The organism is Halomonas koreensis (assembly GCF_031451675.1).
Taxonomy (GTDB): Bacteria; Pseudomonadota; Gammaproteobacteria; order Pseudomonadales; family Halomonadaceae; genus Halomonas; species Halomonas koreensis.
Genome location: NZ_JARWAK010000014.1, coordinates 1 through 87397, shown reverse-complemented (window position 1 = coordinate 87397; position 87397 = coordinate 1). Strand labels below are relative to the sequence as shown.

General features: G+C 67.8%; 94 protein-coding genes, 6 tRNA genes, 1 other RNA gene and 2 pseudogenes. 38 read left to right on the top strand and 65 right to left on the bottom strand.

Annotation, left to right across the window (positions count from 1 at the left end):
- The 5 genes from QC818_RS15235 to QC818_RS15215 all read left to right on the top strand — a co-directional run bounded on the left by QC818_RS15235 (nucleotide 1) and on the right by QC818_RS15215 (nucleotide 636).
- Nucleotides 1–75: transfer RNA gene (locus tag QC818_RS15235), tRNA-Gly, on the top strand.
- Between the two features lie 113 nt (nucleotides 76–188).
- Nucleotides 189–264, top strand: a tRNA-Glu gene (locus tag QC818_RS15230).
- A 27-nt stretch (nucleotides 265–291) separates the two neighbouring features.
- A tRNA-Gly gene (locus tag QC818_RS15225) sits at nucleotides 292–366 on the top strand.
- A 93-nt stretch (nucleotides 367–459) separates the two neighbouring features.
- Nucleotides 460–535 (top strand) — tRNA-Glu (locus QC818_RS15220).
- Nucleotides 536–561: 26 nt separating this feature from the next.
- A tRNA-Gly gene (locus tag QC818_RS15215) sits at nucleotides 562–636 on the top strand.
- Nucleotides 637–1014: 378 nt separating this feature from the next.
- On the opposite strand, the gene QC818_RS15210 is transcribed toward QC818_RS15215, so the two are convergent.
- Nucleotides 1015–1572, bottom strand: a complete 558-nt coding sequence (locus tag QC818_RS15210; protein WP_309653711.1) for a Yip1 family protein — start codon at nucleotides 1570–1572, stop codon at nucleotides 1015–1017.
- Between the two features lie 150 nt (nucleotides 1573–1722).
- On the opposite strand from QC818_RS15210, the gene QC818_RS15205 reads away from it, so the two are divergent.
- The 6 genes from QC818_RS15205 (at nucleotide 1723) to QC818_RS15180 (ending at nucleotide 5618) form a co-directional block, all read left to right on the top strand.
- Nucleotides 1723–2664, top strand: a complete 942-nt coding sequence (locus QC818_RS15205) for an ABC transporter ATP-binding protein (protein WP_309653710.1) — start codon at nucleotides 1723–1725, stop codon at nucleotides 2662–2664.
- On the top strand, nucleotides 2661–3434 hold the full coding sequence (locus QC818_RS15200; protein ID WP_309653709.1) for an ABC transporter permease: 774 nt from the start codon (nucleotides 2661–2663) through the stop codon (nucleotides 3432–3434). The genes QC818_RS15205 and QC818_RS15200 overlap by 4 nt, the downstream gene beginning before the upstream one ends.
- Nucleotides 3435–3436: 2 nt before the next feature.
- The gene (gene queF, locus QC818_RS15195) at nucleotides 3437–4273 is read left to right on the top strand and encodes an NADPH-dependent 7-cyano-7-deazaguanine reductase QueF (protein WP_309653708.1); all 837 of its coding nucleotides are present in this window, start codon (nucleotides 3437–3439) and stop codon (nucleotides 4271–4273) included.
- 78 nt (nucleotides 4274–4351) lie between these two features.
- Nucleotides 4352–4912: a nitroreductase family protein gene (locus tag QC818_RS15190; protein WP_309653707.1), complete on the top strand. Its 561-nt coding sequence runs from the start codon at nucleotides 4352–4354 to the stop codon at nucleotides 4910–4912.
- A gap of 2 nt (nucleotides 4913–4914) precedes the next feature.
- On the top strand, nucleotides 4915–5418 hold the full coding sequence (locus QC818_RS15185) for a YiiD C-terminal domain-containing protein (protein WP_309653706.1): 504 nt from the start codon (nucleotides 4915–4917) through the stop codon (nucleotides 5416–5418).
- A 112-nt stretch (nucleotides 5419–5530) separates the two neighbouring features.
- Nucleotides 5531–5618 (top strand) — tRNA-Ser (locus tag QC818_RS15180).
- A 92-nt stretch (nucleotides 5619–5710) separates the two neighbouring features.
- Here the strand turns inward: QC818_RS15180 and QC818_RS15175 are convergent.
- The 14 genes from QC818_RS15175 to QC818_RS15110 form a co-directional block, all read right to left on the bottom strand.
- Complete coding sequence (locus QC818_RS15175) at nucleotides 5711–6877, bottom strand: tyrosine-type recombinase/integrase (protein WP_309653705.1); 1167 nt, start codon at nucleotides 6875–6877, stop codon at nucleotides 5711–5713.
- Between the two features lie 132 nt (nucleotides 6878–7009).
- Nucleotides 7010–7426 (bottom strand): hypothetical protein, encoded by a 417-nt coding sequence (locus QC818_RS15170; protein WP_309653704.1) that lies wholly within the window; start codon nucleotides 7424–7426, stop codon nucleotides 7010–7012.
- 29 nt (nucleotides 7427–7455) lie between these two features.
- Nucleotides 7456–7740: a hypothetical protein gene (locus QC818_RS15165; RefSeq protein ID WP_309653703.1), complete on the bottom strand. Its 285-nt coding sequence runs from the start codon at nucleotides 7738–7740 to the stop codon at nucleotides 7456–7458.
- Complete coding sequence (locus tag QC818_RS15160; protein ID WP_309653702.1) at nucleotides 7737–8087, bottom strand: hypothetical protein; 351 nt, start codon at nucleotides 8085–8087, stop codon at nucleotides 7737–7739. Before QC818_RS15160 ends, QC818_RS15165 begins: the two co-directional genes overlap by 4 nt.
- A 3-nt stretch (nucleotides 8088–8090) precedes the next feature.
- The gene (locus QC818_RS15155) at nucleotides 8091–8363 is read right to left on the bottom strand and encodes a hypothetical protein (RefSeq protein ID WP_309653701.1); all 273 of its coding nucleotides are present in this window, start codon (nucleotides 8361–8363) and stop codon (nucleotides 8091–8093) included.
- Complete coding sequence (locus QC818_RS15150) at nucleotides 8344–8568, bottom strand: TraR/DksA C4-type zinc finger protein (RefSeq protein ID WP_309653700.1); 225 nt, start codon at nucleotides 8566–8568, stop codon at nucleotides 8344–8346. Before QC818_RS15150 ends, QC818_RS15155 begins: the two co-directional genes overlap by 20 nt.
- 3 nt (nucleotides 8569–8571) lie before the next feature.
- Nucleotides 8572–8961, bottom strand: coding sequence for a DUF7673 family protein (locus QC818_RS15145; protein WP_309653699.1), 390 nt, complete (start codon nucleotides 8959–8961; stop codon nucleotides 8572–8574).
- Entirely contained in the window at nucleotides 8958–9290 is a 333-nt protein-coding gene (locus QC818_RS15140; protein WP_309653698.1) for a hypothetical protein, read from the bottom strand. The genes QC818_RS15145 and QC818_RS15140 overlap by 4 nt, the downstream gene beginning before the upstream one ends.
- Nucleotides 9291–9324: 34 nt before the next feature.
- Nucleotides 9325–11991, bottom strand: a complete 2667-nt coding sequence (locus tag QC818_RS15135) for a toprim domain-containing protein (protein ID WP_309653697.1) — start codon at nucleotides 11989–11991, stop codon at nucleotides 9325–9327.
- Nucleotides 11992–12050: 59 nt separating this feature from the next.
- A complete protein-coding gene (locus tag QC818_RS15130) occupies nucleotides 12051–12440 on the bottom strand; it encodes a hypothetical protein (RefSeq protein ID WP_309653696.1) in 390 nt (129 codons plus the stop codon).
- A 50-nt stretch (nucleotides 12441–12490) separates the two neighbouring features.
- Nucleotides 12491–12757 (bottom strand): ogr/Delta-like zinc finger family protein, encoded by a 267-nt coding sequence (locus QC818_RS15125; RefSeq protein WP_309653695.1) that lies wholly within the window; start codon nucleotides 12755–12757, stop codon nucleotides 12491–12493.
- A complete protein-coding gene (locus QC818_RS15120; protein WP_309653694.1) occupies nucleotides 12754–12948 on the bottom strand; it encodes a hypothetical protein in 195 nt (64 codons plus the stop codon). The genes QC818_RS15125 and QC818_RS15120 overlap by 4 nt, the downstream gene beginning before the upstream one ends.
- Nucleotides 12949–12985: 37 nt before the next feature.
- Nucleotides 12986–13189 (bottom strand): hypothetical protein, encoded by a 204-nt coding sequence (locus tag QC818_RS15115; RefSeq protein ID WP_309653693.1) that lies wholly within the window; start codon nucleotides 13187–13189, stop codon nucleotides 12986–12988.
- A gap of 40 nt (nucleotides 13190–13229) precedes the next feature.
- Complete coding sequence (locus QC818_RS15110; RefSeq protein WP_309653692.1) at nucleotides 13230–13445, bottom strand: hypothetical protein; 216 nt, start codon at nucleotides 13443–13445, stop codon at nucleotides 13230–13232.
- A 42-nt stretch (nucleotides 13446–13487) separates the two neighbouring features.
- Between QC818_RS15110 and QC818_RS15105 the strand changes: the two genes are divergently transcribed.
- The gene (locus QC818_RS15105) at nucleotides 13488–13811 is read left to right on the top strand and encodes a hypothetical protein (protein WP_309653691.1); all 324 of its coding nucleotides are present in this window, start codon (nucleotides 13488–13490) and stop codon (nucleotides 13809–13811) included.
- Here QC818_RS15105 and QC818_RS15100 read toward each other — a convergent pair.
- Nucleotides 13744–14073, bottom strand: a complete 330-nt coding sequence (locus QC818_RS15100) for a nucleoside/nucleotide kinase family protein (protein ID WP_309653690.1) — start codon at nucleotides 14071–14073, stop codon at nucleotides 13744–13746. The two genes, QC818_RS15105 and QC818_RS15100, sit on opposite strands and share 68 nt — an antisense overlap.
- Nucleotides 14074–14167: 94 nt before the next feature.
- On the opposite strand from QC818_RS15100, the gene QC818_RS15095 reads away from it, so the two are divergent.
- From QC818_RS15095 to QC818_RS15085, 3 genes are all read left to right on the top strand, one after another.
- Nucleotides 14168–14830, top strand: coding sequence for an XRE family transcriptional regulator (locus QC818_RS15095; RefSeq protein ID WP_309653689.1), 663 nt, complete (start codon nucleotides 14168–14170; stop codon nucleotides 14828–14830).
- Between the two features lie 26 nt (nucleotides 14831–14856).
- Nucleotides 14857–16287, top strand: a complete 1431-nt coding sequence (locus QC818_RS15090) for a P-loop ATPase, Sll1717 family (protein WP_309653688.1) — start codon at nucleotides 14857–14859, stop codon at nucleotides 16285–16287.
- Between the two features lie 68 nt (nucleotides 16288–16355).
- Nucleotides 16356–17423 (top strand): helix-hairpin-helix domain-containing protein, encoded by a 1068-nt coding sequence (locus QC818_RS15085; protein WP_309653687.1) that lies wholly within the window; start codon nucleotides 16356–16358, stop codon nucleotides 17421–17423.
- A 105-nt stretch (nucleotides 17424–17528) separates the two neighbouring features.
- Here QC818_RS15085 and QC818_RS15080 read toward each other — a convergent pair whose 3' ends face one another.
- Genes QC818_RS15080 through QC818_RS15070 form a run of 3 tightly spaced genes read right to left on the bottom strand, consistent with a single transcriptional unit; the run spans nucleotide 17529 to nucleotide 20104 of the window.
- Nucleotides 17529–17984 carry a very short patch repair endonuclease gene (locus QC818_RS15080; RefSeq protein WP_309653686.1) on the bottom strand — a complete coding sequence of 152 codons (456 nt, stop codon included), beginning with the start codon at nucleotides 17982–17984 and terminating at the stop codon, nucleotides 17529–17531.
- A 40-nt stretch (nucleotides 17985–18024) separates the two neighbouring features.
- Complete coding sequence (locus QC818_RS15075; RefSeq protein WP_309653685.1) at nucleotides 18025–18834, bottom strand: hypothetical protein; 810 nt, start codon at nucleotides 18832–18834, stop codon at nucleotides 18025–18027.
- On the bottom strand, nucleotides 18824–20104 hold the full coding sequence (locus tag QC818_RS15070; protein ID WP_309653684.1) for a DNA cytosine methyltransferase: 1281 nt from the start codon (nucleotides 20102–20104) through the stop codon (nucleotides 18824–18826). Before QC818_RS15070 ends, QC818_RS15075 begins: the two co-directional genes overlap by 11 nt.
- Nucleotides 20105–20414: 310 nt before the next feature.
- Between QC818_RS15070 and QC818_RS15065 the strand changes: the two genes are divergently transcribed.
- Complete coding sequence (locus tag QC818_RS15065; RefSeq protein ID WP_309653683.1) at nucleotides 20415–20768, top strand: LexA family protein; 354 nt, start codon at nucleotides 20415–20417, stop codon at nucleotides 20766–20768.
- 72 nt (nucleotides 20769–20840) lie between these two features.
- Here QC818_RS15065 and QC818_RS15060 read toward each other — a convergent pair whose 3' ends face one another.
- The 9 genes and pseudogenes from QC818_RS15060 to QC818_RS15025 all read right to left on the bottom strand — a co-directional run bounded on the left by QC818_RS15060 (nucleotide 20841) and on the right by QC818_RS15025 (nucleotide 28498).
- On the bottom strand, nucleotides 20841–21284 hold the full coding sequence (locus QC818_RS15060) for a hypothetical protein (protein WP_309653682.1): 444 nt from the start codon (nucleotides 21282–21284) through the stop codon (nucleotides 20841–20843).
- A gap of 99 nt (nucleotides 21285–21383) precedes the next feature.
- Nucleotides 21384–21548: pseudogene (locus tag QC818_RS18405) on the bottom strand (HNH endonuclease); the annotation flags it as partial.
- A 226-nt stretch (nucleotides 21549–21774) separates the two neighbouring features.
- Nucleotides 21775–22794: a phage late control D family protein gene (locus QC818_RS15055; RefSeq protein WP_309653681.1), complete on the bottom strand. Its 1020-nt coding sequence runs from the start codon at nucleotides 22792–22794 to the stop codon at nucleotides 21775–21777.
- Nucleotides 22791–23234, bottom strand: a complete 444-nt coding sequence (locus QC818_RS15050) for a phage tail protein (RefSeq protein WP_309653680.1) — start codon at nucleotides 23232–23234, stop codon at nucleotides 22791–22793. The genes QC818_RS15055 and QC818_RS15050 overlap by 4 nt, the downstream gene beginning before the upstream one ends.
- 22 nt (nucleotides 23235–23256) lie before the next feature.
- Entirely contained in the window at nucleotides 23257–25935 is a 2679-nt protein-coding gene (locus QC818_RS15045; protein WP_309653679.1) for a phage tail tape measure protein, read from the bottom strand.
- Nucleotides 25889–26062, bottom strand: a complete 174-nt coding sequence (locus QC818_RS18400; protein ID WP_374710097.1) for a GpE family phage tail protein — start codon at nucleotides 26060–26062, stop codon at nucleotides 25889–25891. Before QC818_RS18400 ends, QC818_RS15045 begins: the two co-directional genes overlap by 47 nt.
- A 26-nt stretch (nucleotides 26063–26088) precedes the next feature.
- Nucleotides 26089–26409 carry a phage tail assembly protein gene (locus QC818_RS15035; RefSeq protein ID WP_309653678.1) on the bottom strand — a complete coding sequence of 107 codons (321 nt, stop codon included), beginning with the start codon at nucleotides 26407–26409 and terminating at the stop codon, nucleotides 26089–26091.
- Between the two features lie 29 nt (nucleotides 26410–26438).
- The gene (locus QC818_RS15030; protein WP_253029509.1) at nucleotides 26439–26951 is read right to left on the bottom strand and encodes a phage major tail tube protein; all 513 of its coding nucleotides are present in this window, start codon (nucleotides 26949–26951) and stop codon (nucleotides 26439–26441) included.
- Between the two features lie 20 nt (nucleotides 26952–26971).
- On the bottom strand, nucleotides 26972–28498 hold the full coding sequence (locus QC818_RS15025) for a phage tail sheath subtilisin-like domain-containing protein (RefSeq protein ID WP_309653677.1): 1527 nt from the start codon (nucleotides 28496–28498) through the stop codon (nucleotides 26972–26974).
- Nucleotides 28499–29599: 1101 nt separating this feature from the next.
- Here QC818_RS15025 and QC818_RS15020 point away from each other — a divergent pair.
- The gene (locus QC818_RS15020; RefSeq protein ID WP_309653676.1) at nucleotides 29600–30202 is read left to right on the top strand and encodes a hypothetical protein; all 603 of its coding nucleotides are present in this window, start codon (nucleotides 29600–29602) and stop codon (nucleotides 30200–30202) included.
- Between the two features lie 47 nt (nucleotides 30203–30249).
- Here QC818_RS15020 and QC818_RS15015 read toward each other — a convergent pair whose 3' ends face one another.
- The 16 genes from QC818_RS15015 to QC818_RS14940 all read right to left on the bottom strand — a co-directional run bounded on the left by QC818_RS15015 (nucleotide 30250) and on the right by QC818_RS14940 (nucleotide 40235).
- Nucleotides 30250–30828, bottom strand: a complete 579-nt coding sequence (locus tag QC818_RS15015; protein ID WP_309653675.1) for a DUF4376 domain-containing protein — start codon at nucleotides 30826–30828, stop codon at nucleotides 30250–30252.
- A gap of 11 nt (nucleotides 30829–30839) precedes the next feature.
- Nucleotides 30840–32264, bottom strand: coding sequence for a phage tail-collar fiber domain-containing protein (locus QC818_RS15010; protein ID WP_309653674.1), 1425 nt, complete (start codon nucleotides 32262–32264; stop codon nucleotides 30840–30842).
- An 18-nt stretch (nucleotides 32265–32282) separates the two neighbouring features.
- On the bottom strand, nucleotides 32283–32909 hold the full coding sequence (locus QC818_RS15005; protein WP_309653673.1) for a phage tail protein I: 627 nt from the start codon (nucleotides 32907–32909) through the stop codon (nucleotides 32283–32285).
- Complete coding sequence (locus tag QC818_RS15000) at nucleotides 32902–33813, bottom strand: baseplate assembly protein (RefSeq protein ID WP_309653672.1); 912 nt, start codon at nucleotides 33811–33813, stop codon at nucleotides 32902–32904. Before QC818_RS15000 ends, QC818_RS15005 begins: the two co-directional genes overlap by 8 nt.
- On the bottom strand, nucleotides 33810–34151 hold the full coding sequence (locus QC818_RS14995) for a GPW/gp25 family protein (RefSeq protein WP_309653671.1): 342 nt from the start codon (nucleotides 34149–34151) through the stop codon (nucleotides 33810–33812). Before QC818_RS14995 ends, QC818_RS15000 begins: the two co-directional genes overlap by 4 nt.
- A complete protein-coding gene (locus tag QC818_RS14990; RefSeq protein WP_309653670.1) occupies nucleotides 34148–34699 on the bottom strand; it encodes a phage baseplate assembly protein V in 552 nt (183 codons plus the stop codon). Before QC818_RS14990 ends, QC818_RS14995 begins: the two co-directional genes overlap by 4 nt.
- A 61-nt stretch (nucleotides 34700–34760) precedes the next feature.
- Entirely contained in the window at nucleotides 34761–35219 is a 459-nt protein-coding gene (locus QC818_RS14985; RefSeq protein WP_309653669.1) for a phage virion morphogenesis protein, read from the bottom strand.
- Nucleotides 35209–35712, bottom strand: coding sequence for a phage tail protein (locus tag QC818_RS14980; RefSeq protein WP_309653668.1), 504 nt, complete (start codon nucleotides 35710–35712; stop codon nucleotides 35209–35211). Before QC818_RS14980 ends, QC818_RS14985 begins: the two co-directional genes overlap by 11 nt.
- Nucleotides 35709–36146, bottom strand: a complete 438-nt coding sequence (locus QC818_RS14975) for a 3TM-type holin (RefSeq protein WP_309653667.1) — start codon at nucleotides 36144–36146, stop codon at nucleotides 35709–35711. The genes QC818_RS14980 and QC818_RS14975 overlap by 4 nt, the downstream gene beginning before the upstream one ends.
- Nucleotides 36147–36166: 20 nt before the next feature.
- Nucleotides 36167–36514, bottom strand: coding sequence for a D-Ala-D-Ala carboxypeptidase family metallohydrolase (locus QC818_RS14970; RefSeq protein ID WP_309653666.1), 348 nt, complete (start codon nucleotides 36512–36514; stop codon nucleotides 36167–36169).
- Nucleotides 36511–36822: a hypothetical protein gene (locus QC818_RS14965; RefSeq protein WP_309653665.1), complete on the bottom strand. Its 312-nt coding sequence runs from the start codon at nucleotides 36820–36822 to the stop codon at nucleotides 36511–36513. The genes QC818_RS14970 and QC818_RS14965 overlap by 4 nt, the downstream gene beginning before the upstream one ends.
- A 7-nt stretch (nucleotides 36823–36829) precedes the next feature.
- The gene (locus QC818_RS14960; protein ID WP_309653664.1) at nucleotides 36830–37042 is read right to left on the bottom strand and encodes a tail protein X; all 213 of its coding nucleotides are present in this window, start codon (nucleotides 37040–37042) and stop codon (nucleotides 36830–36832) included.
- Nucleotides 37042–37512 carry a head completion/stabilization protein gene (locus tag QC818_RS14955; protein ID WP_309653663.1) on the bottom strand — a complete coding sequence of 157 codons (471 nt, stop codon included), beginning with the start codon at nucleotides 37510–37512 and terminating at the stop codon, nucleotides 37042–37044. Before QC818_RS14955 ends, QC818_RS14960 begins: the two co-directional genes overlap by 1 nt.
- Before the next feature lie 119 nt (nucleotides 37513–37631).
- Entirely contained in the window at nucleotides 37632–38333 is a 702-nt protein-coding gene (gene gpM / locus QC818_RS14950; RefSeq protein WP_309653662.1) for a phage terminase small subunit, read from the bottom strand.
- Nucleotides 38334–38345: 12 nt separating this feature from the next.
- Nucleotides 38346–39404 carry a phage major capsid protein, P2 family gene (locus tag QC818_RS14945; protein ID WP_309653661.1) on the bottom strand — a complete coding sequence of 353 codons (1059 nt, stop codon included), beginning with the start codon at nucleotides 39402–39404 and terminating at the stop codon, nucleotides 38346–38348.
- 15 nt (nucleotides 39405–39419) lie between these two features.
- On the bottom strand, nucleotides 39420–40235 hold the full coding sequence (locus QC818_RS14940) for a GPO family capsid scaffolding protein (protein WP_309653660.1): 816 nt from the start codon (nucleotides 40233–40235) through the stop codon (nucleotides 39420–39422).
- Between the two features lie 147 nt (nucleotides 40236–40382).
- Here QC818_RS14940 and QC818_RS14935 point away from each other — a divergent pair, with 147 nt between their 5' ends.
- The 3 genes from QC818_RS14935 (at nucleotide 40383) to QC818_RS14925 (ending at nucleotide 44126) form a co-directional block, all read left to right on the top strand.
- The gene (locus QC818_RS14935) at nucleotides 40383–42161 is read left to right on the top strand and encodes a terminase large subunit domain-containing protein (RefSeq protein WP_309653659.1); all 1779 of its coding nucleotides are present in this window, start codon (nucleotides 40383–40385) and stop codon (nucleotides 42159–42161) included.
- The gene (locus tag QC818_RS14930; RefSeq protein ID WP_309653658.1) at nucleotides 42158–43231 is read left to right on the top strand and encodes a phage portal protein; all 1074 of its coding nucleotides are present in this window, start codon (nucleotides 42158–42160) and stop codon (nucleotides 43229–43231) included. Before QC818_RS14935 ends, QC818_RS14930 begins: the two co-directional genes overlap by 4 nt.
- Before the next feature lie 139 nt (nucleotides 43232–43370).
- A complete protein-coding gene (locus QC818_RS14925) occupies nucleotides 43371–44126 on the top strand; it encodes a DNA adenine methylase (protein ID WP_309653657.1) in 756 nt (251 codons plus the stop codon).
- Nucleotides 44127–45161: 1035 nt separating this feature from the next.
- Here QC818_RS14925 and QC818_RS14920 read toward each other — a convergent pair.
- The 12 genes and pseudogenes from QC818_RS14920 to QC818_RS14870 form a co-directional block, all read right to left on the bottom strand.
- Nucleotides 45162–47492, bottom strand: coding sequence for a copper-transporting P-type ATPase (locus QC818_RS14920; RefSeq protein ID WP_374710096.1), 2331 nt, complete (start codon nucleotides 47490–47492; stop codon nucleotides 45162–45164).
- 229 nt (nucleotides 47493–47721) lie between these two features.
- Nucleotides 47722–48276 (bottom strand): hypothetical protein, encoded by a 555-nt coding sequence (locus QC818_RS14915; RefSeq protein WP_309653656.1) that lies wholly within the window; start codon nucleotides 48274–48276, stop codon nucleotides 47722–47724.
- On the bottom strand, nucleotides 48273–49283 hold the full coding sequence (locus QC818_RS14910) for an ethylbenzene dehydrogenase-related protein (protein WP_309653655.1): 1011 nt from the start codon (nucleotides 49281–49283) through the stop codon (nucleotides 48273–48275). The genes QC818_RS14915 and QC818_RS14910 overlap by 4 nt, the downstream gene beginning before the upstream one ends.
- Nucleotides 49284–49327: 44 nt before the next feature.
- Nucleotides 49328–49699: pseudogene (locus tag QC818_RS18395) on the bottom strand (ethylbenzene dehydrogenase-related protein); the annotation flags it as partial.
- Between the two features lie 117 nt (nucleotides 49700–49816).
- Nucleotides 49817–50257, bottom strand: a complete 441-nt coding sequence (locus QC818_RS14905; RefSeq protein ID WP_309653654.1) for a DUF411 domain-containing protein — start codon at nucleotides 50255–50257, stop codon at nucleotides 49817–49819.
- Nucleotides 50254–50397, bottom strand: a complete 144-nt coding sequence (locus QC818_RS14900) for a hypothetical protein (protein ID WP_309653653.1) — start codon at nucleotides 50395–50397, stop codon at nucleotides 50254–50256. The genes QC818_RS14905 and QC818_RS14900 overlap by 4 nt, the downstream gene beginning before the upstream one ends.
- Nucleotides 50398–50470: 73 nt before the next feature.
- Entirely contained in the window at nucleotides 50471–50776 is a 306-nt protein-coding gene (locus QC818_RS14895; RefSeq protein ID WP_309653652.1) for a hypothetical protein, read from the bottom strand.
- Nucleotides 50777–50858: 82 nt separating this feature from the next.
- Entirely contained in the window at nucleotides 50859–51650 is a 792-nt protein-coding gene (locus QC818_RS14890) for a c-type cytochrome (protein WP_309653651.1), read from the bottom strand.
- Nucleotides 51651–51787: 137 nt separating this feature from the next.
- The gene (locus QC818_RS14885) at nucleotides 51788–51973 is read right to left on the bottom strand and encodes a hypothetical protein (RefSeq protein ID WP_309653650.1); all 186 of its coding nucleotides are present in this window, start codon (nucleotides 51971–51973) and stop codon (nucleotides 51788–51790) included.
- Nucleotides 51974–52388: 415 nt separating this feature from the next.
- The gene (locus QC818_RS14880) at nucleotides 52389–52829 is read right to left on the bottom strand and encodes a SpoIIAA family protein (protein ID WP_309653649.1); all 441 of its coding nucleotides are present in this window, start codon (nucleotides 52827–52829) and stop codon (nucleotides 52389–52391) included.
- Between the two features lie 88 nt (nucleotides 52830–52917).
- Nucleotides 52918–56031, bottom strand: coding sequence for an efflux RND transporter permease subunit (locus QC818_RS14875; RefSeq protein ID WP_309653648.1), 3114 nt, complete (start codon nucleotides 56029–56031; stop codon nucleotides 52918–52920).
- Nucleotides 56031–57131 carry an efflux RND transporter periplasmic adaptor subunit gene (locus QC818_RS14870; protein WP_309653647.1) on the bottom strand — a complete coding sequence of 367 codons (1101 nt, stop codon included), beginning with the start codon at nucleotides 57129–57131 and terminating at the stop codon, nucleotides 56031–56033. The genes QC818_RS14875 and QC818_RS14870 overlap by 1 nt, the downstream gene beginning before the upstream one ends.
- A 206-nt stretch (nucleotides 57132–57337) precedes the next feature.
- Here QC818_RS14870 and QC818_RS14865 point away from each other — a divergent pair, with 206 nt between their 5' ends.
- Both QC818_RS14865 and QC818_RS14860 read left to right on the top strand, forming a co-directional pair.
- Nucleotides 57338–58513, top strand: a complete 1176-nt coding sequence (locus QC818_RS14865; RefSeq protein WP_309653646.1) for a BaiN/RdsA family NAD(P)/FAD-dependent oxidoreductase — start codon at nucleotides 57338–57340, stop codon at nucleotides 58511–58513.
- A 311-nt stretch (nucleotides 58514–58824) separates the two neighbouring features.
- Entirely contained in the window at nucleotides 58825–59793 is a 969-nt protein-coding gene (locus QC818_RS14860; RefSeq protein WP_309653645.1) for a CHAD domain-containing protein, read from the top strand.
- 3 nt (nucleotides 59794–59796) lie between these two features.
- Here QC818_RS14860 and QC818_RS14855 read toward each other — a convergent pair whose 3' ends face one another.
- The 5 genes from QC818_RS14855 to QC818_RS14835 all read right to left on the bottom strand — a co-directional run bounded on the left by QC818_RS14855 (nucleotide 59797) and on the right by QC818_RS14835 (nucleotide 62755).
- The gene (locus QC818_RS14855) at nucleotides 59797–60531 is read right to left on the bottom strand and encodes a ParA family protein (protein WP_309653644.1); all 735 of its coding nucleotides are present in this window, start codon (nucleotides 60529–60531) and stop codon (nucleotides 59797–59799) included.
- 98 nt (nucleotides 60532–60629) lie between these two features.
- Nucleotides 60630–60923, bottom strand: coding sequence for a YqjK family protein (locus tag QC818_RS14850; protein WP_309653643.1), 294 nt, complete (start codon nucleotides 60921–60923; stop codon nucleotides 60630–60632).
- Nucleotides 60907–61305, bottom strand: coding sequence for a phage holin family protein (locus tag QC818_RS14845; RefSeq protein ID WP_309653642.1), 399 nt, complete (start codon nucleotides 61303–61305; stop codon nucleotides 60907–60909). The genes QC818_RS14850 and QC818_RS14845 overlap by 17 nt, the downstream gene beginning before the upstream one ends.
- Complete coding sequence (locus QC818_RS14840) at nucleotides 61305–61637, bottom strand: ElaB/YgaM/YqjD family protein (RefSeq protein ID WP_309653641.1); 333 nt, start codon at nucleotides 61635–61637, stop codon at nucleotides 61305–61307. Before QC818_RS14840 ends, QC818_RS14845 begins: the two co-directional genes overlap by 1 nt.
- Nucleotides 61638–61705: 68 nt before the next feature.
- Complete coding sequence (locus tag QC818_RS14835; RefSeq protein WP_309653640.1) at nucleotides 61706–62755, bottom strand: phospholipase A; 1050 nt, start codon at nucleotides 62753–62755, stop codon at nucleotides 61706–61708.
- Nucleotides 62756–62914: 159 nt separating this feature from the next.
- Between QC818_RS14835 and mscK the strand changes: the two genes are divergently transcribed.
- Nucleotides 62915–66364, top strand: a complete 3450-nt coding sequence (mscK, locus tag QC818_RS14830) for a mechanosensitive channel MscK (RefSeq protein ID WP_445351950.1) — start codon at nucleotides 62915–62917, stop codon at nucleotides 66362–66364.
- A gap of 10 nt (nucleotides 66365–66374) precedes the next feature.
- Here mscK and QC818_RS14825 read toward each other — a convergent pair whose 3' ends face one another.
- The 3 genes from QC818_RS14825 to QC818_RS14815 are packed head-to-tail and all read right to left on the bottom strand — an operon-like array spanning nucleotide 66375 to nucleotide 70478.
- Nucleotides 66375–67130, bottom strand: coding sequence for a TlyA family RNA methyltransferase (locus tag QC818_RS14825; RefSeq protein ID WP_309653638.1), 756 nt, complete (start codon nucleotides 67128–67130; stop codon nucleotides 66375–66377).
- Between the two features lie 50 nt (nucleotides 67131–67180).
- A complete protein-coding gene (locus tag QC818_RS14820; RefSeq protein ID WP_309653637.1) occupies nucleotides 67181–69208 on the bottom strand; it encodes a hypothetical protein in 2028 nt (675 codons plus the stop codon).
- A gap of 46 nt (nucleotides 69209–69254) precedes the next feature.
- A complete protein-coding gene (locus QC818_RS14815) occupies nucleotides 69255–70478 on the bottom strand; it encodes an ATP-grasp domain-containing protein (RefSeq protein ID WP_309653636.1) in 1224 nt (407 codons plus the stop codon).
- A gap of 244 nt (nucleotides 70479–70722) precedes the next feature.
- On the opposite strand from QC818_RS14815, the gene ffs reads away from it, so the two are divergent.
- The 11 genes from ffs to QC818_RS14760 all read left to right on the top strand — a co-directional run bounded on the left by ffs (nucleotide 70723) and on the right by QC818_RS14760 (nucleotide 80244).
- Nucleotides 70723–70819, top strand: an RNA gene (ffs, locus tag QC818_RS14810) — signal recognition particle sRNA small type.
- Between the two features lie 234 nt (nucleotides 70820–71053).
- A complete protein-coding gene (locus QC818_RS14805; protein ID WP_309653635.1) occupies nucleotides 71054–71761 on the top strand; it encodes a tellurite resistance TerB family protein in 708 nt (235 codons plus the stop codon).
- Between the two features lie 21 nt (nucleotides 71762–71782).
- On the top strand, nucleotides 71783–72826 hold the full coding sequence (locus tag QC818_RS14800; RefSeq protein ID WP_309653634.1) for a histone deacetylase family protein: 1044 nt from the start codon (nucleotides 71783–71785) through the stop codon (nucleotides 72824–72826).
- A 32-nt stretch (nucleotides 72827–72858) separates the two neighbouring features.
- Nucleotides 72859–73830 carry a cysteine synthase A gene (gene cysK, locus QC818_RS14795; RefSeq protein WP_309653633.1) on the top strand — a complete coding sequence of 324 codons (972 nt, stop codon included), beginning with the start codon at nucleotides 72859–72861 and terminating at the stop codon, nucleotides 73828–73830.
- Between the two features lie 124 nt (nucleotides 73831–73954).
- Entirely contained in the window at nucleotides 73955–75004 is a 1050-nt protein-coding gene (locus QC818_RS14790) for an endonuclease/exonuclease/phosphatase family protein (RefSeq protein ID WP_309653632.1), read from the top strand.
- A 139-nt stretch (nucleotides 75005–75143) separates the two neighbouring features.
- Nucleotides 75144–77108 (top strand): DNA polymerase III subunit gamma/tau, encoded by a 1965-nt coding sequence (gene dnaX, locus QC818_RS14785; protein ID WP_309653631.1) that lies wholly within the window; start codon nucleotides 75144–75146, stop codon nucleotides 77106–77108.
- A 52-nt stretch (nucleotides 77109–77160) separates the two neighbouring features.
- Nucleotides 77161–77487 carry a YbaB/EbfC family nucleoid-associated protein gene (locus QC818_RS14780; protein ID WP_309653630.1) on the top strand — a complete coding sequence of 109 codons (327 nt, stop codon included), beginning with the start codon at nucleotides 77161–77163 and terminating at the stop codon, nucleotides 77485–77487.
- Nucleotides 77488–77607: 120 nt separating this feature from the next.
- Complete coding sequence (gene recR, locus QC818_RS14775) at nucleotides 77608–78213, top strand: recombination mediator RecR (protein WP_309653629.1); 606 nt, start codon at nucleotides 77608–77610, stop codon at nucleotides 78211–78213.
- A gap of 34 nt (nucleotides 78214–78247) precedes the next feature.
- Nucleotides 78248–79381 (top strand): ribonuclease D, encoded by a 1134-nt coding sequence (gene rnd, locus QC818_RS14770; protein WP_309653628.1) that lies wholly within the window; start codon nucleotides 78248–78250, stop codon nucleotides 79379–79381.
- Nucleotides 79378–79680: a YcgL domain-containing protein gene (locus tag QC818_RS14765; protein ID WP_309653627.1), complete on the top strand. Its 303-nt coding sequence runs from the start codon at nucleotides 79378–79380 to the stop codon at nucleotides 79678–79680. The genes rnd and QC818_RS14765 overlap by 4 nt, the downstream gene beginning before the upstream one ends.
- Nucleotides 79681–79797: 117 nt before the next feature.
- A complete protein-coding gene (locus tag QC818_RS14760) occupies nucleotides 79798–80244 on the top strand; it encodes a YcgN family cysteine cluster protein (RefSeq protein WP_309653712.1) in 447 nt (148 codons plus the stop codon).
- Nucleotides 80245–80290: 46 nt separating this feature from the next.
- Here the strand turns inward: QC818_RS14760 and QC818_RS14755 are convergent, their stop codons facing one another.
- A complete protein-coding gene (locus QC818_RS14755) occupies nucleotides 80291–82393 on the bottom strand; it encodes a S9 family peptidase (RefSeq protein ID WP_309653626.1) in 2103 nt (700 codons plus the stop codon).
- Nucleotides 82394–82465: 72 nt separating this feature from the next.
- Here QC818_RS14755 and QC818_RS14750 point away from each other — a divergent pair, with 72 nt between their 5' ends.
- The 4 genes from QC818_RS14750 (at nucleotide 82466) to QC818_RS14735 (ending at nucleotide 87350) form a co-directional block, all read left to right on the top strand.
- Nucleotides 82466–82885 (top strand): hypothetical protein, encoded by a 420-nt coding sequence (locus QC818_RS14750; protein WP_309653625.1) that lies wholly within the window; start codon nucleotides 82466–82468, stop codon nucleotides 82883–82885.
- Nucleotides 82886–82894: 9 nt separating this feature from the next.
- On the top strand, nucleotides 82895–84733 hold the full coding sequence (locus tag QC818_RS14745) for a vWA domain-containing protein (protein ID WP_309653624.1): 1839 nt from the start codon (nucleotides 82895–82897) through the stop codon (nucleotides 84731–84733).
- Complete coding sequence (locus QC818_RS14740) at nucleotides 84726–85511, top strand: class II glutamine amidotransferase (RefSeq protein ID WP_309653623.1); 786 nt, start codon at nucleotides 84726–84728, stop codon at nucleotides 85509–85511. Before QC818_RS14745 ends, QC818_RS14740 begins: the two co-directional genes overlap by 8 nt.
- Before the next feature lie 162 nt (nucleotides 85512–85673).
- Nucleotides 85674–87350: an AMP-binding protein gene (locus QC818_RS14735; RefSeq protein ID WP_309653622.1), complete on the top strand. Its 1677-nt coding sequence runs from the start codon at nucleotides 85674–85676 to the stop codon at nucleotides 87348–87350.
- Nucleotides 87351–87397: the final 47 nt, after the last annotated feature.

Below are 87397 nucleotides of genomic sequence, written 5' to 3'. Positions count from 1 at the left end.
GCGGGAATAGCTCAGTGGTAGAGCATCGCCTTGCCAAGGCGAGGGTCGCGAGTTCGAATCTCGTTTCCCGCTCCATTCAGTCTTCGGGCTGATGGGTTTAGAGCAGGGCCTGCGAGGGTCGCGAGCTGGTGCGCCAGCCCGGTCGAATCTCGTGTCCCGCTCCAGTCGCTCCCTAGGGGTGATGATGCGTCCCATTCGTCTAGTGGTCTAGGACACCGCCCTTTCACGGCGGTAACAGGGGTTCGAACCCCCTATGGGACGCCACTTCCGGTTTTCGACAATGCGAGACCTGCGGGAATAGCTCAGTGGTAGAGCATCGCCTTGCCAAGGCGAGGGTCGCGAGTTCGAATCTCGTTTCCCGCTCCATTCAGTCTTCGGGCTGATGGGTTTAGAGTAGGGCCTGCGAGGGTCGCGAGCTGGTGCGCCAGCCCGGTCGAATCTCGTTTCCCGCTCCAATGCGTCCCATTCGTCTAGTGGCCTAGGACACCGCCCTTTCACGGCGGTAACAGGGGTTCGAACCCCCTATGGGACGCCACTTCGCATCGTCCTCCTTCCTGTAGAGCGGGAATAGCTCAGTGGTAGAGCATCGCCTTGCCAAGGCGAGGGTCGCGAGTTCGAATCTCGTTTCCCGCTCCATTAAAGATATTCAAAGTATCCGTGCCAGGCCAAGGCTCGGGTCACGATCCGGTGTGCCGGCCCAGCGGCAGGCCGCCCCGTCGAATCTCGTTCCCCGCTCCATTCGATGATTTAGCCTTATCTAAAGGGCCAAGACGAGCCTCACGAGCCGGTGAGCCAGCCCTGCGGAAGGCCGCCCCGTCGATCTTGTTTCCGCTCCAAGATTTCGATGTGCTGGAAGCTGTAAGGCCAAGGCTCGGGTCACGACCCGGTGTGCCGGTCCAGCGGCAGGCCGCCCCGTCAAATCTGGTGTCCCGCTCCACTCGATGTCAGTGCCTCAAGCGATCAGGCCAGGGCGCACGCCGCCAGCGCTGGGCGTCGGCGCTTGTCCAGGCGAGCCTAGAAGGCCCAGACCATGGCCAGGAGCAGGCCCCAGGCCATCACGCCGACGGCCATGACCGCGTAGGTGATCGACATCGCCTCCACGTCTTCCGGGATGCGGCCAAGGCCGCGCAGGCCGTGGTAGACGATGCCGCAGGACAGGGCGAGGGCCCCCAGGGCGAGCGCCGCATTGAACGTCAGGCTGGGAATGACGAGCCCCAGCGGCGACAGCCACAGCGGTACCGGCGCCAGGGCGGCCAGGCGATAGGCGTCGTCGAGCGCGAGACGATGCGTGCCGCTGTTGGCGATCTGGTGAATCAGCCCGCCCATCACGGCGAAGGTCAGCAGTTCGGCGAGGAAGAGGATGGTGGTGATGAATCGCCACGACTTGTCGCCGAAGCCGGCGAGTAAGGCATCGCCATGGTGGGTGCCCGCATAGTAGAGCATCAACGGCGGCACCAGCGACAGGGGCGCCACCACCCCTAGGATCAGTCGATTCAGCGGGGGTCGTTGTTCGCGCAGGGCGTCCCAGCGCGGCGTGGAGAACGGCAGTCGGAGCCAGACGAGCGGTGACATGGCATACCTCCTGACAACGATGGCGCAGCTTTTTTAGATATCGTGCAGTCGGCCCGGGCTGTCAAAGTCGCGTCCCAGCTTGAAGGCAAGACCCTATGCCCCCATCTAGAGGGGCTTCGACGACATTCACCCGATCGCACAGGACTGCTCATGGCCGAACCGGCGCTGTCCATTCGTGGCCTGACCAAGGTCTACGGCAATGGCTTCCATGCCCTCAAGGGCATCGACCTCGACGTTGCCCAAGGCGATTTCTTCGCCCTGCTGGGGCCCAACGGGGCAGGCAAGTCGACCACCCTGGGCGTGGTCTGCTCGCTGGTGCAGAAGACCGCCGGCAAGGTCTCGATCTTCGGCATCGACATCGACACCGACTTCGCCCGCGCCAAGTACCACCTCGGCGTGGTGCCCCAGGAGTTCAACTTCAACCAGTTCGAGAAGGTCATCGACATCGTCCTGGCCCAGGCCGGCTACTACGGCATGCCGCGTCGCGAGGCGCTGCCCCGCGCCGAGCAGCTGCTGCGCGACCTGGGGCTGTGGGACAAGCGCAATGGCAGCGCCCGGATGCTCTCCGGCGGCATGAAGCGCCGGCTGATGATCGCCCGGGCCCTGATGCATCGCCCGAAACTGCTGATCCTCGACGAGCCCACCGCCGGGGTGGACATCGAGCTGCGCCGCAGCATGTGGGACTACATGCGCCGCATCAACGAGGAGGAGGGCACCACCATCATCCTCACCACCCACTACCTGGAAGAGGCCGAGAGCCTGTGCCGGCACGTGGGCATCATCAACCACGGCGAGATCGTCCGGAATACCGGCGTGCGCGAGCTGCTCGCCGAGCTGGACACCGAGACCTTCCTGCTCGACCTGGCCCACCCGGTCGAGGCGGCGCCCGAGATCCCCGGCTTCGATGTCAGCAAGGTGGACGACGCCCAGCTGGCGGTGATGGTGCATCGCGGCCAGCGCCTCAACGCCGTCTTCGAGGCCCTGGGCGAGCAGGGTGTCGAGGTCATGTCGATGCGCAACCGCGCCAACCGGCTCGAGGAGATGTTCGTCTCCATGGTGGAAGGCGGCCAGAACACGGAGGTTCGCTCATGAGCGCCACCCAGATCGCCATCGCCCTGTGGACCCTGGTGGTCAAGGAGATCAAGCGCTTCACGCGGATCTGGCCGCAGACGCTGCTGCCGCCGTCGATCACCATGACCATGTACTTCATCATCTTCGGCAACCTGATCGGCTCGCGCATCGGGCAGATGGACGGCTACAGCTACATGGACTTCATCGTCCCCGGGCTGATCATGATGGCGGTGATCACCAACAGCTACTCCAACGTGGCCTCGAGCTTCTTCTCCAACAAGTTCCAGCGCAGCGTGGAGGAGATGATGGTCTCGCCGATGCCCAACTGGGTGATCCTCGCCGGCTTCGTGTTCGGCGGCATGGCCCGGGGGCTGGGCGTCGGGGTGATCGTCACGATCGTCTCGCTGTTCTTCACTCGCCTGGAGGTGGCGCACCCGCTGCTGACCCTGGGGGTGGTGGTGCTGACCGCGGCGCTGTTCGCCATCGGCGGCTTCATCAACGCCCTGCTGGGCAAGAAGTTCGACGACATCTCCATCGTCCCGACCTTCGTGCTCACGCCGCTGACCTACCTGGGAGGGGTCTTCTACTCGATCTCGCTGCTGCCGGCCTTCTGGCAGGGCGCCTCGATGCTCAACCCCATCCTCTACATGGTCAACGTCTTTCGCTACGGCTTCCTGGGCGTTTCCGACATCCCGGTGGGCTGGGCGCTGGCGGCCATCCTGGGCTTCATCGTGGTACTCTTCGCCATCGCCCTGTGGATGCTCGAGAACGGCAAGGGCATCAGGAGCTGAACATGACGCACGACCGTCCCGACACCCTCGCACACGCCCCCCTGGGGCGCGAATCCGCCTACCCGGAACACTACGACGCCGGGCTCTTGTACCCGATCGCCCGCGCCGCCAATCGCGCGCCGCTGGGCATCGAGGAGGGCGAACTGCCGTTCGTCGGCGAGGACGAGTGGCACGCCTTCGAGCTCTCCTGGCTCAACGCCCGGGGCAAGCCCATCGTCGCCGTGGCGCGCTTTCGCCTGCCGGCGGACTCGCCGCGGCTGATCGAGTCCAAGTCCTGGAAGCTCTACCTGAACGGCTTCAACCAGACCCGCTTCGCCAGCCAGGGCGAGGTGGAGGCGACCCTGGAACGCGACCTCGCCGAGGCCGCCGGGGCGCCGGTCTCCATCGAGCTGTTCGGCGTCGATGACGCCGAGCTGGCGCCGCGCCGCCTGCCCGGCGAGTGTCTCGACGACCGCGACATCGCGGTCGACGACTACACGCCGAGCGCCGAGCACCTGAGCGTCGGCGACGAGATCGTCGAGGAGACCCTGCACTCCCATCTGCTCAAGTCCAACTGCCCGGTCACCGGCCAGCCCGACTGGGGCAGCGTGCTGATCCGCTATCGCGGCCCGCGCCTCGAACGCGACGGCCTGCTGCGCTACCTGATCGGCTATCGTCAGCACCAGGACTTCCACGAGCACTGCGTGGAGCACATCTTCATGGACCTGATGGACAAGGTGCGACCCGAGCGGCTGCTGGTGCTGGCACGCTACGTGCGCCGCGGCGGGCTCGACATCAGCCCCTGGCGCGCCACCCCCGGCGAGCGGCCGCCGACGCCGCTTCGCCTGGCGCGACAGTAGGCCCGGCGCGACAGGGATCCGGCGACTTGGTAGAGTGCCGAGAACCCTTCTCGTTCGACTTCAGGCAAGGAGATCCCGATGGATGCGATGACGCTGCTGCATGAACGCAGCTCCATGGGCAAGCTGATGGGGCCGCCGCCCTCGCCAGAGCAGCTCGGGGCGATGTACCGAGCGGCGCTGCGCGCCCCGGACCACAAGGAACTGCGGCCCTGGCGCTTCATCGAGTTCTCAGGCGAAGGGCTCGACCGCCTCGGTGAGCTATTCGCCGAGGCCGAGTTCCGCGAGGACCCCCATGCCGAGGATGCCGTGCTGGCCGCCGCCCGCAAGAAGCCCAAGCGCGCGCCGATGATCATCGCCGTGATCGCCAAGGTGACGCCGGACGAGCCCAAGGTACCCCGGGTGGAGCAGGTGATTTCCGCCGGCTGCGCCGCCCACGGCCTGCTGCTGGCCGCCCATGCCCAGGGGCTTGGCGCCATGTGGCGCACCGGCAAGTACGCCTTCGACCCCACCGTCCGCAAGGGCCTGGGGCTCGCGGAGGACGACGAGCTGGTGGCCTTCCTCTACCTGGGGCAGCTGGGCGGACGCCATCGGCCGCTCCCCGAGCACGACATCGACGCCTTCGTCGAGCGCTGGGACTGAGCATGCGCGAGATCGGCATCCCCCATCCTCGCCTACCGCTGCCGCCGGCGGGCGGGGAAGACGACATGGAGGCCTTCCTCGCCTGGCTCGGCGAGGCGATTCCCATGGTCGGCCACCTGGGCATCCAGTCGATGCGCCGTGATGACGAGGCCCTCGAATGGCGGCTGGCGCTGTCGCCCAGCCTCAACGACAAGGGCACCGGCTTCGGCGGGGCGCTCGCCGCCCAGACCACCCTGCTGGGCTGGTGCTGGACGACCCTCTGGCTGCGTCGCCATGGCCATGACCGCGACGTGGTGGTCGCCGAGGCCGGCCAGCGCTTCCTGGCCCCGGTGACCGGCGACTATCGGCTGGTCTGCACGCCGGAGGTCGAGGATGGCCCCGAGCGTCTCGCCGATCGCCTTGGGCGCCGCGGCAAGGGGCGCATCGCCCTGGTGCAGCGCCTGTGGTGCGGCGAGACCCTGTGCCTCGAGGCCCGCGGCGACTATGCGGTGCTGCCGGCCCGCTGACCCGACCGGGAAGAAATCCAAAAAACGGCTTGCATTCGTGTACTTATGTCGATAATATACGCCCCGTTCTTGAGCGGAAGGCAGCGCGCCCGCAGCGATGGAACCACAATGCGGAGGGGTGTCCGAGTGGTCGAAGGAGCACGCCTGGAAAGTGTGTAAGTCGAAAGGCTTCGAGGGTTCGAATCCCTCCCCCTCCGCCACAGAATTTTGAAGGGGAATCAACATCTTATGTTGATTCCCCTTCTTCGTTTTTGGCCTTTGGGAACGGTTTTGGGAACAATCCTGGGAATGCTTATAGATCCAGGAGCTTCTCGATCATGGTCGGCACGTCCTGCCCGTCGGCATGAATCCATTTGCCATACCGCCGCTGAATCATGGTGATGCTGGAGTGGCCGACGTGGTTGGCGATCCAGTGAAGTGGCACCACGCCGAGCGACAGCATCTGACTGATGAAAGTGTGCCGGCACTGGTTCGGGCCGCGGTATCTCACTCCCGCCTTCTCCAGGTGAGTCTTCCAGAAGCGCTGCCGGATCGCGTTCTCGTAGAACGGCTTCCCGCTCAGTGAATTCAGGAATACTAGCCGCAGCTTCTCTTCCCGGATGGTCCGATTGTCCCGATCGACGACCTGGTACGTCTGCGCCGGCAGATGTCCTGTCATCTTGAACTGCTCCTGGAGCGCTTCCCGGGCTGGCTTCAGCAGGTGATGGACGCGCGTCGAGCGCTTGGTCTTCGTCACCTTGAAGCGCCCGCGCACCACCGCCCGCCGGTAGCGGATGATCCCTTTCTCGACGTCGAGCACGTCCTCCCACGCCAGCGCTTGTGCCTCGGAGATCCTGGGCCCGTCGTACATCGCGAATTTCATCAGGTTGAGCTCCTGAACGCGCTTCGTCGGCGTCTCGAGGATCTTCTGGATCTCCGCTTTCTCGAACGGGTCCGGGTCCTCGTCGTCTGGCAGCCGGATGTTGATGCCCAGGGTGGGATCGAAGGCCTTCTTGTTGCGGGTGGCATAGAGCCGGAAGGTCTGTCGCATGATGCTGACGATCTCCTTGATCGTCTTGTTCGACAGGTGCTTCACCAGGTCCTTCTGGATCCAGTCCTGGAGCTCGATGTGGTCGATCGAGTCGGCCTGTTCGTCGCCCCAGCGCGGGCGCACATGCGTCTCGGCCTTGGAAGCGGTCGCCCGATAGCTCGAGTAGGCCAGCTCGTTCTTCTTGATCGCCAGCCACAGGTCCAGGTAGAAGCCGAAACTGCTCTCGTGCAGCCGCCGTGATTCGGGGAAGTGCCGGGCATAGTCGAAGGTGCCGGCCTCGATCTCGTAGTTGATGATCGTCACCAGCCGCTTGGCATGCTCGAGCTTTCGCTCCGTGGCCTTGCCGGGGAGCGGCTCCCGGCAGAGCTCTCCCTGCCAGCGGAAGTAGACGCGCACGGTATTGCCCCGCACCTCGACGCCGTCTGCCATGTGATCCTCCTTTACTGTATTCACATACAGTCTAAAGCAGTCTTCGACATGTTGGCAGGCGTGGATGCACGGTGGTTTTATACCGTTATCGATGACCTCGGCACGTGTTTCCCGAGCACCTTGGGCGCTGGGCTAGATCTTGCCGAGTTGGCGGGCTTGCCAGCGTGAGAAGCGGTTATAGATCCTCAGGAAGATCTCAGCGGCTTGAGGGTTGGTGTCCAGCTCCGACGAGGTGCGCACGCCGCATGCCTGACAAAGCCAGTCGCGTGCCTGCAGGCCGTCATGGGTCCCATCAGGGCATTCCCTCTCTGTCTTGCCGAATTTCTGGCGCTGACGCTGATCCAGGTAAAGAGGGAAGGCGTCCCCTCGACACATTTCTGCGGCTAGGGCGGCGACGCTATCTTCTGGCCGGACATTCGTGGGTGAGACAGCCTTCATCTCGCTTTCTTCGGGCTGGATGCGTGCTCCAAGCAGCCGTTCGAATACCGGGCGCACTTCGGGATGGTTCAGCGCGCTGTCCTGCGGGACTTTGAATGGGTTGCGTGACATGGCCCCTCCCTGGCGATCCTGAAAGGGCACTATAAGGTCTGGACTCGCCAGCGGCCATAGCGCTGGCGGATGCCCTGGAAGGTGTCGGCAGCCTGTCGGTCGTGATCCAGCTCCGCGCGGCTCTCGATGCCGCAAGCAGCACAGAGCCACTCGCGTGCATCCTGCTCGTTGTGCGTTCCGTCGGGCAGCTGGCTCTCTGTGAGGCCGAACTTGTGGCGCCGGCGGCGATCCAGGTAGAGCCGGAAACGCTCATCTCTGCACAGCATGGCGGCTTGGCGGGTCAGCGGCCCGCCCTTAGTGGTGGCCTGAGTCATGGCGCCACCCCCTCCCAATGAGCGCCATGTTGCTCAGAATGAGGGTTATGCTTCCGTTCCTGAGCAGTATTTTGCCCATCCTCCGCCATCTGCGCTCTTTGAATCGCGGCGTCGCGCTGGCACTGCACATGCAGCAGTTCTTCCTCGGCTTCCCGTGCCCGCACCGCCAGCTTGTCGCGCTCGACATCGCCCTCCACGATCCAGGCGCTCAGCTGGCTGTTCTGGTTCTCGAGCTCGGCGAGCTGGGCACGAAGCCCAAGCACCTCGCGGGCCAGGCTGTAGCTGGTGCGGCTAGCCGCCATGGTGGCGGCCTCGTCGGCTTGGGCGTGGTTCTTGATGCTTCCCATGGCTCAGGCCTCCTGCTCGAATTCAACGTGGATCGGGAAGTCGCGGAACATGGTCGCAATGCCTTCCTCGGCCGCTGCCAGGTCGGTCTTTTCGAACGCCTGCTCGGCCAGCTTCCAGCCCTGGTCGTCGTCCTCGAAACCGATCGCGAACGAGCAGACGCCGAGGTTCTTCGGCTGCACGTAGAAGCGCACTTCTGGGGTGTGGTCCTCGTGGTGCGTGTCGAGCTTGGCGAGGATCTGGCCGTACTTCGGGGACTCAAAGAGCTTGGCGAACATGCTTGTTCCTCCCTTCGCGAATGGACTGGCACTCGATGCAGGTGGTGGCCCAGGGCGCGGCCTGGCGGCGGGCCGCGGGGATCTCGTCGCCGCATTCCTCGCACTCGTCGTTTTCCGCCTGGGCGCTTGGCAGGCGGTGGTGGGCGAGGGCGCCTTCCATGCGGCGTTCCATCATTTCGGTAGCGATATCGGCGTTGTCGGCCATGGTTCAGTCCTCATCCTTGTGGGTTTCGATCATCCAGAAGCGCTGCATCAGGCGGTCGCCGTCATCCAGGTACTCGTGCAGCTCGCGGCCGGTGTAGGTGGCCCATTCGATGACGACCAGGGCGGCGTCCTGGAGGTCCCGGTCGATCACGCGCAGCCGGGTGAGCTCCAGCGGCCACTCGGGGCCGTTGTAGACGGCGAGCAGCAGGCGGCGGCAGTGGTGGCTCTGGCCGCTGTCGCCCTGGGCGACCTGGGCCAGTCGGTTCAGCGCCGTGGGGCCGAGCTTCTCGACCCGTGCTAGGCGCTGTTTGGCGTCGGTCTCGACGGCGAGCATGGCTTCCAGGGCCTGGCGGTTTCGCTCGCTCAGGCGCTGGGTGAGGTTGGGCATGGTCATGGTGTGCTCCCTGCGTGGTGGGCTTGCGGGCCTGCCCGGCGGGCATGGGGCGCGGGCAGGTGGTCGATGGCGATGCCGAGCTTGTCGGCCACGTGGTCGAGGCCGGCATCGGTGAGTTCGGTGCGGCCGTAGTGGGTCCAGCCGCAGATGGGGTGCCAGTAGGTGCCGGTGGCGACGATCACCAGATTCACGCGGCCCCGATACGGGCCGGCGGGCAGGTTGTCCGGCCCGAGCACACCGGCCTGGCGCAGCCGGCGGGCCAGGGTGTTGCGGCCCAGGTTGAGCAGCGGGGCGGCCTGCTCGAGGGTGTAGGTGCGGCGGTGTGGCATGGCGGTCTCCTTCCTCTCCCGGTCAGGCTTGATCTCAGGCTTCAAACACCCAGCACTTCACGCTGGTGTTGCCCAGGCGGATCTGGCTCCGCACGGTGCGGTTGGCGTCGACGAACTTTCGGGTCTTGCTGGACTTGAGGTAGCGCTTCAGCTCGCGCACCTCGGGGATGCGCAGCTTGTAGTCGGCGCAACGGCGCTCGAAGTCCTTGAGGTTGATGGCCACCAGGTCGCTGCTCTTGCCGTAGTGGTTAAGCACCGGCTCCTCGGCGAGCCCCTCGAGGTACTCGACGGCCTCCCAGAACTCGGCGACGAGCGGGTGATCGGCGTTGATGGACTGCTGGCGTTCGCGGGCCATCTGCCACACGTGGCCGCAGGCCTGGTCGATGGTCTGGGCGTCAAACAGGCCCAGCCCCCCGGGGCCCAGGCACTCCACCAGGGCCATCAGCTGGCCGTGGCACTTGGCGATGCGCAGCACCTTGATGTCAGGGTCTTCGGCGATGCGATCGGCGTATTCGCGGGCGCGATCGGTGATCCGCTCGAGCAGCTCGGCCTCGCGTTTGGCCACGTCCAGGGCGAACTGGCTGACGTGCTCGAGCTCGGCCTTTTCCAGCGCCTCGGCCAGCGCTTTCGTCTGCGGGTTCTGGCCATCGCGGGTGAAGTGGAGGTGGCAGATGCGGGTCTGGATCGCCTCGCCGGCCTGCACGGCGGCGTTCTGGCTGATCACGATGCTGCCGCGGAAGGGCGGCTCGTAGGTGTCGTTGCCGCCGTTCTTCACGCCGCGGGCGCGGATCGAGCGGCCGTTGAAGGCGGTCTTGAGCTCGTCCCAGTCGAACTGCTTCTGCTTGGCACCGTCGCCCTGGTCGCGGTCGGACTCGATCAGCACCACCGGCAGGTTGGCGACCTGGGCGAAGTTGCGGGAGCGGGCCGGCATGGTGGCCTTGCTGGGGTCGAAGCCCTCGTAGTCACGCCGGCCGACCAGCTTCCACAGGAACTCGATGAGGGTGGACTTGCCCGCGCCGGCCTCGCCGACGATCTCCAGGAACGGGAAGCTGCCCATCGCGCCGCGGATCTGCTCGGCGAGCAGGCTGCCCAGCCAGTAGGCTGTGGCTACCACGCCCTTGGCGCCGAAGGCGCCGAGCAGCTGGCGGGTCCAGTCGGTGCGGTAGGCGTCACGGTCGGGGTTCAGTTGCAGGGTGACCGACTGGCTCAGCGTCTTGAGGTGCTTGGTCGGGCTGAGCTTGAAGTAGTCCTCGGCGTTGATCGGCACCACCTTGCCGCCGGCCACGGCGAGGTCGCCGAACACATAGGCCCCGTGCTCCTTGCTGTAGCCGATGTAGTCGATCGTCTCGACCGTCTTGATGTTGCCGATCTGGTCCTGGAGCAGGGTGTCGAGCTGCTGACTCGTGCCGGTCCATACCGCGCCCGGGGCGACGCCGAGCAGGCGCTTCTTGTACTCGCTGGCACTGGCCAGCTGGCCACCGCTGAAGGTGTTCTTCACCGGCGCTCGGCCGTCGGGGAATTCGATGCGGTAGTAGTACCAGCTCTCGTCGGTAACGGCGTTGGCCTGGTAGTAGAGCGCCGTGGGGAAGCAGGTGCAGATGCGCTTCACGCTGCCGGCCTGTTCCAGGGCGGCGTCGCGCTGGGCCGGGTCCAGGCTCTGCTGGTCGTCGCCGTCGGCGCCCTCGGCGCGTACCGCACGGTCGAAGGCGTCCACGTCCAGCTTCCACCACCAGATCTGGCGCTTGTACTCGAACCAGCACTCGCGGCGCTCGGTGCGCTTGTAGAGGATCAGCGCCTTGGCCATGGCTGACGGGGCCAGCAGCAGGTCGCCGTGATAGCGGTAGGTGGCGTAGTGCTCGTCGGTGAGCTCGCCGCGCTGGTGGGCGTCGTTCCAGTCGTGCTGGCCGCCGCCGGGGATCTGCGCGGCGCGGCACTCCCAGCCCTCGGCCCGGGCGCGCTTCACGTGCCTGAGGGTGGCGGTCTGCCCGGCGCGGTTGCTGTCCAGCGCCCACACCAGGGTGGGGCGGGCGCCGCCCTCGGCGTGGGCGGCATCGGCCAGTGCCTTGAGGGCGTGTTCGGGGTAGTTGGCGCAGCTCATCGCCGACACCGCGGCCTTGCCGTGGTGGTAGTGGGCGATGGCGTCGAAGATGCCCTCGACGATCCATACCTCGTCGCCGGTGGCCAGGTCGGCGGTGGTCAGAGCCGGCGGCTGCCAACAGTAGCCCTTGTAGGCGCCGGCGAAGTTGGCCTTCTGCTTGCCGAAGCGCTCGGGCCTGTCGAGCAGGCGCTCCCAGTAGGCGCCGCCGGGCAGGGCGAAGCGCACCGTGGCGGTACCGCCGATGCCCGGTTTCCAGTAGCTCTCCTGGGTGTACCAGCCGCGGATGCGCTCCAGCTCAAAGCCGCGGCCGTCGCGCAGGTAGCCGTCGGCCACCGGCGTGGTGCTCTCGGCGCGGCGCTCGGGCAGGTCGTAGCGTTCCGTCCAGCTGGAGAACAGCTCCGGGAACAGCGCCTTCACGTGCACCTGGCTGCCGCAGTGGTTCTCGCGCCCGCACTTGAGCATCCACGGCTGCTCGGCCTGGATGAAGGCCTCGCGCTTGCCGCACTCCGGGCACTGCACTTTCTGCAGGTAGTCGCCCCGGTCTTCGGCGCGAAAGTCGCGTTTCAAGCGCGCAACGATGTCCTGGCGCAGCGATGGATTCACGCTGAGCCTCCTCTGAATCGTGAATAGGAAGCGGAGAGAGGGCGGCTGGCCGCCCGGGGTCAGTGCTCGAGGACGATGGGCCGCTCGCGGTGGCGATCGACGACCGTGGCGCGGTCGTCGCGGCGGGCCTGCTCGAGCAGCTGCACCAGGTCGGTGACGGTGAACACCGCCGGGGTGCCGTCCTCGGTGCGAAGCACCACCACGTGCGAGGTGCAGGCGTCGACCTCGATGCGAGCACGCTGGTTGGTGGCCTCGAGGTCGGCGTAGGCCTGCACGGCGATCAGCTCGGCGCGCTCCTCGGGCATGTCGTGCACGGTGACCAGGTGCTCGACGCAGTTGGCCAGCGCGGTGACGCGGTTCTCCCAGCGGTCGCGGAACAAGCGCGCGGCGGCGATGTTGTGCGGGTCCTGGTGCTGGGCGATGGCGGTGACGTTGCTCATGGCATCCATGTGGCGTTCCTTCCGTAATGGGGTGGCTCGTGGTGTTCGTTTGCGATGGGTTACGCGCTGGCGGTGGACGGCTGCGACATGACCAGCTTCCGCAGGCGCGGCACGAACGGCAGCGACACCGACGGGTTGGGGATGTCGCTGGGCGCGATGGTGTGGGTGATCTCGATCGACGCCTTGCCACGCCAGCCGCAGTCCTCGTTGCGGCACTCGAAGACCGCCTCGCGATACACCGGCGTGAGTCCCTGGCTCTTGCGGATGCGCAGGTTCTGGCCGCAGTGCGGGCACGGGATACGTGGGCGGATCGGGGCTTCGCTCATTGATGACCTCCTTGTGAGTTCACGGGGTAGAGGGCTCGGCCGCGGCCGGTAAGCCCCTGGGCGCCTCGGCGAATGCGCCGGCGCAGCAGCCACTCGGCGGCTTGCTCTCGGGTTTCCAGGCCCTGCTGCTCGCGAATGGCGTCGAGCACGGCCGTCATCTCCTGGTCGAGCTCCATGGGTTGTTCCGGCATGGGGAACCTCGAATGCACGGTGGATGTGGTGCTGGGTTTAGCCCGCGCTGGCGGCGATAGTGTCGGTGAGCGCGGCGAGGTCGACGCCCAGCACCTCCTGGGCCTCCTTCATCATCATCTGGCGCATCACCTCGGCCTTGGGCACGCCAAGGTAGTTGGCCAGCGCGGTGATCACGTCCTGCTCGTACTGGTCGAGGTAGACGGTGGACTTGGTGCGAACGCGTTTCGGGTCCTGGTACATGGCGGAGTTCCTTATGCGGCAATACAGGACGATGGAGAGGTCAGGACCGAGCGGCCTGTTCGGTTTCGGCTTCGTATTGCTCGAGGCCCTTGAGCAGCAGCAGGCGAGAGGTGGCGGAAAGCGAGCGCATCTCCAGTTCGGCGATGCCTTCCAGGCGCTGCCGCTCGGTTTCCGTGAGGTGGGTCATCACCGGGCGATTACAGCCTTTCGGCGCCCGGCTCACGGTGGGGTGAGCGATGGTTTCGGGATGGCTCATCGGTTAGGCTTCCTTAATGGAGTGAAAGACAAAGGCGGTGTCATGGCAGTGGATGCAAACCGACTGTGGGAACGCCTTCGAGAGCAGCCGGCTGATCAAGCATTGGCGATTGCCGACCTGTTCGCGCTGGGCTGCCTGCTGCGCCTTCAGGGGCATTACAAGGCCGGCAACACCGCCGTTGAGACGGCGCTCAAACTGGTTCGCGGCAGCGGCAATGCCAGCTACTGCGATGCGCTGTATGCGGCGCTTCCGGGCAATGAGGCGCTGTTCGCGCATCAGGTGAATGCGCATCTCGAGATCAATCATCTTGTGCGTGCGCAGGCTGAGCAGAACGCGGATCTTCCGTCAGCCGAGTGCGAAGGGTGATCGGGTGATGCTTTTCGTAGCGACGGATGGCATCCAGCTCCCATGCAGCGTCGATGCTGTCCAGCGCCACACCGGCGATGGTGGTGGGGCTGGGGTTGATGTCGGAGCGATCGGCATCCTCCAGGGCAACGGGAAAGCCCTGCTCGCTGAGGTAGCGGCCGAGGATGTGAAGGAGCGAGGACTTGCCCGCGCCGGTGATGCCGGAGATCTCGATCGTGATGGCCCGCGGGTCGCGGGCCTGGGTAGACGCTGAGGTGGCCATGGCAGTGGCTTCCTTCGTTGATGAACGTATGTGCATTTCAGAGTGAAAGCTAATGCACGAATGTGCATTTGTCAAAGGGACTGAAGGAGTCCGTGTGACGATCCATGAGCGTCTGAAGGAAGAGAGGCTGCGTTTGGGCCTATCTCAAGATGAGTTCGCTGCTCTTGCAGGCGTGTCAAAGCGTGCACAGGCGAACTATGAGAAGGACCGGAGCCCTCAGGCGGACTACCTCGCAGCCTTGGATAGCGAGGGGGTAGACACCCACTACGTGCTGACGGGGCGTCGGAGTGATGATCCAGCCCAGCCCGAATTCGAGACGTCCGGGCTCTCGGCCAGTTCAGGGCTATCACCCGTGGCGATGTACGACATCGAGGCTGCGGCCGGCGATGGCCGTTCGCTCGAGCGGGAAGAGGTCGAGTCCACGCTGTACTTCCCCACCGAGCAGCTCGCCGCCCAGGGCCTCGATCCGGCCCAGGTGGTCGGCATCAAGGTCCGCGGCGACTCGATGGACGGCACCCTGGCCGACGGTGACTGGGTGCTGGTGGACCGCAGCAGCCGCGACCCTCACCCGGAAGGGGTGTTCCTGCTGCTCGTTCACGGCGAGCGGCGCATCAAGCGTGTGCAGCGCGTCGCCGGCGGCGCCTGGCTGCTGATCAGCGACAACCCGCGCTACGAGAAGGAATTGATCAAGCCGCAGGACATGAAGGACGTGGAGATCTTGGGGCGGTGTGAGATTCGGATTGGGCGGGTTAATTGATACAAGATGGTTGAGACTTATTTTTTATGGAATTGAATAGTATTTTATGGGGCGATGATAGCGCTGAGAAAGATGAAAATCTTCTTTCTTATTTTGTTGATACTGACAGTTATGGCCGGCTCTTTAGAAAATCAAAGTTTTTAGTTGTAGGTCGGAAGGGATCAGGGAAAAGCGCTCTTAGGAAGAAGTTGGCGAATTCTTTTGATCAGCAGAAAGATGTTCATGTAGTCAATATCACGCCTAGCTACTCATCGATAAGAAATATTGTTAATGAGGAATCCTTTAGTGAAGGGTTTGGTGAGGAAATTTTCTTTCAGCATAGTTGGTTGAGGCAGATAATGCTGGATAGCCTTTCCTTGCTTGGCCATAAAGCAAAAGGAAAGTATACCGCAAATAGCATGGAGTTTGCCCGAGGGGTTTCAGTTGAGCTCAATAGAACATCCAAGGATTTGGTTGAAAATATTTCGGATGTTTTGTCGAGAGTTAAGCTTAAGGCCGGGAAGCTAGGAGATCTTGGGCTTCAGCTAGAGAAAGAGTTGAGAGCAGTCGCGGAAGTTGATGCTTTAGAGCATCATTTGACTTCAATTGCAGAGTCAGGGGCTGAGATTGTCATCATGGTTGATGACCTTGATCTTGGCTGGGATAATTCTGAAGTCTCAAATAATATGCTGTTAGGGCTGCTCGCAGCAAGCTCATACCTGATGGCTCTTTCTAGGAATATTCACGTCTTTGTGTATCTTAGAGAGGATGTTTATTCGATTTTGATGAGCAAGACTCAGCATTCTGATAAATATCGAAATGTTGAAAGGATTAGGTGGTCTAAGGGTTCGTTAATAAACCTCATGGAGCGGAGGATTAATTTTAATATTGAGCAGGCTGGTGAGGAGCCTTCAGACAGGCCGTTTTCGAAAGTTTTTCCAGAAACTGTAGGGACGCATAATACGGATAACTGGCTTGTCGAAAGAACTCTTTCAAGGCCAAGAGAGCTTATCCAGATGGCTAGGTTCTACACCGAGGGACTTCAAGGTGATAAGCCTGATAGTGAAGTCCTGAAGGCTTGTGAGCCCACTTATTCATCTTGGAAGCTTGATGACTTGTGTACTGAGTATTCGAATCAATATCCGAACCTTTCGACTATTTTTTCGTTTTGGAAAACAAAGTTTTTCAGGAACAAGTACCACCTTAAGCGCGACGAAGTCGATGAGATGTTGTTTCAGGTTTTTTCTGAAGCTGAAGTTAATCAGTCATGGTTTAATGATATTGCCGATCAGGCAGATTTTGAGAGCTTTCTTCATATATTGTATGAGATTGGTTTTATAGGTGACTTTGTTCAAGGTGGACAAGGAGGTAGTAAGACATTTTTCTCATACTCAGATCGGCATGAGCCAAGATTTGAGGAGGTGCAGATACATCCTTGCTTTAGGAAGTCTGTTAATACAGTGGAAAGGATGAGGTGAGTCTTTTTAATTCGTTTATTCTGGGAATTTTTTTGTTTTTTTGAATGTACATTGGAGTCGATGGAACGATGAAGATGACAAGGACGCTCACCGCGGTGGCCGTTTCTCTGGGGATGGTCCAGGCGGCACAGGCCGATATCACGATCGGTAGCTGGAACCTCAAGCATCTGGGCTGGAACAACGACAAGAGCCTCGCAGACGTTGCCGCCGTCGCACAGGGCGCCGATCTGTGGGCGCTTCAGGAGGTGATGGACGAGGCGGCGGTCACACAGCTTGAGCAGGAGCTCGAGCAGCAGACGGGCGAGTCATGGAGCTCGATGACTTCACACGAGGTCGGGCGCAGTTCCTACCAGGAGAGCTACACCTATCTGTGGCGTGACGCCGCCGTGGCGTATACCCAGGGCGCCGTGGTGTACCTGGACCCGGGCAACATCTTTGCGCGCGAGCCTTTCCTGGCTGAGTTCCGCGATATTGAAAGTGGGCAGGAAGTCGCGTTGGCCACCGTGCACATCGTTTACGGTGACAACCAGGATGACCGCACGCCAGAGATCCGCGAGCTCGAGGCGATCTGGAACTGGATGCCGGAGGTCTACCCCGACACGCCGCGCATCATCGCTGGTGACTACAACCTTGCGCCGGATCATTCTGCCTGGCAGTCGCTGCGCGACCAGGGCGCTCAGCCGGCCATTACCTCAGGGGCGACCACGCTCAGCAAGAGCGACGGCGACTACGCCAACCTCTACGACAATCTCTGGTTCGATGAGACGGCGCTTGATGTGACGGGCAGCAGCATCGTGCGCTTCCCGGAGCTGTTGGGCATGGACCACGAGACAGCGCGTGATGTGGTATCCGACCACGCGCCGATCTACATCACCCTCGGAGATGCCAGTCCTGGTTTCGTCTCCGTGGCGCCGGCCAGTGACGACGTTGCTGGCAGCGCCAACGACTGCATAGATCTCAACACTGCCTCCGTCAGTCAGCTCGATGAGCTGCCGAATGTCGGCCCGGCCCGCGCTCAAGACATCATCGACGGCCGTACCTGGGAATCCGTGGATGAGCTGGTCCAGGTGGACGGCATTGGCCCGGCCCGCATGGAAGAGATCCGCGACAGCGGCCAGGTCTGCAGCCTGACTTGATGATGAGCCCTTCGGGGCTCTCTGCTGGCCAGGGACGGCCGGCTTCAGGGTTTTCACCTTCCTCTGCTACCGCCATCTGGTGATCCATGGCTTCGGAGGAAGCGCTCAGCGCCGTTTAGGTGGCACGCTCGGCCACTCTTCGCTCTTGGCTTCGCCGCGGATCGCCGTTTCCAGTTCGCCCAGTCTGTCTTGGCAAAATCTCAGCCCGCATTGCCAGACGACGAGCGTTCTCCAGCCCGCCTCGATCAGCTCACGTCGCTGTCGCCGATCACGCTCGATGTTCCGCTCGAACTTGGCGCTCCAAAAATCGACGTTCGATTTCGGCATGCCGGCGTAGGCGCAGCCCGGGTGGCGGTGCCAATAGCAACCGTGCACGAAGATGGCGAGGCGGTACTTGGGCAGCACCAGATCTGGCGTGCCGGGGAGGTCTTTGCGGTGGAGGCGAAATCGATAGCCGCGCTTGTGAAGGTAGCGGCGCAGCGACATTTCAGGGCCGGTGTGTTTGCCGCCGACCGAGGCCATGATCCTGGAGCGGGTTCGGTTGTCGACGTGGTCGATCAAGAGGCCTCCTCGCTCGTAGGGTGGCGGCCGGCGGCAGCGCTCACTCCATTCTGGCGTAGACATCGAGATCGGTGGAGGAAATCTCGTTCGATGGCACGAGCTTGTAGTGCTTCTCGCGCACAACCTTGATCTCGCTGTCGTCCACGGTCAACTCGAACATGGCAATGCGGTCGTCTTCCATGAACTGCGCGGAGACGGCGCGGCATATCAGGTTCGGAAACCTCTGCTCACAGCAGCGGATATCCTGCTCGGTCTGGGTGACGCCGTGCTTGTCATTGCCACCCTTGGCCTGAACGGGGACAACGTACTGCTGACCGTTGCTGTTCACGCCTACGTAGATCTCGTCGATCTCGATTTGACCAAGGTTCTTGACGGTCGTGCGCAGATGATTTTGGAGCGAGTAGGCGGCGATGCCCAGGAAGACGTCGATCAGCCGGTTGTAGCGTACCTTGGCCAGTAGAGCCTGCTCATCGCCGAGGGCGTTGGCGCCGATGATTTCCGGCGTGGCATCGGGAATCTTGACCGTCACGAGATCTTCGCGAGGGACGATCCGGCTCAGCTTCGCTTGCTTGAAGCGGTACTTCGCTCTGCCCGCACCTTCGATGATCCACTCCAGGCCTGGGCTGGCTGTAGCCACAATCTCCTCAGGCAGATCTTTTCTATATCTGAAAGAGTAAACCACATCGCCCAGATTGCCGGGCCTCGGAAGTTCGAGTTCGGCTGCAGCCTGAGCTATCTCGTCTCTTTCAAAGATAAACTCATCGCTACCCGGTGAGTAATGGCTTTTGAAAATGTGCGATATTATAAGCTTGTAAAGCTCATCCTTGCTTGTTTTCTTCTCACCCGACATCGGCTTTATCCCTTACCACCTTCTTCGGTGTGCTCTTGCGCGTTCTCTGCGCGATGGTGTCGTGCGGCACGCCGAAGTATCCGGCGGCATCGCCCATGTCCATGTAGAGGAACTCGGCTTCGTTGAGCTCGAGCTTCTTCCGCGGCTTCCTGGGCGTTTCGCCCAGGGCTTGCATGATCTGGCCGGCGACCGCTCTGCCGAGCAGGGGCGGAACGCTGTTGCCGATTTGGCGAAAGCCGTGCCACTTGGTCGAGTGCAGGCGGAACCAGTCCGGGAACGAATGCAGTCGTGCCGCTTCGCGAACTGTGATCACGCGAGCGAGGCTCGGGTGAATCGGGCGAGGTGAGGTGAAGGCGCCGCGAGCGCTATCCGTGCCGGCGCGCAGGGTGTTGCACAGCCCGGCCGGATCGAGCTTTCGGAACCGGCTGACGGGCTCGGTCTTGCCCGGCTCAGTGGAGGAGAAGCGGCTCTTCGAGAGGTCGGTATGCTCCGTTCGCAGGCTCGACGACAGCAAGTCGGGGTCGTGGATGCGCGGATAACTGTAGTCGCCAGGGTCGCGCTCGAGGCCTCTGAGCCGCCGCCCGTATGTCGATTCGGTGGTCCATTCGGTACGCACCGCATCCGTCGCTTTCAAGTCCTCGAAGGTGTTGGCGTCGGGCAGGTCGCCGATGGCATCCCAGACGGTGGCACCTTCCTTCAGCGGTTCCGGGTAGGTGGGCGCCGGCAAGCCTTTACGTGCGCCCAGCAAGAACAGACGCTGGCGAGACTGCGGTACGCCGTAATCCGAGGCATTCAGCACCTGGTAGGGCATGACGACGTCGTAGCCAGCCTTGTCCAGTGCCGAGATCATTTCATCCAGGAATTTGCGGTGCTTCCCCAGCGTCAGCCCCTTGACGTTCTCGAAGACGCAGTACTTCGGCTTGAGCTCCTCGACCAGCCTGACGTAGTGAGACGCCAGCTGGTTGCGGGGGTCGTCGAGGACCCTTTTGCCGATCATGGAGAAGCCCTGACAGGGAGCCCCACCGAAGACAACGTCGACTTCTCGGTTACCGATCTCGGCACGCTTGCGGATTTCGTCGCCCGTCATGTCGATGACACTGGCGCAGATCGCTTTCGAGTGAGGGAAGTTGTACTCGTGGGTCGCACAGTGGATGGGGTCGATCTCGACGGCCGCGGCCACGTCGAAGCCGGCTTGCTCGAAGCCGAGGGACATGCCGCCTGCGCCGGCGAAAAGGTCGATGCCGATGGGGCGTTTGCTGGAATTCTTCATCGATCCGAAGACTCACTCTCAATTCTGCGGCTGTCGCGCTGTGCGGCGATGCAGCCGATAGCCCGCGGTGGGGCGCATTCGTTCCGTATGGGGTCGGTACTATACCGATCCGTACCCGTGGATGCAGTCGCTGTCGGTTGGCTACTGAGTCTGCATACCGGTGCCTCTTGTCAAAGACTGTTGGTTTATACAGTATTCGACAACAGCACACCCTTAGGCAAACGCTAATGTGAACAACGCGCCGGGGTCGCAGGCGGCCGGGCCCGGCATGGCGCGGCTGGTGGCAGGATCACGAATTGGCAGGGACGACATGCGAGTGAACTACCTGGGCCCGGCGTGTCTGGGCATCGACCACCCCGCGCTGGACGGCTACGACCTCTCGCGCTTCCGCCCGAGCTGCTACCTGGTGGAGGTGAGCGAGGACGCCGGCGTGGGCGGCCCGCTGATGGAAGGCGACCTGCTGGTGGTCGACGAGCAGAAGCCCGCCCAGCACGCCGACCTGGTGGTGGTGGAGCTGGACGGCGAGCAGCGGCTGTTCAGCAGCCACCGGATCGGTGGGCGGATGCGGCTGATGCCCACCGCCGGGCCCTGCGAGTCGATCTGGGCGAGGCAGTCGGATCTGAGGGGCGTGGTGGTGAGCCAGGCGAGGAGGTATGGGTGGTGACTCATTCAGGGCCCGATCATGCGGGCCCTTGGAAAATGCTGATGATTACTGATCAAAGAGTTAGGTCGCTCATTAAGAATTGTATACCAAGTTTTGAAACTCAAGATAGTTCTCTCGAAAGCTTTGCATGATGCTTCTGACTGGGTCTTGGTATATATGCTCACCTGTAACATCGGTTACGTATGCATTGTCTATATGGTTTATTCCATTTCTTGTTTTTTTATTTAATTCATGCATAAGCTGGCTCGCTAGTCTGAGGATTTCCTCTTGTTTCATTTTATATTCAGGGTTGAAGCACCAGTAGTCCTTGGTGTTGTCCCAGCCATGAATACCAAATCCCATGCCCACAAAGCCAGCCTCTCTTACCAAACCATCAGTGATATATCCTATCCTTGCAGCACTGGGGCCGTTATAGAAAATGTAACCATGTACTTCATCGAAAAGTTGTCTAACCTTTTCTAGGAAATTTCTTGCGCGTCTTAGCTCATCTGGTTTGGAGTTGCCTCCTGCACTCATGTCATGCTGCAGGAAGTTGCTTTGGAAACGCTGAATTGCCTGGTTCTTCCACCCATGAAGTAACTCTGGAGAGTAAGCGTGTTGCAGCCTGTCTACTTTTCTGTGGCAGCTTGGGCACAGCCAAATTCCGTTCTCATGGCTGTTTAAGTACTCGGGTGGTATGTCTTGGCGGTACCTGGCGTCTTGTCTTTTCTCTGAGTATATATGAGCGGCGTCGCCTCCATTAAATATTCCTTGGTGTCGGCTCGGGGTTCCGGTCTCCACCGCGCAGTGAGGAGCAGAGCAGCGGCCACCAACTTGTCCGGCTAAGAATTCTCGAGTATCAGGATGGAAGGGCACAAAAAATCCTTGTTGCTTAGTTGGAGTCGGCTGGCGTTATAGAACGTCATCATAAAGCGTCGGCAAAAAGGCTTTTTTCTTTAGGGCTATGGAAGCCAGTTTTTCATGCTGTGTCCAGCGCGGTCACTGAGTGCGTGGCTATCTTCGGTGATCAGCCAGCCGCAGCCCCCTTCACCTCACATTGCACCCGCGTGCCGAAGCCGCTGTCGCCCAGGGAGTGCTCCACCTCGGTGACCAGCCAGGGCGTGGCGTCGATCTCCGGCTTGAAGCCGCTGACTCGCAGCGGTGACTCGGGCAGCACGTCCGCACGGCCGTGGGCCATGGTGAGCTCGAACTCGGCCAGGCCACGCTGGATGCGGCGCCACTCGGCCCGGGCGGCGTCCAGGGCGTCGGCCTCGCTGGCGTGGGTGGGGCGCATCTGCTTGGCGTTCTCGTCGCTGCCGGTGAGCACGCTCTGGCGCTCGGCGCCGTCGGTATCGTTCCAGAAGGCCTTCACGCCCGTGTAGGCGTCGCGGTCGGTGGTGCTGTAGCGGTGCTGGTCGCCGTCGCGGCGGGCCAGGGTAACGCCGGGCATGGCCAGGCCGCTGGCGGTCTGCGCCTCGCCGGCCTGGGTGAACAGCAGGCGCCCGCTCTTGATGGCAGCGATGGCATCGAAGCGCTCGCCGAGCCGGGTCAGGAAGTTCAAGTCGCTCTCGTCGGTCTGGTCGATGTGTTCGAGCCGCGTGTCGGCGAGCGAGCCGCCGACGACCGGCGCGAGGCCGTGGCGCTGGGCGATGGTGTCGACGATCTCGGCCAGGGTGTGGCGGTGCCAGCTCTGGGTGCGCTTGCCGGGCAGCTCGCCGCGCAAGTCCGTCGAGCGGGCGCGGATGGTGAGCCTATCCGGCGTGCCGCTGTGCTGCACCTCGTCGACCGTGAACAGCCCCTTGTCGATCAGCCCCTCGTCATGCCAGCCGAAGGCGACCGCCAGCTCGGCACCGCGGCGGGGCAGGGCGAGGGCGCCGTCGTGGTCGGCCAGCACGATGTCGAGCTGGTCGGCCTCGAGACCGCGCTGTTCGCGCAGCGTCAGGCGGATGAGGCGGCCGTTCACGCGCGGGGTGATGTCGGTGCCGCCCAAGGTGATGCGGTAGCCCGGGCGCCGGTAGCGGCGGGCGGTGGCGTCGGCGTCGGTCATACGTAGGCTCCCGCCAGACGGGCGGCCGCGGAGGTGGTGAGGCTGCCGATCAGGTCGGTGCGGGCGTCGTCGACGTGCTCGAGCTGCAGGGTGAACTCGATCTTCGCCGCGGCGCCGTCGCGGAAGAAGGTGCTCGAGGTCTCGTCGACGCGGGTGATGACCCACAGCCCGTATTGCTTGCCGGTGCCCTCGACCAGCGGCCAGGCCTGGCCCTGGTCGGCCATGTCGCGGATCTCGTCCAAGTCGACGCGGCCGCCGGTGAACTCGGGCAGCAGCGTGCCGGAGAGGGTGATGCTGTCGTCGCCCGGGCCGATGAACTGGTGCGCCGGGCGGTCGCCGACCCGCGACTGGCTGGGATGGCGCCACTGGGTGGAGCGGCGGAGCTGCTGGTAGGGCACGCTGCGCGTCTGGAAGACGAACATGCCGAGGGCCATGAGCATGGCGGAGCCTCCTGGTGGTGGGTCAGTCGATGTCGCGCAGCGACGAGCGTTGGCGGGCGGCGGCGCTGTGCTGGGCCTCGGCCAGCGCGCGCTGCACTTCCTGGGCGACGAGCTGGCCGATCTGGCGTTCGTCCATGCCGGGGGAGGCGTTCACCTCGATGTTGATGTCGCCCACGCTGAGGCCGCCCTGGGCTTGTGGCTCGGCGCGGGACAGCGGCGGCCGGGTGTCGAAGCGGACCGGCTCCTGCGGGGCGATCGCCGGCATGGCCGCGGCTGGCAGGCTGGCGGCGCCGATGGCCAGGCCGGCGCCGGCGCGCTTGAGGCGGTCGCCGAACGTGCCGATCTGGTGCAGCGGGGCGCCTTCCTGGCGCTGCAGGCCCAGCTGGTAGCCGTCCATGGTGAAGCCGCCCAGCTCGGCGAACACCCGGCTCGGTGAGTGGATGCCAAGCTTCTCCTTGAACCAGCCCACCACGGCCTCGGCGGTGCCGCCGATGGCGTCCTTCAGGCCCTGCCAGCGCTCGTCGATGCCGTTGACCAGGCCCTGGATCAGGTTGCCGCCGAAGCCGGCGAATACGCGGCTGGGCGAGTGGATGCCGAGCACCTCCTTGAACCAGTTGCCGACGCTGCCGGCCATTCCCCTGATGGCATCGCCGAGCCGGCTCAGCCCGCCGGTGATGCCGCTGATGATGCCGTCGATGATCGCGCCGCCCAGCCCGGTGAGCGTGGTGGGCAGCCGCGTGCCCAGGGCGTTCAGCGCCGAGGAAATGCCGCGCCACAGCAGCCCCAGCGGCGACCAGTTGGCCAGCAGGCGCATGACGCTGCCGATGCCGCCGGTGAACGCGGCCTTGATGTCGTTCCAGCGCTCGCCGAACCAGGCGCTGATGGAGTCCCAGTTGCGGTAGACCAGGTAGGCGCCGGCGGCGAGGGCGGCCACGGCGGCGACGATGCCCATAATGGTCAGGCTCACCGGGTTCATCGACAGCAGGGTGAGGGCGTAGTTGACCATGGCGATCGGGCCGATCACCGAGCCGAGCAGCACCATGAAACCGCCGCCGATGGCCACCAGGGCGGCGAGCGCCGCGGCGGCGGTGGCCAGGGTGCCGGTGAGCTCGGGGTTAGCCTTCATCCAGTTGCCGATCGCGCGGGTGATGCGGGTGACGTTCTGGATCAGCCCGCGCAGCGCACCCTCGTTGGTGTCGGTGAGGGTGATGCCGATCTCCTGCCATGCGCTGTTCAGCGACTTGAGGTCGCCGCCGATGTTGTCGGCCATGGTCTTGGCGACCCGGGCGTTCTCGCCGGCCGCCTGGGTGAGGATCTCGGTGAAGCTCTCGATGCCGGCGGCGCCCTGCTGGTTGATCAGCTCGGCCATGCCGGCGGCCGGTTCCTCGCCGAAGATGGCCTTGAGGTGCTCCATGCGCTCGGCGTTGCCCAGGTTCTCGGTGGCCTTGGCCACATCGGTGAGGATCTGGGGCACGTTGCGCATGTTGCCCCCGGCGTCCTTGATGTTGATGCCCAGGGTCTCGATGGCGCCGGCGGCCTTGCCGGTGGGGGCGGCAAGCCGCGTCATCATGGCGCGCAGCGTGGTGCCCGCCTGGCTGCCCTGGATGCCGACGTTACCCAGCAGGCCGGACATGGCCGCGGCCTCCTCGAGGGACAGGCCCATCTCGCGGGCCACGGGCGCGACGTACTTCATCGAGTCGCCGAGCATCTCGAGATCGACGTTGGCCCGGGTGGTAGTGGCGGTCAGCACGTCGCCGACGCGGCCCATCTCGGCGGGATCGAGCCCGAAGCCGGAGAGGATGTTCGAGGAGATGTCGGCGGTACGCGCGAGGTCGGTGCCGTTGGCCAGTGCCAGGTTGAGCATGTCGGCCATCGAGGCCTGGATGGCGTCCGGCGAGAAGCCGGCCATGGCCAGGAAGCCCTGGGCGTTGGCCGCCTGCCCGGCACTGAAGGCGGTGGTCGAGCCCAGCTCGCGGGCCTGCTCGCGCAGCGCCTTGAAGCGCTCGTCGTTGCCGTCCAGGCGGGTGAGGGCCTGCACGCGTGACATGGCCTCGCCGAACTCCACGCCCGGGGCGAGCATGCGCGTTCCGGCATAGAGTGCGCCGCCGCCGGTGGCCAGCCCGGCGGCGCCCGCGCCGGCCATGTTGCCCGCGCGGCTGACGCTGCGGTCGTAGCGGCGTCGCGCCTGGGCGGCCTGCTTATGCTGCTCGGCCAGCCGCTTGAGCCTGCGGCGCTGTTCCTCCACCGCCTGGCTGGCCTCCTGCATCTCGGTGGCCAGGCGCTGCTGGTCGCGGCTCAGGTTCGAGGTGCTGATGCCGCTCTCGTTGAGCGACGAGCGTAGCCGCTGGAGCTCGCGGCGCTCGTCGTCGTGGCGCCGGGAGAGCCGTCGCGCCTGCTCGATGGCCTTCTTGCGCTCGGCGACCAGGGAGGCGGTGTCGCCCTCGTGGGACTGCATCTGCTGGGAGAGCCGGCGGATGCGGTCCTGCTGCTCGCGCAGGGCCCGGGCGGTCTCGCCGGACTGGTTCTTGAGGGTGCGAAAGGAGCTGACGTTCTTCTGGACCGCCTGCAGTTGCCTGAGGCGGTCGCGGTTGTCCTTCATGGCCTGGGCGGCGTTCTGCGATGCCCGCTCGATGGCCTTGAGCGGGCGGGAGGCCTTATCGGCGGCGTCGAGGATGACTTGCAGCTTGAGATCGCGCGCCATGGGAGGCTCCGTGGTCGTCGGCGCCGCTGCGCTTGCGCGCTCGTTCGCGCCATTCCATCAGTTCGCGCAGGGAGAGATCCGCGCAGTCGGCGGGTGTCCAGTGGAAGACGATGGCCAGGTCGGCCATCGCTTCTTCCACCTGGTCGGGGAGGTTTACTCTGCTTCGCCCTTGGCCCGCTTCGTCAGCAAAAAACCGGCGATCTCGCCGCCGCACTGCACCAGATCGGCGGGATCCATCTGGCGGACCTCGGCCGCGGCCAGCGAGGGGGTGGAGATCCGCGGGATGAGGGTGATCAGCGCGTCGGTCTGCATCTGCAGCACCTCGGCCAGAGAGACGCCGCGCAGCTCGCCGGCGGACGGCTTGCGCAGGGTGAGCTCGGTGACTTCGGTCTCGCCGCGCTTGAGCGGGGTGTCGAGCTCGACGGTGGCGCTGGTGTGAGAAACAGGAGCCTGGGTGGCTTGGGGCTTGGTCATGGTTCAGTGCTTCCTTGGGTGAGGGGAGATCAGAGGCCCAGGGCCTGGCGCCGCTTGGCGAGCATGTCCTCGCCGTTGACCTTGAACACGTAGTTCGGGATGTCGATCTCGATCTTGGTGGTGCCGTTTATCGTCAGCTTGTAGTAGCTGAGCGTGCTGGTGACCTGGTGCTCGGTGTTCTCGCCGGCCTGGGCGTCGCCCATGTCGATCTCGGTGTGCCGGCCGCGCATCACCACTTCCACCGCTGCCACCTCGTCGACGTCGTCGCGCTCGTAGCTGCCGGTCATGCGCAGCATCTCAGCATCGATGCGCGAGCTGCCGAAGTTGTCGAAGATCGACTCGACCAGGCCGCCGACGGTCCACTGGCAGGTGAGCAGGCCGTCCATGCCCATGTCGATGCCGACGGTGCCGTCCATGCCGCCGCCGCGCCATTCCTCGATCTTGCGGGTGAGGGTGGGCAAGGTGACGGACTGGATGACGCCCTGCCAGCTGTCACCGTTGCTGAACAGGTTCAGGTCCTTGAGTTTCTTCGGGAGTGCCATGGATCAGGTCCCTCGTCAGTTCAGGCGGTGGCCGCGACGCGTTCGGCGAAATCGGCCAGGTAGGAATCGGTGATGCGCTGCTGGAAGCCCAGGTCCTCGAGGGGCGGCACCGGCGTGTAGTCGTAGTCGATGCGCAGCTTGCCGGCCTTCAGCGACTCCAGGGTGTTGAGCTCGTCGTTGAGCCAGGCCTGGCCGTCGACGATCAGCCCCAGGCTCTTGAGCTCGCTGAACTTGGCGTTGATGCCCTCGATGATGTCGCGGGCCAGGGAGGCGTGCATGGGCTTGTCGACCGCCCACAGGTGCGCCTCGGCGATGGTGTCGGCGAGGATCTGCGCGGTGCGGGTGTAGTTCTCGAACGGGAACAGGGACTGAGGTCCGGCGCAGGTGCGCGAGCCCCAGAAGCGGTAGCCGCCCTGGTTAATCAGCGTGGTGACGTCGGCGGCGTTGAGGATGCCGGCATCGGTGTTCGGCGACTGCAGATCCCAGAACACGTCCTTCGAGATTCCGGTGACGCCGTTCACCACCACGTTGGAGAGCGTCTTGTGCCAGCCGACCTCCTGGTCGAGCTTGGCGCGCAGGCCGAGGGCCACGGCGATCGGGCTCACCGTGACCGTGGCCGCATCGTCGGTGTCGAACGCTTCCCACTGCGGCCAGATGATCATCAGCTCGCGCGCGCCGAACTGGTCGCGGTAGGCGGTGACGTCGGTGACGGTTTCGCAGCCGTGGGCGTAGGCGTAACCGAAGGCGCGCAGCTGCTGGAGCACCGGCACCATGGCGGTGGCCACCGGCTGGGTGTCCAGCGTCGGAACGCCGATGATGCGCGGCGTGACGCCGAGCTTCTGCTTCGCGGTGAGCAGCGCTTGCAGGCCGGTGCGCTGGCCGGTCTCGGTGGTGGTGCCGATGACGTTGGCGGTGGTCTCGGCGCTGGTGCTGCCCTCGGTGACGCGCACGGCGACGATGATCGGCTTGGTTTGCTGGCCGATGGTGGTGAGAGCGTCCTTCAGCGTGCCCTGGGTGCCGGCCTGGCCGATCGCGGTATCCACGTTGGTGATCAGCGTGGGCTGGTTGAGCGGGAAGGCCTCGTCGACGCCGCCGGTCAGCTTGGTGAAGGGCTCAGCGCCGAGCACGCCCAGGCCGGACTCGCCGGCGGGCAGGGCGGCGGTGACCAGGGAAGAGGCGCCGACATGGGCGTTGACCGCAATGACGACGTCGTCGGCGGTGCTGACGAGATCGCCCTCGGCATCCGTTGCCAGGCTGACGCTGATCTCCTTGCCGGACACGCTCACGGCCAGTGCCTGAGAGGCCTCGTCGGGATCGACGTAACGCACGCGGATCTGATTGCCGGCCGTGCCGACGGCGTTGGCGGTGTAGATCACGCCGGTGTCGGCGGCGGCCTGGTCGAGCGTCAGCGCCGCGGCGGTACCGGGCGCCGCATCGGGCGCGGTGCAGACGATGCCGATGATCGCGGTCGACACCGTGCGGATGGTACGGGTGCCGTCGTTGACCTCGGAGACGCGCACCCCGTGGTGGTATTGATCGAGTGCCATGGGAGGCTCCTGCGCAGGGATTCAGCGGTTCGTGACATCACGCTGGTATCGTGCGGCGCAGGAAGGCGGTGCGTTAGTGGTTGAGGGTGTGGGCGAGGGGGCTTACACCCTTGGCTTGCGGCAACCACCGCTCAGTCGAGCCAGGCCAGGAGAACCGGCTCGGCAAACCAGGAGAAAGCCCCCAGTGCCGCCAAAAGGATCGACAAGCCAAGGCAGAACCGGATGAACGGCGAAGCCGGTAGCTCGATCTTGAGCCAGAGCCATTGGATCGAGGCTCTCCCTGATCTACGATGTGCCATGCAATAACCCTGTGTTGAAGGCGCGCCAACGCCTAATGCATTCAAAGCCCCGGTTGCCCCCGGGGCTTTTCTATTTCTTCCCTAAGTCATCTGGTGACCGATTATCTCGCACCCCTCCACGCTGTGCTGGGTGTCGTCGGCTCCCATCATGGTCAGGTAGGGGCAGGCCTGACAGGTCCTGGTACCGAGAATCGTCAGGGCATCATAGGGCCCTGGTTCCCCAGCCTGGGTATAAGGCGCTTTACTACAGCACCTTGCTGCATGGTGAGAGGTGCTGTCGTTGTCGCAATGCCCATATTGACCTTGGGGAAGACCTCCAGCAGGTTGAAGGCGGTGAATTTGGTCCTCTTCGATGGATCTCCTCCCATTCTGCCAGCGCGGATTGTCGGTTCCGTGAGTAGCCCGTTGTGAAGCGACGGCCTACAACGATGAGGCCCGCCATGCGGTGGGGCACGAATAGGGTTATCTGCACGAACATGGTCTCGACCATGGCCGCCATGGATTGATCGGTGGGGCGATGCTTTAGGTCAGGCCCTGATCATTTCCGCTGAGACTTGGCTATGCCCACCAGGCCGATCACCGCCGTGGTGACGGTGCGGATCGGCCGGGTGCCTTTGTTGACCTACACAACGCGCACGTCGAGGTAGTAGTCCTGGGCCATATCGGGTTCCTTCGCAGGTGAGCATGACTGTGATGGCTTTTCTTGCGCGGGAGCGGGCGGGACTCTAGCGGTGGGCGTTGTGGATGGGCAAACTACAACATTCTGGGAAATCTTTGATCCTCAACTGAGGGGGAGTTTGAAATGCCAAGGATTGCAATTCTGGCTGTCGCACTTCTTTCATATATTTATTGTGTTGGGTATGCATCGTTCTTTTTATATTTTGGCGTTGTTGCCGGGGATGCTTGGTGGATAAACATTCCTCCTGAGGATCTCTTGGTAAGAGGTGTTTTTTCTCTGATGTTTACAAGTGCTAAGTACGGATTTTTTATTTTTTGCATGTTTTTGGTGATAATGCTTTACCCTAGAGGATTTAAGTTTCTTTATGAGAGGTTGTGTGTAAGGTTTGAGGTTCTAAAGAATAGGGTGGTTCAAGGAATTCTGGCTCTTGTCGCTATAGGTTTATTAGTTATAGGGTTCTCTAAGGTCTTCCTGGATTTGTTTGATCAGGAGAGAAGGGGAGTTGCCGATATGCTAGATAGTGAGGAGGTTGATACTGTTTGCATGAAATCTGGGGGTGGGTGTTTCGAAGGAAAGGTTCTTTATAGTACTGATAAGGGGTATGTGGTCTATGTGGGTAATGTTCAAGACGGAGCACTGAGGTTGATTCCTGATTCAGTGGTTAGTCATATTGACTTGGGGTGGTCTGAGTGGGGTAAAGAGGCTGTTGTTGAGCTTGTTGAATAAGGGAAATCAGCATGCCTGTATGTTGAATGGTCATGCTGATTGAAAAGTTACCAGCTGATCTTTTTTATTGTCGAAATATCACCCTTTTCAAAAGCCTGGTCAATCTCATCCTTGCGGTCCCAGCTGCGCTGCAGGAGGGCCTTGTAGTGGGCCAGGGCCGCGTCGGTGAGGGCGATGGTCTCGTCCGGCGTCATCGGGTAGCGGGTGTTCGAGAGACCGCGGAACTCCTGGACGGCGCCGGTCTCGCCGGCGGCCTTGAGGTCGCGGGCCTCGATCGCCAGGCCGAGCAGGTTCTGGCGGTCCTCGGCGAGCATCTGCACCGTATCCTCGGTGCCGTCGGGCATGGTGTAGGGCATGCCGGCGGCGAGGGCATCGGCCAGGGCGGTGGCGATCGCCGACCGCTGGCGGGCGACGAGGGCATTGATCCCCGGTGGCGGGATCTCAATCCATGCCGGATGGCCGTCGGCGTCAGCACCGCGCCTCATGCCAGCGGGCGGGGTTCCTTTGTAAGCCTGGTAATCCGCGTCGCTGACCTTCACGGCGTCATCTGGCCAATTCCCTGCGGCGTCGTAGGCTTTTCGGCGTCGCTCGTCATAGAACGCATTGTTCGCTGCGCTGTAGTGCATGATTATTCTCCTTAGTGCCCAATGCCCAATACCACAATACGGCCGCCGCCCATCGCGTTGCTCTCGGTACTACTGCCGGTGACCGAGACTGTGGTTGCTCCATAGCTGTTTATGCGCATGGCATAGACGGGCCCCGACCCATAATCGTTGGCCACGGCGACGCAACACTCTGTGGGAAAAGCGATAGGCCAAGCCGCACTGACTGAGCTTCCACTTTCTATGTCAGGGCGCATCCACTGAATGATGAGGCCGCCCAGCCATGCCGGGAGCCCTATATACCCGGAAGAACCGCCCTCAAAAGAGAAGCCGAACAGCATCTTCTTGGGGGTCACGACAACAGTATCGTTTGTAGCGTCCAGCATCTGGGCGTCCGTCGCGACCCTGAACATTCCCAATAGTGATTCGGTGCCCTGCTTGACCCAGTTCCACAGCTTCTTCGCTGTGATGGCCTTGGTATCATCGCCCCCGCCATCCGTCGTGGCTTGGCTCGCTAGCGCGATGCCGCCCTTGCTCTGCTCGCTCGCAGCAGGCAAGCGCTCGACTGGCACGGTGCCTGCGTTCAGGTTGCTGGCACTTCGGAAGTCGACCCACCCATCTTCCCAGACACCACTATTCTTGCGGCGCTGGAAGAATTGGGGGTTACTGCCCCCAAATACAATTTGGTTGTACTGCCTGCCATCGTAGATAGACAGCATGACACCATACGTCGCTCCAGGAGGAGCGTTGACAGGCGGGATTGATGACCAAGAGTAAATAACACCGTCGGCTTCAATATCGTTCAGGTCGTCCGATCCTCCCAATTGGACGCTTTTGCCCAGCCCGTACTGGTGGATCGCGGCAAGGACGCCGGCTAAGTGAGCCCCGCGGTCGGTTCGCGTGCCCGCCTTGTGCTCTTCCGTCGTTCCGTAGCGGACCATGCCCTGGGCGCTCTCCGTCGCCTCCGGGTGGTTGCGACTTTGCTCGTGCTCGTCCCTCTCCTGGTCGACGTATTCCCGAGTGGCCAGCACCACGCTGGGATCGACCTTGAGCGTGACCGCTCCAGTGTCGCTGACCTCGAGCACGAAGCGCACGGTCTGGGTACGGGAGCTACCCTCGGCCAGTACCGGCTTGTAGGTCTCGGGGTAGTTGCCGATGCCGATCAGGTCGCCGTCGACGTCGAAGATGCCGATCTCGCGGATGGTCCAGCCGCCGACGTCCGGTGGGAGCACCTGCTCGACCACGATCCAGGACGGATTGTCGGGATCGGTATCGCTGGTGTTGATGGGTGCGCGGCGCAGCTCGTTGATCAGCGACTCGGCGCTGCTGTCCGGGGTGGGCAGGCTGCCGTTGCCGTCGCCGACGGCCAGCTCGGTGATCTCGATGGTGTCGCCCAAGGCCACGGCGTTGGCCAGCTTGGCCTGGCCGGTGTCGGTGAGCAGCGTATAGAACTGGGGCATGCGGGGCTCCTCTCGCGTTCAGAGCGGGTAGACGGTGGCGATGTCGGTGCTGTCGGTGGCGGCGCCCACATGGAACAGCCCGACGACCTGGGTTTCCTCGGCGACGTACGGCAGCACGGCGGTGACGTCGCCGTCGTAGGTGGCGGCGGCCAACCAGGCGGTGCCGCGGCTCTCGCCGGCGAGGTCGAGGCCGCTGACGTGGCGGGTAAGCGGCTTGGCGTCGTCGATCAGCCGCTCAAGCTCGCCGTACATGGCCTCGGTGATGCCGGTGTCGAGCACGCCGATGCGCAGGGCGAAGGTGCCGCGCTCGCCGGGAGGCTCGGTCTCCCACCACTCGACGACCTCAAGCAGGTAGCCCAGCGGTTCGACGACGCGGCGCAGGGCCGAGATGGTGCCTTTGCGCTGGTGGACGTAGAACGCCGAGGCGATCACGTCCCTTTTCGCGGCCTCGCTCCAGGTCGGGTCCCAGCGGTCCACCGAGAACGCCCAGGCGAGGTACGGCAGCAGATGCGCCGGGCAGGTGGCCGGCCGCCACAGGTCACGCAGCGGCACCGGCACGCGCTGGATCTCGGCCAGGGTCTCGGCGGCGGCGCGCTCCAGGGGCGAGGCGTTGGGCGGCAGCAGGGGCGTCCGGCTATCAGGCATCGCTGCCTCCGATGGTCACGTTGATCCCGGTGCAGTGGGCGGCCTGGGTGTCGTCCAGGACGACGTCGGCGGCCGGTGTGGCCAGCTCGACGCGCTGCACGCCCTCGACGTGCAGCGCGGCATGGATCGCGGAGATGCGGATGTCGCGGCCGATGCGGCGCTGGGCGGTGACGTAGGTCGTCAGGGCGGCCCGGGCCGCGGCGAGGATCGGCTCTTGTTCCGGCCCCGGGTAGACGTAGAGGGTGGCGTCGACGCTGTAGTCGATGATCTCCGCCGACTGCACGGTGAGGCGGTCGCCCACCGGGCGCACGTCCTCGGCGGAAAGCGCGGCGTCGACGATGTCGATCAGCGCCTGGCTGGCGGCGCCATCGCCCTCGGTGCTGAGCAGCGTGACCAGGGCCTCGGCCGGCGCCGGGCTGGTGGCCGTGGCGTCGGCGACCCGGCCGTCGGCGCTCAGCGCATGAAACTCGTAGGCGGCACGCGGGCCGGCGACGCTGAGCCCCTCGAACGCCCGCTGGGCGCGCAGGCGCAGGTCGGTGTTGGTTTCAAAGGTGGGCGGTACCGGCGGAGTGGCGTCGGGGTCGCCGGGGTCGATCTCAAGCCGCTCGACCTCGAAGTTGGCGACGAGGTTGTCGAGGTCCTCATCGTTGGCGTGGGCGATCATCACCGCGCGGGCGGCCTCGTTGACCCGCTGCCGCCAGACCAGCTCACGATAGGCGTTCTCCTCGAGCAGGATGGTCAGCGGCTCGCTCTCGAGCTCGAGCGTGGCCTCGACCTCGGCGCGCCGGCTCTCGCCGACCCGATCGAGCAGGGCGGACTTGCGCTCGGCGAGCACGGTCTCGAAGTCGAGGGCCTCGACGATGTCGGGCGCGGGCAGCTGGGAAAGGTCGATCGTGCCGCTCATGCGATCGGCACCTCGAAGGACACGGCCTCACCGGTGTCGGCGAGGCGAGCGGTTATGGCGAGGTCGAGCCGGCCCGGGCGCACGGTGGAGGCCGTGCGGGTGATCTGCTGCACGGTGATGCGCGGTTCCCACTTCATGATGGCGACGACGCTGGCCGAGTACGCGCGCAGTGCCGTGGCCTCGTTGAGGGGCTGGTCGATCAGTTCGGGCAGCAGGCTGCCGTAGTCGCGGCGCATCACCCGCGAGCCGATCGGGGTGGTGAGGATGTCACGCACGCTATGGCGGATGTGCTCGAGGCGCTCCAGGCGGCGGCCGCTGTCTGGGTTCATGCCGGTCATACCGGGCCTCCGCTCTGGCCGCTGCCGGGCACCACGCCGGTGTGCGGGTGGTCGTGGCCGACATTCTTGCCGTTGTGGGCCAGCGTGCCGCCGTCCTGGGCGTAGCTGCCGGCGCGGGCCATGTCGCCCAGGTGGTCGATGTCGCCCTTCCAGGCCGTGCCGCCGGGCGCCTCGATCTCGATGCGGCCGGGCAGCCGGATGCGCAGCACGCTGTCCTCGTGGTCGTACTCGAACAGGCCGCCGTCGGGGAACAGCCGGCGGCACAGGGCGGCCAGGTCCGCCGGGGCGGGATGGGTGTCGGAGAACAGCCCGGTCAGGACGACGGCGCCGGCGGGATCGCCGCCGGGCGAGAGCACGATGACCTGCTCGCCCTGGGTGGGCGGGTCCCAGTCTCGGGTGGTGCCGGCGCGGCCCTCGATCCAGGGCAGCCAGCCGGTGAGTAGCTCGCCGGATCTCACGCGCACGCGGGCGGCCGCATGGTCCACCTGGGCGATGGTCCCGGTACGGATCAGGTTGTGAATCAGGCGGAGGAGCTCGGCGATATTCATGCCGCTATCGTGCGGCGGTGGCCTGGGCAGGCGAAGCGGTGCCGGGTGTGGGGTGGCGGACTTACACCGCGCCCAGGTGGTTCAGCAGCGAGTCGAGAATGAGCTCGCGGTCGGCCTCGGTGAAGCCGAGCAGTTCGCGCTGCGGATACTCGATGGTCGGGCCGTCACGGTCGACCCGGTCGCGCAGGCCGTACTGGTGCGTTTTGGCGAGCCGGGCGACGTTGCCGAAGAAGCCGACCACGGCGGTATCGCCGCGGGTGGTGGCCTTCAGCCACTTGGCGGTGGAGAGCTTGCCGAACATGGCCTGGCGGCGGATGGCGCCCTGACGCGCGCGCCACTTCTGCGGCTTGCGCGGGGCGTAGGGCGTGCCGTCGGGGTTGGTCTGCGCCTTGATGCGCTCGCGCTGGCTGCGGCGCAGGTCGCGAGCGACCGAGCGGGCCAGGCGGCGGCGCTCCTTGGTCTCCAGCCGCGCGAGTAGCGGGGCGACCCAGTCCTCCAGGGCCTGCAGGTCATCCGCCATCGTTGGACGCCTCGCCCCATTCGGCCGCCAGGCTGTAGCCATCGTCGGTATTCGTGTCCCGCGTCAGCAGCTGCCAATGCTGCGATATCGGGCAGGCGTCGAGCTCGAAGCGCGGGAGGGCGCGATCGACCCGGATGGTGCCGGCCTCGCAGTCCACCTTGGCGATGACGCGCTCGGTGAGCCGCACGCGCAGGGCGAGATCCACCGAGCGGTTGTTGAGGATCTCGGCCTCGAAGCTGACGGCCTCGCCGGGATCGACATCCGGCTGGTACTCGGCGAGCCACTGCAGCAGCGGGATCATCACCGTATCGAGCTCGTCGGCGAAGTTGGTCAGCACCAGCTGGGCGGCGTAGCGGTACTCGTGGGACAGGTCGCGCCCGCGGCGAAACTCGACGCTGCCTTCCTCGACGAAGGTGAGCAGCCGATCGGGATCCCGGGCCAGCGTGGGGACGGCGCCGACCAGGTGGGTGCGCAGCAGGTGCAGCTTGTTCATTGTGCGTCGACCTCATCCATCAGCCGGCCGCGACGGCCGCGCAGGGTTCCGGCGATCTTCTCGCCGGAGCGTCCTGCAATGTAGCCGCCAACGCCCAGGGTCATCAGATCCCAGAGCTGCTCGGGCAACTCCAGCTGCAGGCCGACGCCGAACATGGCGCCGAGGTAGGGGGCGAGCAGGTAGTTGTTGGCGACGATGGCCACGATCACGGTCATCAGCAGCGGCCGCCAGTTGCGCTGCAGCCAGCTCTCACCGGTGGCCTCGGCCAGGATGACCTTCATGCGCGCCTGGAGAGCGGCGTCCTGCTGGTCGATCAGGCGGCTGCGCAGTTCGGCCTTGAGCTTGTTGGCCTGGTCCTTGTCGGTGACGGCCTGGTCGATGACCTCCATCACCGGGCCGGCGACGGTACCGAGGATATTGCCGATCAGGTTCATGCGGCGTGCTCCCGTGAGTCCTACCAGCGTGCCGGCCCGTCGGTGCGGGTATCGACGTGGGTGAAGGTGTCATAGCGCCCGATGCCGTAACGGCCCGGGTAGCGTTCGATCAGGTAGTCCTGCACCTGGGCCGGTGCGACGCCGCTCACCTGGATGTCGGCCGCGCGCCCCAGCTTGTGCTGGCTGTGTTCGGCGCCACCGATCTGAGCGTTATACGCGGGGCAGCGGCAGCCGCTGGTGACGAGGACCGGGGCCTCGAAACGCTCGCGGACGTCCTCGAGTACGGCGAGAGTTTCGCTGTCGATGGTGTCGAAGCCGCATCCGCATGAGCAGGCAAACTCGGCGCGCTGGAAGTGGGGAGAGATCATGAGCCGTTCTCCAGGTTGGTGACGCGGGTCTCGAGGTCGTGCACGGCGGCTCTGAGGCCGCCGATCTCTCGATCGGCGTCGGACTGTCGGTAGTAGAGCTCGCTCCAGTCGCGCAGCTCGCGCCGCAAGCTGGTGATCTGCTCGCCCTGATAGGTCAGGCGCTCCTGGAGGGCCACGGTGCTCTTGCCCAAGGCGACAAGTTCGAGCCCGGCCCAGCCGAGCAGGGCGACCAGTAGTAGCTGGATGCCGGTCTGCAGGTGCCGCTCAAGCATGGAGCGGTTGTCGGAGGCGGTGTCGGATTGGGCCATGATGTCCTCAGGTCCAGAGCTGGATGGTGGGTTCGCGGCTGGGTCGTTCAACGATGTCGGGCAGGGTGACGGGCGTGCCGTGGGGCAGGACCGGCCCCAGGTCGGCGAGCCCGGGGTTGGCTTTCAGCACCTGCTCGGTGACGCCCTGGGTGCGACCGTAGGCGCGGTAGCAGATGGCGTCGACGGTGTCGTGCTGCCGGGCGCGGACGGTGCGCGGCATCAAATCAGCTCGACGGTGGTGTGCGGGCGGCCCTCGATCTCGGCGACGGCCCAGTGGGCGTCGCGGCGATAGGCCTCCGCGGGATCCTCGAGCTCCAGGCCACGTTCGCGGGCCGAATTGGTGGCGTCGTAGTCGGCGTAGCGCTCGGCGAGCCCGGCATGGGCCATCGACATGACCGCGCGCAGGTACAGCGCCCGGTAGACGCCGGGGGCCTGCCAGATCGGCACAGGAATGTCGTCGATGGTCGGGTAGCCGGCAACGACCTGGGCGGCCTGCCAGTGGCGCAGCACGCGGTTGATGTGGGCCATGGCGGCTTCCAGGGCTTCCACCAGTCGCCCATCGGTGACGGTGCCATCGAGACGATGGCGCTCCCGGAAGTCGGCCGGTTCAAGATCCGGCCAGAAGCCGTTGTTCGCGATCGGCTCGGCGGTGGTGGTGGCCGCGGTCCCGGCGGAGACGAAGCTACTCATCGGCGGTGTCCTTGGATGCCCCAGGTTGAAGGGGGTGGGCGACGGGTCGAGGCGGCAGCCCTCGGGCTAACCTCTACCGTCGCGCCCCCTGACGTCGGCGTGCGACTCGGTTGCGCCGATCAGGCCGGGTTGGCCTGATCGGCATCGTTCTGCTGGTTGGCGTGGCTCTGGCGAAGCTGTCGCTCGAGGCGCTCGAGGTCCTTCTTCACGCCGGCCCGGTCGTTGAGTTCCAGGGCGCGGGCCAGGCTGGCTCGCGCCGGCTCGAGACGCTGGGCATCGCGCTGGGCATAGCCGAGGGACTTGTAGAGTTTGGCGCGCACCTGGTCGTGCATGTCGGCGTCGCGGGTCAGGTCCTCGACGGTCTCGAGCTGCTCGAGCAGGGCAGGGGTATCGGCGTCCTCGGCTTCGATCAGTCGCAGCGCCTGGTCGGCGACTTCCTCGGCGATGATCGCGGCGGTGCCGCGCTCGAACTGGTCGGGCGGGGTAAGGCCGTGCTGGAGCGCGTAGCGGGCGATGGCCACCGCGCCGGCGATGTCGCCGGCGTCGATCCGCCACAGCATCACGCGCATCAGCACGTCGTCCTGGGCGCCGCGGCCGGCCTGGAGCACGCCGACGACGTAGTCGGCGTACTTGGGCAGGATCTCGCGCTTGATCTCGGCTTTGCGCTCCATCGACTGGGTCGACTTGAGGCGTCGGTAGTCTTCGAACAGCGCGGCCTGCATCAGCTGGTAGGCGTCGCCCTGCATCGGGGCGTCGCCGGAGGCCTCGGCCGCCTGGGCGGCCGACACGCGCTGGAAATGACGTCGGGCGAGGGTGCTCATGGCGCTCCTTCCTTAACCGTTGAGGGCGGCCGGTGACATCTCGATGTTCTCGACCAGGCAGCCGGCACCGAAGTCCTCGACGACATAGCTGTCGTTGCTGCTCTCGTAGTTCTCGATGCGGTTGCGCTTGGGGTTCTCGGCGACGTGGCGGCGGCGGGCGCCGGTCTGCCAGTAGATCGAGAGGTTGTCGAGGGTGGTGACCAGGATGGCGTCGTCCGGGAAGTAGGGGACGTCCATGCCCTGCAGGCCGCCGATGCGCTTCTGGCTGATCACCAGGTCGGCGGCCATCTGCTCGCTGGGCAGGTTCTGGTTGAGCAGCGGGAAGTACTTGTCGGCCATCAGGCTGCGGCCGACGATCACCACCAGGCCGGGCGCACGGCGATACCAGGGCTCGATCAGGCTGTTCACGACGTCGTAGACCAGGGCGTCGAGGGTGGCGTAGTCGCCGACGATGCCGGTGACGTTGCCCTCGGCGTCCGTGGTCTTGGTGGGTTCGATCAGGATCTTGCCGGCAGTCTTGCCGTCCTTCAGCACCCGGGCCGGAGCCTGGGTGCGGTAGTGTTGCAGCCAGCCGATGTTCACGTCCTGGAGCATCGGGTTGGCGACCGGGTCGCTCTGCACCGCCGCCGAGGTGCCGTTGAAGCCGATCATCATGCGGTCCAGGGCCTGCTGCTGGACGATGGCGTCGCGGATCAGCGCCTGGAAATTGGGGAACTTGGCCCAGGCGTCTAGCTTGGCGTAGCCGACATGGGTGTCGAATTCGGTCATCCGGCATTCGTAACCCTGGGCGTCCAGCGTGGAGAGGTCGCGGGTCTTTCGGTCCTGGCTGGACACGTCGGTGCGGGCGGCGATCGGCCCGGAGACGCCGAGCGCGAGTTTCTCGCCCTTCAGCTCATCGACGCCGATCATGTTGATGCGGCCCAGGAAGTCGCTGGACTCCTGGATGCGTTTCTCCAGCCTCTGCTGGATGGTGGGCTCGACGGCGAACTTCTGGGTCGCATCGGGGACGCCGTTGAGCTTCGCCACCTGGCCGGCGAACTGGTTGAAGAGGATGCGGGTATCGTTGCGCATGAGTCGGGGCGTCCCTTAGCAGTCGGTTTCGATGGCGGTGTCGGCGCCGGTGGCGCGTGAGCGCTGGTGCTGCGCCCCGGGCTCGTTGTCGAGCCGGGTGAACAGCTCGTCGAAGCGGCCCTTCAGCGTCTCGTGGGCGTCCTTGAGCTCGTTGAAGGCGGTCTCGGAGGGGCGCTTGTTGAGCTCGGCGGCCAGGTCGGCGTGCTTCTGCACGAACAGCTCCATCGTCTGTTCGAGCTCAGTGCGGAAGGCGGCGAAGCCGGCCTCGGTCTGGGCGTCGTGCTTCTTGAACAGCGCCTTGACTCGTTCGGCCAGCGACGGCCCCTTGTCGCCGGAGTTATCGGAGAAGGTCAGCTCGGTCTCGACCGCGGCGGAGAAGAGGTTGTCGGGACGCAGTTTGCGACCGGCGAGCGGCGACTCGTTGCCCTGCTGGGCGCTGAACTGAAGCATGGAAGTGCCGAGCGAGGCGGGGGAGTCGGTGACCGCGAGCCCGGCCAGATACGCCTCGCCGCTGCCGGCGAAATCGAGGTCGATTTCCATCGACGTGTAGACCTTCTGGCGCTTCTCGACCATGGCCTTGAGCTCGTCGGTCGGGTCGATCTCGGCGAACAGCGCCATCTTGCCGTCGTCGCCTTTCTCGGCCTTGAGCGCGGTGACGTCGCCATAGGCCTTGAACGGGCTGTCCGGCAGCACGCCCTTGATGTGTTCCAGATTGACGCGGCAGCCATAGGTCGCGGGGTCAAAATTCTCGGCCATCTGGGTGAGCCATTCGGCGCTGATGACGCGACCGTCGGTCGTGGCGCCTTCGGTTCCGATACGATGCCAGGGCATGGAGGAAGCCTCGGTTGAATGGGCGGGTAGCGATTGCCGTCAGGTTCCGCGCCCACGGGGAATGGCTCAACGCGCTGGCGGTGTAAGTGGGGCGAATCACACCGACATGCCCGGCGTTGCCCATGCGCGCGCGGGTACGCTGGCGGCATGACACCGCACGCCCATATCGACGACGATCACTACCGGCTTTCCGCTCGGCACCTCTACTGGACGGGGTGGCGCATCGCGCGTATTGCCGAGTTCTTGGACATCCCCCGCGCCACGATCGACAGCTGGAAAAAGCGCGATGATTGGGACGCCGCCACGCCGACTCAACGGGTGGAAGGCGCGCTGGAAGCGCGCATGGTGCAGCTCATCTGGAAGGAGCAGAAGGAAGGCAAGGACTTCAAGGAACTGGACCTGCTGGGCCGACAGATCGAACGGCTGGCCCGGGTGCACAAGTATCAGGAGTCCGGGCGCGAAACCGACCTGAATCCGAAGATCGAACGGCGCAATGCCGGCGAGAAGCGCAAGCCGGCCCGCAACGATGTGGGCGACGAAGGCGTGATCCAGATCGTCGAGGCGTTCGAGGCCTCGCTGTTCGATTATCAGCGCACTTGGTACCGCGCCGGCCAGCACGAGCGGATCCGCAACCTGCTCAAGTCGCGCCAGATCGGCGCCACCTGGTACTTCGCCCGGGAGGCGATCGCCGACGCCCTGGAAACCGGCAAGAACAAGATCTTCATGTCGGCAAGCAAGGCCCAGGCGCACATCTTCCGCCACTACATCGTGCAGTTCGTGAAGGAGACCACCGGCGTCGAGCTGAAGGGCGATCCGATCATCCTGGCCAATGGCGCCGAGCTCCACTTCCTGGGCACGAATGCCAAGACCGCCCAGGGCTACCACGGCGATACGTTCCTCGACGAGTACTTCTGGATCCACGGCTTCGAGCAGTTCCGCAAGGTGACCAGCGGGATGGCGATGCACAAGAAGTGGAAGCAGACGTATTTCAGCACGCCCTCGAGCGTGGCTCACGAAGCCTACCCGTTCTGGACCGGCGAGCGCTTCAACAAGCGCCAGAAGAAGGCCGACCGGGTGTCGATCGACGTCAGCCACGCCGCGCTGAAGGGCGGGGCGCGCGGCCCGGACGGGCAGTGGCGCCAGATCGTGACGATCGAGGACGCCATCGCCGGCGGCTGCGACTTGTTCGACATCGACCAGCTGCGCCTGGAGTACTCGGACGACGAGTTCGCCAACCTGCTGATGTGCGAGTTCGTCGACGACACCCAATCGGCCTTCCCGCTCGGGATGATGCAGAAGTGCATGGTCGACAGCTGGGACGTCTGGCGGGATCTCAAGCCGTTCGCGCCGCGCCCCTACGGCGAGCATCCGGTGTGGATTGGCTACGATCCGGCCGGCGATGGCGAGGGAGGCGATGGGGCAGGGCTGGTCGTGGTAGCGCCGCCGCGCTCGATGACCGGCAAGCACCGGCTGCTCGAGCGGCATCGCCTGAAGGGGCGCGATTACGAGGCCCAGTCGGAGTTCATCCGCGAGGTGACCCGCCGCTACAACGTCACCTTCATCGGCATCGACACCTCAGGGTTGGGCGAGGCCGTCGCCCAGCTGGTGGCCAAGTTCTTCCCTACCGTGACCCGCTACCGCTACACGCCGGAGGTCAAGGCGCAGCTGGTCATGCAGGCCCAGCAGATCATCAACAAAGGTCGCCTCGAATTCGATGCTGGCTGGATGGACCTAGCCCAGTCGTTCATGGCGATTCGGCGCGAGCTCACCGCCTCCGGACGCCAGTTCACCTACACCGCGGGACGCAACAACCAGACCGGTCACGCCGACCTGGCCTGGGCGACCATGCACGCCCTGCACAACGAACCCCTCGACGGGCCGGTCGATCATGGCACCGGCCGATCCCTGATGGAGATGTTTGAATGAGTGAGCCCGCAGCAGCCAAGCCCCGGGTGCGAGTGCCGGCCTACCGGACCGAGGCGGATGCCGGCCAGCAGACACCGGCACCGGCGAAGGCCGAGGCGTTCAGCTTCGGCGATCCGGTACCGGTGATCGACGGCTACGACTTCTTCTACACCGGCTGCTGGATGCTGGGCAGCGAGTGGTACGAGCCGCCGGTGGACTTCCCGGCGCTGGCCCAGACCTACCGGGCGACAGCGCACCACGGCAGCGCTCTGCAGGTGAAGCGCAACATCCTGGTGGGATCGTTCATTCCCCATCCGCTGCTGAGCCGGCAGGCCTTCAGCGCCCTGGTGACCGACTACCTGGTGTTCGGTAACTGCTACCTCGAGCGGATCTTCGGCCGGCTGGGCAAGCTGCTCGCGCTACGTCCGGCCCGGGCCAAGTACGTGCGCCGCGGGGCGGACCTGGAGCGCTACTTCTGGGTGCCGAACTGGAGCGAGCGCAGTGAGTTCGCACCGGGCAGCCTGATCCACCTGCTCGAGCCGGACATCAACCAGGAGGTGTACGGCGTGCCTGACTACCTGGGCGCGCTGCAGTCGATCTACCTCAACGAGAACGCCACGCTGTTCCGGCGCAAGTACTACCTCAACGGCTCCCATGCCGGATTCGTGATGTACGTCTCCGACGAGGCCCAGAACCAGGAAGACATCGACGCCATGCGATCGGCCCTGAAGGAGTCCAAGGGCGTCGGCAACTTCCGCAACCTGTTCCTCTACAGCCCAAAGGGCAAGAAGGACGGCATCCAGATCATCCCGATCTCGGAGGTAGCCGCGAAGGACGAGTTCGCCTCGATCAAAAACATCACGAGGGATGATCAATTGGCCGGCCACCGGATCCCGCCGCAGCTGATGGGGGTGATCCCCAACAACACCGGGGGATTCGGCGACGTCGAGAAGGCGGCGCGCGTGTTCGTGACCAACGAGCTCGAGCCGCTGCAGGCCATCCTCAGCGAGATCAATGACCACGTCGGCCAGGAGGTCGTGCGCTTCCGGCCGTACACGCTCGAGGCGGCCAGCGAGCCGGCACCCGCCTGACACGAAAAAGCCCGGGACCATAGGCCCCGGGCACGCATCGCCGTGATCGTCCCTGATCATCAACGCCTTCCTGGCGCATCCAACGACACCGCAAGCATATCAAAAACTGGATAAATAAACAGGTGTTGTCAGGATGACCATGAAACCGATCCTCCCATGGATGGGAGGCAAGCGCCGCCTGGCGAAGGCCATCATTCCCAAGTTCCAGCCGCACAGGACCTATGTGGAGCCCTTCTGCGGGGGAGCGGCCATCTTCTTCTTGAAGGAGCCGAGCCCCGTGGAGGTGATCAATGACGCCCACGGGGAGCTGGTGAACCTCTATCGCATCGTCAAGCACCACCCCGACGAGCTGGTGCGCCAGTTCCGCTGGAGCCTGGTGAGCCGGGAAGAATATCTGACCCAGCGGGAGGTGAATCCGCGCCACCTCACGGACGTGCAGCGCGCGGCGAGATTCTTCTACCTGCAGAAGCTGGCCTTCGGGGGGAAGGTCCATGGCCAGACCTTCGGCACGTCAGCCACCAGCCCGCCGCGCCTCAACCTGATGCGCATCGAGGAGGATCTGAGCCAGGCGCACCTCCGGCTATCTCGCACGGTGATTGAGCACCTGGACTGGGCGGAATGCGTGACGCGCTACGATCGCCCCGAGACGCTCTTCTACCTGGATCCGCCGTACTGGGAGACCGCCGGCTACGGCACCGACTTCGGCCTCGAGCAATACGAGCGGATGGCCGAGCTGGCACGTGAGGCGAAAGGGCAGGTCGTCATCAGCGTCAACGACATCCCGGAGATGCGGCGAACATTCGAGGGCCTCAAGATCCACACCACCCAGATCAACTACACCGTCGGCAAACAAGCCACCGGGAAGCGGGGAGAGCTCATCATCAGCAACCGTTGACCGCACCCTGCTCAGCACCATCGGCCGCCCAGCTCCTGGGCGGCTTTTTCATGCCTGTTCGCCAGGCCGCCCGGCCACCCAGCCCGTGGCACCCCGCGGCGCGCCGTCGACACCCCGCCCCGCCTGCGCGCTAAACCTGTCCCTTTCCACGCACTCGTGCAGGGCGGCCCATACAGCCTGGCTGTGGGGCTTTGAGGCGGGTGACAGAGGGCGAGCAGTCATGCGGAATCATGCGAAATCAAGCAGCGCCCAGAGCAGGTTGTGAGGACGGGCTGGTAAGGGTGGCGTCTTGAGAAGTAGAGGGGGCCTCGGAAAAAGGTAACATCGGTCACATGGGGGTGAATTAAGGGGCAACTATCTGATCAATAGTGACTTTTCTGTTACCCCTAAAAGGTAACGTGAGGTAATGCAAAAGGTAACGCGCTCGCAAGGTGCTGTTTTTAAAAGATATGGATATTTCTCTGTGTGACCTCTCAAAAAGGTAACGCATTACCTTTGCATCACCTTTTTGTTACCTTTTGAACGACTGTTCGAATCCCTTTATATTCAGTATGTTAGGCGAGATTCTGGCAAGGCATTACCTTTGTTACCTTTTTCCGAGCCCCCCACGGATTCTGAGATTACCCCGCGCGACAGGCGCACACGCACGCGTCACGCGTATGTCCACCAGAACACCTGGGAACAGTTTGGGAACAAAATAGAAGAAATCTACGAGATGTGGTTCAATAGAATCAATTAGTTATCGTTGTCTAAGGCTATGTTGGAGGTTTCGAATCCCTCCCCCTCCGCCACAGGATATAGAAGGGGAGTCGAGCATTTAGCTCGACTCCCCTTCTTCGTTTTTTGGGTGTTGGGAAGGGGTTCGGGAACAATCCTGGGAGCGGTAAGAGCTCCAGGAGCATCTCGATCATGGTGGATACGGCCGACCCTTTGCTGTGATTGCACCTTCCGTCGCGGGGTTGGATCTAGGTGAGGCAGTAGAGCCTCTGGTCGATGAGCATGCACCACATCGGTCCGGCCCACGGGCATGCAAGATCAGATCCTCGCCTGGCGCAGGCGCAGCGCATTGCCCACCACCGAGACCGAGCTGAACGACATGGCGGCGGCGGCGATGATGGGGGACAGCAGCAGGCCGAAGGCGGGGTAGAGCACGCCGGCGGCGATAGGCACGCCCAGGCTGTTGTAGCCGAAGGCGAACGCCAGGTTCTGCTGGATGTTGCGCATGGTGGCGCGACTCAGCTTGCGGGCCCGTACGATGCCCGTCAGGTCGCCCTTGACCAGGGTCACGCCGGCACTCTCCATGGCCACGTCGGTCCCGGTGCCCATGGCGATGCCCACCTGGGCCTGCGCCAGGGCCGGGGCATCGTTGATGCCGTCGCCGGCCATGGCGACGAAGCGGCCCTCGGCCTGCAACGCCTTGACCTTGTCCGCCTTCTGCTCCGGCAGCACTCCGGCGATCACCTCGTCGATGCCCAGGTGCCTGGCCACCGCCTGGGCGGTGGTCTGGCTGTCGCCGGTGAGCATCACGATGCGGATGCCCTCCTCATGCAGGGAGCGGATCGCCTCGGGCGTGGTGTCCTTGATCGGGTCGGCCACGGCGACCAGCCCGGCGGGCCGGCCGTCGACGGCCACGAACATCGCCGTCTTGCCCTCGGCGCGCAGGGCCTCGGCGCGTTCGATGAGTCGATCGGCTTCGATCCCCTCCGCTTCCATCAGGGCCTGGTTGCCCAGCGCCACCGCCTGCTCGCCGATCCGGCCCTTGACCCCCTGGCCGGTGACCGAGTCGAAGTCGGTGTAGCGCTCGAGGGCGACGCCGCGCTCCTCGGCGCCCTGGACGATCGCCGCCGCCAGGGGATGCTCGCTGCCCCGCTCCAGGGTGGCGGCCAGGCGCAGCACCTGGTCTTCCTCGAAGCCCTCGGCGGCCACCACGTCCTGCAGCCGGGGACGGCCCTCGGTGAGGGTGCCGGTCTTGTCGACGATCAGGGTGTCGACCCGGCGCAACGTCTGGATGGCCTCGGCGTTCTTGAACAGCACACCCAGCGAGGCCCCCTTGCCGCTGGCCACCATGATCGACATGGGCGTGGCGAGCCCCAGCGCGCAGGGGCAGGCGATGATCAGCACCGCCACGGCGTTGATCAGCGCATGGGTCATCGCCGGCTCGGGCCCGAAGAGCCCCCAGACGATGAAGGTAGCCAGCGCCGCGAGAACCACGGTGGGTACGAAGTAGCTCGCCACCACGTCCACCAGGTTCTGGATCGGCGCTCGGCTGCGGCTGGCCTCGGCGACCATCTGCACGATCTGCGACAGCAGGGTGTCACTGCCGACCCGCTCGGCTTCGATGACCAGCGCGCCGGTGCCATTGATCGTGGCGCCGATGACGCCCTCGCCCGCCTGTTTCTCGACCGGGATGGGTTCGCCGGTGATCATCGACTCGTCCACGGAGGAGTTGCCCTCGACGACGACGCCGTCCACCGGCACCTTCTCGCCGGGACGCACCCGCAACCGGTCGCCGATCTGGACCCGTTCCAGCGGCACGTCCTCTTCGTTGCCGTCGTCGCCGATGCGCCGCGCGGTCCTGGGTGCCAGACCCAGCAATGCCTTGATGGCGGCATTGGTCTGGGTTCGGGCGCGCAGTTCCATGACCTGGCCCACCAGCACCAGGGTGACGATGACCGCGGCGGCCTCGAAGTAGACCCCTACCTGGCCGCTTGCATGGCGGAAGGAGGGCGGGAAGAGCTGAGGGAACAGCGTGGCGATCACGCTGTAGAGATAGGCGACGCCCACCCCCAGGGCGATCAGGGTGAACATGTTGAGGTTCCAGCCTTTCAGCGAGCGGTAGCCGCGCACGAAGAAGGGCCAGCCGCTCCATAGCACCACCGGGGTGGCCAGGGCGAGTTCGAGCCACACGCGGATGCCATGGGGCATCAGGGCGTCCATGTCCACGCCGGGGACCATGCCGCCCATGGCCAGCACCACGACCGGCACGGTGAGTGCGACGCCGACCCAGAAGCGCCGGGTCATGTCGACCAGCTCGGGGTTCTGTTCCTCCTCGGCCGTTACCTGGCGCGGTTCCAGGGCCATCCCGCACTTGGGGCAGTCGCCGGGCTCGTCGCGGACGACCTCCGGGTGCATGGGGCAGGTCCATTCCGTCTTGGTCGCCGGGGCCTGGGGGGCCGAGGGCTCCAGGGCCATGCCGCACTTGGGGCAGTCGCCGGGCTCGTCGCGCACGACCTCCGGGTGCATGGAGCAGGTATACTGGGCGCCGGCCTGCTGACTCGCCGTCTCTCGGCGCCTCGCGGTGCTGTCCCCGGTCAGTGCACCTTGCGAAGCCTGGCGGTGACAGTGCTCGTGCTGGTGTTGCGTCATGGCATCGTCTCCATCACTTCCCTGCAGGGCGTCGACCTCCTGGCCTGCCCCGATAGGCATGAACCGCCGAGGGGGTCGTTCAGAGGGCGGCGACGGATCGCCGACCGCTGACTCCTTTCCAGCCTAAAACCCCTGTGCTCCCCAAGGGTCAAGCCAGGGGAACACCAAGGTGGCGGATGGCACCGAACCTGGATCGGTGTCGGGCCCATCCCGATATGGGGGCAGGCGCCTAACGGGGTGCCCGCTTGGAGCGACGGAACCCCGGGACGGCGACGGCGATCGCCAGCAGCACCATCACGCCGAGCACCCATGTCGGCACGTAGAAGGTGGTGTACACCTCCCAGCCGAGCAGGCGGGGCAGGGCGGAGAAGACGGTCGGGGCCCCGGTCAGGTGACCACCCAGGGTGCCGGTCAAGGCGAACAGCCAGGCCCCCAGCAGGCCCAGCACCACCAGGGCCAGGCCGCGCCGTCCGGCGAAGGCGTCGCGGCCGCCGACCCACACCAGCACGAGCAGCATCAGGTAGACCGCCAGGGACCAGAAGGCCATCAGCAGATGGTTGCGCGACAGCGGGCTGTGCAACAGGGCCTCGAGGGTCCAGATCCCGTAGCCGCTGAGGATGGTGGCCAGGGCTCCCAGGATACCGAGGATCAGCACCGGCAGGAGGGCGACCCGGCAGAGGTCGGCGAGCCGTCCCCGGGCCAGCACGCCGACCAAAATCATCAGGCTGGCCAGTGCCCAGAAGGCGACGGGAAAGTGGGCGAGCATATGGTGCATGCCGGTCATGGTGTGCCTCCCGGGTGACGGCGCCTGAAGGCAGGCAGCAGGCCGATGAACAGGCCGGCCAGCAACAGCAGGCCGGCGACCAGGGTCAGGGCCCACTGGCGCTGGATGGCGTCCTGGAACTCCATCTCCACCCCATAGTGGGCCAACTGGTGCTCGTCGTGGTGGGCTCGCACCGGGAGGCCCGCCACGATGTCCCCGGCGCCGGCATGGGCCTCACCGATCAACAGCGGCCAGTCGACCTGCCCCGGGTAGTAGAGCGTAAGGTCGAACCACGGTTGGGACCAGTCCGGCGTACCCGCCGTCACCGGCGAGGCGAGGATGTCGGCCTCGCGTCCCAGGCCCAGGGAGTAGGGGAGGGACACATAGTGCCAGCGGCTGCCGGTGGCGTTGCGGTGCACGGCGAAGGCCAGGTCATAGCGCCCCTGCGGGGCGAAGGCCTTGTCGTCCGGCTGGCCGGTGTCGAGGTCGCGGACCAGGGTCACGTCCCAGTAGCCGTCCGCCCACCGGGCGTCGCCGGCGACCCGGATGTCCCCCCGGGAGCCCTCGCCCTCACGCAGCAGCCGGCGGGGGATGACGTCCCCCTCCTGCCAGTCGTGGTCGGGATCGAAGGGCACGGCGAAGGACTCGGCGAGGTAGTAGAGGCCGTCGAAGTCGACGCGCTCGGCGGTGATATCTTCCCAGCGCAGGGCATGACGCTCGGTGGCCTCGGGGTCGAACATCCACTGGGGCCGGGCGTTCTCGGCGTCCCAGTTGGTGGTGTAGGGCCCCCGGCCGGCGTCGCTGTGGCGGTGTTCCCCGACCCACTGGTCGTCCGACATGCCCACCGCATTAGAGCGGCCGGCTCGCCAGTGCCAGAGATCGAGGAAGTAGCCGCTGGCCTGCTGGGCCGCCAGATGGGATGGTTCAACGACGCTATCCCACTCGGCGACATCGCGACGCGTTTCGGGCAGGTGCTTGCGCACCTCGGTCTGGCCGAGCGTCTCGCCCAGGTGGGGATGGGCGGCCACGGCCTCGGCGGGGCCTCGTCGCTGAAGAAGCGCATGCGGTCGCCCACGGTGATGTAGCCGCCGTAGCGCCCGAAGTCGGGCACGCCGCCGTCGTCGACCAGCATGGTCACCCGGTCCTCGTAGGTGCCTGCCGGCTGGGGGCCGACGGGGGAGGCGCCATGGCGGACCCACTCGCCGTCCGTGTAGCGCAGCATGTCGTGGTAGACGTGCGGCCGCTCGGTCGGCCAGCGATAGCGGAACCAGATGCGTTCCTCGTCATGGGCCACCTTGACCTGCAGCGGCATGGTCAGCCGGTCGGGGATGTAGAGGTTGCGGGCCGGATCGTCGTGGATCACTCCGCTTCCCTGGGTGGCCCAGGCCAGGCCCAGGCCCACCAGGCCGCCGGCCAACAGCAGGGGAATCGCCTTGTCGCTCATGCCGACCACTCCCGAGCGGTGGAGATGATCTCAGCATAGGGGCTCCCAGCGCGGGGAGCCCTTGATGGGGATCAAGCATCCGGTCCCTCGGTGGGTGGATGTCGGCTTGTGATTCTGTCAGAGCGTCATGAAGGGCGTGTCCTGGTGGTCGCGGAACTGGTAGACCTCGTAGGGCTCCCGTTGTGGCCCCGGCATGCCGGGGGTGCCGATCGGCATGCCGGCGAGTCCGATGCCGTCGGTGTCGGGGCGTTGTTCGAACAGCGCCTCCACCGCCGCCAGGGGCACGTGCCCCTCGATCACGTAGCCGCCCATCACGGTGGTATGGCAGGCGCCGAGCCCGTAGGGCACGCCGGCGTCCTGCTTGACCTCGCCCAGCGGTCGGTCATCGACGATGGTGACGTCGACACCCAGGCGTTCCAGGTGACGGGCATAGCCATCGCAGCAGGCGCACTGGGGATTCTTGTAGAGGGTCGCCTCGTCCGGCAGGGCGGCATGGGCGGTGGTGGCGCCCAGCAGCAGGCCGGTGGTCAGCAGCAGGCGGGGGAAGGTGGGGGTCATGAGCGATCTCCCTTGTTGGATGTCAGCAGATACTTGATGAGGGCGGCGATGCCGAGGCCGAGCAGGAGCAGGACGGCGAGCGGCATCAGCCAGCCCAGCACGCCCATGTGGCCCATGGTGGCGAAGCAATCGGTGAACATGTTGCGCCTCCCGAAGCGGGACTTTCGTGAACGGATGACGATCGGGTGACGGGCTCGAGCCCGCAGGGGAGACTCAGCCCCGTGGAGGGCGCCGTGGCGGCTGGGGCACGTGTTCACTCACCGCGATGGCCGGGGTGAGCAAGGGAGAGCGCGGTGTCATGACCGCGGGAGGGGTGGCGGCGACGGGAGCCGCGCAGTGGGCATGGCAGGAATCCGAGGTCTCGAGAAGCTCACCCTGGAGATGGGCGCAGTCGACCTGGCAGGCCTCCGTCGTCGCATGGCTGGACAGGCTGGCGCAGGCGAACACCATCATCAGCAACAGCGCCATCAGGCGTGGCCAGGGGCGGTGATGCGACGGTGTCCAAGTCCGCAATGCCATGACGGGTTCCTCGGGAGCTCGACGCCTATTGAACCCCGACGGCCTCGGACGATGCAATCCTCCGTGGCCGGCGTCGCGGGGCTCAGTGGGTGTGGCCGTCCGCGTAGTGATCGTCGCCGGGTGACGCGGTCGGCGCACCATCCGTCTCGCCGTGGCCCGGTGAGTCGTCCCGGCGCGAGTCGGCCAACTGTAGCTCGGCGGTCGGCGCCGTCTCTGCCGCGGCCGGCCCATCGGCCGGCGCTTGCTCGCTCGTGGCGCTCATGTCGCCATGCTCATGGTCGTGGCCGTCGTCGGCCCGCCCGGCAGCCTCGTTCGCCGAGTGCGCCATGGCGCCGGTGTTGCCATGCTCGTGGTCGTGGCCGTCATCGCCGGCCGCAGACTCGACCAGGGCCTGGTAATCGGCTGACGAGAGTTCGGGCAGTCGTTGCAGGAAGGCCACGATCTCCCACAGTGCCTGGTCGTCGTGGGTCACGCCCCAGGCCGGCATGCCGGTCATCTTGATGCCGTTCTCGATCACCCAGAACTGCTGGGCCGGATCCTGGTGAGTGGAGTCCGCGAAGGTCGGAGGCATGGGGTTGAGGCCGGCGCGCAGCACCGTGCTCTCGAGACCGGGCTTGAGGTGGCAGGCGGCACAGAGGTCGTCATAGGCGGCGGCCCCGGCGCGAATCATGCGCTCGCTCTCGAGGTCGGGCACCTCGATCGCCTCGGCGCCGGCCTCGACCGAGGCATGCATGGTGGAATGCAGGACCGACTCGACCAGCGGCAGGTGCGGGTCCGAGGCGGCGACATTGTACATGCCGCTATGCACGAAGGCGGCGCCGCCGGCCACGATCAGCAACAGGGTCAGGCACCCTCCGAAAACCAGCTTCAGCATCGTTATCCCTATCGCCCTTGGGGCATCTCGGTGCATGGCGGGCGGCTCACGCCTCGGTCGAACACGATGCCCGCTCGCCTGGCCCGGTGCAAGTCGGCCGACACGCGCGACAGGGGCGGTGGTGCCGGGACACCGCCCTACAGGGCCGCCTCGCGATGATGGGCCCGCTCGGTGGTATGGCCACAGGTGCGACAGGTGATCCGGTAGCGCCCGGCGGCGATCGGGGCGAGCTCGAAGGCATGCCAGGCGGGTCCCTGCGTCGCGCGCAGCTCCACCGCCCCGCAGGGGCAGAGCATCATCCAGTGTCCCAGGGGAGACGGCATCAGCTCGATCCTTGGCATCTCGTGACCCTCGAGGTTGGCGATGCCTACAGCATCGTCCCCGGGGAGCGATCCGGCATGTAAGCGATGTCTCAAATTCGCCGTCGCAAACCGCTGAGTCTGCCCGCTTGGTCCACGTGGGCGGCAGGGGGCGCCGGCGGAGCCGATCGCTATCCCGGCGATCGCGTCGGCCGTGGCGTCGCCGCCGCGTCCGGGATGTCCTACAGGCGGCGTCGATGATGTTGTGCGGCGCGTCGTCCGGCGAAGACGCATCATGCAGGCGTGGTGCGACAGGCCGGATGGCCGCTCATCGCACCTCTTGCATCGTGACGGGCAGGCCGCCGCTCGGCGCGGTGGCCCACGCCCGACGCATTCCCTGCTTGGCCCCTCTCCGGGGCCCTTTTTATGGGCGGGGGATTCAGGCCATGGCGGCGTCCGGGGCCTCGGGGAGCTGGCGCACCCACTCCAGGGCGGTCGGACGTTCCCGGGTAGGGAAGGTGCGGATCTCCAGCGTCCGGAACAGGCGGTTTTCCAGCCGCGTCAGGTGGCGGACCCAGTGCTTGTCGCTGAGCACCGCGGCGCGGTAGTAGCGGTCGAGGTCGCCGACCTGGGTCAGGCCATAGCCCAGGTCGCGCAGGAAGGCCGTGAAGGTCATCCAGCGCATCTCGTCGATCTCGGTGTAGAGGCTCACCCGGGGGTGGACCTTCTTGACGGTCTCGATGGCGTCGATGGCCGTCTGCAGGTCGTCGGTCGTCACTCGGCCGCTGACGCGCATGGCCACCACGTGATCGGCTCCCGGCGGCAGTAGTTCGAGCATCCTGGCGTCCTCCTCGGCCTCGGTGGTCGTGCCATTCAGCATAGTCCCTCGAGGCCGGACCGGGACCGGCGCGTGGCGGCAGAGGGCCTCCCTCCGGGCCGCCGCCGCCATGGCGCCGGCCCGGGGAGGCTCAGTGCGCCTCGGGGGTCTCGGCCATCTCCCGATCCAGGCGCCGCGCCACGGCCCCGGGGGAGCCGGTACGCCGGGCCAGCAGGTCATAGGCCACCGGCACCACGAACAGCGTGAACAGGGTCGCGCTGGCCAGCCCGCAGAGGATGACGGTGCCGATCACCAGCCGCGTCTCGGCCCCGGCGCCGCTGGAGACGATCAGCGGCACGGCGCCGGCCATGGTGGTGACGGCGGTCATCACCACCGGGCGCAGGCGGGTGACCGCGGCCTCCACCAGGGCCTCGCGGAAGGCCCAGCCGGCGTCGCGGAGCTGGTTGGCGAACTCGACGATCAGGATGCCGTTCTTGGCCGCCAGGCCCACCAGCATCACCAGCCCCACCTGGCTGTAGATGTTCAGCGACTGGCCGGTGAGCCGCAGCGCCAGCAGGGCGCCGACCATGGCCAGCGGCACCGTGCTCATGATCACCAGCGGGTGGACGAAGCTCTCGAACTGCCCGGCCAGCACCAGGAAGACCACCAGCACGCCGAGCATCAGCAGGAAGGTGGCCGCGCCGCTGGCCTCCAGGTAGTCCCGGGCGGCGCCCTTGACGTCGGTCTGGACCTCGGCGGGCAGCACCTCGTCGGCGGCCGCCTCCAGGTAGCGCAGCGCCTCGCCCACGGCGTAGCCGTCCGCCAGGTTGGCCTGCACGGTGATCGACCGCAGGCGGTTGTAGCGGTTGAGGGTACTGGGGCCGGCGAAGTCGGTGAGCGTGACCATGCTGGACAGCGGCACCAGTTCGCCGGAGCGCGACGAGCGCACCATCAGGCTGTCCAGGGCGCGGGGGCTGTCCAGGGTGCCGGGTTCCGCCTCCAGGATCACGTCGTATTCCTGTCCGGCCTCGACGTAGCGGGTCACGGTGCGCCCCCCGAGCAGGGTCTCCAGGGTCCGGCCGATCTCGCTGACGCTGACGCCGAGGTCCGCGGCCCGGTCGTGATCGATCGACACCCGCAGCTGGGGCTGGTTCTCCTCGTAGTCGCTTTCCAGGCCCGTCAGGCGGGGGTTGTCCTCGCGCACATGGGCGATCAGGGTATCCCGCCATTCGGCGAGCTGCGCGTAGCTGCCGCCGCCGAGCACGAACTGCATCGATTGCTCGATGCCGCCACCGAAGCCCTGGGGCATGATCGAGAAGGTCCGCACCCCCGGCAGGTCGTCCAGGCGGGCGCGCACCTCGTCCATGATCGGCCAGGCGGGCCGGCGGGCGTCCCAGTCGGCGAGGCCGACGATCACGAAGCCGCTGTTGAAGTTCTCGATGTTGCCCCAGCCGCGCGGGGCACGGACCAGTACCCGCTCGATCTCGCCGCGCTCGCGCAGCGGCAGCAGCCGCGCCTCGATCTCGTCCATGTAGTCGCGCATGTAGTCGTAGGTGGCGCCGGGCGGGCCGTTGACCAGCAGGAAGAAGGTGCCGCGGTCCTCCCGGGGCGTGTACTCCCGGGGCAGCTGGGCGTTGAGCCACAGCATGCCGCCGACCAGGGCCAGGAACAGCGCCACCACCGCCCAGCGGGCGCCCAGCACCCGCTCCAGCAGGCGGCGATAGCCGCCACGGGTGGCCATCAGGGCGGCGTGAACGGCATGCGCCAGCCGGCCCTCGTGCATGTCCGCCTTGAGGACCTTGGAGGCCAGCATCGGCGTCAGGGTCAGCGCCAGCAGCGTGGAGATGGCCACCGCGGCGGCCAGGGTCAGGGCGAACTCGGAGAACAGCCGGCCGATATCGCCGCGCAGGAAGCTCAGCGGCACGAAGACCGCGATCAGCACCAGGGTGGTGGCGATCACCGCGAAGGCGATCTGACGGCTGCCCCGGTAGGCGGCCACCAGCGCGGATTCGCCGCGCTCCTGCATGCGCCGGTGGATGTTCTCCAGCATGACGATGGCGTCGTCGACGATCAGGCCGATGGCCAGCACCAGCGCCAGCAGGGTCAGCAGATTGATGGTGAAGCCCATGGCGGCCAGGGCCGCGAAGGTGCCGATCAGGGCGATGGGCACGGTCACCGCCGGGATCAGGGTGGTGCGCAGGTTGCCGAGGAACAGGAAGATCGCCACCACCACCAGGCCCATGGCGATGAACAGCGTCTGCACCACCTGGCCGATGGCGCCGGCGACGAAGGTGGAGGCATCGTAGTTGAGCGTGAGCGTCATGCCCTCGGGCAGGCCGGGGCGGATGCGCTCGAGCTCCTGCTGCACGGCCTCGGACAGGGCCAGGACATTGGCGGTGGACTGCTTGACGATGCCCAGCCCGACCATCGGATCGCCATTGCCGCGGAACAGGGTGCGTTCCTCCACGGCGCCGACCTCCACCCGGGCCACGTCGCCCAGGCGCACCAGGTAGCCGTCGGCGTCGCGGTCCAGCGCCAGGGCCCGGAAGTCCGCCGGGGTGGCGAAGCCGCGGGGCAGCCGGACCATGAACTGGCGCTCCGCGGAGGTCAGCGCGCCGCCGGGAAGCTCGACGTTCTCCTCGCGCAGGGCATCGGCCACGTCGCCGGCGGTCAGGCCGCGCGCCGCCAGGGCGTCGGGGTCGAGCCACAGCCGCATGGCGGTCTCGTGGCCGCCGCCGACGATCACCCGGGACACGCCGTCCTGCACCGCGAAGCGATCGGTCAGGTAGCGGTCGGCGTAGTCGGTGAGCGCGGCGATGTCGCGGCCCTCGCCGGAGAGCGCCAGCCAGATCACCACCTCGGAGCCGGAGTCCGCCTTGCGCACTTCCGGCGCCTCGGCCTCCTCGGGCAGGTTGTCCAGGGAGCCGGAGATGCGGTCGCGGATATCGTTGGCCGCCGCGTCGATGTCCTTGTCCAGGGCGAACTCGATGGCGATGCTGGCGCGGCCGTCCCGGCTCGACGAGCTGATCACCCGGATGCCGGAGACCCCGGAGATGCGGTCCTCCAGCACCTGGGTGATGCGCGTCTCGACCACGCTGGCCGAGGCGCCGGGATAGCGGGTGTCGATGCTCACCACCGGCGGGTCGATGGACGGGTATTCCTGCAGCGGCAGGCGCTCCAGGGCCAGCAGGCCGAAGGCCACGATCAGCGCGGCCAGCACCGTGGCCAGCACCGGTCGCTGCACCGAGATGTCGGACAGGCGCATCAGGCGTCTCCCTGGCCGCGGCCGGCCTCGAGCAGGTCGCGCACCGAGGTGGTCTCGTCGGCGATGCCCAGCAGCCGCACCCGGGCGCCGTCCCGGGTGCGCTCGACGCCGTGACTGACCACCAGCTCGCCCGGCGACAGCCCCTCGAGGACCTCCGCCTCGCCGGTGCGGCGCTCGCCGAGCCGCACGCGTCGGCGCTCGATGCGACCGTCCTCGTCCTCATGGATGACCAGCACGTAGTGGCGCTCGCCCTCGGGAATCAGCGCCGACTCCGGCACCACCAGCGCCTGGCGGGGGCGCCGCTGCAGGGTCACCTCCATCAGCATCCCCGGGCGCAGCCGGCCCGCCGGATTGGGCAGCACCGCGCGCACCGGCACGCTGCGGCTGACCGGGTCGACCCGGGTGCCCACCGCGGCGACGCTGCCCGAGAACCGCGCCTCGGGATAGGCGGCGCTCTCGGCGGTGAGCGGCAGGCCCGGCGCCAGGCCGCCCAGCGCCACCTCGGGGACCCGGAAGTCCAGCTTCATGCGATCCAGCTTGTCGAGGGTGGCGAGTTCCATGCCCGGGGTGGCGAGGGTGCCGACGCTGACCCGGCGGAAGCCCACCACGCCGTCGAAGGGGGCCCGCAGGCGGTAGTCGTCGAGCCGCGCCCGCAGGGCGTCGATCTCGGCCTCCACCTGACGGAGCTGGGCGCGACTGTCCTCGGCCTGGGCGCGGGGCGCCAGGTTGCGTTCCTGCAGTCGGGCCAGGCGGGTCACCGCGTCCCGGCGCTCGTCGCGGCGCGCCTCGGCGACGCGCAGGTCGGCGCGTTCCTCGGCGTCGTCCAGGCGCACCAGCAGCTCCCCGGCCTCGACCCGCTCGCCCCCCTCGAAGGCGACCTCGGCGATGGTCTCGGTGACCGTGGCCGACAGGGTGACGCTTTCCTCGGCCTCCAGGGTGCCGAGCGCCTCCAGGGGGTCGCTCCAGTCGCTCAGGGTGGCCCGGGCGCCGATCACGGCGGTGCGCTCCTGGGCGGCGGCGGGCAGGGCCAGCAGGCAGGCCATCAGCAGCAGGGCGAGCCAGCCGGGGCCGGCGGGGAAGGGGCAGCGGGGTGATATCATGATCGGCTCGTCGGGTCCTGGGGCGCGTTGAGGCCGGGCATCCCGCCCGGCGCAGGCAGCCTAGCCTGCCGCGGGGCGCCGGATGGTGACAAGAGGGTGCAAACGCCGCGGCGGCGATGTACAAGGATTGTACATCAGAGAGTCCCGGGCCGCGCCCCGGGTTCCCTGTGCTACCATGCGCGGCCCGTTCAGCGAGAGGCAGCAGCATGACATACGACGTCGTCGTCATCGGCGCCGGGGCCGCGGGCCTGATGTGCGCCCTGACGGCCGGCTATGCCGGTCGCCGGGTGCTGGTGATCGACCACGCCAACAAGCCGGGCAAGAAGATCCTGATGTCCGGCGGCGGGCGCTGCAACTTCACCAACATGGCCACCACGCCGGCCAACTTCGTCTCCGGCAACCCGCCCTTCTGCATCTCGGCGCTCAAGCGCTACCGGCCCGAGCACTTCGTGGAGCTGGTCGAGCGCCACGGGCTCGACTACGTGGAGAAGGCCCCGGGCCAGCTGTTCTGCGCCGGCTCGGCCAAGGACCTGCTGACCGTGCTGCTCACCGAGTGCGACTGGGCCGGGGTCGAGATCCGCCTCAAGACCCGGGTCGAGGCCCTCGAGCGCCACGGGGAGGGCATGCGGCTGACGACCTCCGGCGGGCGCCTCGAGGCCGGCGCCGTGGTGGTGGCGACCGGGGGGCTGTCGATTCCCACCATGGGCGCCAGCGGCTTCGGCTACGACATCGCCCGCCGGTTCGGGCTCGAGGTCACCGAGACCCGCGCCGGCCTGGTGCCCTTCACCCTGACGTCCGAGTGGAAGGCGCGGGCCGCGGCGCTGGCGGGGCTCTCCCACGAGGTGGCGGTGCGCTGCGGCGATGCCGCCTACCGCGAGCCGATGCTGTTCACCCATCGCGGGCTGTCCGGCCCCGCCATGCTGCAGATCTCCAGCCACTGGCGGCCGGGGCAGGCGCTGTCCATCGACCTGCTGCCCGACACGCCGGCCTTCGAGGCGCTGGCCGCGGCGCGCCGCCAGACGCCCCGGCGACGGCTGGGCACCTGGCTGGGCGAGCGCCTGCCGCGACGCCTGGCCCAGGCGCTGATCGACTGGCATGGCGGGGACGGCCCCCTGGCCGAGCGTTCCAACGCCGAGCTCGAGACCTGGGCGGCTCGCCTCCAGGACTGGCGCCTCAAGCCGGCCGGGACCGAGGGCTGGCGCACCGCCGAGGTCACCCTGGGCGGCGTCGATACCCGGGCCCTGTCGTCCAAGACCTTCGAGGTCACCGGCCTGCCGTCGCTGCGCTTCATCGGCGAGGTGCTGGATGTCACCGGCGAGCTCGGGGGCTACAACTTCCAGTGGGCCTGGGCGAGCGGCGTGGCCTGCGGCCAATCCCTCTAGGCATTGCCTGAAGGCTGCCGGCGCTCGGCGATACGGCGGTAAAGGTCGGCTCGTGCGCGAGCCCGGTCACCGTGCTTATTCACGACCCGTAAGCGCCGTCTTTCGACGCGCGACATCCATCCCGCTTGCTCCTTGCGCAGCGGAGCCGCCCAGATCGGCGGTCCTGCCGATTGCTCTCCGATTGTTGCCTTGCGACCCACAAGGAGGCGGGAAGTGCGTTGGCAGCCCAGCCCTCGCCTTCGCTCACCGACTTGTCGGGCCGCGTCTGGCGCTCGCTATACTGGAGGCGTCCAGCGCCAGTCGGAGGGAGTATGCCCAAGCCCTTGAAGGATCGGCGCCTGTCCCGGGCGGTGGGAGAGGTCGGCCTGACGATGCTGGAGGAGGCCCGCCGGGCCTGGCCGCGCATCGCCGACCCCGAGGATGCCGAAGGCCTGCACGATTTCCGCGTGGCGCTGCGTCGGCTGCGCTCCTGGCTCAAGGCCTATCGGCGCTATCCGGGCATCCGGGTGCCCAAGCCCCAGCGGCGCCGGCTCCGAGACCTGGCCCGGGCCACCAACGCGGCCCGCGACGGCGAGGTGATGCTGGCCTGGCTGGACGCCACCCGGCCCGAGCTGGCCGGAGCCGAGTGCGGCGCCGCCGACTGGTGGCGCGAGCGCCTCGTGGCGAGGGTGGACGCGGACTATGCCGAGGCGCGGCGCGTCCTCGAGGCGGGCTTCCCGCCGCTGGAGCGCGAGCTTCGCCGGACGCTCGCCGGCCTGGCGCGGGCCAAGGGCAGGGGGCCGCGCCTCGGCGAGGCGAGCGCCCGGGAACTGGCGGCGCTGGTCGAGACCCTGGTCGCGGAGGTGTCGGCCATCGCCTCGGCGGAGGATCGCCAGGCCCTGCATCGGCCGCGCATCACCGGCAAGCGCATTCGCTACCTGCTGCGCCCCTGGAAGGGCGAAGCCGACGCCTGCAAGGACGCCGAGAAGGCCATGAAGGCCTTCCAGGATGCCTATGGAGTGCTCCACGACGACCTGGTGCGCGACCCCGCCCTGCAGGCCGCGGCGGCCGAGCATGCCGGCGAGGAGGCGCAGGCGCGCCTGGCCCGGGTCGCAGGAGGGGAGGACGCCCGGGCCACGGCGCCGCGCCACCTGCGGGGCTTTCTGGGCCTCGCCCGGCGCAATCGTGCGCAGCGGCTCGCCCACTACGAGGCGGTCATGGCCGGGGCGGAGGAGCTGCCGGCGCTCACCGCCCGGCTCGACGCGGCGCTGGCGGTGATGCGCGGCGACCGCGCCCCCTGAGGCTCAGCTCAGGCGCTGCTCGAGCTCCCGCCACAGGGCGGCGTAGGCCCGGGCGGCCGGACTGCGCGGGGCGAAGCTGCCGACCGGGGCTCGCTCCAGACCCATGCGCTCGACCACGCTGGCGGTGGGAATGGCGTGGGACAGCATCAGCGGCCAGCGCTCGTGCATCCCGGCCATCACCTCGCGGTGCAGGGTGCGGCGACGGTCGGCCAGGGTGACGAAGGGCCATAGCGGGCAGGCGATGTCGTGGTCGGCCAGGAAGCCCTCCAGCTGCTCGAGGGTGCGCAGCGACAGCACCGTGGGCACCACCGGGACCAGCAGGGCGTCGACGCTGGAGAAGATGTTCTCGGACAGGTGCGACAGGCTCGGCGGGCAGTCGAGGATCACCAGGTCGTAGTCGTCGCGCACCGGCTTGAGGATCTGACGCAGGTGGCTGTTGCCGCGCTTGGCCAGCAGGGCGTCCATTTCCCGGGACGCCAGCGCCGCCGGCAGCAGGTCCAGGCGCTCCAGCTGGGTGGCCCGGATCACCTTGTCGAAGGATGCCTTGCCCTTGACCAGCTTGCCGACCCCGCCGCGGACACGGGGCTTGATGCGCAGGTAGAAGCTGGTGGCGGCCTGGGGATCGAGATCCCACAGCAGTACCCGGTAGCCGGCCCGGGCGGCTTCCGCCGCCAGGTTGACCGCCGAGGCCGTCTTGCCCACGCCCCCCTTGATGCTGTAGAGCGCCAGCATGCGCATATCGCCCGCTCCCTGTCCATCGGGTGTCACCGGTCTGACACGGGAGCATAACAGGGATGCAATGTCCGGGTGTTACGGCGCGATGATGGCGCGCGCTGTCAGCGGTGCGGCCGCCAGGCGTTGAGGCGTCGGGCGGTCAGCGCCGCCAGCAGGGCGCCGCGCCCCAGGCGCTTGAGCCGGGCGGGGCGACGCAGCCCCCACCACAGCAGCAGCCCGGCGCCGGCCAGCGCGGCGCCGCGCCGGCGGCGGATCGCCTGCCAGCCGGCATCCAGCGGGCGCGCCGCGGCTCGCCAGCGTTCGGCGGCGACCAGCAGGTCCAGCCGCTGCTGCTCGATCTCGGCCTCGAGCGCCGCCTTGCGGGCCCGGCGGCTGGGCTTAGTCCCGGCCGTCACGGCTCGCCTCCAGCAGCTCGCGATCCAGGGCCAGGTGCTTGAGGGTGTCGGCCAGCAGGGTGCGGCGCCTGGCCAGGCGCATGACCCAGGCGGCCAGGCCCAGGCCGCCGAGCAGCAGCACCGCGGCGCTGCCGCCGATGGCGGCCAGGCGATGGGTCTCCCAGAAGACGACGATGACCAGGGTGGTCAGCGCCCCCAGGCCGAGCAGCAGCAGCAGCAGGCTGAGCCCGGCGAGCAGCAGCAGGCCGACCAGCCGGGCGCGTTCCTCCTCCAGCTCGAGCACGGCGAGGCGCAGGCGCGTCTCGCCGGTGGCCAGCAGGCTGCCGAGCAGCCGCCGGCCGGCGCCGAACACTCGCCGAGCCGGTCCTTGGCTCTCGGCCATCAGCGCCGCCCGATCAGCATGCCGACGACCACGCCGACGGCGGCGCCGATGCCGATGCTGGTCCAGGGGTTGTCGTGGACATAGCGATCGCAGGCGTCGGCCTGCTGGGTGACGCTGTCCCGGGCCTCGCGGTAGGCGCGCTCGCCGCGGGCCTCCAGGCGCTCGCGGGTCTCCCGCAGCCGCTGCTCGGCGCGCTCGCGGAGCTCCTTGACGTTGTGCCGGGAATCGTCCGCGGTGGCGTTGACCAGCTCCTCGATGGTCTGGGAGAGGTGGTGCAGGTCGTCCTGCAGCTGGCGGGTGGTCTCACGGGTATGCGGTGCGCGGTCGGTCATTGGGTCGTCCCCTGACGGTGAATGACAGCCCCAGCATAGCAGGCGACTCGCGGCGGCGTAACGGGGCCTCAGAGCCCGAAGCCGCCGTTGGAGAACAGCGGGTTGAGGCTGAAGCCGAGGCTCAGACGGCGGATGCTGCGATCGTAGTCGATGAGGCTGTCGCCGTAGCCCTGGTAATACTGGACATGGCCGCGGACCTTGCCGAACAGCGGCCAGGAGTAGTCGAGCTGGGCGCCCATGTGGCCGCTCTCCGGATTGCCCCGCCACAGCAGGCTGGCCTCCTGGTCGTGGAAGAGCCGCCGCGCCAGGGTGATGTCCCCGTAGCCCATGTACTCGTGGATGTCGGGGTTGTCGTCCTCGTCCTCGGGCTCCGGCAGGCGCCAGTAGGGCGCCAGCGAGACCGCCCAGTCGTCGTTGATGAAGGTGCTGGTCAGGATCAGCCGGTTCCAGCTCCGCGACAGCTTGCCGGAGCGGCCATTGGACTGGTGGTTGAGGGCCAACCGGTTGTTGATGTTGGTCCAGCCGGCCAGCTGCCAGTCGTTCTGGAATTCGACGAAGGCCTCCGGCTCGTAGTTGGTCTCGCGAAACGGCGAGGAGGCGTCGGCATTGTAGGCCTGCCACCAGCTGCGCTGGGTGTAGGCGAAATAGAGGTCGCCGTTGTCGAACAGCAGGTCCTCGGCGAGGTTGAACTTGGCGCTGAACTGGAACTTGACCTCCGTGCGGTCGGGATCGGCCTGATCGTCGATCTCGCGGAACGCCTCGCGGTTGGGCGTGGTGGTGTAGCTCAGCGGGAAGAGGTAGTTGCGACGGTGGGTGGTGATGGCGAAGGGGTTGTTCTCCGACTCCTCCTCGAGCAGGCGCCGCTCGGCCACCGACTCCTCCAGCACCGGGGAATGGTCGGCCGGCTCGTGTCCGGCCCGGGCGGGCGTCGCCGTCGCCCCGCCTCGGGCGAGGCGCTCGCGCAGCTCGCCGATCTCGTGCTGCAGGGAGGCGATGCGCTCGCGGATGGCCTGGCGCTCGGCCTCGTCCAGCGAGGCATTGCCCTGGGCCTGCGCCTGGCCGATCAGGCCGAGCGACAGCAGGGTGATGATGCAGCCTGAAGAAACGCGTGACGCCATGGCGGTCGACTACCCTGTCGAGGTGGAAGCGTCGTTCTATCACGCCCGGCGGGCAAGTCAATGGGGCATCCGACCGGTTATCGATTGCCGCCGAGGCCCGAGCCGTCGAGAATCCCCGATCATGCCCCTGCTGCCGCGTCCCGTGAGGTCCCCTTGAAGATGAGCCGTTGCCGCCGATGGTGGCGCACCTTGCATATTGTTTGCCTGTTGTGGCCGTGGCTGGCCGTCCAGGCGGCCGAACTGCCCGAGCGCGAGGCCGTGGCATCGCGACTCGAGGCGCTTCGCCCGGCCGAGGGGGCCGCGGTGGAGGCCGATACCCAGCGCGATATCGAGGCCCTGGAGGCGGCCCTGACCGGGCTCGCCGCGTTGTCCGAGGTCGAGGACCGGCTACGGGCCCTGGAGGCCCGCACCGAGGCGGCGCCGCGCGAGCTGCGCGAGACGCGCCGGGCCCTGGAGCGGCCGGCGTCCGATGACGACATCCTGACGGAGGACATCGAGTCGCTGGCCCTGGCGCCCCTGGAGCGGCGCCTGGCCGAGGCCAACGAGGCCCTGGCGGCCGCCCAGGACCGCCTGGCCGAGGTGGAGACCCGGCTGCTCGGCACCCAGACCCTGCCCGAACGGGCCCAGCAGGGCATCACCCAGGCCACCGAGGCCATGGAGGCCAGCCGTCGGGCACTGGAGGAGCTCAAGGCTCAGGGCGTCGAGGCCTCGGCGCCGCGGCGCCTCCGGCATCGGGTCGAGCAGGCCCTCGGCGAGCGCCGCCTGGCGCTGCATCAGCGGGAGCTGGCCGCCAACTCGCGTTTCCGCCAGCTGGCCCAGCTGCGCCGGGACCTGCTGCAGCGCCGGGTGGCGCGCCTGGAGGCCGGCGTCCAGGTCCTGCAGCGCGCCGTCGAGCGTCGCCGTCGGGAGCGCTCGGAGCAGACCATCGCCGAGGCGGTCCGCGACGAGCCCGAGGACGTGGCCCGTCACCCGCTCATCCGCGAGGCCCAGCAGGCCAACCGGGAGATGAGCCTGGAGCTGTTGCGGGCCACCAGCCGCGCCAACGACCTGGCTCGCCGGGACCAGGAGGCGCGCCGCCGCCTGGACCGGGTGCGGCAGCTGCAGCGCGGGCTCGACGAGCATATCGAGGCGATCCGCGGCAGCCCCCTGCTGTCGCGGATCCTGCGCGAGCAGCGCCAGGCGCTGCCCCGGGTGGAGACCCAGGGCGACCTGCAGGAAGAGATCGCCGATCTGCGCCTCAAGCAGTTCGAGCTGGACCGCCAGCGCGAGCCGCTGCAGGACCCCGAGCGCCTGGCGCGCCGGCGGCTCGGGGCGGCCGGCACCGGCAAGTCCGAGACCGGCACGTCCGAGACCGGCACGTCCGAGACCGGCACGTCCGCAACCGGCACGTCCGAGATCGGTGCCGCCGAGGAGGTGGTGGGGCCCCTGGCGCAGCTGTACCGCGCCCGTCGGGCGCTGCTCGACCAGCTCGAGCCGACCTACGGGGAGCTGCTGACCTCGGCCATCGAGCTCCAGCTCAGCCAGCAGCGGCTGGTGGAGACCAGCCGGGAGCTGCGCACGGCCATCGACGAGCAACTGTTCTGGGTGGCCAATGCCCGCCCCCTGGGGCTGGCCTGGCTGAAGCGGCTGCCCGACCACCTGCGCACCGAGTGGCGTGAGGGCGAGTGGCGCCGCGCGCTGCCCGGTCACTGGCGGCGCCCCCGGGCGGATGCCCTGCTGGCCGTGCCGCTGTTGCTGCTGGCGGGCGGGCTGGCGCTGTGGCGGCGGCCGCTGCGCCGGCGCCTGCGGGGGCTCCACGGGGAGATCGGGCACCTGCGCCAGGATTCCCAGGGGCATACCCCGCTGGCGATCCTGCTGGAGGCGCTGCTGGCCCTGCCGGGGCCGCTGTGCCTGCTGGCCCTGGGCGCGGGGCTGGCGCTCGGCGGCACGGGCATCGCCCCGGGCGTCGGCTGGGCCCTGCAACACCTGGCCCTGGCCTGGGCGGTGATCGCCTGGGCGCGGCGGCTGCTGACGCCGGGCGGGGTGGCGACGCGCCACTTCCACTGGCCCGCCGACTATGGCACGCGACTGCGTCGTTGGCTGCTGTGGCTGGGGACGGCCCTGGCCCCGGTGCTGCTGGTCGGCAGCCTGGCGCGGGACGCGGCGGTCGACCTGACCCAGCGCCCCGTGGCCCTGGCGCTGCTGCTGGCCGGCCTGGTCGGCATGAGCCTGGCGCTGAGCCGGCTGATCCTCGCCCATACGCCGTTCTTCGGCGTCAAGCTGTTCCGCCTGCTGCTCGGCCTGGCCCTGGCCCTGGTGCCCCTGGTGCTGGGCGGGCTGATCGTCTTCGGCTACGCCTACACGGCGCTGAGCCTGATGGGGCGCTTCGTCGTCACCCTCTACCTGCTGGGGCTCTGGATCCTGGTCGAGGCCACGGTGGTGCGCGGGCTGGCCGTGGCGGCGCGGCGGCTCGCCTATCGCCGAGCGCTGGCGCGGCGCCGCGCCCTGGCCCAGGAGAGCGAAGGTGGGGAGCACGGCCTGGAGGTGGTGGAGGAGCCGCCCCTGGACATGCAGCAGGTCAACCAGCAGTCGCTGCGGCTCTCCAAGCTGATCCTGATGATCGCCTTCCTGGCGGGGCTCTACCTGGTCTGGGCCGACCTGCTGCGGGTGTTCGGCTATCTCGAACAGGTGATGATCCTGGGCGGCGAGGGCGAGGCGGGCAGCGACTTGGTGGGCGCCTCGATCTCGGTGGCCGACCTCGGGGTGGCGCTGCTGGTGGTGGCCCTGACGATGGTCATGGCCCGCAACCTGCCGGGGCTGCTCGAGGTCATGGTGCTGTCGCGGCTCGAGCTCAAGCAGGGCAGTGCCTATGCGATCAGCTCGCTGCTCTCCTACGTCATCGTCGGCACCGGGGTGATCTGGGCGCTGGGCACCCTGGGGGTGTCCTGGAGCAAGCTGCAGTGGCTGGTGGCCGCCCTGGGCGTGGGCCTGGGGTTCGGGCTCCAGGAGATATTCGCCAACTTCATCTCGGGGCTGATCATCCTCTTCGAGCGCCCGGTGCGGATCGGCGACACCATCACGCTGGGCCCGCTCACCGGCACGGTCAACCGCATCCGCATCCGCGCCACCACGGTGACCGACTTCGACCGCAAGGAGATCATCATCCCCAACAAGACCTTCGTCACCGATCAGCTGATCAACTGGTCGCTGTCGGACAACATCACCCGGGTCATCCTCACCTACAACGTGGCCTACGGGGCCGATCATGCCCTGGTGCATCGCACCCTGGCGTCGGTCGCCGAGGCCAATGCCCGGGTGCTGGACGATCCCGAGCCCCAGGTGCTGTTCATGCGCTACGGCCCCAGCGGGCTGGAGTTCGAGCTGCGGATCTTCGTCAACAGCCTGGGCGATCGGCTGCTGGCCACCGACGAGATCAATGCGCGGGTCGGCGAGCGCTTCGCCGAGCTGGGGCTGGACATCGCCTTCAACCAGCTGGACGTCTGGCTGCGGCGCCACGACGGCAGCGAGACGCGCCTGGCGCGCCGGGGCCCGGGGCCGGCCCCGGACGCGCCACCGCCGGGCGCCGAGGGGGATCCAGGAACGCCGGGCGAGGGCGAGGCCGGGCGCTGAGGGCTCGCGCTCAGCGCCGCCGGGCGTGCAGCAGGAACTCGCGGTTGCCGTCGCCGCCGCGGATCGGGCTCTCCTGCCAGTGGCGGACCGCGAAGCCGGCAGTCGCGCAGGCCTCGCGGATCCGGACCGCCACCTCGCCGTGGCGAGCGGGGTCGGTGACCAGGCCGCGGGCGTTGACGCCCTCGGGCCCCACCTCGAACTGCGGCTTGACCAGCGACAGCAGGTCGCCGCCGGCGGGCAGCAGGGCGGCCAGCTCCGGCAGGATCAGGGTCTGGGAGATGAAGGAGACGTCCATCACCGCGAGGTCGGCGGGATGCTCGGCCAGGGCTCGGGCCAGCCGGGGGTCGTCGGCCATGGCGCGGGCGTTGAGCCCCTCCAGGCAGGTCACGCGGGGGTCGGCCCGCAGCGCGGCGTCGAGCTGGTCGTGGCCGACCTCGACCCCGATCACCCGTGCGGCGCCGTGGCGCAGGGCGCAGTCGGTGAAGCCGCCGGTGGACTGGCCCACGTCCAGCACCGTGCGGCCGGCGAGGGGCATCGACAGCGCGGCCAGCACCGCCTCCAGCTTGAGCCCCGCCCGCGACGCATAGCGTTCTTCCGGGTCCGCTTCCACGTCCAGGGCGGTGTCCGCCGGCAGCTTCTCGCCGGGCTTGGTCGGCACCCGGCCGTCGTCCCTGAGGCGTACCCGGCCGTGGCGGATCAGGCGCTGGGCGCGGGTCCGGGAACGGGCGAGTCCCCGTTGGAGCAGCAGCTGGTCGAGGCGTGGCATGGGCGGGTCCGGCGGCGACATGGACGCGCCATTATGCCACAGCCCGTCGCTCAGGGGCCGGTGGCGGCCTGCAGCCCGCCGGGGGGCAGGCGGTCGGCGCCCCAGCTGCGCTGCAGGTAGCCGATCACCCGGTCCAGCTCCGCCTGGTCCACCCGGGCCAGCTCGCCGCGCTCCAGGGGGTCGTGGTGGAAGATGTAGAGCCGCGAGGCGAACTGCTCGAAGGGCAGCGAGGACTCGCCGAAGCGCTCGCCGTTCCCCGCGGTGCTGACCCGAACGCCGTCGCCCCAGTCCTGGCCGCTGTCGTTGTTGGGGTTGTAGAAGTAGACCCGCATCACATCCGTGGGGTCGAGGCTGGCGCGCAGCAGGGTGATGGCATGCCAGCCGATGAAGCGGGCGGCGCTGTCGGTGACGGCGATGCCCGCCGGCTGTGGGTGAATCAGCGGCTGGTTGCCGTTGTAGTAGGGGTGGTAGCTGGCATAGAAGTGGCGCAGGAAGGCGTCCAGGTCGGTCAGCTTGCCGCTGGCCACATCGACGTTGATGCGAAAGCCGCGCCCCGACCACCAGCCGTGGAACTCCGGGTTCACCCAGCGGTGGGGGTCGCCCTCGCGGCCGATGCAGCGCCGGCCCATCTCGGCGTAGATGCGATCCAGGTGCGGCACCACGATCAGCGACACCGGGTCCAGATCCATGGGCAGTTCCTGGGAGACGCCCGAGAGGCTAGCCATGGACGACAGCGGCATGCCCTCGAAGTGCATGATGATCTCGTCGTCCCGGGCCGCCCAGGCGACCATCTGCAGCAGGTAGTCCGGGTCGTTGTAGGCCCACATCGACAGCGCCCGGGCCGACTGGCAGGTGGGGTTGTTGCCCTGACCCACGCCCAGCGGCTGGCCGAGCATGCACAGCACCCCCTCCAGCAGCCGCGCGCGGGGCGAGACGGCGTCGCCGAACGCCAGGTTGAGCCGCGCCTGGGACCACTCGGAGAGCGGCAGCCCCAGCTGGCGCCACATGGCCGGCGCCACTGGCGGCTGGTAGAGGATGCCGCGCTCGAGCGTCAGCGCCAGGCCGTACACGGCCTGTGGCGTGGCGGGATGAATCCCGCCGCGGATCAGGGCGTGCACCAGGTCGCGGTAGCACAGCAGGCAGTCGCGCCCGGTGGAGGACAGGCCCAGGGCCTCGCTGATCAGCTGCTCGCCGTGCTCGGTGAGGTGGCGCAGCAGCACCGGGTGATAGGGAGACACCAGGCCGGTATCGTGCATCGCCCGGGCGAAACCGGTGGCTTCGGCCTGCAGCGCCGTGGGGTCCATGCCGGCGAGTCGCTGGCGGTAGACCTCCAGGCCCGGATCCTCGCGGCTGGCATGGCTGGGGCCGAACAGCGAGCTGACCAGGCGGTCGGCGCCCTGGCCGCTGGTGCCCAGGTCGATCGCCGGATCGGCCTGGCAGACGGCGATCTGGGTGATCATCTGCTTGACCGGCTCGACCTGGATGGGGCGTTGCTGGAGGATGCGCCAGATCTCATCGATCAGCCGATCGATGATGTGCTCGTAGCCGATGCCCGTCGCCAGGTGGGCGAACAGCCGACGGGGCAGCTCGGCGAGGCGCCCCTGCGCCTCGCGCTCGGCCTCCCCCGGCGTGCCGAACAGCAGCCACAGGTTCAGGGCAATCACCTGGGTCAGGTAATGGTGGGCCTGCTCGGCGGAGACCAGGGCATGGCGGTACTCGCCCCGGGCCACGGCCAGCAGGCGCAGCTCGCTCAGGGCCTCGATCACCAGGGTGTTGGCATCGGGGCTCTTGAGCGCCTGAGTGGTCAGCGAGGGCACCAGGAACTGCGGGGTGGCCCAGTCCGAGCCTGCGAAGACGCCGGCGGCCTCCAGGCGTTCGGCACGGGCCTCGATGGCCGCGCAGCCGCCGTCCTGCATCATGACTCGGCGGGCGGTGTCCAGCACCCGGGGCAGCTTGCCCGGCTTGGCGAAGTCCGGCGACGTGGCCAGCAGATTCACCGCCTCGTCCAGCCTCTGCAGCAGGGCGGTGAGCCTTTCCTCGGCGCCACCGGCACCGGCTTGGTCGGGTTGTGTCGTCACGCCGACTCCTCGTCGTCAGGTTGTCATGGCTGTCATGACGCGCCTTTCAGACATAGAAATCAAGCTCTTCCATATGCTTGAGCAGGTCGCGCAGGCGATGGGGATCGTCGCCCTTGAAGTACATCAGGCCCCAGTGGGTGCCGAAGGCGGTGCGTTTGGTGACGGTTTCCTGGACCGGTGGCGTGAGCTCGTGGGACTCGAAATAGGCGTCTTCCTCGACCTCCTCGGGGATCTCCAGGCGGCTGACCACGCGCAGCCGGGGATAGACCCCGAAGCAGCCGGCATAGCCGTCGGCGTCGACCACCTCCTTGGGGAAGAAGGCCCGGACCTCCTCGGCGGTGGAATGGGGATCGAAGACCAGCATGCTGGCCTGGTAGGCGTTGAAGCCGTAGACCCGCTCGAGCAGCTCGAAGACCTTGAAGCCCGGCGGCCGGTAGGCGACCTCGCCGAAGTACATCTCGCCGTCGCTGGTGACGAAGTACTCGGGATGGATCAGCCCGAAGTCGATGTCGAAGGCGCGGATCAGCTTCTCGATCTGGGCGGTGATCTGCGCGCGGTAGCGCTCGAGCTCCGGCGAGGCGGGCACGAACACCGAGTAGCCCAGGGTGACGTACTCGGAGATGTTGAGAAAGGCGATCTTGCCGTCGTGGATCCAGGCCTCGACCGCGAATTCCCAGCCGTCCAGGTGCGACTCCATCAGCACCGGGAACTCCTCCTCGGGGATGGTATCCACCTCGTCGGGGGTGCGGATCACTCGGTGCCCCAGGCAGCCGGCCTTGTCGAAGGCCTTGAGGTGGATGGGATCGTTGGGGTCGCCGTCGAGCTTGAGCAGGGTCTGGTTGACGCGCTTGAGGAAACGAATGACGTCGTCCTTGTCGTGGGCCTCCTCGAAGATCCCCACCCGGATGCCGCCCAGCTGGGCGCGGCGCTTCATCAGCGCCTTGTCGCGCAGCAGCAGCGACTGGCCGTAGAGCCGCGGGTTGTCGAGCAGCAGCGAGTTGATGGCCCCGGCCCACTCCACGGTCTCCTCGAACAGCGGGATCGCCACGTCGACGCCCATCTCCTTGAGCGTCTCGGCGATCTCCAGGGAGCGATCGTTCAGGCGCTCGAAGTTCCAGGAGAGATAGGGGATGTCGTGCTGCCGGCAGTAGTCCTCCGCCCAGTCGGGGGCCACCACCACGTAGCGGCGATCGAAGTTCTCGGCGGCCTCGATGGCGTTGAGGCTCCAGCCGAGCAGTGCGATATAACCCTTGTTCGGATCCTTGTTCATGAAACGCCTCCTGGACGGCGTGTGGAAATGTACGTTCTCGCCGGCCCGTGCGGCCAGCGGTCGACGCGTCCTATCTACCATAGGGCAGGACGGCGTCCCCGACATCCCGTCCCGTCAACGCTGGACGGCCGACGGCAATCGCTCCTTGCCGCGCCGGCGGTGGGTTGGTATAGTGCGCGGCGTTCGGCAAGTGATTGATCCTGCGCCGAACCTTGGCGCCCCCGAGCGCCCGCTGTGGTGGCCCCGTCGGTCCTCCCGCAACGCTAAGCCGCAAACCCCGCCAGGCCCGGAAGGGAGCAACGGTAGTGGTGGACGCGTGTGCCGGGATGTGGCTGTCGGGGCCGCCTCCATTTCGGGTCCTCGATTCCGAGCCCCGCGCGGCGTCTCCCGTCCTCTTTTCTTTCCCGCTTCCATTTCCGCCTTCCCGTATCGGGACGTGCGTCCCTGGCCCGTGGATGCTTGCAGCCCGCGGCGGCCCGCGTCATAGTCGTGCTCGGCGTATGGGGCAGGCGGCGGTCCCGGCTCGACAGGCCCGCCGCCGCCGATGCATGCACTGGCTCGTCAAGGAGGCGGCAATGAACGCGCAACGGATTCTCGCCGGGCTGATGCAGCAAGCCGGCTCGGCGCGTCGTGCCGGCGTCGATGTCCAGGGGCTGCTGGATGGCTTGGCGTCCCGGCGCGCCGGCAAGGCGCCGGCCTCGTCCTCGGGCGTGGATGTGGGCAGCGCGCTCGGCGGCGGCGCCCTGGGGCTGCTGCTCGGCTCCAAGCGCGGCCGCAAGCTGGGCGGCAAGGCCCTCAAGTACGGCGCCATCGCGGGCGTCGGGGCGCTGGCCTGGAAGGCCTGGCAGCGGTCCCGTCCGGCGTCCGGCGACGGCGCCCACGAGGGGGCGCCGCTAGATGAACTGCGGGACGAGGCGCTCGAGCGGCGCAGCCTGGCCCTGCTGCAGGCGATGATCATGGCCGCCCGGGCCGATGGCCATGTCGACGAGCGCGAGCGGGCCCTGATCACCGAGCAGATCGATGCCATCGGCGCCGACGACGAGCTGCATGCCTGGGTGGAGCGCCAGCTGTCGGCGCCCCTGGATGCCCTGGCCCTGGCGCGTCAGGCCGATTCGCCCCAGGCCGCCCGGGAGATGTATCTCGCCAGCGTGGCGGTGATCGACGACCAGAACCCCATGGAGCGCGCCTGGCTCGACCAGCTGGCGTCGGGCCTGGGCCTGGAGGCGACCATGAAACAGGCGCTCGAGCGCGAGGCCGGCGACGCCGCCTCCGAGGCGCCATGATCCCGAGGACGATAGCTCCCGATGTTGACCTTCCATAGCGATGCCACCGGGCGGCGCCGCGCCCGCACCGAGCTGGACGAGGGCCGCCTGGTGGCGCCCTACGAGTGTCCCGAGCGCGTCGAGCTGGTGCTCGACCGGGTCCGCCAGACGGGGCTCGGCGATATCCGCGAGCCGGAGACCTTCGGGCTCTCGCCGGTGCTGGCGGTCCATGACCGCGGCTATGTGGACTTCATCGCCGCCTGCTGGGACGACTGGCGGGCGGCAGGGCATGCCGGCGAGGCCATCCCGTCCATCTGGCCCGCGCGGACCATGCGCGGCGACGTGGTGCCCGAGCACATCGACGGCCGGCTCGGCTACTACGCCCTGGCCGCCGAGACCTCGATCTGCGAGGGCACCTTCGAGGCCGCCATGGCCAGCAAGGACATCGCCCTGTCCGCCGTTTCCCACACCCTGGCCGGCGGCGAGCCGGCCTTCGGGCTGTGTCGTCCCCCGGGGCACCATGCGGCCAGCGACCAGTTCGGCGGCTACTGCTTCTTCAACAACGCCGCCATCGCCGCCCAGCACGCCCTGGCGCGCGGCGCCCGCCGGGTGGCGATCCTCGACGTGGATTTCCACCACGGCAACGGCACCCAGCAGATCTTCTACGCGCGCGACGACGTGCTGTTCGCCTCCCTGCACGGCGATCCGCGCACCTGCTTCCCCTACTTCCTGGGCCACGCCGACGAGACCGGCCGCGGGCGAGGGGAGGGCTTCAACCGCAACTACCCGCTGCCGCCGGGCACGGCCTTCGATACCTGGTCCCGGGCCCTGGATGACGCCCTGGCGCGCATCCGCGAGGCCGGCTGCGACCTGCTGCTGGTCTCGCTGGGCGTGGACGCCTTCGAGCACGATCCCATCAGCGCCTTCAAGCTGACCAGCGACGACTTCACCGAGCTCGGCCGGCGCCTTGCCGGCCTGGGGCTGCCCACCACCTTCCTGCTCGAGGGCGGCTACGCGGTGGAGGAAATCGGCCTCAATGCCGTCAACGTGCTGACCGGCTTCGAGGCCGGCGCGCGTCAGGCGTGACGTCGCCCATTCATCAAGGAGAGACCGCATTCATGGCACGCATCTACGACGACAATTCCCGCTCGATCGGCAACACCCCGCTGGTCCGGCTCAACCGGGTCAGCGAGGGCGCGACCGTCTGGGCCAAGATCGAAGGGCGCAATCCGGCCTATTCGGTGAAGTGCCGCATCGGCGCGGCGATGATCTGGGACGCCGAGGAGCGCGGCGCCCTGACGCCGGGCATGACCATCGTCGAGCCCACCAGCGGCAACACCGGCATCGCCCTGGCCTTCGTCGCCGCGGCCCGTGGCTACCCGCTGGTGCTGACCATGCCGTCCTCGATGAGCCTGGAGCGGCGCAAGGTCCTCAAGGCGCTGGGCGCCGAACTGGTGCTCACCGAGCCGGCCAAGGGCATGGCCGGGGCCATCGCCAAGGCCAGGGAGCTGGCCGAGGCCGAGCCCGGCAAGTACTTCCTGCCCCAGCAGTTCGAGAACCCGGCCAACCCGCGCATCCACGAGACCACCACCGGCCCCGAGATCTGGAACGACACCGATGGCGAGGTGGACGTCTTCGTCGCTGGCGTCGGCACCGGCGGCACCCTGACCGGGGTGTCCCGCTACATCAAGCACACCCAGGGCAAGGCCATCACCAGCGTGGCGGTGGAGCCGGTCGACTCGCCGGTCATCAGCCAGACCCGTGACGGCCGGGAGCCGACCCCCGCGCCGCACAAGATCCAGGGCATCGGCGCCGGCTTCGTGCCCGCCAACCTGGACATGTCGCTGGTCGACCGCATCGAGGCCGTCGACAACGACGAGGCCATGCAGATGGCGCACCGCCTGATGCAGGAAGAGGGCATCCTCTGCGGCATCTCCTGCGGCGCCGCCGTGGTCGCCGCGCTGCGCGTCGCCCGGGACCCGGCCTACCAGGGCAAGAACATCGTCGTGGTGCTGCCCGACAGCGCCGAACGCTACCTCTCCTCGGCGCTGTTCGCCGACCGCTTCGGCGAGCAGGAAACCGTCCAGTAGTCGCCCGACCCGGGGCGCCCGTCGCGGCCGGCGCCCCGGCCCGCCGTTTCATATTCGATCCCGCCGATATTGCAGTCGCGAAACCGGCCCGGCAGGATGTCGCCCTTTTGCCGGAGAGTGCGACATGCAGCGCCTTATCATCGCGGCCGGGCTGGCCGTCCTGCCGAGCCTCGCCGAGGCCGGTGCCGTCGTCGGCAGCTGGAACGTCGAGCACCTGGGCTGGGACAACGGCAAGCGCCTGGAGCTCGTCGCCCATGTGGCCAACCATTTCGACCTGCTGGCGGTGCAGGAGCTCATGGTCCCGGCGGCGTTGTCGCGCCTCGAGGCCGAGCTCGAGGCGGCCTCGGGGGAGGCCTGGGCCTCCCTGGCCAGCCATGCCCTGGGGCGCAGCCGCTACCGGGAACACTATGGTTTCCTGTGGCGCGAGTCGGAGATCGACTACCTGGACGGCGCGGTGGTGTTCATCGACCATGGCGACACCTTCGCCCGGGAGCCCTACTCGGCGCGCTTCCGCGACCGGGACAGCGGCGAGGCCTTCGTCGCCGCCTCGGTGCACGTCACCTATGGCGACGGCCTCGCCGACCGTCTGCCGGAGATCGAGGCCCTGGCGGACTATTGGCGGTGGCTGGACGAGGCGCACCCCGATACCCCGCGGCTGTTGATGGGCGACTTCAACCTGGCGCCGGACCACCCCGCCTGGGCGCCGCTGCGCGCGCTCGGCGCGGTGCCCGCCATCACCGGGCAGGCCACCACCCTGTCGACCTCGAACGGCGCCTATGCCAGCCGCTACGACAACATCTGGTACCGCCCGGACCGCCTGAGTCCGGCCGAGCTCGGCGTGGTGCGCTACCCGGCGCTGACCGGGCTCGACCACGACGACGCCCGGGATCAGGTCTCCGACCATGCGCCGGTGTATCTCGCCCTGCACGGCGGCGAGCTCACGCGCCGGCCCCTGGACGGGGTGGCCGGCCAGGCGCTGGCCGCCGGCTGCGTCGACCTCAACCGCGGCTCGCCGGGGGAGCTGGAGGTCTTGCCGCATATCGGCCCGGCCCGGGCCGCCGCCATCGTCGCCGGCCGGCCCTGGGCGGGCAGCGAGGAGCTCACCCGCCTGGACGGCATCGCCGCCGGCCGCCTGGCCGATATCCGCGACAGCGGGCGGCTGTGCCAGGGCTGACCGCCTCGGCGCTTTGCGCCCGGGCCGCCACCCGGTAGAATGAGGACCAGTCTTCGAGCCCGCCGGCGGGCGCCTTCCGCGCCGGCGGGCCGTCCGTGTCCGGCTGCCCGCCAGCCTCGCCGCAAGGATGTTCCGCTGCATGAGCTATCAGGTCCTGGCCCGCAAGTGGCGGCCGCGCACCTTCCATGAACTGGTCGGCCAGGAGCACGTCCAGCGTGCCCTGGTCAATGCCCTGGACCAGGGGCGGCTGCATCACGCCTACCTGTTCACCGGCACGCGCGGGGTGGGCAAGACGACGCTGGCGCGGATCCTGGCCAAGTGCCTGAACTGCACCGCGGCGGGGCAGGGCGACGCGGGCGTGACCTCCACCCCCTGCGGCGCCTGCCCGAGCTGCGAGGCCATCGACCAGGGCCGTTTCGTCGACCTGATCGAGGTCGACGCCGCCTCGCGCACCAAGGTGGAGGACACCCGCGAGCTGCTCGACAATGTCCAGTACGCGCCGACCCAGGGGCGCTACAAGGTGTACCTCATCGATGAGGTGCACATGCTCTCCACCAGCAGCTTCAACGCGCTGCTCAAGACCCTGGAAGAGCCGCCGCCCCACGTGAAGTTCCTGCTGGCCACCACCGACCCGCAGAAGCTGCCGCCCACGGTGCTCTCGCGCTGCCTGCAGTTCACCCTCAAGCACATGCCGCCGGAGCGCATCGTCGGCCACCTGTCCCAGGTGCTCGAAGCCGAGTCGGTCGCCTTCGAGGAGAGCGCCCTGTGGCTGCTGGGCAAGGCCGCCGAGGGCTCCATGCGCGACGCCATGAGCCTGACCGACCAGGCCATCGCCTTCGGCCAGGGCGAGGTGCGCCACGGCGACGTGGCGGCCATGCTGGGGACCCTGGATCACCGCCACGTGCTGGCGCTGATCGAGGCGCTGGCCGAGGTGGATGCGGCCCGGGTGCTGGCCGAGGTCGCGGCCCTGGCCGAGCAGGGACCGGACTTCGCCGGCGTGCTCGACGACGTCACCGGGGTGTTGCATCGCCTGGCCATCGCCCAGATGGTGCCCGAGTCGCTGGACAACGCCCACGGCGATCGCGAGCAGCTGCTGGCCCTGGCCGCGCGCTTCACCGCCGAGGACATCCAGCTCTACTACCAGATCGGCATCCAGGGACGCGGCGACATGGCCCATGCCCCGGACCTGCGCACCGCCCTGGAGATGACGCTGCTGAGGATGCTGGCCTTCCGGCCCCAGGGCGTGCCCAGGCCGGCGAAGACCCCGCTGCCGATGCGCGGCGACGGCGGCGCGAGCCCGGCGGGCGCCGGCGAGCAGGCCGACAGCCAGCCCGCGGGCCAGCCGGCAGGCGGCACCGAACCCGCCGCCGGCGAGGCGTCGACCGCCACCCCGAGCCGGCCGGCGACAGCCGAGGCGGCGGCGACGCCCCCGGCATCATCTCCGCAGGACGCCGCGCCGGCGCCAGGGGCACAGTCCTCGCCGGCAGCGACATCCACGCCCGCCATGGACGCGGCGCCCGAACCGGCGCCCGCGCCCGAGCCGCCGCCGTGGAGCGAGCCGGTGTCCCCGGCGCCGGTCGAGCCGGAGCCGATCCCCGAGGCCGCCCCCGCGGCGCCCGCGTCCGGCTCCATGCCTCAGCCCGAGCCCGCCCCGGCCCCGCAGCCGGCGGCCGAGCCCGCGCCGGAGGTCGCCCCCGGCCGGCTGAGCCACGCCGCGTGGCTGGACGGCTTCGACGCTCTGGGGCTCTCGGGGCTGACGCGCAACCTGGCCGCCCATTGCGTGGTCGAAGCGGACGACGGCCAGCACCTCACGCTGCGCCTCGACCCCTCCCAGGCGGCGATGCAGGCCGAGGTGCACGTCGAGCGCATCCGCGAGGCTCTGGACGCGGCCGGGTTCCCGCGGCGGGTGAGCGTCGCCGACGGCCCCCTGCCCGAGGGCGTGGAGACGCCCCGCCAGCAGGCCGATCGCCTCGCCGCCGAGCGCCATGCCCGGGCGGTGGAGGTGCTGCAGGCCGATCCCCAGGTACGCAAGCTGCAGGAGGCCTTCGGGGCCCGGCTGATCGAGACCTCGGTGAAGCCCGCCGACGCCGCGGGCCGCCATTGACCCCGGGGCGCACAGGCGCCCGGGCAGAACATTCAATCGAGAGGATACCGCCATGATGAAGGGTGGAATGGGCAACCTGATGAAGCAGGCCCAGGAGATGCAGGAGAAGATGCAGAAGGCTCAGGAGGAGGTCGCCCGCGCCGAGGTGCAGGGCGAGGCCGGGGCCGGCATGATCAAGGTCACCATGAACGGGCGCCACGACGTCACCAAGGTCGACATCGATCCGAGCGTCATGGACGAGGACAAGGAGCTGCTCGAGGACCTGCTCGCCGCGGCCGTCAACGATGCCGTGCGCAAGGTCGAGGCCAGCTCCAAGGAGATGATGGAGGAAGCCACCGCCGGCCTGAACCTGCCGCCCGGCTTCAAGATGCCCTTCTGATGACCCCCGACCGCCTCGCGGCGCCCGGCGGACCGGGCGTCGGCGGCCGTGGCGCGCCGCCGACCGGCGCGCGGCGCCGGCGCGGGCCTTTCCCTTGACTCGGTGGACGCGGGACACGATATGAGCTTTTCCCCCCTGGTCGAACGCCTGATGGAGGCCTTCCGGGTGCTGCCCGGGGTCGGCCCCAAGACCGCCCAGCGCATGGCCATGCACCTGCTCGAACGCGACCGCGACGGCGGCCGGCGCCTCGTGGAATCCCTGGGCCTGGCCATCGAGGCGGTGGGCTACTGCGAGCGCTGCCGGACGCTGACCGAGGAGACGGTGTGCGGCCTGTGCCGGGACGCGCGACGCGACGACGGCGTGCTGTGCGTGGTGGAGTCCCCCGCCGATCAGCTGGCCATCGAGGAGGCCGGCGGCTATCGCGGGCGCTATTTCGTGCTGCATGGCCACCTCTCGCCGCTGGACGGCGTCGGCCCCGAGGACATCGGCCTGGACGCCCTGGAGGCTCGAGTGGCCGAAGGCGGCGTGGAGGAGGTGATCCTGGCCACCAACCCCACCGTGGAGGGCGAGGCCACCGCGCATTATATCGCCGCCCAGCTCACTCCCCGGGGGGTGAGCCTCTCGCGGCTGGCCTATGGCGTGCCCATGGGCGGCGAGCTCGAATACGTCGACGGCGGCACCCTGAGCCGGGCCTTCAACGGCCGCCTGCCCTTCCGGGGCGAGTGACCGCCGCCTACCCATTTCCCTTGCCGGATACCCCATGACCCCGACTCCCGAGATTCGCTGGATCGACACCCCCGAGGCGCTGGACGCCGCCTGTGCCGAGGTGGCCGGGGCCGATGTCGTCGCCCTGGACACCGAGTTCTTCCGCGAACGCACCTTCCATCCCGTCCCGGCGCTGATCCAGTTCTGTGCCGGTGGTCCGGCCTACCTGGTGGACCCGCTGGAGGTGGCCTGCACCCCGGCCTTTCGCCGGCTGCTCGCCGAGGGCCCCCTGAAGCTGCTGCATGCCTCCAGCGAGGATCTGGAGGTCTTCGCCCACTGGGCCGGGGTGCCGGTGGCGCCGCTGGTTGACACCCAGATCGCCCAGGCGCTGCTCGGCGAGGTGCCGGCCATGGGCTACCAGAAGCTGGTCGAGCACTGGGTGGGCGAGACCCTGCCCAAGGGCGAGACCCGCTCCAACTGGCTGGAGCGCCCGCTCAGCGAGGCCCAGCTCGCCTATGCCGCCCTGGACGTCGTTTACCTGCTGGACGTCTGGGACGGCCAGCGCGAGGCCCTGGAGCGGCTCGGCCGCCTGGGCTGGCTGGAGGCGGATTGCGCCGCCCTGGTGGACCAGGCGGCGCGCAGCGACGAGGCCGACGGCCAGTGGTACCTGCGCCAGCGCAACCTGTGGCGGCTGGGACCGCGCCAGATCGAGGCCTACCGCCGGCTGACGATCTGGCGGGAGGGCGAGGTGCGGCGCCGCGACCTGCCGCGGGGCTGGCTGGCCAGCGACAAGCTGCTGTTCGCCATCGCCGAGCGGCTGCCCGAGAACCGCTATGAGCTGGCCGCGGTGGACGGCGTCAAGCCGCCGCTGGTCAAGCGCGAGGGCGATACCCTGCTGGCGCGGGTCCGCGAGGCGCGCCAGGCCGACGCCGCCGACCTGGCCCCGGCCCCGCTGTCGCCGCTGTCGCCGGCCTTCAAGCGTTGCCTCAAGGCCATGAAGAAGGTCGTCAATGCCGAGGCCGAAGCCCTGGGCATCGCGCCGGAGGTGCTGATGCGCCGCCGCGACCTGGAGGCCCTGGCCAGCGCCAAGCTGAGGGGGCAGCCGCTGCCCCTGCCCGACGGCTGGCGGGGCGAGCGCCTCGCCGGCGCCCTGGAACGCACCCTGGACGAGGTGGGGGACATCGCATGACCACCCTGAACGGCAAGCTGCTGTGCGAGGTCTTCAAGAGCTCGCGCAAGGACGAGATGTACCTCTACGTGGACAAGCGCCGCGGCCTGGAGGACGTGCCCGAGGCGCTGCTCGAGCGCTTCGGCGAGCCGGTCTCGGCGCTGACCCTGATGCTCGCGCCGGACAAGCGCCTGGCCCGGGCCTCGGCCGCCGAGGTGATGGCCGCCATCGAGGAGCAGGGCTTCTACCTGCAGATGCCGCCGGCCAAGGAGGCGTACCTGCTGGACCTGTATCGCACGCCCACGGAGGCGAAGTACTAGGCTTGCGGGCTGCGGGCTGCGGGCTGCGGGCTGCGGGCTGCGGGCTGCGACTAAGGGCCGAGGCGATGGCCCGCTGACGGTGGCTCGCGTGCCACCGAGCGATCGGTGACGATGATGATGAGAGAACGATTCTGGGAGCGCTTTCCCCTGGCGGAGCTCACCGCCGAGGAGTGGGAGGCCCTGTGCGACGGCTGCGGCCAGTGCTGCCTGCTCAAGTTCCAGGACGACGACGGCGACCTGGCGGTGCTGGGCGTGGCCTGCGAGCTGCTCGATATTCAGGGCTGCCGCTGCGGCGACTACGCCAACCGCTTCCAGCGGGTGCCGGACTGCCAGCAGCTCACCGTCGAGCGGATCGCCGAGTTCCGCTGGCTGCCCCGCTCCTGCGCCTATCGGCGCCTGGCCGAGGGGCGCAAGCTGGCCGGCTGGCATCCGTTGATCTCCGGCGATCCCGAGCGGGTCCACCGCAAGGGCATCAGCGTGCGCAGCTTCGCGGTGTCCCAGGCCGAGGTCCCCGAGGACGAGCTCGAGGACCATATCATCGCCATCATTCCCGTCGACGATTAGGCGCCCCCGCAGGGCGGCCCGGCGGAGCCGGGCAGCGGCATGGCGCTCAGGCCTCCCGCGCCTCCAGGCCCAGCGCCCAGAGGATGAAGGCATCCTGGCGGGCGCCATCGTGCCAGGCCTTGAAGCGGCCCGAGGCGCCGCCGTGGCCCGCCGCCAGGTCGGTGCGCAGCAGGGTGGGGTGGTCGGGGGGCGCCTCGCCCGCGGCCTCGGCCAGCTCGCCGAGCCGGGCGTAGAGCTTGGCGGGCTCCCAGTAGGATACCCGGGTGTCGAACCAGCTGCCCTGCAGGAATACCGGCGGCCAGGGCCGGTCCGGCAGGTTGTCCAGCGGCGAGTAGGCGCCGATGCGTTGCCGGGCGCTCGGCTCCCGGGGGTCGCCCCACTCGCTGTACTCGGCGGTGGTCAGCGGCAGGTCCGGGTTGTCCATGGTGCGCAGCACGTCGACGAAGGGCACGTCCAGCACCGCCGCGCGGAAGCGTTCCGGCGCCAGGTTGAGGCTGGCGCCGACCAGCAGGCCGCCGGCGCTGGCGCCGTAGGCGACGATCCGCTCGTCGTCGCTGACCCCGCGCTCGACCAGGGCGTCCCGGGCGGCCAGGAAATCGTGGAAGCTGTTGGCCTTGTGCTCGAGCTTGCCGGCCAGGTACCAGGGCTCGCCGCGGTCGCCGCCGCCGCGCACGTGGGCCACGGCGAAGGCCACGCCGCGGGCCAGCAGCTCCAGCCGGGCCACCGAGAACCAGGGATCCAGCACCTCGCCGTAGGCGCCGTAGCCGTACAGCAGGGTGGGCAGCGGGTGGCCGACCAGGTCGCCGCGCATCACCACCGAGACCGGAATCCGTTCGCCGTCGTGGGAAGTCGCCCAGAGCCGCTCGCTGACCAGGCGGTCCGGCGAGAGGTCGCCGTGCACCGGCTGCTGCTTGAGGCGGCGACGCTCGCCGCTGTCCAGGTCGAGCTCCGTCCAGGTCGGCGGCAGGGTGAAGGATTCCTCGTGCAGCCGCAGCCGCCGGTCGGCGAAGTGGGGCGCCTCGCCGAGCGCCAGGCTGCAGGGCGTCTCGGGCAGCGCCAGCCGCGCGTCGCGGCGGGTCGCGTGCTGCGCGTCGAGCTCCATGACCCGCAGGTGCACCTGGGCCTGGTGGTGGTCGCGCTCGGTCAGCACCAGCCCCCATGCGAAGGCGTCGACGCCTTCCAGGGTGGTGTCCTCGCGATGGGCGACCAGCCGCTCGGCCGGCCCCGTCGGGTCGGAGTCGTCCACCCGGTCCAGGCAGAAGTGGGGCGCCTCGCGGTTGTGGAGCACGTAGAAGTGCCCGGGGCGATGCTCCAGGCCGTACTCCACGCCGCGCTCCCGGGGACGGAAGCAGCGTGGCGGGGTGGCCGGCGCCGCGGCCGGAACCAGGTGCGTCTCGCTGGTGTCCTTGGAGGCGGCCTCCAGGAGCAGCCAGGCCCGCGAGCGGGTCTTGCCGATGCCGACGAAGAATTCCGGGTCGTCCTCGCGGCGGATCAGCGCCGGCGCCCCGGCCGACGGCGTCTCGCCCAGGGCGAGCGGCAGCCGCCAGACGCTGTCGGGGCGACGGGTGGCGTCATGGCGGGTGAACAGCAGGGTGACGCCGTCCTCGGCCCAGCACAGCTCGGGGCCGATGTCCTCGAGCAGGGCGACGGGCTCGCCGTCCGGCAGGCGCTTCAGCCACAGGGTGAAGGCCTCGTCGCCGCGGGTGTCCTCGGTCCAGGCCAGCCAGGCCTCGTCCGGGGGCAGGGCCATGTCGCCGACCTCGTAGAAGGCGTGCCGGCCTGCCCGCGCCTCCAGGTCGAGGAAGGGCTCGGCGGCCTGGGGGGCACCATTGGGATGGCGCCACCATACCGGGTGGTCGGCGTCCACCGCGGTCTCGCTCCAGATCGTGTAGTGGTCCAGGGCCGTGGGCAGGCCGCGCACGGCCAGCTCGCGGCGGGCCAGGTGGCCGTGGTAGAGGCGCTCGGTCAAGTCGTCCAGGGGCGCGAACCAGGCCTCGGCCTCGGCGTTGGCGGCCTCCAGGAAGGCCGTCACCTGCGGGTCGTCACGGTCCTCCAGCCAGTGCCAGCCCGGGTCCTCGGCGCGGCGAAAGCGGGTGACGGGGGAGGGCGGCAATGTTCGGCGCGGGGCCTGGGGCGGCTGTGCTTTCATGGTGCGGGATGTACCATACTCCAAGTGAATTCAACAGGGTGCGTCGGATGACGCCGCAGAGACGAGGTATCAATGCTGATTTCGGATTCGATGTCCCTACTATGGCTGAGCTACGCCGGGCTGTCGCTGGTGGTGCTGATCACCGGCTACCTGGGGCTGGCCTTCCTGCCCCGGCTGCCGCGACTGATGATCACCTGGGCCGTGGCCGGGGTGATGTGGGTGCCGGCGAGCTTCGAGCTGCCGCTGATGGCGGAAGGCGAAGTGTACCGCGGATTCGCCCCTGCCGTGGTGGTCGCGGGGCTGGCCTTCCTGGAGGGCGATACCGCAGCCATGCTGCCGGCGCTGCTGCTGGTGGCGGTGGCCGCGGGCGTCGGCGCCCTGGCGGGGCTGCTGCTGTGGCGCCGCGGCCGGCGCGGCGCCGGCGAGGCGGCGGAGAAACAGGAGGCGCGCCAGGAGGGCGCCGGCGAGCGACAGGAGCCGGTCATCGGCTAAGGAATCGCGATGCATAGTTGGCGACAGGCCCTGGCGGGCGTTCTCGCGTTGCTGGCCGGCCTCGGCCTGACGGCCGCGGTCCACGCCCAGGCGGCGCCCGACGGCCGCTCGACGGGCGCCGCCGACCTGCGGGTGGTGGTGGACGTGTCCGGCAGCATGAAGACCCATGATCCGGACCGCCTGGCGGCGAGCGCCATGGACCTGCTGGTCTCGCTGCTCCCCGACGGCGGGCGGGCCGGGGTCTGGACCTTCGGCGAGCGGGTCGATGCCCCGCTGCCGCTGGGCCGGGTCGGGCCCGCCTGGCGGGAGCGGGCCCTGGCCCTGCCGCCGGCGCTCGGCGACTACCAGCAGTACACCGACATCGAGGCCGCCCTGCGCCGTGCTGCCGAGCCCGAGGCCGGCGGCCGGCGCCACCTGGTGCTGATGACCGATGGCGTGATCGACCTGCCGCCGGTCCGGGGAGCCAAGCCGGCCATCGATCGGGCCTCCCGACGCCGGCTGGTGAACGACCTGGCGCCGGCCCTGGCCGATCAGGGCGTCACGGTGCACGCCATCGCCTTCTCCGACGCGGCCGACCTGGCCCTGGTCGAGCGGCTGGCGCAGCGTACCGGCGGCCTGGCCGCCAAGGTCGACACGCCGGAGGGGCTGCTGGGGGCCTTCCTGGATATCGTCGAGCGCATCTTCCCCGCCGATCGCCTGCCGATCGAGGACGGCCGCTTCATGGTCGACGACGGCGTCGATCGGCTCTCGGCGCTGATCTTTCATCCGCCGGAGGGCCCGCCGCTGACCCTGATCGCCCCCGACGGCCGCCGCTATTCCGCCGATGCGGCGCCGCCCGGGGCGCGCTGGCAGGTGGAGCCGCGCTTCGACCTCATCCGCCTGCCCGACCCCCAGGCCGGCGAATGGCGCATCGCGGGCCCGGTGGGCGAGGGCAGCCGCATCAGCGTCGGCGCCTCCTGGCAGCTGCGGACCGCGCCGCTGCCGGCGACGCTGTATCGCGGCTTCCCGGTGCCGGTGGAGGCCTGGCTGGCGACGGAGGGCGGCCAGGCGACGCTGCCGGCCAACCTGACCCTGGAGGTCTCGCTGCAGGACGAGGCCGGCGAGGTGCAGTCCTCGGTGACCCTCGAGGCCGATGCCGAGGGGCGCTTCCGGGGTCGTCTGCCGGCCCCGGCGCTGACCGGCAACGCCCGGCTGGTGGTGCGCGCCTCCGGCGACGGCTTCGTCCGCCAGCGCCGCCAGGCGGTCAATGTCCTGCCGGCCATCGGCGCCGTCCATGACGCCGAGGCCGGACGGGTGGTGCTGGCCGCGGAGCACCCGGCGCTGAGCCGCGACAATACTCGCCTCCACGGCGAGCTGCGCGGCGAGCGCCTGGCGGCGCGCGCGGTGGCGCCGGCGCGCTGGCACCTGGCGCTGCCCGAGCTCGACGACGAGCTGCGCCAGCCGCTGCTGCTGAGCGCCGAGATCACCCTGGACGGCGAGACCCGGGAACTGCGCCTGCCGCGGCTGATGCTCAATCCCGGCGGGCGCATCGGCATCGACCAGGCGGATCTGGCGGGGCCGACCCTGGCCGCCGAACGCTTCGCGTCTCCCGGCGACGCCGCCGCCCCGGCCGAGCCGGCGAGCCTCGCGGACCGCTTCGTCGAGGCGGTCAATGCCGTGCCCGCCCGGCTGCATGAGGCCTGGCAGGCCGGCTGGCCCGGCCTGAGGCGCCTGGCCGAGCGACACGGCGGCGACCCGCGCCTGTGGGCCGGGCTCGGGCTGGCGGCGGTGCTGCTGCTGGGCGGGCTGCTGTGGCGCCGCCTGCGCCGCCCCCGAGCCCGCCATCCCCGGGAGGAACCGCATGTGTGAGCTGCTGGGCATGAGCGCCAATGTGCCGACCGATATCTGCTTCAGCTTCACCGGCTTCCTGCACCGGGGCGGCGGCACGGGCCCCCACCGCGATGGCTGGGGCATCGCCTTCTACGAGGCGGGGGGCTACCGCGACTTCCGCGACCCCCATCCCTCGGTGGACTCGCCCATCGCCCGGCTGATCTGCGACTATCCGATCAAGTCGCATATCGTGATCAGCCATATTCGCCAGGCCAACGTCGGCCAGGTGCGGCTGGCCAATACCCATCCCTTCACCCGCGAGATGTGGGGGCAGCCCTGGTGCTATGCCCACAACGGCCAGCTCGACGGCTGGGAGGGCCTGCCGCTGTCCTTCTACCGGCCGGTGGGCGGGACCGACAGCGAGCATGCCTTCTGCTGGCTGATGGGCGAGCTGCGCCGGGCCTTTCCCGACCCCCCGGCGGATCGCCGCGCGCTCTGGGCCCTGCTGCATCGCCTCTGCGAGCGCCTGCGCGGGCACGGCGTCTTCAACCTGCTGCTGGCCGACGGCGACTACCTCTACACCTACTGCGCCACCAAGCTGGCCCATATCACCCGCCGGGCGCCCTTCGGCAAGGCGAGCCTGTCGGACGCCGAGCTGGCGGTGAACTTCGCCGAGCACACCACCCCCGACGACGTGGTCTCGGTCATCGCCACCGAGCCGCTCACCGACAACGAGGACTGGGTGCGCATGGCGCCCGGGGAGCTGCTGGTGTGGCGGGACGGCGAGATCCTGGGGCGCTATCAAACAGGAGTTTAAATCGTCTGTTTTACAGCCGGGAAGCCGGTGAGATAAGGTAGGCTTCGCCGCCCGCGGGGCCGTGGGGCGCGATCGGTCGCCGCCGCGCCCGCCCTGTCGGGCGGCCAGAACAACAAGGAACCGCCCCGGGGGTGCCGGGGCGGCCACAGCCTGGAGAATGCCATGAGCGAGCACGCCACTCCCGCCGTCCTTCGCGGTCCCGAGCTGGAAGGGGACGAGGCCTACGCCTCGGTGATGGATGTCTTCCATGCCGCCATCGAGCGCTTCGCCGATCGCCCCGCCTTCACCTGCATGGGCCGGACCCTGAGCTACGGCGAGCTGGACCGCCTGTCCGGCGACTTCGCGGCCTGGCTGCAGCACGATACCGGCCTGCAGCCCGGCGATCGCATCGCCATCCAGCTGCCCAATGTCCTGCAGTTCCCGGTGGCGGTGTTCGGTGCCCTGCGCGCCGGGCTGGTGGTGGTGAACACCAACCCGCTCTACACCGAGCGCGAGATGGCGCACCAGTTCAAGGACTCGGGCGCCCGGGCCATCGTCATCCTGGCCAACATGGCCGACAAGCTGGAACGGGTGCTGGAGCGCACCGACATCGAGCACGTGGTGGTGACCCAGCTCGCCGACCTGCACCCCTTCCCCCGGCGGCCGCTGATCAATGCCGCGGTCAAGTACGTCAAGAAGCTGGTGCCGGCCTACCGGCTGCCCCGGGCACTGGGCTTTCGCGAGGCGCTCAAGCGCGGCGCGCGGCTGGAACATCGCGAGGTCGACCGCCAGGCCGACGACATCGCCGCCCTGCAGTACACCGGCGGCACCACCGGCCTGGCCAAGGGCACCATGCTGACGCACCGCAACCTGGTGGCCAACATGCTGCAGGCGCGCCAGGCCATCGGCCAGGGGCTCGAGGACGGCAAGGAGACCATCATCGCGCCGCTGCCGGTCTACCACATCTACACCTTCACGGTGAACTGCCTGTTCATGATGGAGACCGGCAACCATTCGGTGCTGATTCCCAATCCCCGCGACCTGGCCGGTTTCGTCAAGACGCTGAAGTCGGTGCGCTTCACCGGCTTCGTGGGGCTCAACACCCTGTTCAACGCCCTCTGCGATCGCCAGGACTTCCGCGACCTGGACTTCTCCGGGTTGCACCTGACCATCTCCGGGGGCATGGCGCTGACCCGCGCCGTGGCGAAGCGCTGGGAGGAGGTCACCGGCTGTCCGGTGGCCGAGGGCTACGGGCTCACCGAGACCTCGCCCATCGTCAGCTTCAATCCCATCGACGCCATCCAGCTCGGCACCATCGGCCGGCCGGTGGCCGGCACCGAGGTCAAGGTGGTGGACCTCGAGGGCGCGGACCTGCCGCTGGGCGAGTCCGGCGAGCTCTGCGTGCGCGGCCCCCAGGTGATGAAGGGCTACTGGCAGCGCGACGACGAGACCGCTCGCTCCCTGGACGCCGACGGCTGGTTCCACACCGGCGACGTGGCGGTCCTCCAGGACGACGGCTACATCCGCATCGTCGACCGCAAGAAGGACATGATCCTGGTCTCCGGCTTCAACGTGTATCCCAACGAGATCGAGGACGTGGTGGCCCATCACCCCGGGGTGGTGGAGTCGGCGGCGGTGGGCGTGCCCGACGACGCCAGCGGGGAGGCCATCAAGCTGTTCGTGGTGGCCCGGGACCCGGACCTCGACGCCGAGACCCTGCGCGCCTGGTGCAAGCAGCAGCTCACCGCCTACAAGGTGCCCCGCCACGTGGAGTTCCGCGACGAGTTGCCGAAGACCAATGTGGGCAAGGTGCTGCGCCGCCAGCTGCGCGATGAGGATCCCCGGCAGGGCGACGCCTGACCGGGCGGATCGGTTGCCCAAGACGCCATCGTGTTCAGCAAGGTGCT

Bases quoted from the DNA above. Each gene is read 5' to 3' on its own strand.
- QC818_RS15110 (WP_309653692.1), bottom strand. From the start codon at position 13,445: ATGAGCCATCCCGAAACCATCGCTCACCCCACCGTGAGCCGGGCGCCG.
- QC818_RS14985 (WP_309653669.1), bottom strand. From the start codon at position 35,219: ATGGCGGATGACCTGCAGGCCCTGGAGGACTGGGTCGCCCCGCTACTC.
- QC818_RS14935 (WP_309653659.1), top strand. From the start codon at position 40,383: ATGACACCGCACGCCCATATCGACGACGATCACTACCGGCTTTCCGCT.
- QC818_RS14885 (WP_309653650.1), bottom strand. From the start codon at position 51,973: ATGCCGTCTCCCCTGGGACACTGGATGATGCTCTGCCCCTGCGGGGCG.
- QC818_RS14845 (WP_309653642.1), bottom strand. From the start codon at position 61,305: ATGGCCGAGAGCCAAGGACCGGCTCGGCGAGTGTTCGGCGCCGGCCGG.
- QC818_RS15025 (WP_309653677.1), bottom strand. From the start codon at position 28,498: ATGGCACTCGATCAATACCACCACGGGGTGCGCGTCTCCGAGGTCAAC.
- QC818_RS14895 (WP_309653652.1), bottom strand. From the start codon at position 50,776: ATGGCATTGCGGACTTGGACACCGTCGCATCACCGCCCCTGGCCACGC.
- QC818_RS15035 (WP_309653678.1), bottom strand. From the start codon at position 26,409: ATGACCAAGCCCCAAGCCACCCAGGCTCCTGTTTCTCACACCAGCGCC.
- QC818_RS15090 (WP_309653688.1), top strand. From the start codon at position 14,857: ATGGAATTGAATAGTATTTTATGGGGCGATGATAGCGCTGAGAAAGAT.
- QC818_RS15085 (WP_309653687.1), top strand. From the start codon at position 16,356: ATGAAGATGACAAGGACGCTCACCGCGGTGGCCGTTTCTCTGGGGATG.
- QC818_RS14735 (WP_309653622.1), top strand. From the start codon at position 85,674: ATGAGCGAGCACGCCACTCCCGCCGTCCTTCGCGGTCCCGAGCTGGAA.
- QC818_RS14900 (WP_309653653.1), bottom strand. From the start codon at position 50,397: ATGTTCACCGATTGCTTCGCCACCATGGGCCACATGGGCGTGCTGGGC.
- QC818_RS14875 (WP_309653648.1), bottom strand. From the start codon at position 56,031: ATGCGCCTGTCCGACATCTCGGTGCAGCGACCGGTGCTGGCCACGGTG.
- QC818_RS14815 (WP_309653636.1), bottom strand. From the start codon at position 70,478: ATGAACAAGGATCCGAACAAGGGTTATATCGCACTGCTCGGCTGGAGC.
- QC818_RS14925 (WP_309653657.1), top strand. From the start codon at position 43,371: ATGAAACCGATCCTCCCATGGATGGGAGGCAAGCGCCGCCTGGCGAAG.
- QC818_RS15130 (WP_309653696.1), bottom strand. From the start codon at position 12,440: ATGGATGCCATGAGCAACGTCACCGCCATCGCCCAGCACCAGGACCCG.
- QC818_RS15155 (WP_309653701.1), bottom strand. From the start codon at position 8,363: ATGTTCGCCAAGCTCTTTGAGTCCCCGAAGTACGGCCAGATCCTCGCC.
- QC818_RS14760 (WP_309653712.1), top strand. From the start codon at position 79,798: ATGAGAGAACGATTCTGGGAGCGCTTTCCCCTGGCGGAGCTCACCGCC.
- QC818_RS15160 (WP_309653702.1), bottom strand. From the start codon at position 8,087: ATGGGAAGCATCAAGAACCACGCCCAAGCCGACGAGGCCGCCACCATG.
- QC818_RS15015 (WP_309653675.1), bottom strand. From the start codon at position 30,828: ATGCACTACAGCGCAGCGAACAATGCGTTCTATGACGAGCGACGCCGA.
- QC818_RS14905 (WP_309653654.1), bottom strand. From the start codon at position 50,257: ATGACCCCCACCTTCCCCCGCCTGCTGCTGACCACCGGCCTGCTGCTG.
- QC818_RS18400 (WP_374710097.1), bottom strand. From the start codon at position 26,062: ATGGCCGACCTGGCCATCGTCTTCCACTGGACACCCGCCGACTGCGCG.
- QC818_RS15140 (WP_309653698.1), bottom strand. From the start codon at position 9,290: ATGCCACACCGCCGCACCTACACCCTCGAGCAGGCCGCCCCGCTGCTC.
- QC818_RS14960 (WP_309653664.1), bottom strand. From the start codon at position 37,042: ATGCCGCGCACCGTCCGCGCCCGGCAGCACGACACCGTCGACGCCATC.
- QC818_RS14840 (WP_309653641.1), bottom strand. From the start codon at position 61,637: ATGACCGACCGCGCACCGCATACCCGTGAGACCACCCGCCAGCTGCAG.
- QC818_RS14890 (WP_309653651.1), bottom strand. From the start codon at position 51,650: ATGCTGAAGCTGGTTTTCGGAGGGTGCCTGACCCTGTTGCTGATCGTG.
- QC818_RS15120 (WP_309653694.1), bottom strand. From the start codon at position 12,948: ATGCCGGAACAACCCATGGAGCTCGACCAGGAGATGACGGCCGTGCTC.
- QC818_RS15050 (WP_309653680.1), bottom strand. From the start codon at position 23,234: ATGCTCATGGCCCTCGGCATGTTCGTCTTCCAGACGCGCAGCGTGCCC.
- QC818_RS14975 (WP_309653667.1), bottom strand. From the start codon at position 36,146: ATGAACCTGATCGGCAATATCCTCGGTACCGTCGCCGGCCCGGTGATG.
- QC818_RS14915 (WP_309653656.1), bottom strand. From the start codon at position 48,276: ATGACCGGCATGCACCATATGCTCGCCCACTTTCCCGTCGCCTTCTGG.
- QC818_RS15070 (WP_309653684.1), bottom strand. From the start codon at position 20,104: ATGAAGAATTCCAGCAAACGCCCCATCGGCATCGACCTTTTCGCCGGC.
- QC818_RS15010 (WP_309653674.1), bottom strand. From the start codon at position 32,264: ATGCCCCAGTTCTATACGCTGCTCACCGACACCGGCCAGGCCAAGCTG.
- QC818_RS15000 (WP_309653672.1), bottom strand. From the start codon at position 33,813: ATGAGCGGCACGATCGACCTTTCCCAGCTGCCCGCGCCCGACATCGTC.
- queF (WP_309653708.1), top strand. From the start codon at position 3,437: ATGACGCACGACCGTCCCGACACCCTCGCACACGCCCCCCTGGGGCGC.
- QC818_RS15185 (WP_309653706.1), top strand. From the start codon at position 4,915: ATGCGCGAGATCGGCATCCCCCATCCTCGCCTACCGCTGCCGCCGGCG.
- QC818_RS14880 (WP_309653649.1), bottom strand. From the start codon at position 52,829: ATGCTGAATGGCACGACCACCGAGGCCGAGGAGGACGCCAGGATGCTC.
- QC818_RS15065 (WP_309653683.1), top strand. From the start codon at position 20,415: ATGCGAGTGAACTACCTGGGCCCGGCGTGTCTGGGCATCGACCACCCC.
- QC818_RS14970 (WP_309653666.1), bottom strand. From the start codon at position 36,514: ATGATCTCTCCCCACTTCCAGCGCGCCGAGTTTGCCTGCTCATGCGGA.
- QC818_RS14800 (WP_309653634.1), top strand. From the start codon at position 71,783: ATGTTGACCTTCCATAGCGATGCCACCGGGCGGCGCCGCGCCCGCACC.
- QC818_RS15020 (WP_309653676.1), top strand. From the start codon at position 29,600: ATGCCAAGGATTGCAATTCTGGCTGTCGCACTTCTTTCATATATTTAT.
- QC818_RS15125 (WP_309653695.1), bottom strand. From the start codon at position 12,757: ATGAGCGAAGCCCCGATCCGCCCACGTATCCCGTGCCCGCACTGCGGC.
- QC818_RS15175 (WP_309653705.1), bottom strand. From the start codon at position 6,877: ATGGCAGACGGCGTCGAGGTGCGGGGCAATACCGTGCGCGTCTACTTC.
- QC818_RS15030 (WP_253029509.1), bottom strand. From the start codon at position 26,951: ATGGCACTCCCGAAGAAACTCAAGGACCTGAACCTGTTCAGCAACGGT.
- QC818_RS15145 (WP_309653699.1), bottom strand. From the start codon at position 8,961: ATGACCATGCCCAACCTCACCCAGCGCCTGAGCGAGCGAAACCGCCAG.
- QC818_RS15075 (WP_309653685.1), bottom strand. From the start codon at position 18,834: ATGTCGGGTGAGAAGAAAACAAGCAAGGATGAGCTTTACAAGCTTATA.
- QC818_RS15165 (WP_309653703.1), bottom strand. From the start codon at position 7,740: ATGACTCAGGCCACCACTAAGGGCGGGCCGCTGACCCGCCAAGCCGCC.
- QC818_RS14765 (WP_309653627.1), top strand. From the start codon at position 79,378: ATGACCACCCTGAACGGCAAGCTGCTGTGCGAGGTCTTCAAGAGCTCG.
- QC818_RS14990 (WP_309653670.1), bottom strand. From the start codon at position 34,699: ATGAATATCGCCGAGCTCCTCCGCCTGATTCACAACCTGATCCGTACC.
- QC818_RS15060 (WP_309653682.1), bottom strand. From the start codon at position 21,284: ATGAGTGCAGGAGGCAACTCCAAACCAGATGAGCTAAGACGCGCAAGA.
- QC818_RS14835 (WP_309653640.1), bottom strand. From the start codon at position 62,755: ATGGCGTCACGCGTTTCTTCAGGCTGCATCATCACCCTGCTGTCGCTC.
- mscK (WP_445351950.1), top strand. From the start codon at position 62,915: ATGAGCCGTTGCCGCCGATGGTGGCGCACCTTGCATATTGTTTGCCTG.
- QC818_RS14855 (WP_309653644.1), bottom strand. From the start codon at position 60,531: ATGCGCATGCTGGCGCTCTACAGCATCAAGGGGGGCGTGGGCAAGACG.
- rnd (WP_309653628.1), top strand. From the start codon at position 78,248: ATGACCCCGACTCCCGAGATTCGCTGGATCGACACCCCCGAGGCGCTG.
- QC818_RS15190 (WP_309653707.1), top strand. From the start codon at position 4,352: ATGGATGCGATGACGCTGCTGCATGAACGCAGCTCCATGGGCAAGCTG.
- QC818_RS14920 (WP_374710096.1), bottom strand. From the start codon at position 47,492: ATGACGCAACACCAGCACGAGCACTGTCACCGCCAGGCTTCGCAAGGT.
- QC818_RS15210 (WP_309653711.1), bottom strand. From the start codon at position 1,572: ATGTCACCGCTCGTCTGGCTCCGACTGCCGTTCTCCACGCCGCGCTGG.
- QC818_RS14805 (WP_309653635.1), top strand. From the start codon at position 71,054: ATGAACGCGCAACGGATTCTCGCCGGGCTGATGCAGCAAGCCGGCTCG.
- QC818_RS15105 (WP_309653691.1), top strand. From the start codon at position 13,488: ATGGCAGTGGATGCAAACCGACTGTGGGAACGCCTTCGAGAGCAGCCG.
- QC818_RS15115 (WP_309653693.1), bottom strand. From the start codon at position 13,189: ATGTACCAGGACCCGAAACGCGTTCGCACCAAGTCCACCGTCTACCTC.
- QC818_RS15150 (WP_309653700.1), bottom strand. From the start codon at position 8,568: ATGGCCGACAACGCCGATATCGCTACCGAAATGATGGAACGCCGCATG.
- QC818_RS14930 (WP_309653658.1), top strand. From the start codon at position 42,158: ATGAGTGAGCCCGCAGCAGCCAAGCCCCGGGTGCGAGTGCCGGCCTAC.
- QC818_RS14825 (WP_309653638.1), bottom strand. From the start codon at position 67,130: ATGCCACGCCTCGACCAGCTGCTGCTCCAACGGGGACTCGCCCGTTCC.
- QC818_RS15005 (WP_309653673.1), bottom strand. From the start codon at position 32,909: ATGCCTGATAGCCGGACGCCCCTGCTGCCGCCCAACGCCTCGCCCCTG.
- QC818_RS15055 (WP_309653681.1), bottom strand. From the start codon at position 22,794: ATGACCGACGCCGACGCCACCGCCCGCCGCTACCGGCGCCCGGGCTAC.
- QC818_RS14980 (WP_309653668.1), bottom strand. From the start codon at position 35,712: ATGAACAAGCTGCACCTGCTGCGCACCCACCTGGTCGGCGCCGTCCCC.
- gpM (WP_309653662.1), bottom strand. From the start codon at position 38,333: ATGAGCACCCTCGCCCGACGTCATTTCCAGCGCGTGTCGGCCGCCCAG.
- QC818_RS14750 (WP_309653625.1), top strand. From the start codon at position 82,466: ATGCTGATTTCGGATTCGATGTCCCTACTATGGCTGAGCTACGCCGGG.
- QC818_RS15170 (WP_309653704.1), bottom strand. From the start codon at position 7,426: ATGTCACGCAACCCATTCAAAGTCCCGCAGGACAGCGCGCTGAACCAT.
- QC818_RS14955 (WP_309653663.1), bottom strand. From the start codon at position 37,512: ATGAGTAGCTTCGTCTCCGCCGGGACCGCGGCCACCACCACCGCCGAG.
- QC818_RS15200 (WP_309653709.1), top strand. From the start codon at position 2,661: ATGAGCGCCACCCAGATCGCCATCGCCCTGTGGACCCTGGTGGTCAAG.
- dnaX (WP_309653631.1), top strand. From the start codon at position 75,144: ATGAGCTATCAGGTCCTGGCCCGCAAGTGGCGGCCGCGCACCTTCCAT.
- QC818_RS14745 (WP_309653624.1), top strand. From the start codon at position 82,895: ATGCATAGTTGGCGACAGGCCCTGGCGGGCGTTCTCGCGTTGCTGGCC.
- QC818_RS14940 (WP_309653660.1), bottom strand. From the start codon at position 40,235: ATGCCCTGGCATCGTATCGGAACCGAAGGCGCCACGACCGACGGTCGC.
- QC818_RS14790 (WP_309653632.1), top strand. From the start codon at position 73,955: ATGCAGCGCCTTATCATCGCGGCCGGGCTGGCCGTCCTGCCGAGCCTC.
- QC818_RS14945 (WP_309653661.1), bottom strand. From the start codon at position 39,404: ATGCGCAACGATACCCGCATCCTCTTCAACCAGTTCGCCGGCCAGGTG.
- recR (WP_309653629.1), top strand. From the start codon at position 77,608: ATGAGCTTTTCCCCCCTGGTCGAACGCCTGATGGAGGCCTTCCGGGTG.
- QC818_RS15045 (WP_309653679.1), bottom strand. From the start codon at position 25,935: ATGGCGCGCGATCTCAAGCTGCAAGTCATCCTCGACGCCGCCGATAAG.
- QC818_RS14755 (WP_309653626.1), bottom strand. From the start codon at position 82,393: ATGAAAGCACAGCCGCCCCAGGCCCCGCGCCGAACATTGCCGCCCTCC.
- QC818_RS14870 (WP_309653647.1), bottom strand. From the start codon at position 57,131: ATGATATCACCCCGCTGCCCCTTCCCCGCCGGCCCCGGCTGGCTCGCC.
- cysK (WP_309653633.1), top strand. From the start codon at position 72,859: ATGGCACGCATCTACGACGACAATTCCCGCTCGATCGGCAACACCCCG.
- QC818_RS14860 (WP_309653645.1), top strand. From the start codon at position 58,825: ATGCCCAAGCCCTTGAAGGATCGGCGCCTGTCCCGGGCGGTGGGAGAG.
- QC818_RS15205 (WP_309653710.1), top strand. From the start codon at position 1,723: ATGGCCGAACCGGCGCTGTCCATTCGTGGCCTGACCAAGGTCTACGGC.
- QC818_RS14995 (WP_309653671.1), bottom strand. From the start codon at position 34,151: ATGACCGGCATGAACCCAGACAGCGGCCGCCGCCTGGAGCGCCTCGAG.
- QC818_RS14780 (WP_309653630.1), top strand. From the start codon at position 77,161: ATGATGAAGGGTGGAATGGGCAACCTGATGAAGCAGGCCCAGGAGATG.
- QC818_RS14865 (WP_309653646.1), top strand. From the start codon at position 57,338: ATGACATACGACGTCGTCGTCATCGGCGCCGGGGCCGCGGGCCTGATG.
- QC818_RS14740 (WP_309653623.1), top strand. From the start codon at position 84,726: ATGTGTGAGCTGCTGGGCATGAGCGCCAATGTGCCGACCGATATCTGC.
- QC818_RS15100 (WP_309653690.1), bottom strand. From the start codon at position 14,073: ATGGCCACCTCAGCGTCTACCCAGGCCCGCGACCCGCGGGCCATCACG.
- QC818_RS14965 (WP_309653665.1), bottom strand. From the start codon at position 36,822: ATGGCCCAATCCGACACCGCCTCCGACAACCGCTCCATGCTTGAGCGG.